This window comes from Streptomyces sp. NPDC051207 (assembly GCF_040682395.1).
In the GTDB taxonomy this organism is placed as follows: domain Bacteria; phylum Actinomycetota; class Actinomycetes; order Streptomycetales; family Streptomycetaceae; genus Streptomyces.
In genome coordinates, this window is the sequence record NZ_JBFBAX010000001.1 from 1 (window position 1) to 112551 (window position 112551).

Sequence of the window (112551 nt, forward strand, 5' to 3'; positions counted from 1 at the left end):
CGGCCTGCGCCGGGGGGGCGCTGGTGCCTCTGGCGCGGCAGCCGCCCGGCGGGTGGGCGTGGTCGGGCCGCCCCGCGCTCCTCTTCGTCCGAAAGACGCGCGGGCGAAGTTCGGCCAGAGTCACGCCGGGCGGCGGCAGTGGGTGACCGTGCCGCGCCCGCGGCCTTGCTCCACCATGGGAGGCGACCACCCTTGAGGAGGACATGGTGTGGTCGCGGCCCTCGCTGCCCCGCCCACCGTGCCGCGCCGCTCTCCCCGACCCTGCGCGAGGAACTGTTCGGGCCCCCGGGCCGGCCGGAGCCGACCGGCCCGGTGGACGCCGTGAGCGCCGGCACGGACGCCGGGACCCTGCTTTGCCGTCCGCAACGGCACTGCGTGGAGGTGCTGATCACATCCTGGGGCGCGCGCCGCGGCTGACGCGGGAGGTGCTCGCCGAGCTGCCGCGCCGCACACGGTGGTGCCCGCCGCCGGTACGGTCCGCCCGCTCGTCACCGGCGCCGTCCGGGAGCGCGGCCTGCGCGTCGCCTCGGCGGCGGACGACGAGGAAGCCGTGATCGGCGTGCGGAGCTGCGCACCTGACGGCCTACTGCTCTCCGAGCGCCCCATCCGCCTGTCAGGCAGGGGCAGTTGAGGCTGCGGAGGGTGTGGCAGATATCGACATGGTCACAAGTTGCCCGCATCGAAGCCGACCCATTAGGTGTGCCTTACCTAAATTGTATGGTGGCGCGGTCAGTGCGGCAGCAGGAGGGGGTTGCGGTGTCCGAAGGCGATGTCCGTCTGGTGGCCGGGGACTTATGCGTCGGGCACGCGGGCCGCCCGGTGCTGAAGCAGGTGGACCTGTCGCTGCGGGCCGGCGAGATCACCGTCCTGGTCGGTCCCAACGGCTGCGGCAAGTCCACCCTGTTGCGCACGGTGGCCGGTCTGCTGCCGCCGCTCTCCGGTGAGGTACGCATCGACGGCACGCCGCTCCGTTCGCTCGGGCGCCGCGCGCTGTCCCAGCGCCTGGCGTTCCTGCCCCAGTCGTCGCAGGCACCCGCGGGTGTCACGGTCCGTGAGCTCGTACGGCACGGCCGGTACGCCCATCGCGGCGCCCTCGCCCGGCACACCGCCGAGGACACCGAGGCGATCGACTGGGCTCTCGACGTCACCGACGCCGCTCCCCTGGTCGACCGCAGGCTGGACGAGCTGTCCGGCGGTGAGCGCCAGCGCGCCTGGCTGGCGATGGTGCTGGCGCAGCGGGCGGGCGTACTCCTGCTGGACGAGCCCACGACGTACCTCGACATGCGCCACCAGTTCGAAGTGCTGGACGTGGTGCGGCGGCTGGCCCGTGAGCACGGCATCGCGTGCGGCGTGGTGCTGCACGACCTGATGCAGGCGGCGGCCTACGCCGACCACGTCGTGGTGGCCGCCGACGGCGCGATCACGGCGTCCGGCTCCCCGGACGACGTCCTCACCCCCGACGTCATCGACCGGGCCTTCGGCCTGCGCGTCAACGTCGTGCGCGATCCGCAGACCGGATACCTCGCCTGTTTCCCGCAGCGGTCCGCGGCCCCCGCCGCGTCCTGAACCCACGGCCGGCCTTCCCTCGACTCTTCGGCAACAAGGAGATGTTCACCATGCACAGAATGCTGCGCGCCCTCGTGACGGGCGGTGCCGCTGCGGCGCTCGTGCTGACCGCCGCCGGCTGCGGCTCCGGGACGGTCGGCGACACCGCGGACGGCACGACGGGCGGGGACAAGACCACGAGCGGGAGGATCACCGTCGACACCGCGCAGGGCAAGGTCTCCCTGGACAAGCCCGCGGCGAAGGTGGTGACGCTGGAGTGGACGTACGCCGAGGAGCTGGTCGCGCTCGGCGTCACCCCGACGGGCAACGCCGACAACAAGGGTTACGGCACGTGGATCACCGCCGAGGGCGCCGAGCTGCCGGGCCAGGTCACGGACGTGGGTGACCGCAACGAGCCGAGCCTGGAGAAGATCAAGGCGCTGGAGCCGGACCTCATCGTCGTCGACAACGACCGCTCCAAGGCCAACCTCAAGCAGCTCCGGGCCATCGCGCCCGTGCTGTCGTTCACGTACACCACCAAGCCGCAGCTCGAGACCATGAAGAAGAACTTCACCGAGCTGGCGAAGGCGGTGGGCAAGGAGGACAGGGCCGCCGAGGTCAACCAGCGGATCGACACCAAGGCCGCCGACCTGAAGGCCCGGCTGGGGAAGGCGGGCAAGGGCGGCCTGAAGTACGCGCTCGCCCAGGGCTTCACCGCCAACGGCGCCGCCTCGATCCGCATGCTCACCGACGACGCCATCGCCCCCCAGGTACTCAACCTCGCCGGGCTGAAGAACGGCTGGAAGGGCCAGTCCGACGCGTGGGGCATGACCACGGTCGGCGTCGAGGGCCTGACCAGGGTGGAGAGGGACGCGACGTTCCTGTACGTGGCCGCCGACAACGACAACCCGTTCACCGGGGACCTCGCGGACAACGCGGTCTGGAAGGGCCTGGACTTCGTCAAGAACGACAGGGCGCTGCCGCTCGACCCCGGCACCTGGCTGTTCGGCGGCCCGCTGTCGGCGCTGCACCTCCTCGACGAGACCGGCAAGGCCCTGAAGGTCTGATGGCCGCGGAACGACTGACGGCCGCTCCGGTCCGGCCGTCCGGCCGCCGCCCACGAGCCCTGCTCGTGGGCGGCGGCCTGTCACTCGTCCTGTGCCTGGTCGGCGTGGTCCACCTCGGCCTCGGGGTGTCCGGGGTGGGCATCGGCGACATCGTGCAGCTGCTCCTCGGGCGCGGTGATCCCCGCACCGGGGACATCCTGGTCGGCAGCCGCCTGCCGCGCACCCTGACCGGGCTCGTCGTCGGCATCGCGCTCGGCGTCTCCGGAGCGCTCGTCCAGGGGGCGACCCGCAACCCGCTGGCGGCCCCCGACACGCTCGGGGTGAACGCCGGGGCGTACTTCGCGGTGGTGCTCGTGGCCTTCACGGGCGTGAGCCTCGGCCCGATTCCGGCCGGGGGCGCGGCGTTCCTCGGCGGGCTCGCCGCGGTCGCCGTGGTGTATCTGCTCACCAGCGGCGGGGTGCTGACGCCCGGACGGGTCCTGCTCGCCGGGGCGACCGTCGCCCTGGCGGCCACCTCGGCGGCGGAGTTCCTGCAGATGCTCGACGTGCAGGCCACCCGCGGACTGTTCTTCTGGGGCAACGGCACCCTGCTGCAGTCCGGTCTGGAACGGCCGCTCACCCTCGGCGCGGTGGTGCTGGCCGGTGCGCTGATCGCCCCGTTCCTGGCGCGCCCGCTGGACCTGCTGGCGCTCGGCGACGAAACGGCTCAGGCCATGGGCGTACGCGTCGAGCGCGTCCGGCCCGCCGCCTTCCTCGTCGCCGTCCTGATGTCCGCCTCGGCCGTCTCCCTCGCCGGCCCGATCGGCTTCGTCGGTCTGATCGGCCCCGTCATCGTGCGGCAGCTGGGCATCCGCAGGCACGCGCTGCTCATTCCCCTGGCGGGGCTGCTGGCCTCGGCGCTCGTGCTCGGCGCCGACGGGGCGGCCCAGCTGATCGTCACGCCGTCGGCCACACAGCCCGCGGAGATCCCGGTGGGCGTGGTCACGGCGCTGATCGGCGGCCCGGTCTTCATGGCCATGGCCCGCCGGGTCAGCACCGGCGACGCCGACACCGGGGCGGCGGTCGTCGTCTCCGACCGGCGCCGCGCGCCCGGCTACGCCGTCGCGCTCGGCGGCGGGCTGCTCGCCCTCGCCGCCGCGATCGTCGTCTCGCTGCGCGTCGGCGACGTCGAGATCGGCTGGAGCCAGCTCGGCGCGGCACTGTTCGGCTCGGCCGGGCAGATCACCGAGGCCGTCGTCTCCTACCGGCTGCCGCGCATCCTGGTGGCCGCGCTCGCCGGGGCGTGCCTGGCCGTCGCGGGGGCGGCGGTGCAGGCGGTGGTCCGCAACCCGCTGGCCGAGCCCGGGCTCGTCGGCGTGACCGGCGGGGCCTCCCTCGGCGCGATCACCGTCATCCTCGTCGTGCCCTCGGCGCCGCTGGCCGCGCTGCCCGCCGCGGCGGGGATCGGCGGGGTGCTGATGCTCGTCGTGGTGGTGCTGGTGGCCCGGGGCACCAGGAGCGGCGGCCCCGGCGGACTGGACCCGACCCGGGTGGTCCTGGTCGGCCTCGGCGCCGCCGCCACCTCGATGGCGCTGGTGAACATCATGGTGGTGGGCGCGCAGATGAACCTCGCGTCCGCGCTCGGCTGGCTCGCGGGCAGCACGTACGGCCGGGACTTCGACGCGCTGGGCTGGCTCGCCCTGCCCGCCCTGGCCGCGGTGCTGCTGGTGGTCGCCGCCCGGCCGGTGAACCTGCTCGCCCTCGGCGAGGAGCTGCCGCGCGCGCTCGGGCTCGAACTGGGCCGCGCCCGGCTGCTCGTCCTCGGCGCGGGCGCGGTGCTGGCGGCCGGTACGGCCGCGGCGGTCGGCGCGGTCGGCTTCGTCGGTCTGGTCGCCCCGCACCTGGCCCGGCGCATCGTCGGCAACGGCACCGCGCGCATGGTGCCGATGGCCGCGGTTCTGGGGGCGGTCCTGGTCGTCTCCTCGGACGCCCTCGGCCGCTGGCTGCTGGCCCCGACGGAGATCCCGGTGGGCGTGGTGACGGCGTTGGTGGGGGCGCCGTATCTGGTGTGGCTGCTGCGGCGGGGCAGGGAGGTGTGAGGGCGGAAACCCTATGGGTGTGCGTGGCGGCGTGGGGTGGCAGGCGGGTGGTCCTGGCCCCGTGGCCCTCATCGGGCATCCCCGGCCCAGCTGCCGGGCTCACGAGGCGCGGCTAGGACACCCGTGAGACACGCGCCTTCGCCCTGCCGCCCGCGGTCTCCGGCTCGGGCCTGAGCGTGCGTGCGGTCAGTACGCCGAGCAGGCAGACGAGCGCGGAGGTCAGACACACCGCGGTGAAGGCGCCCGAGAACGCCGACCGGGCGAGCGGCCGGAGCGCGGGGTCGAGGAGCTCGAACCGGCCGGTCTCCACGGCCTCCCGCAGCGCCGGGTCGCTCCCCGGCGCGCTCGCCGACAGGCCCGGACCGCCCTCCAACCGCCACGAAAACACCGCCCCGAACGCCGCCACACCCGTCGCCGTGCCGAGCGGATAGCAGGCGTTGGTCAGACCGGACGCCATTCCCGCGCGGTCGGCGGGCACGGCGCTCACCGCCACGCCCATCAGCGGTGGGAAGACGACCGCTCCTCCGGCACCGAGGAGCACCAGACCGGTGACCGTGGCCGCCCGGCCGCCGCCCGCCCCGCCCGCGGCGGCCAGGAACAGCAGCCCCAGCCCCTGCGCCGCGAAGCCGCCGGCGACCAGCACGTCGGCGTCGTACGCCTTCTGGAGCCGGGCGACGAACAGCCCGGCCACGAGCAGACTGCCCGTCAGCGGCAGCAGGGCGAGGCCGACTTCCAGCGCGGAGTACGCGTACGTGCTCCGCAGCCACAGCGTGAGGAAGGCGAGCACGCCCAGACCGGACAGCCGGGCGAGGAAGCCGAGCACCGCGGCCCCGGAGAAGGCCCGGATCCGCAGCAGCGTCAGGTCGATCAGGCCGTCTCCGCGGCGCTGACTGGCCACCAGCGCCACGGACAGGGCGGCCCCGACGGCCGCCGAGACCAGCACCTCCGGTGCCGTCCACCCGGCTTCGGGGCCGGCGACCAGCGGGTAGTGCAGCGCCAGGAGCGCGCCGACGCCGAGCACCGCGCCGAGCGGGTCGACGCGGCGCCGCGTGCCGCCGGGCGCCGCGGACTCTGGCATGCGGGCGAGCGCGCCGGCCACGACGAGGATGCCGACGGGCACGTTGACGAGGAAGATCCACCGCCATCCGAGCAGCTGGACGAACAGGCCGCCGACGACGGGGCCGAGCGCGCCGGCCGCCGAGGCGACGGCGGCGAACGCGGCTATCGCGGCCCGGCGGCGGGCACCGTCGTAGGCGGCGGCGATCAGGGCGAGCGTCGGCGCGAACACCATGGCGCCGCCCAGCCCCTGTGCGGCGCGGGCGGCGATGAGGGCACCGGCGTCCGGCGCGAGGCCGCAGGCGGCCGAGGCGAGGGTGAACAGGGCCATTCCGGCGGTGAACACGGCCCGGCGCCCGGTGCGGTCGGAGAGCGCCCCGGCGGTGAGCAGCAGCGCGCCGAACGCCAGGGAGTACGCCGACACGGTCCACTGCACCCTGTCCAGCCCGGTGTCCAGATCGCGCGCGATGTCCGACAGGGCGACGTTCACGACGGTCACGTCCAGCGTCATCATCACGCCACCGGCGCTGACCAGAGCGAACGTCCATCGGGGAGTACGACGGCGGGACGACACCGCTGATCACCTCGTAGTGCGGCTCGGGAACTGGCCGACAGGGCACGGAAGCTGACGGTACATCCGGCGTCAACTCCCGTCCCGTGGCCGGAAGTTGGCCTTGTTCATAAGGTAAGCCTAACCTAATGTGAGGCCGCTCGGACGTCCAGGCGTCGGAGCGCCACGGTCCAGACAGACATCGGAGCCTCCCTGATGCCCATCCCCGCCGACCATCCCGTGCCCGCGCTGCCGGACGTGACCCCCGAGGCCTGGCGGGAAGCCGGCCGACGACTGCTCGCCAAAGCGATCGGCGAGTGGTGTTTCGAGGACATGCTCAAGGCGACCGAGACCGGTGCCGGCGGTTACCGCGTCGACCTCGACAGCGGCACCACCTACGAGTTCAACGCCGTACCCGGCGCGTTCGGCTGGCTGCGCGTCGACCCCGGTTCGATCACCCGCACCGCCACCAGCATGCTGGGCAACACCATCGCCCAACCCGCCTGGGACGCCCAGCAGTTCTTCCTCGAAGCGGCCTCCACGCTCGGCACCGACCCGTCGACCGCCGCCACCTACTTCACCGAGCTGTCCGCCACACTCGCCGTCGACGCCGCGCGCCTCACCCACGGCGGTGAGAGCGTCGCCGAGCTGCGCGCGCTCGGCCACACCGAGCTGGAGTGCCGTATGACCGGGCACAACCTGCTCATCGCCAACAAGGGACGGATCGGCTTCTCGGCCACCGACGTGCGCCAGTATGCCCCGGAGTCGGCGCAGCCGCTGAGACTGAAGTGGGCGGCCGTCCACCGCGGCCTCGCCGAGTTCCGCGGCACCTCGGACCTGTCCGAGGAGAGCATCCTGGCACGGGAGTTGGACGAGGCGACCCGGGACCGCTTCACCGCGGCGCTGACCGGCGCCGGACTCGACCCGGCCGCGTACGTGTGGCTGCCCGTGCACCCCTGGCAGTGGGACCACGCCGTCCAGATCCTGCACGCCGCCGACGTGGCGCAGCGGCGCATCGTCCCGCTGGGCGAGAGCCCGGACGCGTATCTGCCCGGCCAGTCCATCCGCACGATGGCGAACGTCACGACGCCCGAGCGGTACGACGTGAAACTCCCGCTGAAGATCCTCAACACCCTCGTCTGGCGGGGCATACCGCCGCACTGCACGACGGGCGCGCCCGTCGTCACGCAGTGGCTGCGCGGGCTCGTGGCCCGCGACCCGTTCCTGACCGGCGAATGCCGCACCGTCTTCCTCGGCGAGGTCGCCTCCGTGACCGTGCGCCACCCCTACCTGTCCCAGCTGGAAGGCGCGCCCTACCAGCACCTGGAGACCCTCGGCTGCATCTGGCGCGACCCGGTGTCCGCCCACCGGGACCCCGGGGAACGGGTCCGTACCTTCGCCTCGCTGCTGCACGTCGACCACGCCGGGAACGCCTTCGTCGCCGAACTCGTCAGGGCCTCGGGCCTCGACCCGCAGGAATGGCTGCGCAGGCTGTTCGGCACGCTGCTCGTGCCGATCCTGCACGTGCTGTACCGCTACGGGATCACGTTCAACCCGCACGGGCAGAACACCCTCCTCGGGTACGACGAGAACGACGTACCGACCCGCCTGTACCTGAAGGACTTCGTCGACGACGTGTGCGTGTCCTTCACCGATGTGCCCGAGCGCGGCCCCGAACCGGACGGACACGACCACGTCCTGCCCCGCAAGCACCCCTCCGTCATCCGCCAGCACGTCGTGGACCAGGTGTTCGTCGGCCACTTCCGCTACCTCGCCCCGCTCTGCGCCGACCAGCTCGGCGTGCCGGAGAAGACGTTCTGGCGTCTGGTGCGCCAGACCGTCCTCGGCTTCCAGAAGCGGTTCCCCGAGCTCGCCGAGCGGTTCGCCGAGTACGACCTGCTCACCCCGGAGATCCCCCGGTACGGCCTGAACCGCGACCGGATCGTCGTCACCCGCTACGGCGACCGCGCCCTGCGCCACGCGCTGTACCCGAACGGCACGCACCCCAACCCGCTCGCGGAAGGCTGAGGAGTACAGGCCGTGACACCGTTGACCGAAACCCGGCCCGTGCGGCCGGACCTGCCGCCGCTGCTCGCCGGTTCCCGCGAGGGCCTCGCGGAGGTGCTCACCGTCCTCACCGAGGCGGTCGACGCCGCGTCCACCGCCCGCCGCCCGCACGGGCCCGTGCCGGCGGGCAGCCCGGCCGAGGTGCTCGCCGCCGCCACGGAGGCGCTGGGGGCCGCCGAGCTGCCCGCCGAGGGGCTCGGGTCCAGGGCCGCGCTCCAGCTGCTGGCCACCGTGCTGGTCGAGCACGGCATCGACCTGTCCCACCCGCGGGCCGCCGCCCATCTGCAGCCTCCGGCGCTGGCGGTCGCGGTCGCCGCGGACGCCCTGGCGAGCGCCGGGAACGCCTCGCTGGACACGTACGACTCGGGGCCCTCGGCCATCGCCGTCGAACGCTGGCTCGTCGGGGCGCTGACCCGGCTGGCCGGGCTCGGCGAACGCGCCGACGGCGTCCTCACCCCGGGCGGCTCGCTGTCCAACCTGCTCGGTCTGCTGCTCGCCAGGGACGCCGCCGCCCACCGGCGCGGCATCGACGCCCGGGAGCACGGCGTGGTGGCGCTGCCGGGCCCGGTGGTGTTCTGCTCCGAACTCGCCCACTTCTCCACCCACCGCGCCTGCGCCGCCCTCGGACTCGGTGAGTCCGCCGTCCGTCCGCTGCCGGTCGACGACCACCGGCGCATGCGGCCGGACGCGCTGGCCGCCGCCCTGGACTCGCTCGGCCCCGACCGCACACCCGTCGCCGTGGTCGCCACCGCCGGAACCACCGACTTCGGCTCCGTCGACCCGCTCGCGCGGATCGCCGAGATCGCCGCCGGGCACGGCGTGTGGATGCACGTCGACGCCGCCTACGGGTTCGGCGCGCTGTTCTCCGAGCGGCTGGCCCCCCGGCTGGCGGGCCTGGAGCTGGCCGACTCGATCACCCTCGACCTGCACAAGCTCGGCTGGCAGCCCGCCGCCACCAGCGTCCTGCTCGTCTCCGACCCGGCGGCCTTCACCTCCCTGGGCCGGGAGGTCGCCTACCTCAACCCGGCCGACGACTGCGAGGCCGGCTACGACGGCCTGCTCGGCCGCAGCCTGCAGACCACCCGCCGCCCCGACGCGGTGAAGGCCGCCGCCACCCTCCTGGCGTACGGCCGGACCGGCATGGGCCGCATGGTGGACGCCTGCCACGACCTCGCCCGCCACGCCGAGCGGCGGATCCTCGCCGAACCGGACCTGGAACTCGTCGCCCCGGCCGAACTGACCACCGTGGTGTTCCGCTACCGCGGCGCGGACCCGTCGGCCGCCGACGACCTCAACGGCGCGCTGCGCCGCCGGCTGCTGGAGTCCGGCAGCGCCCTCGTCGGACGTACCGAGGCCGGGGCCGCGGGCCCCGGCTCGCCGAAGCGGGTGTGCCTGAAGTTCACCCTGCTCAACCCGACCGCCACCCCGGACGACATCGACGGCCTGGTGGACACCGTCCTCGACGCCGGACGCAGCTGTGAACGACTCATCGAGGAGGGCGCCGCATGAGCACCACCACCGCGGCCTCGGCACCCGTACCCGCCGTCACCCGCGCCGACCCGCTGCACGAGCTGGACGCGCGCGGTGCCGCCGAACACGCCCACGTCGAGGCGCTGCTGCGCTGCTGGCTGCGCGAGACCGGCACCCCGGTCGCGCCCGGCCCGCTCCGGGTCGAGCTGCCGGCCTGCGGGCTCGCCCTCGTCACCGAGGTGACCCACTGCTCGCCCACCGGCTGGCACCGGTTCGCCCCCACCCGCCTGGAGGGCCCCGCGGGGCCGCTGGGCGCGGTCGCCGACCCGGTGACGGCGGTCGCGCTGCTGTCCACCGAGGCCGCCGTACGCGGTGGCGGCCGGCCCGGGGGCGTCCCGGCCGGTGAGGTCGCCGACCTGGTGGAGCGCACCGCGGAATCCGTGCGCCGCGTCGCCGCGTTCATCGCCGACCGGCGCAGCCGCCCGCAGCCGCCGGCCGGGGTGGACGGTTTCCTCGACGCCGAACAGGCCCTGCTGCTGGGCCACTTGAACCATCCGGCGCCCAAGAGCCGCGACGGCATCTCGGAGCGCGACGCCGCCGCGTTCTCGCCCGAGCTGCGCGGCTCCTTCCGGCTGCACTGGTTCGCCGCCGATCCGTCAGTCGTCTCGCACGACGCGGTCGAGGGGGCGCCGTCGCTGGCGGGCCGGGACACCGTGGCGCTCCTCGCCGACCTGGCCGGACACCGCCCCGGCGACGGCCGGGTACTGGTGCCCGCCCACCCCTGGCAGGCCCGGGACCTGCTGCACCGCCCGCGCATCGAGGCGCTGGTCGCCTCCGGCGCGCTGGAACCGCTCGGCGAGCTGGGCCCGACGTGGTGGCCGACCTCCAGCGTGCGCACGGTGTACCGGCCGGACGCCGACGTGATGCTGAAGCTGTCCCTCGGGCTGCGGCTGACCAACTCCCGCCGCGAGTCCACCCGTACGGAGCTGCGCCGCGGTCTGGAGATCAACCGGCTGCTCGACGCCGGGTACGCCGACAGCACCTTCCGGTCCCACCCCGGCTTCGCCGTCACCCGAGACCCGGCCTGGCTCGCGGTGGACGAACCGGGACGGCCCGAGGGGCCCGACGTCACCGGTCTCGACGTCGCCGTGCGGGAAGTGCCGCGGGGCATCGCCGGCCTGCGCTGCCTGGTGGGCCTGGTGGCACCGCGCCCCGGCCTCGGCCGCAGCGCCCTCGGCGAACTGGTCGCCGCGCTCGGCCCCGGCGCCGCCGAGCGGTGGACGGCCGACTACACCGACAAGGTGCTCGTGCCGATGCTGCACCTGTACGCCGCCACCGGCATCGGCCTGGAGGCCCACCAGCAGAACACCCTCGTCCGGCTGGACGCGCACGGCCGGGTCACCGGCGGCACGTTCCGCGACAACCAGGGCTACTACCTCGCCGCGTCGTACCTGCCGGGTCTGCTGAAGCGGCTCGGCGCGGACTCCTCCACGCTGGCCGTCGTCGACGACGCCCTCGTGGACGACCGGCTGTCGTACTACCTGCTGCGCAACCAGGCGCTGTCGGTCGTCGGATGCCTCGCCGTGGACGGCCTGGCGGACGAGCGCCGCCTGCTCGCCGTGCTGGCCGAGCGGCTGCGGGCCGCCCTCCCCGCGCTCGCCGCGGCCGGCCCCGACGGCGACCGGCTGGCCCGCCGCTGGCTGGAGGCCGACACCCTGCCGTGCAAGGGCAACCTGCTCACCCGGCTGCACGGCATCGACGAAGTACTCGCACCCCTGGACGCCCAGTCCGTCTACCTCGACGCCCCCAACCCCTTGCGGGAGGCCGCACCATGACGTCGTTACAGCCGGTACGGCAGGACCCGCCCGCCCCGGCGGCCACCGTTCCCGCCCCTCCGCCGCCCCGCCTGGGCGCCCCCTGGTCGGCCCGGGTCGCGCGCGCCGAGGGCGCCGACCTGGACCTGGTGCACCGCTGGATGCAGTCGCCGCACATCGACACCTTCTGGCACCAGGCGTGGCCCCGCGAGCGCTGGGCCGAGGAGATCGCCGGGCACCTGGCGGGCGAGGCGGTCCTGCCCGTACTGGTCGACCTGGACGGCCGGCCGCTGGCGTACATCGAGGTGTACCGGGTGCTGCGCGACGGGCTCGCGGAACACTACCCGTGCCGGCCGCACGACCTGGGCGTGCACATCGCCATCGGCGAGGCGGACCGCACCGGGCAGGGCCTGGGCCGGTCGCTGCTGCGCGCCCTCGCCGCGGGTTTGCTGGCCGCCGACCCGGCGTGCACCCGGGTGGTCGCGGAGCCCGACGTGAACAACGCGCCCTCCCTCAGGGCGTTCACCGCCGCGGGGTTCCGGCCCGCGGGAGAGGTCGCCCTGCCCGGCAAGACCGCCGCGCTGCTCGTCCGCCCGCGCCGCGAGGAGGACATGCCGCGATGACCGGCCCCACCGTGGAGCACGACGTGGTGGCCATCGGCTGCGGCCCCTTCAACCTGGGCCTGGCCGCGCTGGCCTCGACCGTGGACGGCCTCGACCTGGTGGTGCTGGAGGAGCAGCCCGAGCTGACCTGGCACCGCGGCATGATGTTCGGCGACGCCTCGATGCAGGTGAACTTCCTCGCCGACCTGGTCACCCTGGTCGCGCCCAGTCATCCCCTGTCGTTCCTGTCGTACCTGCACGACATGGACCGGCTGTACGCCTTCACCGTGCGGGAGAACTTCTTCCCGTCGCGGCGCGAATACGAGGACTACCTGCGCTGGGCGGCGGCGAGACTGCCCTCCGTGCGCTTCTCGCACCACGTGCGGGCCGTCCACTGGGACGACGCCGCCGAACGCTTCACGGTGCACGCCGTTCGGGGCGACGGCACCCCGGTGCGGCTGGCCGCCCGCAACCTCGTCGTCGGCATCGGCACCGCGCCGTACGTCCCGGACGCCCTGGCGGGCCTGCCCGGGGAGAGGCTCCTGCACACCTCGGAGTACCTGTACCGGACGTCCGACGTGGCGGGCGCGGGCAAGGTCACGGTGGTGGGGTCCGGCCAGTCCGGTGCCGAGGTCGTGGTGGACCTGCTCGGGCGCAACATCGAGGGTGGCCCGGCGGTGAGCTGGCTGACCCGCACCTCGTCGTTCGCGCCGCTCGACTACACCAAGCTGGTGCTGGAGATGACCACTCCGGCGTACATGCGGTACTTCCACTCCCTGCCGGAGGAGGTGCGCGACCGGCTGGCCGGCGAGCAGTGGCAGTTCTACAAGGGCATCTCCACCGACACCCTGGAGGAGATCCACGAACTGCTCTACCGGCGGCAGCTGGAGCACGGACTGGCCGACGTGGAGCTGCGCTTCGGGATCACGGTCGAATCGGCGGCCGTGGACGGGACGGGGCGGACGGCGCTGACCTGCCGGCACCGCGACACCGGCCAGGTCTTCGAGCACACCACCGACCTGGTGGTGGCCGCGACGGGCTACCGCAACCGGACGCCCGCCTTCCTGGCGCCGGTCGACGACCTGCTGCTGCGGGACGGCCGGGGCCGGCCCCGGGTCCGCCTGGACCACTCCGTCGAACTCGCCGAGGGGATCACCGGCCGGATCTTCGTGGCCAACGCCGAGGTCCACGCCCACGGCGTGTCCGCGCCCAACCTGGACATCGGCGCGGTCCGCAACGCCACGATCCTCAACGCCGTCACGGGCCGCGAGACCTACCGGCTGCCGAAGAAGAGCGCGTTCACCACGTTCCAGGCGCCTCGGCGGGTGTCGTAGGCCGGGTCGGCCCGCCGCACGGCCTCGGGGACACGGACTGGCAGGGATACGGACCGGCAGGATGCGGAACACCCCTGCGAGGAGCTGTCCGCCCCGGACGGCGTCACCGCGGTCCTGGGGCGCGCCCGAGGGTCGCGTCGGCCGCTCCCCTCTGTGCCGGGATGCCACCTCGCGTCGGCTCACCGCCAGGAGGCGGAATACCCCAGGGGGGTATATCGTTGGCGATGGCGAGGCCCGGACGGGCCACAGGGAACCGAGCGAGGAGGAAGGTCATGGACCACAGCGGTCACACTGGTCACGCCGATCATCAGGGTCACGCCAGTCACGGCGGCCACGCCGACCACCACAGCGGCCACGGCGGCACCGGCCACGGCGCTTCCTGGTTCACGGCGGTGAAGGCCACCCTCCACTGCCTGACCGGATGCGCCATCGGCGAGATCCTCGGCATGGTCATCGGCACCGCGCTGGGATGGGGCAATGTCCCCACCATGGTTCTGGCGATCACGCTCGCGTTCCTGTTCGGCTACTCCTTCACCCTGTTCGCGGTGGTCCGGGCCGGACTGGACCTCCGGTCCGCGGTCAAGGTCGCGCTGGCCGCCGACACCGCGTCCATCTCCGTCATGGAGTTCGTGGACAACGCGATCATCGCCCTGACGCCGGGAGCCATGGACGCCCATCTGTCCGACGCGCTGTTCTGGTCGGCGCTGCTGGGCGGCTTCGTCGTGGCCTTCGTCATCACGACCCCGGTCAACAAGTGGATGATCGGCCGCGGCAAGGGCCACGCCGTCGTCCACGCCTACCACTGACCACCGACAGCGCGGAAAACCCGGGGCGCCCGCCCTCGTCGAAACCCAGCCGTCGCAGCCCTGCGGCGGGACCGCTCCGCCGTGGGCCGGCAACCGTACGACCGGCTCGCGCCGGGGCCTTCCGCTCCTGCGCCCTCCACACCCCCGCAATCAGTCCCGCGCCCACCCTTGACGCCGTTCCCACTACCCGACACAACGCCGCCTGATCAAGGCGAGCGGCCACCGCTACGCGGCCGTCATCCGCGAGCACGGCGCCGCCAAAGCGGCCTGATCACACGGCCTTTGACGGGCCCGGGACACGTGTTCCGGGCCCGTAGTCATGAGTCGGGCCCTGCCCGGTGGGCCGCATCGGCCACCCACCCCGCGTTGACAGGAGCCGGTTCCCCCTCGGAATGCTGGGAGAGCGCTCTCCGACGGTGAGCGGGCGTCGTGGAGGAGCTGGTCGGTCGAGGGGTGCTTGCCTCCGAGGGGTCCGGGGTCCGGATCACCAGCGCGGGGCGGGAGTTGTACGACGCCGTCAACGGCGAGACCGGGGAGATGTCCGCCCGGATCTACGCGGGCATCCCCGCGGACGACCTGGCTGCCGCCGGCCGAGTCCTCGCCCGCGTCACCGAGCGCGCCAACGCGGAACGTGCCGCGTTGTCCGCGTTGTCCGCGCTGTCCGCGTAGTGCCCGTGCGCACAGCGAGCGCGCGGTAGTGGAATGTGCAACCGAATCCGTTGACTGCGCATCGCCTCCGCGCTCGCGGGTGGCTTCGGGCCGGAGTGGGAGCGTCCCGGACGCCCGGGCTCGCCCCCTGAAAGGGGCGGACCGGGCGTGGCATGCTGGCGCCATGCGATCTGCGCGCGGGCCCGTACCGCTGGCCGAGACGGTGGAGGAACTCCTCGCCGGGGACGGCCCGCTGCCGATCGTGGCGGCCGGTGACCCGGTGCTGCGGCGCGGCACCGAGCCGTTCGACGGGCAGCTGGAGCCCGCGCTGCTCGCCCGGTTCGTCGAGGCCCTGCGCGTCACGATGCGCGCTGCGCCCGGCGTCGGTCTCGCGGCCCCGCAGGTCGGCGTCCCGCTGCGGATCGCGGTCCTGGAGGATCCGGCGCCGGTGCCGGAGGACGTGCGGGTGGCGCGCGGGCGGGTGCCGCAGCCGTTCCGGGTGCTGGTCAATCCGTCGTACGAGCCCGTGGGCACCGGGCGGGCGGCGTTCTTCGAGGGGTGCCTGAGTGTGCCGGGCTGGCAGGCGGTCGTGGCCCGGCACGCACAGGTGCGGCTGACCGGGCAGGACGAGCACGGGCGCGCGCTGGACGAGGTGTTCACGGGCTGGCCCGCGCGGATCGTCCAGCACGAGACCGACCACCTCGACGGCGTCCTGTACCTGGACCGCGCCGAGTTGCGCTCGCTGTCCTCCAGCGCGGCGATCACCGAGCGCTGGAACCGGCCGACGCCCGAGGACGCGGCGCGGGAGCTGGGCTTCGAGCTGCCCCGCTGACGCCGCCTCCGGCGCACGCGCAGCCCTTCGCCCTCACGCGGGAAGGGACACCGAGGCCCTGACACCGGCGCCCGCTGCCGGTCGCGCGTGCGCCCAGGAGAGCCCCGCCGCCCGCAGCAACAATGTCACGCGTCCCGGTACGCCTCCAGCAGCCGCAGCCACACCTCGCTGATCGTCGGGTACGGCGGGACCGCGTGCCACAGGCGGCTCACCGGGACCTGGCCGGCGACGGCGACGGTCGCCGAGTGGACGAGTTCGCCGACGCCGGGGCCGACGAACGTGACACCGCGGACGATCTCGTCCTCCAGGTCCACGACCATGCGGGCGCGGCCCCGGTACCCGTCGGCGTAGAGGCCCGCGCCCGCGACGGAGGAGAGGTCGACGTCGACGGCGCGGACCCGGTGGCCCGCCTCTTCCGCCTCGGCCAGGGACAGGCCGACGGACGCGGCCTCCGGGTCGGTGAAGACCACCTGCGGTACGGCGGCGTGGTCGGCGGTGGCGGTGTGCGCGCCCCACGGGACGGACTCCTGGGCGGGCACGCCGGAGGCGCGGGCGGCGATGGCGGCGCCCGCGATGCGCGCCTGGTACTTGCCCTGGTGGGTGAGCAGGGCGCGGTGGTTGACGTCGCCGACCGCGTACAGCCAGTCGTGGCCGGTCACCCGGAGGGTGTCGTCCACCTCCAGCCAGGACCCGGGTTCCAGGCCGACGGTCTCCAGGCCGATGTCGTCGGTGCGCGGGGCGCGGCCCGTGGCGAAGAGGATCTCGTCGGCCTCCACGCGGTCGCCGCCGTCGGTGACGACCACGACGGTGCCGTTCTCGCGGGTCACCGACTCCACCGACGTGCCGGTGCGGACGTCGGCGCCGGCTTCCGTGAGCGCCTCGGCGACCAGTTCGCCGGCGAAGGGCTCCATGCGGGGCAGCAGGCCCTTGCCGCGCACCAGGAGCGTGACCCGCGAGCCGAGGGCCTGCCAGGCCGTGGCCATCTCGGTGGCGACCACCCCGCCGCCGACCACGACGAGCCTGCCGGGCACGCTGCCCGCGGCGGTGGCCTCCCGGCTGGTCCACGGCCGCACCGCGTCCAGGCCCGGCAGGGCGGGCAGGGCGGCGCGGCTGCCGGTGCAGACGGCGACCGCGTGCCGGGCGGTCAGGACCCGGGCCCCGCCGTCCGGGCCGGTCACGGTGACGGTGCGGGGCCCGGTGAGGCGGCCGTGCCCGCGGTACAGGTCGGCGCCGATGCCGTCCAGCCACCGGACCTGGCCGTCGTCCTGCCAGTGCGAGGCGTACGTGTCGCGGTGGGCGAGGACCGCCGCCGTGTCGAGGGGCCCGCGCACCGACCGGCTCAGTCCCGGCACGCGGCGGGCGTCGGCGCGCGCGATGACCGGGCGCAGCAGTGCCTTGCTCGGCATGCACGCCCAGTAGGAGCATTCGCCGCCGACCAGTTCGCTCTCCACGACCGCGGTGGACAGACCGGCCGCGCGGGTGCGGTCGGCGACGTTCTCGCCCACGGGTCCGGCTCCGAGCACCACGACGTCGTACGCGATGGATTCCGTTTCCGTCATGGGGTCAGTCTGGTGGGTGGTGTGCGGCGTGGCCACATGGGTACGAGCGCGGTTGCGTGCCTGTCCGCGCACGGAATACCTGCCTGTCCGGCCGTGTTGTGCGGACGGCTTCACCCCCGACACCCAGGAAGAGGGATCAGCCATGAGCAGCACCGTGGAGCTCACCAAGGAGAACTTCGACCAGATGGTCACGGACAACGAGTTCCTCCTGATCGATTTCTGGGCGTCCTGGTGCGGTCCGTGCCGGCAGTTCGCCCCGGTGTACGAGAAGGCGGCCGAGGAGAACCCGGACCTGGTCTTCGGGAAGGTGGACACCGAGGCGCAGCCGGAGCTGGCGGCGGCGTTCGGCATCCAGTCGATCCCGACGCTGATGGTCGTCCGGGACCAGGTCGCGGTGTTCGCGCAGGCCGGCGCGCTGCCCGAGGCCGCGTTGGCGGACGTCATCGGGCAGGCCCGGAAGCTGGACATGGACGAGGTCCGCAAGGCGGTCGCCGAGCAGCAGGCGCAGGCGGAGCAGAAGGACCAGTAAGGGCCAGTGGGGCGGCCCGCGCCGCCCTTGCGGTTCCCAGGGGGTCAGAAGGGGTACGTCGCCACGTCGCCGCGCACGGTGGTCCAGCGCAGTTCGGTGAACGCCTCCAGGTTGGCGTCGCCGCCGAAGCGGGCTCCGGTGCCGGAGGCGGCGACCCCGCCGAACGGGGCGACGGCCTCGTCGTTCACGGTCTGGTCGTTGATGTGGACGATCCCGGTCGGGATGCGTTCGGCCAGGGCGAGGCCGCGGGCGGGGTCGCGGGTGACGATGCCGAGGGACAGGCCGTAGGGGCCCCGGGCGGCGAGCGCGGCGGCCTCCTGGACGGTGTCGAAGGGCCGTACGGGTGCGACGGGACCGAAGACCTCCTCCGCGTAGGCGGGGGTGTCGTCGTCCACGCCGGCGAGGACGGTGGGCCGGTAGAACAGCCGGTCGTGGGTGCCGCCGGCGGCCAGTTCGACGCCCCCGGTCGCGCTGGCTTCGACCAGGCCGTGCACCTTGCCGAGCTGTTCGTGGTCGATGAGCGGGCCGAGCTGGACCGGTTCGCGGTGCGGGTCGCCGACGGCCATCGCGTCGGCCTTGGCGGCGAGCCGCTCGACGTACTCCTGGTACAGGGAGCGGTGGACGAGGTGCCGTCCGGTCGTCATGCAGATCTGTCCCTGGTGGAAGAACGAGCCCCAGGCGGCCGGGGAGATCACCGCGTCGAGGTCGGCGTCCTCCAGTACGACCAGGGCGGAGTTGCCGCCGAGTTCCAGGTGGGCGCGCTTGAGGTGGCGTCCGGCGGCCTCGCCGACCGCGCGGCCCGCCGCGGTGGACCCGGTGAAGGAGACGACCCGTACCCGCGGGTCGGCGACCAGGGCCTGGCCGATGTCGGGGCCGCCGGGCAGGACGTGCAGCAGCCCTTCGGGCAGGCCCGCCGCCGCGAACACCGCGGCCAGGGACACGCCGCCGCAGACCGCCGTGCGCGGGTCCGGTTTCAGGACGACCGCGTTGCCGAGGGCCAGGGCCGGGGCGACGGAGCGGATGGACAGGACCAGCGGCGCGTTGAACGGGGCGATCACCCCGGCCACGCCGACCGGGACGCGCCGCGTGTACGACATGCGGGGCACCTCGCTGGGCAGCACCTGGCCGGTGGGGCGCGAGACGAGCGCGGCGGCCTCGTAGCACTCCTGGGCGGCGACGTGCAGTTCGAAGTCGGCCTTGCCGGGGACGGAGCCGGATTCGCGGACCAGCCATGTGCGCAGCTCGGCGGCGTGCTCGGTGAACAGGTCGCCGGCCCGGCGCAGCACTGAGGCGCGGACGAAGTGCGGGGCACGCGCCCACGCGCGCTGCGGGCGGTCCGTGGCCTCGGTGGCCGTGGCGACGTCGGTGGCGGTGGCGAGGGTGACGGTGCCGAGTGTGTCGCCGGTGGCGGGCTCGGTGACGGCGTACGTGTCCCCCGACAAGGGCGACTGCCAGGTGTTCGGGTCGAGCAGCGGCATGACGGCGCTCCGTTCGTCGCCGGTGGGCCCGCACGCCCAGGGGGAGCCCTGTGCTGGGGGCCGCGCATTCGGCATCGGCCTGAGGGAAACGAGTGGCCTGCCTCACGCGTTCCAGGCACAGTCCGAGTACCTGTGCGGCGCCGTGCCGAACCTGTGCGGGGCAGCACCCGCGCGGTGAGGACGCCTTACGTCGAGTCGCGGTGCACCACTGACGCTCCCAGCGCCTTGTGCCGTTCGGGAGCCGAGGCGGGGTCGCGGACCGCGCGGTCGACCAGTTCGGCGAGGTCCCGCCCGGACGGCAGCTCAAGGTGGACGGTGCTCAGCCGGGGCCGCAGCAGCCTGCCCAGCATCAGGTCGCCGGCGCCGATCACGGCCGTCTCGCCGGGGATGTCGACGCCCTCGTCCTGGAGGGCGCGCATCAGCAGCATCGCGTACTCGTCGTTGAACGCGAACACCGCGTCGAGGCCGAGGTCGCGCCAGCGCGCGGCGAGCCGGGCGGCGGGCTCCTCCTCGTAGGCGAGGGGAAGTTCGGTGACGGTGGCGTCGGTGCCGCGCAGTGCGTGCCGCACCCCGGCCAGGCGGGGCACGGAGAACGGCTGCAGGCCCGCCTCACCGGGCATGACGACGCCGATACGGCGCCTGCCGCGGTCGTACAGGTGGCGGGCGGCGCAGTGGCCGACGGCCTCGTGGTCCATGAGCAGGGCGTGCGCGCCCTCGACGGTCTCCGGGCCGAAGGTGACGACGGCGCGGGCACCGGCACGCTTGAGGACCGCGACGCCCCGGGCGCCGAGCGCGGAGCCGGGCACGAGGACGGCGACCGGCCGCAGTTCGGCCCAGGCGCGGGCGGCCTCGTCGTCGTGCAGCCCGGCCGTGCCGTGCTGGACGACGGTGTAGTCGAGGCGGCTGAGCGCCGACTGGAGTTCGGCGATGAACCGGCTGTAGAGCCGGCCGACCGGGAAGTCCGGGACGGGCATCAGGACCATGCGGCTGTGTCCGGCGCGCAGGCTGCGGGCGGCGGCGTGCGGAACGTAGCCGAGTTCCCTGGCGGCGGCGTGGACGCGGCGGCGGGTGGGTTCGCTGATGCGTACGGCGCTGGTGTTGTTGAGGACGTAGGAGACGGTCGCGCGGGAGACGCCGGCCAGGCGGGCGACATCGGCGCTCGTGGGCACGGAAGGTGGCGGTGCCGGGGATGTGGGCGACGTGGGTAATGCGGACGCGGGCGTTTTCGGTATCTGCACCATGACGTACCGCATCTTGGCAGAAGCGGGGCGCGGGGGTTGCGGGCGGGGGAAGGGGGTGTGAACGCGGCGCCGGTCGGGCCGGGTCGGGGGTGGGGGCGCGCTACTCGGGAGCTGTGCGGGTCACCCTCGCCACCAGGTCCAGCCATGCCGTCTCCAGGCGCTTCAGGGGCATGCCGCACTGCTTGGTGAGGTGGTGGACCAGCGCCGGGTCGACCGCGCTCATCAGGGTGTGGGCGAGCAGTTCGCTGTCCCCGTCCGGGACCGCCTCGCGCAGCAGCAGGCCGAGGTGGCCGCGCAGGAAGCGGCGGGGGGCCGAGGTGAACCGGCGGTCCGGGCCCGGTTCGGCGGCGAGCAGCAGGTCCAGTTCGTCGGACGTGCGGCGCAGCAGGGCGCAGCCGAAGGCCCGCAGCCGCTCCACGGGCGGTGCTCCCGGGCCGAGCGGCGGGGGCCCGCTGAGCAGCGCTGCCTGGAACTTCTTCTCGGAGTGGTCCAGCAGGGCCATGAGCAGGCCGGTGCGGTCGCCGAAGCGGCGGAAGACCGTGCCCTTGCCGGTCCCGGCCGCCGCGGCCACCGCCTCCATCGTCAGGCAGCTGGCGCCGTGCTCGGCCACCAGGCGCTCGGCGGCCTCCAGCAACCGGGCGCGGTTGCGCGCGGCGTCGGCGCGCAGGCACGGCTCGTCGTCGGCGGGGCCGAGCTGGAGCAGTTCGACCTGTGCTGCGGGCTCCTCGGACGCCGGGAAGGGGGGCGGGGCGGCGGGCATGAAACCAGCGTAAAGCATCGGGAAGGAAACTGGACCCCGGTCCGTTTAGAGTGCTACAACGGAAGCGGACCTCGGTCCGGATCGCTGCGGCAGTGTTTCAGCCGCCTTTCGGCTGCCTTCGGCTTCTTTCAGCATCAGGGAGTTCACATGTCTGTTCGCATTCTCGCGCTCGTCGGCAGCCTTCGTGCCGGTTCGCACAACCGTCAGCTCGCGGAGGCGGCCGTCAAGCTCGCCCCCGAGGGCGCCGAGGTGGACCTGTTCGAGGGCCTGGCGGACATCCCCTTCTACAACGAGGACATCGACGTCGAGGGCTCCGTCCCGGCCGCCGCGCTGAAGCTGCGCGAGGCCGCGGGGGACGCCGACGCGCTGCTGCTGTTCACGCCGGAGTACAACGGCACGATCCCGGCCGTGCTGAAGAACGCGATCGACTGGCTGTCGCGGCCGTACGGCGCCGGGGCGCTCACCGGCAAGCCGGTCGCCGTGATCGGCACCGCGTTCGGGCAATACGGCGGTGTCTGGGCGCAGGACGAGACGCGCAAGGCGCTCGGCGTGGCGGGCGGCAAGGTGCTGGAGGAGGTCAAGCTGGCGATTCCCGGGTCGGTGACGCGGTTCGCCGAGACGCACCCGGCCGACGACACGGAGGTCGCCGCGCAGCTGGCCGAGGTGGTCGGGCGGGTGCACGGGCTGGTCTCCGAGACCGCCGCTGCCGCCTGACGGTCCGTCCGTCACCGGGCGGTGCGTGGAGTCCGGGGGGCCGGGGGCGTGGGGGTACGGCCTCCCGTCCCGCCGTCCTTCGTGGCCCTACGTCACTGCCCTGCTCGCCACCCCCCTCAGCTCCCGCAGGGCCGTCTCCACCGCCGGGCGGGTGTGGCCGCCGCCTCTTGTGCAGGTGAGGAGCTTGCGGTGGGGGTTGCCCGTGCAGCGGACCCGGGTGATCGGCAGGTGCGGGGTGAGCTGGGCCAGGCGGGGGATCAGGGCGACGCCCAGACCGTGGGCGACCAGGTGGGCCGTGACGTTCCAGTCCAGGGCGTGGTGGACGACGTCGGGGGCGAAGCCGGCGGCGCCGCACGCCGACATGACGTGCAGGCGGCAGGGGCTGTCGGGCACCGGGGCGATCCACGGCTCGCGGGCCGCCTCGGAGAGGTCGATCCGGGTGCGGCCGGCGAGGACGTGGCCCTCGGGCACGACCAGGTCGAACGGGTCGTCCATGAGGGGCCGTTGGTCGAAGCGCGTGTCGCCGCGGGGCGGATTGCGCGGGGTCGCCTCGATGACGGCCAGGTCGGTCTCGCCCTCGAAGAGCAGGTCGAAGCACTCCGGGACGCCGACCTCCGTGATGCGTACGGACAGCCGGGGGTGCTGCTTGCCGAGCCGCGCCGCCACGGGGGCGAGCAGCACGGAGACCGCGACGGGGAAACCGGTGACGCGCAGCACCCCGGCGGGGTCGCCGTCGTCGGCGCGCAGGTCCAGTTCCGCCTGCTCCCAGCGCGCCTGGATGGCGTCGGCGTGGGCGAGCAGGCTCTCGGCGGCGGGGGTGAGGCGCACGCCGCGGCCCTTGGGCTCCAGCAGGTCGACGCCGAGGTCACGGGCCAGCTGGCGGATCTGCTGGGACGCGGCGGACGGGGTGAAGTGCAGGGCGCGGGCGGCGGCGGTGACCGTTCCGTAGTGGGCGACCGCCCTGAGGACGTGCAGCCGACGCAGGTCAATCATGAAGTCCACGCTTCACGGTGCTGTCCAGAAAGTCAACCTGGACGTGTACGGAACCGGTGCCGCACCCTGGCTGTGTCGGCGACGGGTCGTCAGACATGCGTCGGACATCCCCGTCGTCGTCACGTCGTACGCAGTCGGCACGAGGAGTTCCCATGACCAGCACCACCGGCCCCGCCTGCCCGCACTGCGGCCGACCGGACGGCGCCGAGCCCTTCCAGGTGGTGTCGCGCCACACCACCACGGGAGGCAGCACGGTGTGGACCCGTTGCGGCTGCGGGTCGCTCCAGGTCCGGGTGACCGACGCGTGCGGCACCCGGATCGTCTCGCGCGGCAGGCCCCCGGTGAGCGGATCGAGCCGGGCGTGACGCCGATCGCCGTGCCCCTCCCCCGGCCTGTGCGGGCGCGGGTATTTTCGGCGATGCCCTACCCTTGAGGTCGGCCGCGGCTTCGGCGGTTCGGACGGAGGACACAGGGACCATGACGGCGACGGATCCGGCGCTCACCGCCCTCGCACAGGGCTGGTGCGCCCTGTCCCTGCTGCACGGCAGGATCGAGGCCCACATCGAGCGCGCCCTGCAGTCCCGCCACGACCTGAGCGTGCGCGAGTACTCCCTGCTCGACGTCCTCAGCCGCCAGCACGACGGCGACGGCGGGCACCTCCAGATGAAGCAGGTCGCCGACGCCGTCGTCCTCAGCCAGAGCGCCACCACCCGCCTCGTCACCCGCCTCGAGGACCGCGGGCTGCTGGAGCGCTACCTCTGCCCCACCGACCGGCGCGGCATCTACACGAACGTCACCGAGGCCGGCCTCAAGCTCCTCGCCGAGGCCCGGCCCACCAACGAAGCGGCCCTGCGCGAAGCCCTCGACACGGCCGCCGCCGACCCAGAACTCGCCCCGCTCGTCCGCGCCGTCGAGTCGCTGCACACCCCCGCCTGACGTCGCCCCCACCGCCCCCTCAGCCTCAGGAGCGTCAGGAATGAGCGCGCGGCATCCGCTGTCCGGGATCACCGTGGTCAGCCTGGAGCAGGCGGTGGCCGCTCCCTACGCCACCCGGCAGCTCGCCGACCTGGGCGCCCGGGTGATCAAGGTGGAGCGGCCCGGCGAGGGGGACTTCGCCCGGCGCTACGACACCACCGTGCACGGCCACTCCAGCTATTTCGTGTGGCTCAACCGGTCGAAGGAGTCCCTGACCCTCGACCTGAAGGACCCGCGGGGCATGGACGTGCTGCGCGAACTCCTCGCCGGCGCCGACGTGTTCGTGCAGAACCTCGCGCCGGGCGCCACGGACCGCCTCGGCCTCGGCACCGGCGGGCTGACGCGGCGCCACCCGCGCCTCATCCCCTGCACCATCTCCGGCTACGGCACCACCGGGCCGTGGGCCGACCGCAAGTCGTACGACCTGCTCGTGCAGTGCCAGACCGGCCTGGTGTCCCTGACCGGCACCCCCGAGCAGACCGCCAGGACCGGCATCTCCGTCGCCGACATCGCCGCCGGGATGTACGCGTACAGCGGCGTCCTCACCGCCCTCTACACGCGTGCCACCACCGGCACCGCGCACCCGGTGGAGGTGTCCCTGTTCGAGGCGCTGGCCGAGTGGATGGGGCAGCCCGCCTACTACACGCGCTACGGCGGCAGCCAGCCCCCGCGGCTGGGCACGCAGCACGCGACCATCGCGCCGTACGGCACCTACCGCGCCGCCGACGGCAAGGAGGTGCTGTTCTCCGTCCAGAACGAGCGCGAGTGGGCCGCCCTGTGCGCCGAGTTCCTCGGCCGGCCCGGGCTCACCGCCGATCCGCGCTTCGCGACGGGCTCCGCCCGGGTCGCCCACCGCGCGGAGCTCGACGCCGTCGTCGCCGAGCGCTGCGCCCGCTCCGACGCCGCCGATCTGCTGAAGGACCTCCAGGCCATCGGCATCGCCTGCGCCGGCGTCAACGACATCGCCGCCTTCCTCGACCATCCGGTGCTGGCCGGGCGCGACCGCTGGCGCGAGGTGGCCGTCCCCGGCGGGGCGACGGTCGAGGCGCTGCTGCCGCCCGCCGACCTGGCGGGCACGGACGTCCGCATGGACCCGGTGCCGGCGTTCGGTGAGCACACCGACGCGATCCTGGCCGAGCTGGGCCGCTCCGGCGACGACATCGCGGCGCTGCGGGCGGACGGCGTGATCTGACCGGCGCCCGCCGTACCGGGTGAGGGCCGCGTCCGGCGTCCCGTCGCGCGCCGGGCTCGCGGTGCCTCCAGCAGGCCGTCGACGCCGCCGGCGGCCCGCGGTGCCGTCAGTCGCCGGCGGTCCAGCACGCCGTCCACCTCTACCGGTCCACCCGCCGCCCACTCCCCAGCGCCTCCAGCACGTCCTCGTCCGTCAGCTGGTCGAAGTCGTCGTACCACTGGCCCACGGCCATGAACGTGTCCGGGCGGTGGGGGCACACCACGAGGTCCGCCTCGGCGGTCAGCGCCCGGGCCGCCTCCGGGGAGCCGACCGGGACGGCCAGTACCGTCCGGGCGGGGGCGCGGCGGCGCAGGGCGCGCAGGGCGGCGCGGGCCGTCGACCCGGTTGCCAGCCCGTCGTCGACGACGATCACCGTGTGTCCCCGGACCTCGGGGGCGGGGCGGCCCTGGCGGTAGCGCTGTTCACGGCGCCGCAGCTCGGCCCGCTCCCGTTCCACGACGGGCGCCAGATCGTCCGGGCCGAGGCCCAGCCGGTCCAGGGCCGCCCCGTCGAACAGGGGGTCCTCGTCGCCGACGAGCGCGCCGACGCCGTACTCCTCGTGGCGGGGCGCGCCGATCTTCCGTACGACGAGCACGTCGAGCGGGGCGTCGAGGGCGAGGGCGACCTCGCGGGCCACGGTGACGCCGCCGCGCGGCAGGGCGAGGACGACGGGGTCGGGCAGGGCCCCGCTCTCCTGGAGTGTGCGCAGTTCACCGGCCAGTTCCCGGCCGGCCTGGCGGCGATCACGGAACAGCATGGCCGTCGTGCCTCCTTCCCGTACCGGAGGACGGGTCGTGCCCGCACCGGAGGACGGGCCCCGCGTACCCCTCCCCGGCCCGGCCGATGCACGAGGTGAGCCGTTCCGCAAGCGGGGAAACTCCCCGGATCGGGTGCGTTTCCCGCCGGGCGGGTGAGGCAACCCGGCACCCTGCGCAGGCGCGACCGCCGCTTCGTCACGGCGGCCGGGCCCGCCGTCCCCTGGCGGGGTCCGCGCCGTGCGCACCCGCCCGATCCCCCACTGACGGGAGACTTCGGATGACCACTGTGCCTTCTCATCCGCTGCCCGCCCGGTCGGGCCCGCGTATCGGCGTGCTCGGTTCCTACGGCGGTTTCAACATCGGTGACGAGTCGATCCTGTCCTGCGTCCTCGGCTGTCTGCGCTCCCTGCGGCCCGAGGCGCAGCTGGTGGTGTTCAGCCGCAACGCCGAGCACACCCGTGCCCACCATCGCGCCGCCGATCAGGTGCTCGACTGGGAGGGCGTGAGCCTCAACCACGTCCTGGACACGCTGGCCTCCCTGGACCTGCTGGTGCTGGGCGGCGGCGGCATCCTCTACGACGGGGAGGCGCGCCGCTATCTGCGGCTGGTCAGGGCCGCCCAGGAGCGCGGCGTGCGCACCTTCGCGTACGCGGTGGGCGCCGGCCCGCTGCGGGAGGCCGACGACCGGGCGGCGGTGCGGGCCGTGCTGGCGGAGATGGACGACGTCGTGGTGCGCGACGAGGAGTCCCGGCTGGTGCTGGAGGAGGTCGGCCTGGAGCGGGAGGTCGTCGTCACCGCGGACCCGGCGCTGCTGCTGAAGCCGGAGCCGTTCACCGACGCGATGATGCGCGACGAGGGCGTGCCGACCGACGCCCGGCTGGTCGGCATGTCGGTGCGCGAGCCCGGCCGGGCGGCGGAGAAGCTGGACGAGGGCGACTACCACGCGCTGCTCGCCGACGTCGCCGACTTCCTGGTGCGACGGCTGGACGCGCACGTGGTGTTCCTGCCGATGGAACGGCACGACGTCCGGCACGCGCACGCCGTGCTGTCCCACATGACCGCCCCCGACCAGGGCCGCATCCTGCACGGCGCGTACAGCCCGGGCCAGGTCCTCGGGTTCATGCGCCATCTGGACCTGGCCGTCGGCATGCGGCTGCACTTCGTGATCTTCGCCGCGCTGTCCGGTCTGCCGGTGCTGCCGCTGCCGTACTCGGGGAAGGTCTTCGACTTCGCGCGCCGCACGGGTGCCCCGGCGCTGGTCGGGGTGGCGCGGCAGCAGGCCGGGCTGCTGCTCGCGGAGGTGGACCGGCTGTGGGACGAGTTCCCGCAGCGCCGTGACGCGCTGCACGCCCGCGTCCAGGAACTGCGGGCGACGGCCACGCGGACCTGCCGTCGGTGCGGCGACCTGCTGGACGACATCGACGGCGGGCGCTCGGCCTCGGCGGCGGAGCCGGCGGATTTCACCGTCTCGTCGGCGGGCTCACTGAGCGTGTGACGGGCCGTACGCGAAGGGAGAGCGATGCCGATACTGCGACAGCCCCCCGACCCGCAGACCGTGACGCTGCCGGCCCGGCCGGCCCAGCACGGCGGCCGTGTCGACGTGCTGGTGGTGGGCGGCGGCCCCGCGGGGTGCGCCGCCGCGGTGGGCGCGGCCGACGCCGGGGCGGACGTCGTCCTGGTGGAGCGCTACGGGTTCCTCGGCGGCAACGCGACCGCGGCCCTCGTCATGCCGCTGATGTCCTTCCACAACGAGCACAAGCAGGCCACCTTCACGGAGGCCGGCGACGAGGCCCGGCTGCTGCCCACCGACCACGGCGAGGGCGAGCCGGTCGTCGCGGGCGTGCTGTGGCGGCTGATGGACCAGCTCCTGTCGCGCGGCGGCGCCCTGAAGCCGTCCCCGAAGACCGGGTACACGGTGCCGTTCGACCCGGAGCTGCTCAAGCTGGTGCTGCTCGACATGATGGACGAGTCGGGCGTGCGCCTTCTGTTCCACGCCTTCGCCTCGACCGCGCTGCCGCTGGACAACGGCTGGCGGGTGGTGTTCGAGACCAAGTCGGGGCCGGTGGTGATCGACGCCGGGGTGGTGGTGGACGGCACGGGCGACGGTGACGTCGCGGCCGCCTGCGGGGCGCCGTACGAGATCGGGCGGCGGGAGGACGGTCTCGTGCAGCCGATGACGCTGATGTTCCGCGTCGCGGACTTCGCCCGGCCCGACTTCGCCGACTACGTGCGCGCGCATCCCGACCAGTGGCGCGGTGTGCACGGCCTGTGGGACCTGGTGGAGGAGGCGCGGGCGGACGGCGACCTGCGGCTGCCGCGCGAGGACATCCTGTTCTTCGCCACGCCGCACCCCCGCGAGGTCAGCGTCAACAGCACGCGCGTGAACCGCGTCCTCGGCACCAGCGTGTGGGACCTGACCCGCGCGGAGTACACCGCCCGCCGCCAGCTCGCGCAGATCGACCGCTTCCTGCGCACGCGCGTGCCCGGCTTCGAGGAGTCGTACGTCGTGCAGAGCGGCACGCACATCGGGGTGCGCGAGACCCGGCGGGTGCTGGGCGACTACCAGCTCACCGGCCACGACATCCTGGGCGCCCGGCTGTTCCCGGACGTGATAGCGCACGGCGCGTACCCGGTCGACATCCACAACCCGCGCGGTTCCGGCACGGTCCTGAAACGCGTGCCGATGGGCAGCTTCTACGACATCCCGCTGCGGTGTCTCGTGCCGCGCGGCACGGAACGGCTGCTGGTGGCGGGCCGCTGCATCTCCGGCACGCACGTGGCGCACTCCTCGTACCGTGTCATGCCCATCGCGATGGCGACCGGGCAGGCGGCGGGGGTGTGCGCGGCGCTGACGGTCCGGCACGGGCACGGTCCGCGGGGTGTGCCGTACCGGCTGGTGCAGCGGGAACTGCTGCGGCAGGGCGCGCGGTTGCGCGTGGACGCGCCGACGGCGGGGTGAGCGGGCGCGTCGGCCGGTCGGGCCGTGGGATGTGCGGGTGGGGTGGGCTCCGCGGGTTGCGCGGGGTCCGTGGGGTCAGTCGGTGGGGGCGGCGATGTGGTCGGCGCACCAGCGGCGGGCCGCGTCGGCGACCTGCTCCAGCGCGCCGGGCTCCTCGAACAGGTGGGTCGCGCCGGGCACCACGTGCACCTGGTGCGGTGCGCGCAGCCGCCCCGCCGCCTCCCTGTTCAGGCGCAGCACCTCCGGGTCGGCGCCGCCGACGATCAGCAGCACGGGCGCGCGTACCGCGCCGAGCGCGTCGTACGCCAGGTCGGGCCGGCCGCCCCGGGACACCACGGCCACCACCCGCTCGGGCCGCTCGGCGGCGGCGACCAGGGCCGCGGCGGCGCCGGTGCTGGCGCCGAACAGGGCGACGGGCAGCGCGGCCGTCTCGGCACGGCCGGCGAGCCAGTCGGCCGCGGCGACCAGCCGTCGGCCCAGCAGGGGGATGTCGAAACGGTGCTCGGCGGTCAGCAGGTCCCGCTGCTCCTCCCGCTCGCTGAGCAGGTCCATGAGCAGGGTGCCCAGGCCGGCGGTGCGCAGTGCGGCGGCCACCCGACGGTTGCGGGGGCTGTGCCGGGAGCTGCCGCTGCCGTGCGCGAACAGCACGACGGCGCGCGCGGCGTCCGGCAGGTCGAGGTCGCCGGCGAGAGTCGCACCGTCGGCGGGAACCCGGACCAGGTGGGAGATCATCGCGGTCGCCCCTTCTCGTGTGGCTTCGTAGAGGCTCGTTGGGGCTCGTACGAGGGTGCGTGCGGTCCGTCCTTCCCGCCGGGTACCCACCATGGACCACCGGGCAGGTTCAGTTGCCCGCCGGACCGCATGCGTGGTCCGTGCCAGGGAAGACGGTGGGCATGGTGGGTGAGGCGGACGACGACAGGCAAGCCCGGCGGCAGGGCGAGAGCGGTCACCGCACGGTGCCGCACACCGGCGACATCCGCATAGAGGCGTGGGCGGCGGACCGCGAACGCTGCCTTGCCGAGGCGGTGCTGGGCTTGGTGGAGTGCTTCGCCGACGTCTCCGGGGTGCGGGCGACGGACGTGGACCGGGTCCGGCTGGCCGAGGGCAGCGACGACGACGTGCTGGCCACGCTGCTCGACGAGATCATCTACCGGCTGGAGGTGCACGGGCAGGTGCCGGTGGACATCGAGGCGGAGGACGCCGGGGGCGAACTCGACATACGGCTGGCGGTCGTCGGCCTCGCGGACGTGGAGATCACCGGGACCGCGCCGAAGGCGGTCGCCTGGGAGGACCTGCGCATGGGGCCGGACGCCTACGGGTGGTCCTGTGCGGTGACGTTGGACGCGTGACGGGTTGACGCCCGCGCCGGGAACGGGACCGTGACTCGCGGACGTGAGCCGGCCGGGCTCTGCCGGCGCTGACCCGGGCCGGCGGTTCAGCGTCCGCGCGGGCCGCCCCGTTCGCGGCGCAGGCGGCGCCCGACGACCCACAGGTCCACGGCGGCCGTCAGGGCGAGCACTCCGCAGACGACGGCCAGGATGCTCAGCTCGCCGCGGTCGAGGGCGGCGCCGGGCTCCGCGGCGGCGGCCAGCAGGGCGAACAGCACGGTCGCCGCGACGAACAGGGGCAGGAAGAGCGCGGCGAGCAGCCTGCGCATCCGGAGGGCGCTCCGGGCGGTCCGCGGCTCGGTGCCGGTCCGGGGGCGGCGGCGGCCGTACGCGCCGGACCGCGCCCGGGGGACGGGCTCGGGACGATCGGGACGCTGAGTGCTCACGCGGCCTCCTCGGCTCTGGGCAGCACGTGGTCGGCTTTCCGACCGCGTAGCCGGTGCGCGGGCCCGGTAAACCGGCAGGCGGTGCACCGCTCAGGGCCCACGGAGCGGCGCACCGCCACCGGTCACGACAGCTGCGCGCGGTGGCCGGGGAGGGCTCGGCTCGCCCCGGGGACCGGTTCCGTCACCCCGTTCAGCGGCGAGTCGGGGTCGGTGCCGTAGGGGCGGGTGAAGACCTCCAGGCCGTGCCCGGCGGGATCGGTGAAGTACACGCCGCGCCCGCCGTCGTTGCGGTTGATGCGGCCCGGGTGGCGGCCGTGTGGATCGGCCTGGACGGGGACCTCGTCCGCGACGAGACGGGCGAGGACGCCGTCGAACTCGTCCTCGGAGACGAGGAACGCGTAGTGCTGTACGGGAATGTCGGGGATGCCGACGGTGGCGAAGTCCAGCGTGACGCCGTTCGCGGTCGTCACGGGCAGGAACATTCCGGCAGGTTCCCCGACCTCCAGCCCCAGGATGCGGGCCAGGAAACGGGCGGACCTCTCCCGGTCGCGGGAGAGAACGATGGTGTGGTTGAACTCGACTGACACGGGTCAATGCCTCCACGGGCATGTCCACGGCGCCTCCATGCCTCACCCGGCCGGTGACCGGCACGCGATGCCGCGCCGGGATCGTAGGCGGGGCCGACCACGCGTGTCGAGCGGCTTGCGGCCGTCCGCGCGCGTCGAGCGGGTTGCGGCTGCCCGTGCTGCGCGGCGGGGGGCGGCACACGGTTGCCGGGGTGGGGCACGCGCGTGCTTGCATGGCCGCAGGGTGACCGCCGACCGTCTGGCCGCCTTCGCGGCGATGTCGTGGGGGCTGGTCGCGGCGGGTGTCCGGGACTGGTTCGCGCGTTGGCCGGGGCGGCCGGCCGTGGTCGGCGGGGCCGGTGGGCTGTCCATGATCGGCCTCGGTGTCACGGTGGCGGTGACCGGCCGCAAGGACTGACCTCCCCGGCGCCGGCCGTACCCGTCCCTCAGCCCGTGAGGGCGGCGCGGGCCGCGGCGACGGCCTGTTCGGCGTAGCCGCGGCCGAACAGCACCGCGTGCACCAGCAGCGGGAAGAGCTGGTGCACGCCGATGCGGTCGCGCCAGCCGTCGGCGAGCGGCGCCGTCCGCACGTAGCCGTCCAGCACCGCGTCCAGGTGGGGGCAGCCGAAGAGGTGCAGCATCGCCAGGTCGGTCTCGCGGTGGCCACCGTGCGCGGCGGGATCGATCAGCCGGACGTGCCCGTCGGCACCCCACAGGACGTTGCCGTTCCACAGGTCGCCGTGCAGCCGGGCGGGCGGCTCGGCGGGGCCCGCGAGGGCGGGGAGTCGTTCGCAGGCCTGTTCGATCACGCGCGCCTCGGCCGGGTGGATCGTGCCGTCGTCGGCGGCGAGGCGCAGATAGGGCAGGACGCGGTGTTCGGCGTACCAGCGGGGCCAGTCGGTGGCGGAGGGCCCGGGGGCGTTCCGCATCGGGGCGAGGCCGATGTACGCGTCCTCGGGGCCGCCCGGCGGCGGGGCGCCGAAGGCGGAGGCACCGGCGGCGTGCAGGGCGGCGAGGTCCCGGCCGAAGCGCAGCGCGGCGCAGACGCCCGGCTGTCCGGTCGGGACGAGGTCGATCACCAGCCAGTGCGCGTCGTGTCCGTGCACGCGCGGCACGCGGACCGCCCCGGCGTCGGCGAGCCAGCGCAGTCCGGCCGCCTCGGCGCGCGCGGCACCGGTGCCGTCGGCGCGCTTGACCATGACGGGCGGGCCGCCGTCGAGGGTGACTTCGGCGAGCATCGGCGACATCCGGCGCACCCCGGTGGCGGGCAGCCCGGTGAGCCGCGCGGCCACCTCCCGCGGGGACTCCCCCGCCCCTTGCCGGGGCCTGCCGGGTGCGCCGGTCATGCGGTGCGGTGCCCGCGCACCCGGGCGGGCGGGCCGGGCACCGACGCCTCGGTCATGGTGGGCATGTGCACGGCCACCAGCGTACGGGCCCGGTACGTCCTACCCCCAGCCCGTCACCGGCACGAACGAACTGTCCTGCCGGAACAGTTCCGTCCCGTCGGCCCGTGCGACGCGCATCTCGTAGGCGTAGTGGCGCAGGTAGTGGCCGGGGCGGTGGTACGACTCGAAGCGGACCGCGCCACTGGCGGTGCCCGCGCGGGCGATGAACGTCGCGTCCCAGGCGAACGTGGCCGTGCCGTCGTTCGGGTCGAAACGGGCCCGGAAGTCGTAGTGGCGCAGGAAGGCACCGGACGCGTCGCGGAACGAGACGCCGCCCGGGTCGGCGAGTCCGGCCACCACCGTGAAGGTGGCCGCCTGCTTCTCGGCCGCGCTGCTGGAGGCCGTCACCACCGGCAGGTTGAGCAGGCCGGACTGCTTCTGCCAGTGGCGGGCGGGGTAGTTGACCGACCGGAAGGAACGGGTGACGTTCCGCGCGAGGACGGGCCCGCCGCCGACCGTCTCCTTCAGGACCGTGAAGTGCCGTGCGGTGCCGGAGACGCCGGGCAGCCTGGCGGGCGCCGTCCACGTGGCGAAGCCGTCCCGGCTGTCGCTGTAGTAGGAGGCGCCGTCGCCGTAGCCGTCGAAGAACAGCCGCCAGCCCCCGTTGTCCAGGTGGATCAGGGCGGGCCCCTCGCGGTAGCTGCCCCAGCCCGCCCAGTCGCCGGTCCTGCGGATGGTGTACGGCCCGGTGAGCCGGGAGGCGGTGGCGTACTCGATGTACTTGGTCGTCTCGTTCTTCGTGAACGCGTGGTACGCCGAGCCGGTCCGCACCACGAACGTGTCGATGTGGTTGGCGCCGAGGCCCGGCAGGGCGACGGGCGTACTCCATGACGTGAGCGCCGAGTCGGTGGCGCTGAGCAGGTACGGCGTGAAGTTCCACTCGTTGTCGGCGGTCGAGCAGGACACGATGACGTGCACGCTGCCGTCGGCGTCGACGAACCACTCGGGAGCCCAGGCGCGGGACAGGCCCGCGACCGGGACGGGATGGTCGTACAGGAAGGTCCAGTCGACACGGTCGGTGCTGCGGGCGAAGCCGATGGTGGTGCTGGGGTCCTGCCAGGTCCGGGTGGTGTACGTCAGGTAGTAGGCGCCGTCCGTGTGCCTGAGGATGCTCGCGTCGCGGATCCGGCCCCGGGGCGGCCGGTAGGCGGCGGCCCTGACCAGCCGGAAGTCGGTGGCGTCGTCCGACTGGTGGACGTCGACCACCCCGTCGTCGCTGTTCGGGAACGGCACGATGGTGTACCGGGTGGCCGAGCCGCTCGGCGGCGGGGCGGCCCCGGCCCTGCCGAGCAGTCCGGGCGCCCCGCCCAGCAGGAGCACGGAGGCGGGCAGCGCGGCGAGCGTGCGCAGGACCGTACGGCGGGACGGCGGGGGCAGCGGAGGAGGGGGTGGGGTCACGGCGGCGGCTCTCCCTCGGACTCGTGGTTCGGGATGTCGAACCAGGTTCGGAGAATCGTTCGGACGGTAGGCGCGTGGTGACGGGCCGTCAATGGCTCGGGCAGGAACTCCTGTGGGTGACTGGCCCGGTCCGCTCCGGCCGTGCGGCGAGCGGTTAGCGTGGCGGCCGTGACTCCCTTCACCGATGAGACCGCCGACGGCACCCCCGGCCGGTACGGCCCCAGCGCCACCACCGAGGCCGACGCCACGTCGGTGGGGCGGGTGCGTACCGAGTACTCCCCCGCGTACGACGGCGACCCCGACCCGGGCGAGATCGTCTGGACGTGGGTGCCCTACGAGGAGAACGACGGCCGGGGCAAGGACCGCCCGGTACTCGTCGTCGCCCGCGAGGCCGGTGGCACGCTGCTCGCCGTCCAGCTGTCCAGCAGGCGGCACGACGGCGACCGGGAGTGGGTGCCGATCGGGAGCGGGCCGTGGGACCGGTCGGGGCGGGAGTCGTGGGTGGACGTGGAGCGGGTGCTGCGGCTGCACGAGGGCGGGATGCGCCGGGAGGCCTGCGCGCTGGACCGCACGCGGTTCGACCTGGTGCGGCGGCGGCTGGCGGAGCGGTACGGCTGGAGCTGACACCGGCCGGGGCGGGCGGCGCCGCCCTCACCCGGCCACGGGCCACTGTCACCCGCACGGACGCACGCGACGCGGGTCCGGCCAGCGGCCGGCCGCCCCGCTCTCCCCTCACCCAGGCGGTCGCACGCGACGCGGGCGCGCGCTCATGGCGCCACCCCCGTGGACGCCATGGGCACGCGCCGCGCGCACTCCCCCGTCGTGCTCATGACCGCATCCTGAGCGATGCCGGTCATGCCGTGCAACGAGGTTTTCCCGGCGGTGAACCCCGGGGAAAGCCTCTGGGAACGGCGGGGGCGCGCCATCGGCCGACCCGGATCGTCCCGGATCGCACCCTTGTGGGAAGCGCGGGAAGCGTCTTGGGTGGGACGGGTGATGTCCGCCCGGGCCAGAGGGCCGGGGCGATGGCATGGTGGAATCTCAGGAGGATCCAAGACATGTCCGATTCGTCTCATACGGCGACGGGGGACTGTACGGAGCCCCGTACGCCCGTCACGGAGGCAGAGGTGGAGGCCCTGGTCCGGGGCATCTGCTTCAAGACCGGACCGCCCCGCAGCGTCGGGGTGGAAGTGGAATGGCTCGTCCACGAGCTGCGCAGGCCGCGGCTGCCCGTGGCGCCCGAACGACTCGAAGCGGCCTACGCCGTACTGCGGACCGTGCCCCTGCGGTCCGCGCTCACCGTGGAACCCGGCGGTCAGCTGGAGCTCAGCTCGCCGCCCGCCGCCTCCCTCATGGAGTGCGTGAGTACCGTCTCCGCCGATCTCGACGCCGTCCGCGCGGTCCTGCGCCGCGACGGACTCGGTCTCGTCGGCATCGGCCACGATCCCTGGCAGTCGCCCCGCAGATTCCTGCGCCGGCCGCGCTACGACGCGATGGAGGCCTGCCTCGACCGCACCGGCCCGGCCGGCCGCGCCATGATGTGCACCTCGGCGTCGGTGCAGGTGTGCCTGGACGCCGGGTACGAGGAGCCCGGCACCCTCGGCCATGTGCGGCGCTGGTGGCTCGCCCACCATCTCGGCGCGGTCCTGGTGGCCGCGTTCGCCAACTCCCCGCTGGCGGCCGGACGGCCCACCGGCTGGCTGTCCACCCGGCAGCTGCGCTGGACGCAGATCGGCACCGCCCGGGCGGGCGGCCCCCGGCTGGACGCGGACCCGCGCGCCGCCTGGACGCGGCACGTCCTGGACGCGCCGGTGATGTGCGTACGGCGGGACAGCGGGCCCTGGGACGTCCCGGAAGGGCTCACCTTCCGGGAGTGGACCCGGTCGGGGCTGCCGCGGCCACCGGTCCGGGAGGATCTCGACTACCACCTCACGACCCTGTTCCCGCCGGTCAGGCCGCGCGGCCATCTGGAACTGCGCATGATCGACGCGCAGCCCGGCGAGGACGGCTGGATCGTGCCGCTCGCCGTGACGACGGCGCTGTTCGACGACCCGGAGGCCGCCGAGACGGCGTACCGGGCCGTGAAGCCGCTGGCCGAACGCGCTGCGGCGCTGCCCGCGCCGCACAACCCGCTGTGGTTCACCGCGGCCCGGTACGGCCTGGCCGACAGCGAGTTGCGCGAGGTCGCCGTCGCCTGCTTCTCGGCGGCGCTCCGGGCGCTGCCCCGGCTCGGCGCCACCGAGGCGGTCACCGGCGCCGTCGCCGCGTACCTGGACCGCCATGTCGCCCGCGGCCGTTGCCCCGCCGACGACATGCTCGACGGGTTGCGCGCCGCCGAGGCTCCTGCCCGGGCGAGCAACGGGGCCGAGTCCCCCGCCCGGAAGCATCGGGGAGCCGAGGCCTTCACCCGGGGGACGAGCGGGGCCGACGCCCCTGCCGACGCCCCCGCCCGCGCGGCGAACGGGTGTCACCGGCACGACGGCCGGCACGGGAAGAACCGGAAGGACGTCCGCTCATGACCGAGCCCACGACCGAGCCCACGACCGGCGCGGAGACCGGCGCCACGGCCGACGCCGAGGCCCTGCGCCGGCGCGCGCTCAGCTCGCTCGTCACCGCGCGCGACCGCACCACGCTGCTGACCAGCTGTGTGGAGGACCCGGACCTTACCGCGCAGCACTCACCGCTGATGTCCCCGCTGGTGTGGGACCTCGCCCACATCGGCAACCAGGAGGAGCAGTGGCTGCTGCGGGCCGTCGCCGGGCGCGACCCGATGCGGCCCGAGATCGACGGCCTGTACGACGCGTTCGAGCATCCCCGTTCCGAGCGTCCCTCGCTGCCGCTGCTGCCGCCCGCCGAGGCCCGCGCGTACGCCTCGGAGGTGCGCGGCCGGGTCCTGGACGTGCTGGAGGGCACCGCGTTCCACGGGACGCGGCTGACCGAGGCCGGTTTCGCCTTCGGAATGATCGCGCAGCACGAACAGCAGCACGACGAGACGATGCTGATCACCCATCAGCTCCGCAAAGGGCCGCAGGCCCTGACCGCGCCCGACCCGGACCCGCTGCCGCTGTTCACCGGACCGGCCGAAGTGCTGGTCCCCGGCGGCCCGTTCACGATGGGCACCTCGACCGAGCCGTGGGCGCTGGACAACGAGAGCCCGGCGCACCGGCGCGAGGTGGCGCCGTTCTGGATCGACACCACCCCGGTGACGAACGCCGCCTACCAGGCGTTCATCGAGGACGGCGGCTACGACGACCCGCGCTGGTGGACGGCGCGGGGCTGGGCGCACATCCGCGAGCACTCCATCACGGCGCCGCTGTTCTGGCGCCGGGACGGCGGGCAGTGGCTCAGGCGCCGCTTCGGCGTCACCGAGGCCGTACCGCCCGACGAGCCGGTGCTGCACGTGTGCTGGTACGAGGCCGACGCGTACGCCCGCTGGGCGGGGCGCCGGCTGCCCACCGAGGCCGAGTGGGAGAAGGCCGCCCGGCACGACCCGGCCGGGGACCGCTCGACGCGCTACCCGTGGGGCGACGAGGACCCGGCGCCCGAGCACGCCAACCTGGGCCAGCGGCACCTGCGCCCGGCGCCCGCCGGGAGCTACCCGGAGGGCGAGTCGCCGCTCGGCGTGCGGCAGTTGATCGGTGACGTGTGGGAGTGGACGGCCAGCGACTTCCTGCCGTACCCCGGCTTCCGGGCGTTCCCGTACAAGGAGTACTCGGAGGTGTTCTTCGGCCCGGAGCACAAGGTGCTGCGCGGCGGTTCGTTCGCCGTGGACGCGGTGGCCTGCCGGGGCACCTTCCGCAACTGGGACTATCCGGCCCGGCGGCAGATCTTCGCCGGGTTCCGCACGGCCCGCTCGGGGGACGCCTGATGTGCCGCCACGTGGCCTATGTCGGGCCCGCGCTGCCGCTCGGCCGGCTCCTCGTGGAACCGCCGCACGCGCTGTACCGGCAGTCGTGGGGGCCGCGCCGGCAGCGGTACGGCACGGTCAACGCCGACGGTTTCGGCGTCGGCTGGTACGCGCAAGGGGACCGGGTGCCCGCCCGGTACCGGCGCGCCGGGCCGATCTGGGCGGACCGGTCCTTCGCCGACCTCGCGCGGGTCGTCCGCAGCGGCGCGCTGCTCGCCGCGGTGCGCGACGCGACGCTGTCCGGGGCCGACGCGGAGGCCGCGGCGGCGCCGTTCGCGGACGGTCCCTGGCTGTTCAGCCACAACGGCGCGGTGGCGGGCTGGCCCGGCTCGCTCGCGCCGCTCGTGCCCGCGCTGTCCCCGGCCGACGTGCTGTCGCTGGAGGCCCGCAACGACTCGGCGTTCGTGTGGGCGCTGGCGCTGGCCCGGCTGCGGCACGGTGACGACCCGGGGCGGGTCCTGGCCGACACGGTCGCGGACGTCGCCGCCGCGTCCCCGGCGTCCCGGCTCAACCTGCTGCTGACCGACGGCACCACGATCGCCGCGACCGCCTGGGGCGACACCCTCTGGTACCGCACGCGGCCCGGCCGGTGCACGGTCGTGGCGTCCGAACCGCACGACGACGACCCGCACTGGGTGGAGGTCCCCGACCGCACCCTGCTGGTGGCGAGCCGCACCGAGGTGCTGCTCAGCCCGCTCAAGGAGCCGGGCGACGACGCCTCGGCCCACGCACCCGCGAAGGAGCCCCGTCCGTGAGCCCGTTCCTGCTCACCCGCACACTGCCCGAGGACGCCACGGAGGCCGCCCTGCGCGCCGACGTCCTCCAGGGCCTGACCGCCACACCCAAGACGCTGCCGCCGAAGTGGTTCTACGACGCGCACGGCAGCGAGCTGTTCGAGCGGATCACCGAACTGCCCGAGTACTACCCCACCCGCGCCGAGCGCGAGATCCTCGTCGACCGCTCGGGCGAGATCGCCGCGGCGACCGGCGCCCGCACGCTGATCGAGCTGGGGTCCGGTTCCTCGGAGAAGACCCGGCACCTGCTGGACGCCCACGAGGCGCTGCGCACGTACGTGCCCGTCGACGTCAGCGAGAGCGCGCTCACCCTGGCCGGTCAGGCGCTGGTCACGGAGCGGCCCGGGCTGCGGGTGCACGCGCTGATCGCCGACTTCACCGCCGCCCTCACGCTGCCCGAAACCCCGGGGCCCCGGCTGGTGGCGTTCCTGGGCGGCACGATCGGCAACCTGCTGCCCGGCGAGCGCGCCGCGTTCCTGTCCTCGGTGCGCGCCCTGCTGTCGCCCGGCGACGCCCTGCTGCTCGGCACGGACCTCGTCAAGGACGAAGAGGTGCTGGTCAGGGCGTACGACGACGCGGCGGGGGTGACGGCCGCGTTCAACAAGAACGTGCTGTCCGTGGTCAACCGCGAGCTGGGCGCCGACTTCCACCCGGACGCCTTCGACCATGTCGCGCTGTGGGACGCCGAGCGGGAGTGGATCGAGATGCGGCTGCGCTCGCGTACGGCGCAGACCGTGAAGATTCCCGCCCTGGACCTCGCCGTCGACTTCGCGGCGGGCGAGGAGCTGCGCACCGAGGTGTCCGCGAAGTTCCGGAAGGAGGGAGTGCGCGCCGAACTCGCGGCGGCCGGCCTGGACCTGGCGCGCTGGTGGACGGACGCCGCGGGACGCTTCGCGCTGTCGCTGAGCATGGCGCGCTGACCGCGTCACGCTGTCGGCGCGCGGTCAGTTGATCCTGGGGCTCAGCAGTTCCGTGATCCGGCGGGAGGCCCGGCGGGCCTCCGCCGCCGGGTCGGCCCCGGTGAGCACCTTCGTCATGTACGCCTTGATGGGGTTGTCCGCCTCGACGTCCGCCCATTCGGGTGTGGTGGGGGTCGCCCTGCCCTGTGCGGCCCCGGCCGCCATGGCGGCGACCCCCTCCTCGCCGGCGACGGCCTTCGCCAGGGTCGTCTTGTTGGGCACGTAGTTCATCACGCGGGCCAGTTCGGCGTTCCACTTGGCGCCGGCGAGCGCGCCGACGACCGCGACGGCGCCGTCGCGGTTGTCGGTGTTCGCCGGTACGACGAGGTCGGAGCCGCCGGTGAAGACGGCGCCGGGCTTGCCGGCGGTCTTGCCGGGCACCGGGAAGAAACCGAGTCTGCCCTCGAGGTCGGGGTTCTGCTTGACGATCGAGCGGGCGAGGCCGGGGACGGCGACGATCTGGGCGACCTCCTCCTCGGCGAAGACGCCGGCCTGCGGCGGGTGTTCCTCGTCGGCGGCGACCGGTCCCTCGCCGAGGGCCTGGAGCCGGCGGTAGAAGTCCATGCCGCGCAGGGCCGCCGCGCTGTCGAGGGCGCCGCGCCAGGTCCCGCCCTTCTCCTCGGCGAGGTCGCCGCCCTCGTCCCAGATGAATCCGGCCAGCGTGTACCAGTCCTGCCCGGCGAGGTAGATGCCCTGCCGGCCGTCGGAGTTGAGCCGTTCGGTGGCGGTGATCCACTCGTCGCGGGTCTTCGGCGTCTCGGTGATGCCGGCCTGCTCGAAGAGGTCCTTGCGGTAGATGACGACGCGGTTGGCCGCGTACCAGGGGATGCCGTACTGCTGGGAGAACCGCTGGCCGGGTTCGGCGAGGCCGGGCAGCCAGTCGCGGTTGCCCCAGTTGCGCATGGACTCCAGGGTGAGGTCGAGCAGTCCGTCGCCCTCCACGTACTGCGGGACCTGCGTGTTGCCGACCTCGATGACGTCCGGGCCGGACGTGCCGTCGGCGTCGAGGGCGGCGTGCACCTTCTCGCCGATGCCGGTCCACTGCTGGATGCGGATGTCGATGTCGAGGTCGGGGTGGGTGCGTTCGAAGTCCTCGGTGAAGCGGTCCAGGAACTCCTGCGAGGCGCTGTCCTTCATCAGCCAGACGGTGACGGTGCGCCTGTCGTCCTCTCCTCCGGACAGCATGCCGCAGCCGCTGAGCAGGGAGGCGGTGACACAGGCGAGGGCGAGGAGGCGACGGCTCACGAGGGGTCCTGTTCTGTCTTGAGACAGGGCTGGCAAACCCGACGTGGGGGACGAGCGGGATGCTCGCACGGGCGTGACCGGGATTGTGGTATGGACCAATGCGACGGTCAAGTCTCGCCCGCCCGGCCGTCCGGCACCTCGCGCTCCGCCGCAGCTTGGGGCACCGTGGAGTGACGCGCGCCACACGCCGCACTGTCGTCCCCCCGAGAGGAGCACCCGCATGTCCAACCACACGTACCGGGTCACGGAGATCGTCGGCACCTCGCCCGACGGCATCGACCAGGCGATCAGCAACGGCATCTCCCGCGCGTCGCAGACGCTGCGCAACCTCGACTGGTTCGAGGTGACCCAGGTCCGGGGCCAGATCGAGAACGGCGGCATCGCGCACTGGCAGGTGGGCCTCAAGGTCGGCTTCCGCCTGGAGGACTCGGCGTGACCCACCGCAGGCTGTGACCCCCCGCAGGCCGCATCCCACCGCAGGCCGTGACCCACCGCCGACCGCGACCCTGCGGCCCGGGTCCCGGCCCGGCGCTCGCTCCGGCTCGGTCCGGTCCTCGTCGGGGGCCGGGGCCTCAGGTCCGCCCTTCGCGCTCCTGCGCCACCTTCAGCTCGGCGGACGGGGTGGCCCAGCGCGCCCGGACGACGGTGAAGCCCGCCTGCTCGGCGTCCGCGCACACCAGTTCGTCGTCGTCCACGAGCACCCGGATCTCCCGGGTCCGCGCCAGGCGGCGCAGGATCTCCAGCTTGGTGCGCCGGGCGGGCCGCCGGTCGTTGTCGCGCCGCATGTGGACCCGGCCCTCGGGCAGCCCGTGGGCGTCGAGCCAGTCGAGCGTGTCCTGCCGGCAGCGCTCGGGCCGCCCGGTCAGATAGACCACCTCGCACTCCCCGGCGCTCTCGCGGGCCATCGCGACGCCCTGCGGCAGCGGCGGGTCGTGGGGCGCCGCCGCGAAGAAGGCGTCCCAGTCGCGCGGCCTGCGTTCCAGGAACTTCTGCCGGTGCGCGGTGTCGGCGAGGGTGTTGTCGAGATCGAAAACGGCGATCGGCCGCTTGCTGCTGTCGGTCACCCCGTCACCTTAAGCAGCGCCGGGGCCGCGCGAGGCGGATGCCGGGCCCACGGATTCCCCTCCCCCGGATGCCCGCCCCACGGATGACCGGGAGGGGCCGTTCCGGAGCTGTTCCGAGGCGGATTGTTAATGGGATCCATTTTCATGTAGCGTCCCCGGTGCTCGCGCGCGGTGCTGTCACCGTGTCCGTCCACCGAGGAGGAACCCATGGCCGTCCCCAAGCGGAAGATGTCCCGCAGCAACACCCGTCACCGCCGCGCCCAGTGGAAGGCCGCCACACCGACGCTGGTCCCGGTCACCGTCGACGGCGTCCGCCACCTCGTGCCGCAGCACCTCGTCAAGGCCTACGAGCGCGGGCTGCTGCGCCCCGCCGGCTGATCCGGTGACGGCGGGGGGCGGGAATGCGGCGCGGCGTACGGCGTTGAACCCCGTGTGAGTTCCGTGATCGCCGCGACCCGCTTCTCCGTCCTCGACCGCTCGCGCACCCGCGAGGGCCACACCGGCGCCGAGGCGCTGCGCGACACCGTGGCGCTGGCCCGGGAGGCGGAGCGGCTCGGCTACCACCGCTTCTGGGTCTCGGAGCACCACGGGGTGCCCGGCGTCGCGGGCTCCGCGCCGACCGTGCTGGCCGCCGCCGTCGCGTCCGCGACCGGCATCATCCGGGTCGGCACCGGCGGAGTGATGCTGCCCAACCACCAACCGCTGGTCGTCGCCGAGCAGTTCGGGGTGCTGGAGTCCCTCTTCCCGGGACGTGTCGACATGGGCCTGGGACGCTCGGTCGGCTTCACCGACGGGGTGCGCAGGGCGCTGGGGCGCGGCAAGGGCGACGCCGACGACTTCGAGACGCAGCTGCACGAACTGCTCGGCTGGTTCCGCGGCACCTCCCCCACGGGCGTCCACGCGCGGCCCGCCGAAGGGCTCACCGTGCCGCCGTTCGTGCTGGCCATGGGCGAGGGCGCCGGAATCGCGGCCCGCGCGGGCCTTCCGCTGGTGATCGGTGACCTCAGGAACCGGGAGAGGATGCGGCGCGGCGTCGACCACTACCGCGCGGCGTTCCGGCCCTCCGCGTGGGCGGGCGAGCCCTACGTCGTGATCTCCGGCACGGTCGCGGTCGCGGGCACGCCCGAGGAGGCGCGGCGGCTGCTGGTCCCCGAGGCCTGGTCGACGGCGTATTCCCGCACGCACGGCACGTTCCCGCCGCTGCCGCCCGCCGAGCGGGTCGAGGCCCTGGCGATGACGGCCAAGGAGCGCGGCCGGTACGAGGCCGCTCTCGCCGGGCACATCGCGGGCACCGAGGAGCAGGTGGCGCACGAACTGGAGACGGTGCTGAAGGAGACGGGCGCGCAGGAGGTGCTGGTCACCACCAGCACCTACGACCGGGCAGCCCTGCTGGACTCCTACCGCCGGCTCGCCGGGATCGTCCGGGGCTGACCCGGAGCCCGCCCGGCGCCGGACGGAGACAGCTCGCGCCCGGCGTTCGGGGTCCGCGCGTGTCCCGCAGTACGGACCGCTCGGCCGCCGCCGCGAGGGCACGCCGGTCCTGGTGGACGCCGGGGCGGATCGCCTCCCGGACCTCCACCTCCGCGACCAGGCCCGGGGTCGTCGCCACCCGCCACACGGATGCCAGCAGGGTGTCCTCGCCGACGAACGCGGGACGCGTGCTGGGGGTGCCGTCCGGGCAGCGGTAGCGGATGCGGACCGGCTGGACGGGGGCGCCGGCGTCCAGGGCGGCCTGGAAGGCGGCGCGGCGGAAGCTGCCGTGCGCCCGGCCGCACCAGGTGCTGCCCTCCGGGAACACCGCGACCGCAGCGCCCGAGCGCAGCACGGACGCCAGGTGGGCCACCGTGCCCGGCAGCGCGCGCAGCCGGTCGCGGTCGATGAAGACGGCACCCCGCGCGGCCACCGCGCCGGCCACGGGCCAGTCGCCGATCTCCTTCTTCGCGAGCATCCGCGCCGGACGCACCGCCGCGAGCAGCGGGATGTCCAGCCAGGAGATGTGGTTGGCGACCAGCAGGACACCGCCGTCGGGCACCGCCGCACCCGAGAGGCGCACCCGGACGCCGGCCGCCCGCGCCAGCCACCGGCACCAGCGCCGGACGAGCCCGGCCGGGACGTACCGGACGAGCGGCGCCAGGGCGATCCCGGTGAGGAGCAGGGCCGCAAGCGCCGCGATCCGCAGCACCGCACGCGGCGCCGCCGCGCGGGACGAGGCCCGCGCCGGGACGCACGCGGCGGGCGTGCAGGGCGCGGACGGCAGCCAGGCGGAGCCCGCGGGAAGGGCGCGGTCCGGGTGCGAGGCGACACGGGCCGCGGAGGGCGCCGCCCGCGGCCCGCCCCTACGGCGGGCACCGGCGCGGCCGGCGCCGACGGGGACGCGCGCACCGCCGCCGGCCATCACACCGGTACGGGCATCCGCCCTCCCCGCCCCGCCGCCGGCCATCACACCGGTACCGGCGCCCGCGCTTCGCACTCCGCCCTCCCCCGCACCGACCGCGGTCATCACGCCGGCACCAGCGACAGGAAGTGCTTCAGGTAGCGCGGGTTCACCCGTCGCATCGACAGCAGCACGTACAGGTCGGCCACCCCGAAGTCCGGGTCGTGGGCGGGCTCGCCGCAGACCCAGGCGCCGAGGCGGAGGTAGCCGCGCAGCAGCGCCGGGAGGTCGGCGCCCGTGGCGGGCGCGGTGGCCTCGCCCGGCGTCCAGGGCAGCAGCGGCCGGATGCGGTACTCCTCCGGGGCGAGGTGCTTGGCCCGCACCCGGTCCCAGGTGGCGCGGGCCAGGGCGCCGCCGTCGGTGAGCGGGACCGAGCAGCAGCCTGCCAGCCACTCGTAGCCGCGGTCGGTCATGTAGCGGGCGATCCCGGCCCAGATCAGCCCGATGACCGCGCCGTCCCGGTGGCCGGGGCGGACGCAGGAGCGGCCGACCTCGACGAGCCCGGGGCGGATCGCGTCCAGCGCGGTGAGGTCGAACTCGCCCTCGGAGTACAGCCGCCCGGCGACGGCGGCCCGCTCGGGCGGCAGCAGCCGGTAGGTTCCGACGACCTGGCCGGTCACCGTGTCCCGCACGAGGAGGTGGTCGCAGTACGCGTCGAAGGCGTCGATGTCGTACCCGGGCTGCGGCGTGGTCAGCAGGGCGCCCATCTCCCCGGCGAAGACGTCGTGCCGCAGCCGCTGGGCGGCGCGGACGTCCTCCTCGTCGCGGGCGAGGGTGACGGTGTAGCGGGTGGGTGCCGCGGGCTGCGGGGGGCGGTCGAGGATGGTGGCGCCGGTCATGGCTCTCTCCTGGTACGGGCCGGGTTCGGCGGCGGAGGCAGGACGGGTGGCTTTCGGCCTGCCCGGTCCTGTTCTCCCGATCCCGGTTGGCGTGCGCGTGACATGTGCCAGGAGGAGGGATGTGAGGATGCTGAACGGCGCGGGCGGCGGCCCGTGCCTGCCGGGAGAGCACTTGGCGGGACCGGGTCGGAGCACCACTCCCGGTCCCGCCCGTCCGCACCCTGCCGGCGAACGTCCTTCGGCCGCGCGCCTACCGCCCGGCCACCTTGCGGGTCGCGCGCAGCCACTCCTTGTTCATGCTCGTGATGGACGTCAGCGGGATGCCCTTGGGGCAGGCGGTGGCGCACTCGCCGATCAGGGTGCAGCCGCCGAAGCCCTCGTCGTCCATCCGGGCCACCATGTCCAGCACGCGGGTCTCCCGCTCGGGGGCGCCCTGCGGCAGCGCGTTGAGATGGTTGATCTTCGCGGAGGTGAACAGCATCGCCGCGCCGTTGGGGCAGGCCGCGACGCAGGCGCCGCAGCCGATGCACTCGGCGTGCTCGAACGCGAACTCGGCGTCCGGCTTGGGCACGGGTGTGGCGTGGGCCTCGGGCGCGGAGCCGGTGGGGGCGGTGATGTAGCCGCCGGCCTGGATGATGCGGTCGAAGGCCGACCGGTCGACGACGAGGTCCTTCACGACCGGGAAGGCCGCGGCCCGCCACGGCTCGATGTCGATGGTGTCGCCGTCCTGGAAGGACCGCATGTGCAGCTGGCAGGTGGTGGTGCGCTCCGGGCCGTGCGCGTCGCCGTTGATGACGAGCGAGCAGGCGCCGCAGATGCCCTCGCGGCAGTCGTGGTCGAAGGCGACCGGGTCCTCGCCCTTGAGGAGGAGTTCCTCGTTGAGGGTGTCCAGCATGTCGAGGAAGGACATGTCCGGGGAGACGCCGTCCACCTCGTACGTGGTCATGGTGCCTTCGGCGTCGGCGTTCTTCTGCCGCCAGACGCGCAGGGTGAGCCTCATGCGTAGCTCCGCTGGGTGGGGTGGACGTACTCGAAGACCAGGTCTTCCTTGTGCAGGACGGGCGCCCGTCCGGTGCCGGTGAACTCCCAGGCGGCCACGTAGGCGAACTCGTCGTCCTTGCGGGCGGCCTCGCCGTCCGGGGTCTGCGACTCCTCCCGGAAGTGGCCGCCGCAGGACTCGGCGCGGTGCAGCGCGTCGAGGCACATCAGCTCGGCGAGCTCCAGGTAGTCGACGACGCGGTTGGCCTTCTCCAGGGACTGGTTGAACTCCTCGCCGGTGCCGGGGACCTTGATGCGCCGCCAGAACTCCTCGCGGATCTGCGGGATGCGCTCCAGGGCCTTGCGCAGTCCGGAGTCGCTGCGGGCCATGCCGCAGAACTCCCACAGGAGGTCGCCGAGTTCGCGGTGGAAGGAGTCCGGGGTGCGGTCGCCGTCGACGGACAGCAGCAGATTGAGCCGGTCCTCGGTCTCGGCCACCGCTTCCCCCACCACGGGGTGGTCCGGGGTGACGTGGTCCTTGGGCGGGTTGCGGGCCAGGTAGTCGTTGAGGGTGGCGGGCAGCACGAAGTAGCCGTCGGCGAGGCCCTGCATGAGGGCGGAGGCGCCGAGCCGGTTCGCGCCGTGGTCGGAGAAGTTGGCCTCGCCGATCGCGAAGAGGCCGGGGATCGTGGTCTGGAGGTCGTAGTCGACCCACAGGCCGCCCATCGTGTAGTGCACGGCGGGGTAGATCCGCATCGGCACCTCGTACGGGTCCTCGTCGGTGATCCGCCGGTACATGTCGAAGAGGTTGCCGTACCTGGCCTCCACGGCCTTGCGGCCCATGCGGCGGACGGCGTCGGCGAAGTCCAGGTAGACGCCCTGGCCGCCGGGGCCGACGCCGCGGCCCTCGTCGCAGACGTTCTTCGCGGCGCGGGAGGCGATGTCGCGGGGCACGAGGTTGCCGAAGGACGGGTAGATGCGCTCCAGGTAGTAGTCGCGCTCGTCCTCGGGGATCTCGTTCGGCGGCCGGGTGTCGCCCTTGGCCTTCGGCACCCAGATCCGGCCGTCGTTGCGCAGCGACTCGCTCATCAGCGTCAGCTTCGACTGGTGGTCGCCGGTGCGCGGGATGCATGTGGGGTGGATCTGCGTGAAGCAGGGGTTGGCGAAGTGCGCGCCGCGCCGGTGCGCCCGCCACACGGCGGTCGCGTTGGAGTTCATGGCGTTGGTCGACAGGTGGAAGACGTTGCCGTAGCCGCCGGACGCCAGGACGACGGCATCCGCGAAGTACGTCGAGATCTTCCCGGTGATCAGGTCGCGGGCCACGATGCCGCGGGCCCGGCCGCCGGCCACGATCAGGTCGAGCATCTCGGTGCGCGGGTGCATCTCGATGTTCCCGGCGGCGATCTGCCGCGACATCGCCTGGTAGGCGCCGAGCAGCAGCTGCTGGCCCGTCTGGCCGCGGGCGTAGAACGTCCGGGAGACCTGGACGCCGCCGAAGGAGCGGGTGTCGAGCAGGCCGCCGTACTCGCGGGCGAACGGCACGCCCTGTGCCACGCACTGGTCGATGATCTCGACGGAGATCTGCGCGAGCCGGTGCACGTTGGACTCGCGGGCCCGGAAGTCGCCGCCCTTGACGGTGTCGTAGAACAGCCGGTGCACGGAGTCGCCGTCGTTGCGGTAGTTCTTCGCGGCGTTGATGCCTCCTTGCGCGGCGATGGAGTGGGCGCGGCGCGGGGAGTCCTGGTAGCAGAACTGGACGACCTTGTAGCCCTGTTCGGCGAGGGTGGCGCCGGCCGAGCCGCCCGCGAGGCCGGTGCCGACGACGATCACCGTGTGCTTGCGGCGGTTGGCGGGGTTGACGAGCCCGGCCTCGAAGCGGCGCTTGTCCCAGCGCTCGTGGACCGGGCCGGCCGGGGCCTTGGTGTCGGCGAGCGGCTCGCCCGTCGTGTAGTGCGGGTAGTCGGTCATGTCAGCTCACCACTCCGGTCATGACGGCCACGGGTACGGCGACGAAGCCGGCCGTGAGGGTCAGTGCGAGGACGTCGGCGGCGGCCTTCAGGGCGCGGTCGCGGGTGCGGCTGCCGACGCCGAGGCTCTGGGCGGCGCTCCAGAAGCCGTGCCGGATGTGCAGGCCGAGGGCGAGCATGGCGACGATGTAGATGACGTTGCCGTACCAGGTGGAGAAGGTGTCCACGACGTTCTGGTAGGGCTTGCCGGACTCGAAGCCGCCGGAGTGCACGGTGCCGGTGGTCAGGTCCAGGATGTGCCAGACGACGTACAGGCCGAGGATGACCCCGCCCCAGCGCATGGTGCGCGTCGCGTAGCTCGCCCGGGGTTTCCTGTGGACGTACTTGCTGGGCCGGGCCCGCATGTCGCGGCGGCTGAGCTGGTAGGCGGACACGGCGTGCGCGACCACCGCGACGACCAGGACGACGCGGATCAGCCACAGCGTCCAGCCGTAGTGCATGAAGGGCTCGCCCAGGGTGCGCAGCCAGTGCGCGTAGTGGTTGAACTCGCCGGGCCCGAAGAAAATCTTCAGGTTGCCGAGCATGTGAAGGACCAGGTAGGACAGCATGATCAGGCCGCTGACCGCCATCACTGCCTTCTTGCCGACGGTCGAGTCCCACACGGTGCGTGCCAGGGACGGCCGTCGGTCCGTCCGCGTTGCCAGAGCCATGCCACCGAAGGTAGGGCGCCGGACGTTCATCGGTCCAAGGCATGACCGGCCTTGAATCGATAGGGCGTGCCTATGATGGCCGGGTGCAGTTCCATCAGCTCCAGTACTTCGTGGCCGTCGCCGAGACCCGGCACTTCACCCGGGCCGCCGAACTGGTCCACGTCGCGCAGCCGTCGCTGTCCCAGCAGATCAAGGCGCTGGAGCGGGAGCTGGGCGCGGACCTGTTCCTGCGGGCGCGCGGCAACATCACGCTGACCGACGCCGGTGAGGCGCTGCTGCCGCTGGCCCGGCGCATCCTCGCCGACGCGGACACCGCCCGGCACGAGGTGCTGGAGGTGGTGCAGCTGCGGCGCGGGCGGGTGCGGCTGGGCGCGACGCCGAGCCTGTGCACGGGCCTACTGCCGGACGTGCTGCGCGCCTTCCACGACCGCTATCCCGGCGTGCGGCTGCTGATCGAGGAGGGCGGCTCGCACGACCTGGTGCGGGAGCTGGCCCGCGGCGCGCTCGACCTGGCGCTGGTGGTGCTGCCGCTGCCCGGCCCGTCGCCCGCGCTGACGACGGTGGACCTGCTGCGCGAGGACCTGGTGGTGGTGTCGTCGCCCGAGGCGCCCCGGCCGGGCGGCGGCCGGCGGGCGGTGCGGATCGCCGACCTGGAGGGCGAGCGGCTGGTGATGTTCCGGCACGGCTACGACCTGCGGGAGCTGACGGTCGCGGCGTGCCGCTCCGCCGGGTTCGAGCCGGACTTCGCGGTGGAGGGCGGCGAGATGGACGCCGTGCTGGGGTTCGTACGGGCCGGGCTCGGGGTGGCGGTCGTGCCGCGGATGGTGGCGGCGCGGTCCGGGTCCGGGCTGCGGGTGACGCCGCTGGCCCGGCCCGGGCTGCACCGCACGATCGCGCTGGCGCACCGCAGTGACGTGGCGCCGCCGCGGGCTGCGCGGGAGTTGCAGCGCATGCTGCTGGAAAGGTGACCGACGTTGCCCCTCCCGCGTGCGTCGTTGTGCGTTGCGGTGTGCCCGGGGCGCGGGTTGTCCGTGGTTGCTCGCGCGGTTCCCCGCGCCCCTGCGGGGCGCTTTCGCTCAGCCTGTCGCGTCCACCAGGGCCAGTTCGTGGAGGCGTTCCGGGGGGCCCGGCCGTGCGTAGTACCAGCCCTGGGCCGTGTCGCAGCCCAGGATGCGCAGTTGCTCGGCCTGGGCGCCGGTCTCCACGCCCTCGACCGTGACCGTGAGGTCCAGGCTGTGCGCGAGGGAGACGATGCCCTCGACGATCTTCAGGTCGACGGGGTCGGCCGGGAACTGCTGCATGCTCCGGGTGAACGAGCGGTCCAGCTTGAGGACGCTCACCGGCAGGCGGCGCAGGTTGGCGAGGTTGGAGTAGCCGGTGCCGAAGTCGTCCAGCGCGATGTCGACGCCCATCTCCGCGAGCCGGCGCAGCGGCTTGAGCAGGCCGTCGTCCGCGCCGATCAGCGCCGACTCCGTCACCTCGAGGCACAGCACGTCGGGCTCGACGCCCGCGCGCTCCAGGATGTCCACGGTGTCCTGGACGAGACCGGGATGGTTGAGCTGGCAGGGCGAGAGGTTGACGTTGATGCGCATCGGCCCCGCGTCGACGTGCTTCTCCCGCCAGGTGCGGGCCTGCCGCACCGACTGCTCCAGCACCCAGCGGCCGAGTGGCACGATCAGCCCGGTGTGCTCGGCGAGCGGGATGAACCGGTCCGGGCCCAGCACGCCGTGCTGCGGGTGCAGCCAGCGCACCAGCGCCTCCGCGCCGCGCACGCTGCCGTCACCGAGGCGCACCAGCGGCTGGTACTCGATGAAGAACTCGCCGCGCTCCAGGGCGGCGGGCAGCGCCGTGGTGAGACCGTGCCGGGTGATGACGCGGGCGTCCGCCTCCGGGTCGGCGAGCTCGTAGCGGTTGCCGCCCGCCGACTTCGCCCGGTACATGGTGATGTCGGCGCTGCGCAGCACTTCCGCCGGGCTGCGCTCCCCGGCCGGGCCCTCCACGATGCCGATGCTGCCGCGCACGGTCAGCTCCCGGCCGTCGACGCTGACCGGGGCGAGCAGCGCGTTCATGATGCGTTCGGCGAGCTCGTCGACCCCGCGCCGGGTGTCGGGGCCGGTGGTCAGCGCCACGAACTCGTCGCCGCCGAGCCGGGCGACCATCTCGCCGGGCGCGGTCGCGCAGGCCTGCAGCCGGTCGGCGACCTCCACGAGCAGCCGGTCGCCGACCGCGTGGCCGAGGCTGTCGTTGATCGCCTTGAAACCGTCCAGGTCGAGGTAGCACAGCCCGAAGCGCTGCCCCTCGCCCGCGTTGAGCGCCTTCTCCAGGCGCTCGAAGAAGAAGGTGCGGTTGGGCAGGCCGGTGAGCGCGTCGTGCGTGGCCTCGTAGCGCAGCCGCAGGTTGAGCAGCCGCCGCTCGGTGGTGTCCTCCATGAGGGCGAGCTGGTACTGCGGCACGCCGTCCGGGTCGCGCAGCAGGGACACGGTCAGGTTGGTCCACAGGACGGTGCCGTCGGGACGGTAGAAGGCCTTTTCGACGTGGTAGTGCTCACGCTCGCCGCGGATCAGCTCGTCGTACAGCCTCCAGATGTGCGGCGCGTCCTCGGGGTGCGTCCAGTCCATGACCTTCTGGCCGCGCAGGGTCTGGTCGGACACCCCGAACATGCGCACCAGCGCGCCGTTGACCTGGAGCACGGTGCCGTCCAGGTCGGCGATGCCGATCCCTATGGCGGCGCCCTCGAAGACGGCGCGGAAGCGGGCCTCGCTGGCGTGCAGGGCCTGCGCGACGACGCCCTGCGCCACCAGCGCGGCCTGCGCGATGGACTCCTGCTCCGACAGGGTGCGTTCCCTGAGGGCCTGCGCGAACCCGGCGGCCATGGCGTGCTGCAGCCGCGCCGAACGCGCCCGCAGGTCCTCCTGGTCGCCGTCCTGGCCGCAGTACAGCACCAGGTAGGCGTCCACGCAGTCCAGTGTGCGGCTGAGCGCCTCGGGGTCGGTGCAGTGCGCCCGGACGAGCGCGGCGCCCACGGCCCGGCCCTCGGCCGCGTCGAACACGCGTGACCTGAGGGCCTCGCTCAACCGCCGGGCCAGCGGCACCAGTTGCTTTTCGAACTCCGGCCGGGTCGCCGACGTCGAGGTCACCGGGAACACCGCCCGGCTCCAGATCGTCGCGAACCGGCGCAGTCTGTCCTCCGGCCCGTCCGGCTCCGTATCCGCGCTCACGCCCGCCGCCCCACGCCCGCGAAGCCCGCGAAGGCGTACGGGTCCTCGTCCTCCGGCGAGGTGTCGGGCCGCCAGTGCGGCATCGGCACCAGTCCGGGTTCCACCATGTCATACCCCTCGAAGAACCGCGCGATCTCCTCGCGCGGGCGCATGATCAGCGGGTTGCGGATGTTCTCGTACACGCCCACCACGCCCCCGACCCGCTCGGGCGGCAGCGGGACTCCCTCGTACGAGGCATGCGTGAGGACGAGCAGGCTGCCGGGTGCGAGCGCGTCACGCAACTCGGCCACCGCAGCGTACGGGTCGTCCGCGTCTTCCACGAAGTGCAGTATGGCAACGAGGAGCAGGGCCACCGGCCGATTCGGGTCGATGAGCTCCTCGAACTGCGGGCTCGTCAGGATGTCGTAGGGCTTGCGCAGGTCGGCCGCGACCACGTCCGCGGTCTCGTTGCCCGCCAGGACCGCCTGGCTGTGCGCCACCGCCACCGGGTCGTGGTCCACGTAGACGACGTGCGCGCCGGGGTGGGCGTCCTGCGCCACCTCGTGCACGTTCCCGAAGGTCGGTATGCCGGATCCGATGTCCAGGAACTGGGTGATTCCCTCATCCACCGCGAAACGGACGGCCCGGCGCAGGAACGCCCGGTTCGCCTGCATGATCTTGGGAAGTCCCGGCATGAACTCCAGGGCCCTGCGGGCCGCTTCCCGGTCGACCTCGAAGTTGTGCGAACCGCCCAGGTAGTAGTCGTAGATCCGGGAAACGCTCGGCACCGAGATGTCGATGCTCCGTGGGGCCCAGGCGGGACGCTCCATCAATCTCTCCAGGGGCTTGGCGATCCGGTGTTCGAGCAGAGGCTACTGATCGCCCGCCAAAGGAGCGAGCAGAACCGGAAATTGACCATCCGTTACCGGTCACTGCCTGCGGGACGTGCCAAATGATCTATGGACGGCCTCGTTCGAAAACGCTACGAGAAGCAGCGGCCCGGCTCCCCGTCCGCACCACGCAAACCGGTACGTCCCTTCCCCACGGCGTGGAAGGGACGTACCGGAATACGCGTCGTCGGGCGGTTACGTCCGGGGGGCGCCGACCGGCTTTCCGTCGGGGGAGACGGCGTACCAGGTGCCGCCGACGCCCTGGCCGTTGGTGTCGCCCGGTTTCTCGTCGCCGGCGAAGGTGTGGATCGGCCAGCAGTCGACCGTCTGCTGCCCGGCCCCGTCGGGGCGGGTGAAGCTCATCAGCCCCTCCTTGTCGAGGCCTTTGGTGTCCTTGGCGTCGACGGGGCTGACGACCGGCCACTTGTCGAGGCACGCCCCCGTGCACGCGGAGACGGGTTTCGGCCAGGCTTCGTCCTTCAGGAAGCGGTAGACGGTCATGCCGTTGCTGTCGACGACGATCTCGCCCAGCTCCGGGTCCCGGCGGGTGGACAGGCCGGGCAGCCCGGCCGGCTGCGCCTTCTCGCCGTCGGGGGCCAGCGCGAACCACGTGCCGCCGACGCCCTGCCCCTTCACGTCACCGGCGTTGACGTCCTTGACGTAGCGGTACGCCGGCCACCCTGCGACGGTCAGCTGCCGGGTGCCGTCGGAGCGGGTGACCTCGCCGAGCAGCGCCTCGTCGACGCCCTCGCCGGCCTCGGCGTCGTCCGCGGGCACCGGGGGCCACGTCTCGGCGCAGTCGCCCTCGCAGTTCGACACGGGAGGCCGGGGCGTGTCCTGGTCGAACCGGTACAGGGTGCGGCCGGCACCGTCGGTCATCACCGTGCCGAGTCCGGTGCCGGTGGCGACGGACAGCCTGCCCGCGGGGTCGCCGGTCGCGCTCGGGGCGGCCCGTCCGGCGCCGGCCAGGCCCTCGCCGGTGCCGCCGTAGTCGCCGGCCGAGGCCGTGGCAGCGACGTTCCGGCCGTTCGCCGAGCCGCCGTCCTGACCGCACGCCGTCGTCAGCGCCAGCACCGCCGCGGCGCCCGCCACGAGTGAGGCGCTCCGCCAGGAGGTCTTCATCATCAACTCTCCAAGTCCCTACAGGTGGTGCGGCGCCCTGCTGGGCCGTCGCACGACAGGGGGTACGCGGGCGGGTGCGGCCGGCGTTCAATCCGCCCGCGTATTTCTTTCCCGGGGGTGGGGGCACGCACCGCGGGACGGCGGGGGCCGGGGCGGTCGTCGCACCGCACGGCTCGTCACCCGTTCGGAGTAATCCCGGGGTGCGGTGGCGTGGTGTGCCCCGGCGTTGACCATGATCTCCGGCGTGCGAGAACCCTTACCGTCCTCATCCGCCCGCCCGGCAAGGGCGTTGGCGCTGCTGGCCCTGGCGTGGTCGCTGTTCGGCGCACCGGCCGGCGCGGCGGTCGCCGATGCGTGCGCCTATGTCTCCATCGGGCCGGGCGGCACGACGACGGTGGCGGTCGCCGGGAGCGGCTCCTGGCCCACGTTCCCGCCCTGCCCGAAGCCCTCGCCACCCCCGAAGCCGACACCCACGCCCACCCCCCCACCGCCGCCTCCGCCACCGCCGAAGCCCACGCCCACGCCGACCCCGCCGCCTCCGCCACCGCCGAAGCCCACGTCGACGCCGACGCCGACGCCGACGCCATCGATGCCCGAGCCGACCCCGCCACCGACGCCCGAGCCGCCTCCGCCGCCGCGCCCGGCGCCGCCGCAGGCGCGCCCGGCACCCACGCCGCCGCCCCCGCCGGCTCCCAAGCCGCCGCCGTCGGCCGAGCCCGTCCCCGGCCCCTCCCTGACCCCGGTGCACTACCCGCGCCACCGCGCCGCCGCGCAGCGCGGGCGACCGGTGCGCGACGCGCCGTCGCCCCTCACCTTCGTCCTGCTCGTCACGGTGCCCGCGGTGATCGCCGTCGTCGCACTGCGGCCCCGCTGACCTCTGGAGGCTCCCCTTGCCGGAATGGCTTGTTCTCACCCTCGCGATGCTCGCCGCCGGTGCCGTGGTGGTCGCCATCACCGTCGTACGGCACCGCCGGGCGTCCGAGGACGAGGACCCCAGCGAGACTCCGGACGTCATCGAGTACATGACGATGTGGATCGGCGTGGTGTACGCCATTGTCCTGGGCCTCGCCATCGCCGGGGTCTGGGAGGCCCGGAGCGCGGCCCACGAGCACGTGCGGGCGGAGGCCGTCGCGCTGCACGAGATCTCCCAGCGGGTCCGGGTGTATCCGCCCGACGTCCGCGACCGCATTCGGGAGGATGTCAACGCCTATGTCGGACACGTCGTCACCACCGAGTGGCGGGAGATGGCCGACCACGACCGCGTCACCGGCCGCGGCACCGAACTGCTGGAGCGGATCCGCGCGGACGTCACCGACTACGAGCCGCGCTCCGACTTCGAGGCGCAGGCCTACCAGCCGCTCGTCGACCAGGTGGCCGCCGCGGACCAGGCGCGCAGCGCCCGCGCGGAGGCGACCGGGGCGACCATGCCGGGCGTGGTGTGGTTCGGGCTGATCACCGGGGCGGTGGCGACCATCGGCATGGTGTTCGCGCTGCAGATCAGGCGTACCGCGCGCGAATTGGTCCTCGCCGGGCTGTTCTCCGCGCTGATCGCCTTCCTGCTCTTCCTGATCTGGGATTTCGACGCGCCCTACAGCCGGGGGGTCGCCGCCTCGACGGAGCCGTTCCTGCGCTTCTTCCCGCACGCCGGGAAGTGACCCGCGGCGGGCCGCTCGGGCAAGGGCGACACGCGCGCCGCCCCCTGAGCGGCCCACAGGGTTGCCCCGTTCGCCCGACACGGATCGCGCTCTCGTTCGCATATTCCTAGCGTTTCACTCATCGAGGTGCATTTCCGATGCGAGCGGAACTGGTCCGCAGCTGCTCCTCGGGGACCCGGAGGATTCACATGCGCGCGATACGCGTCGCTTCGGCCGCGTTGCTGGGCGTCGGCGCCCTCGCCGTGACCGTGCCGTCGGCCGCTGCCTACGGGCAGGAGGACATCACCCCGTTCGGCTTCAGTGTCCTGCCCTCCACGAGCGCGGCCGGCGGTCGGGTCAGCCTGCGGGTGGACCGGGACGACGGCGGCTGCGCGGGTCCCGCGACGGTGACCTCGGCGGTGTTCGACGCCGTGACCATCCCGCGGCACCGGTCGACGGCGACGACGAAGGTCGACCGGGACGCCAAGCCGGGTGCGGTCTACCAGGTGACGTTCACGTGCGACGGCGCGAGCGGGTCGACGAGCCTGACGATCGCCGGTGGCCGCCCGGAGCCCACGCATCGCCCTGACCCGCCGCACCGGGTACCGTCCCACGGCGTGCGCGCCGGCGGGGGCGGCAGCTTCGCCGGCCTGGAACTCAAGGAGATCGGGCTCGGCGCCGCCCTGATCATGGGGTCGATCGGAGCGGCGTACCACCTGTCGCGCCGCCGCGGCGGCGAGGACGGCGCCTGACGACACGCAGAGAACCCCTGCGGCCACACGGCCCGGCCACAGGACTTCGCCCCGGAATCCGTGCGGATCTCCGGGGCGGAGCCTTGCCGACGTGTGCCGACGTGCATCGGTCCGAAGGGGGCGGATCGTGTGATCCGAAGGGGGCGGGCCGGGGCCGGACGGGAGCGTCCGGCCGGTGCGGTCAGATCTGCTTCTCGGCCCGGCGGCGCATCCAGAACACCCCGCCGCCGACGGCTGCCGCCGCCACCAGTGCGCCGCCGATGGCCATGTCGGTCGGTGTCGCCCCGGAGGAGCTGCTGCCGCCGAGACCGCCGCGGACACCGCCGATGACGGTGAAGGCCGCCGGGCGGGTCAGGGTCTTGCCGCCGCAGTGGACGGTGATGTCGTACGCGCCCGGGCGGGCGTGGCGGTTGATGGTGGCGGTGCCCTTGGCGCTCTCCCTGCTCGAGCCGGAAATCGCCGTCAGGGTGGTCTGGGGGAACGCGTTGGACGTCATGTGGCCGCCGGTCCTGCAGCCGTCGACCGTCACGGTCAGCTGGCCGCCGCGGGCGATGACGCTGGGCAGGGCGACGATGTTGCTCGGGGTGTCCCAGGCGACGGCCGCGGGGGCGGCGAGCCCCACGGCGGCGACGGCCGCGGCAGACACCGCCAGGGCACGAGAGTTACGCATGTGATCCTCCGCGGAAGGCGCCCCGGGAACCCGTCCCCGGAGAATCGGCGAGAAAGCGCCTCCCAGAAAGACCCTCAGTTGCCTTGCGTGGGCCCGCATTTCGGGAATGGTCCGTCCTGGTGAGCGGACACGCCGGGCCATATCCGCAAGGGGAGATATCGCCGCAGGTCACGGACTGACGGAGGAATTCGGCGGACGGCGACTCGGATGGCGCACCACACCGTGCCCGGCCACCCGTTCGCCACTGCCCCGTCGCCGGTTCTCCGCACGGCGCTTAGCGTTTTCGTATGCGCGAATTGACGCGGCGACGGCCGTGTCGAGAGGGGATGTCCCATGCATGAGTCCGAGCTGGCCGAAGAGGAGGAGCGGCGGAGGAAGCGGGCCCCGTGGGGCGTGATAGCGCTTGTTCTGCTGACGGGCCTCGCACTCATTCGGAATGGTTCGGGGGAATTCGACGTGGGTCCGCCGCAGCCCGCCTCGGCGGCGGCGACGGACGGCCGGGTGCCCGGCGGGACCTTCGCCAGGTCCCCCCGGGCCCCGCTGCCGTACTCCGTGCCCGACCGGGTGAGGATCCCTGCCATCCAGGTCGACGCGCCGATGATGCCGGTGGGTCTGGACGCGGAGGGCTGGGTGGACGCGCCGCCCCCCGAGGACCCGAACCTGGCCGGCTGGTTCACCGGCGCGGTCTCCCCCGGCGAGAAGGGCACCGCCGTCGTCGTCGGGCACGTCGACAATGAGCAGGGCCCCGCCGTGTTCTACGGGCTCGGCGCCCTGAAGCAGGGGCACCGCGTGGAGGTCTCCCGCCAGGACGGGAAGACGGCCGTCTTCGAGATCTACGGCATCGAGGTCTTCTCGAAGAACGACTTCCCCGGCGACCGCGTCTACAGCTCCAAGGGCACCGCGGACTGCGGGTCATCACCTGCGGCGGCGGCTTCTCGAAGCAGAACGGCTACGAGGGCAACGTCGTCGCCTTCGCCCGCCTGGTCGAGGCCCGCTGAGCGGTTCCCCGGCCGGGCGGGCGCGGCCCGTCAGGTGTACTGCCGTCGGGGAACGGTCACGTGGTAGCCCGAGTCGAGCAGTTCGGGAAGGTAGGCGCGCAGCGCCCTGACACTCTGGGAGCGGTCGCCCCCGGCGTCGTGCGAGAGCACCACGACGCCGGGGGCGGCGCCCTTCTCGACCCGGCGGGTGATGCTGCGGACGCCCGGCGTGGTCCAGTCCAGGGTGTCGACGGTCCAGGCGAGCGGTTCCATGCCGAGGTCGGCGCCGATCTGGAAGGTGGCCCGGTTCCAGGCGCCGTAAGGCGCACGGAACCACTGGGGGGGCTCTCCGTACACCTCCTCGATGACGTCGCTGGTGCGTTCCAGCTGGGAGCGGATCCGGGAACGGGTGAGCCGGGTCAGCAACGGGTGGGACCAGGTGTGGTTGCCGACCACGTGCCCCTCGTCGGCCATGCGGGACACCAGGTCCCGGTGGGCGTCGGCCATCTCCCCGCACACGAAGAACATGGCGCGCACGTCGTGCTTGGCCAGGGTGTCGAGGATGTCCGGGGTGTAGCGCGGGTCGGGTCCGTCGTCGAAGGTCAGCACCATGGTGCGGCCCCGCCCGGACACGCGCAGCAGGGGCTTGCGGCGCACCGGGGTCCGGCCGGGCGTGACGCGCCGCGGCCCGTAGCCGGTCAGGGGCTCGAGCCGGTAGGCGGAGGAGGTGAGCGGGCGCCGCGCCCGGGGGCCCGGCGCGGGGACGGGGGCGGGGAGTTCCGGTTCGCTCCCGGTGAGCGCCGCGAACACGCCGGCGGTGCCGGCCGCCCCCAGCGCGCCGGCGCAGCCGAGCAGCGCCCGGCGCCGCGTGAGCAACTGATCCTTCTTCATGACTCATCAGTCGCCCGTCGCGGCACCGGCGCACGCCGGTGACACCGGTCCGGCGGCATGATTCCACCCGCACGGCCGAGCCCCGGCGGCGCCGCACCCGCCGACGGGGCCCGGCGACCGTGCCCCGAGCCCGGTCCCTGCCGCCCCCTACCGCCCCATCACCAGCCCCTCGCCCGCCGCGCCCCGGCTGAGGGCCGTCGCGCGGATCCGGTCGCGGACGGGGCGCAGTACGTCGGCGCCCCGGGCGAGGGCTTCGTTGAGGTTGACGACCCGGCCGGCGTCCACGTCGAACCACTGGGGCACGAATTCGGCCCGGGTCACCTCCCAGCGCTGTCCGGGCCCGGCGGGCGGGGCGAAGGTGAAGCGGCCGACGGTGGACTCGTTGCCGCGGGGGTCCTTGGCGCCGGAGTGGTTGACCATCCTGCCGGCGATCTGGTCGCCCATGCCGTAGATCACCCAGGTGCCGTTGACCTTCTCGTAGGCCTGCGGCACGTGCGCGTGGGTGCCGAGGATCAGGTCGACGTCGGGGCGGCCCCCGGTGCGGGAGGCGGTCAGGACCCGGGCGAGGGTGAGCTGCTGCCGGTCGGGCGCCTCCTGCCACTCGGTGCCCCAGTGCAGGGACACGACGACGACGTCGGCGCCCTCCTGCCGGGCGGCCCGCGCGTCGGCCAGGATGCGGCCCTCGTCGATCAGGTTGACCGCCCAGGGCCGGCCGGCGGGCAGCGGGATGCCGTTCGTGCCGTAGGTGTAGGCGAGGTGGGCGACCGTCGCGGGGCCCGCGCGCAGGATCGTCGGGATGCGGGCCTCGGCCTCGGTGCGGGCCGATCCGGCGTGCCGCAGCCCGGCGCGGTCGAACGCGTCGAGGGTGCGGTGGATGCCGGCGGCGCCGTCGTCGAGGGTGTGGTTGGAGGCGGTGGAGCAGCCGTCGTAGCCGGTGGCGACGAGACCGCGCGCCACCTCGGGCGGGGAGGTGAACCGCGGGTAGCCGCTGTAGTCGCCGTCCGCGCCGTACACGGTCTCCATGTGGCACAGGGCGAGATCGGCGCGGGAGACGACGGACCGGATGCCGGAGAGCATCGGGGCGAAGTCGTAGCCCCTGCCGCCCGCGTCGAGGCGGGCCCGGTCGATGATGTTGGTGTGCGGGAGGACGTCGCCGGAGGCGACCAGGGTGAAGCCCCGGGAGGGGCGCGGCGCACTCGGGGCCGGGCCGCCGGACTGGTCGTGCCGGTCGGCCTGGCAGGCCGCGCCCACGGCCAGGAGCGCCGTCAGCGCCAGGGCGACCTGCCGTCTGCGTGCGATCATCACTCACCCCGCTGGAGTCGTTCGTGCAGATAAATAGGATTAAGCGGATGAACAGGTAAGAATTCTCCTGCGGTGGCGAGTGGCTCCGACACGCGTGTTAGGCCGTCCGGCGTGCGGATACGCGTTCACCGACCGTTCGTCGTACCGTTCATCGACGCGATCGACCGTCCGCCGCACACTCGTGTGCGCGGCCTGTCCCCCGGCAACGCCCTGCGATGCCATAACGGCCATGAACGCCGGAACCACCATCACGAGCGGGACGACCGCCGAGCACGAGCTCGCCGCGCTCCAGCGCGAGCACGGCCGGCCCCTCTTCGCGCTGCTGCTCCGGCTCTGCGACGGCGACCGGCAGCGCGCCGAGGACCTGGTGCAGGAGACCCTGGTGCGTGCCTGGCAGCACCCGGAGGCCCTGCACGCCGACGACTTCGACTCCGTACGGCCGTGGCTGCTGACCGTGGGACGGCGGCTGGCGATCGACGCGCGACGCGCCCGGCAGGCCCGGCCACCCGAGGTCGGCGACGCGGTGCTGGAGAACGCCCGGGTCTGCGCCGACCACGCCGAGCGGGCCGCGGCGGCACTCGACGTGCGCAAGGCTGTGAAGACCCTCACGCCGGAACACCGTGACGTCCTGGTACTCGTGTACTTCGAGGGGGCGAGTGTGGCGGAAGCGGCGGCAGCCCTCGGCATTCCGCCCGGTACGGTGAAATCTCGCGCGTACTACGCGCTGCGCGCCCTGCGCCGGGTGCTTCCGGGATACGCCGGCGACCTGCGGTGAAACTGACCGCTGAGTCAAACCTCCGTAAAGCGCCTTGCTGAGGACCCCGGTTGAGTAATCGGCTGTCCTCATCCGTGTTCCGGACCGGGACCCGGCTCGGGCGACGCGCATGCACCGGAGGAAGGCAGGAAGGGATGCAGTACAGAGGTCGAGAGAGCACGGACGGTGAACTCACCGTCCCCATGGCCTGGTTGTACGCCGAGTACATCGCCGACGAACTGCTGCGCAGCGGCGACCTGATGCCGCCGACGTCCTTCGAGTTCCGCGCGGGGCGGGACGCGCTGGCGCTGACCGTCTTCCTGTCCGACACGGACGGCGAGCTGTCCGGCATCCGCGTCGTCACCCAGCTGGAGACCTGGCTGTCGCTGACGGCGTACGACCAGCCGTGGCAGGAGTGGGTGCGCGAGAGGCTGGCCGAGTTCGCCGCCGACGCCGCGGCCTCGGGACGTCCCGCGCCGGATCTCGCCCTGGCCGAGGCGGCCTGGCGCTGGCTGCAGGAGACCGAGCTGCTCGCGCCCGACCTGAACGCGGTGCCGGGCGGCGCGCCCGTGTCCGGGGAGGACGAGGGGCCGAAGGTGTGGACCCCGGCCTGGCAGCTCGGGCTCCCGCTGGGCCACCTGGCGATCCATCTTTTCTAGCCCCGCTTTTCCGGCCTCGGCTGTTCCGGCGTTGCTGTTCCGGTCTCGCTGTTCCGGTCTTGAGTGATCCGGCTGCCGGGTGCGTACCGGTGGGGGCAACGAGCCACCCCACCCGCACCCGGCACGAGGATTCGGCATGAGGTCCCTGGAACGGCACCGTGACGCCGGCGCGTACGCGCTCGGCGTGCTGGACGAGGCGGAGGCCTTCCGTTTCGAGGACCACCTCCTGGAGTGCCCCGGCTGCGCCGCCCGGGTGACCGGATTCGCGCCGACCACCCGCCGGCTCATGCTCTACCGTCGGGCCACGCCCCGCTTCGTGACCCCGGCCGCACGGCCCGGCGCGCGGCTGCTGGACCGGCTGCTGTCCGAGGTCGCCGCCCGGCGCCGGACCGGACGCCGGCGGATGCTGTGCGCGGTGGCCGCCTCGGTGGTGGCGCTCGCCGGGCCCGCCGTCGCACTGCACGCGCAGGGCGGAAGGACCCCGGCGCCGGTCACGGCGGCCGACGAGCGGTCCGGGGTGTGGGCGCGGCTGACGGCCGAGGACCAGGAGTGGGGCAGCGAGGTCGAGCTGACCGTCGGGGACGGCGCGGGGCCGCGCGTCTGCCGGCTGGTCGCGGTGGGCCGGGACGGCTCGGAGGAGACGGTGGCCGGCTGGAACGTGCCGCGGCACGACGCCCGCCCGCACACCGTGCGGGGCGGGGCGGCCCTGCGTCCCGGGGAGATCGCACGGTACGAGGTGCGTACGTCGGACGGCCGGCGTCTGGTGACGCTGATCGCGCCGCCCGGCCCGTGAGGACGGCGGGGTTCGGGAAGGGCACGCGCCGCCCGGCCGGTGAACGTGCGGCGAGGGCCGGGGGCGTCGCGGGAACAGCACGAGCCGCCGAACTCGCCGCCCGGCCCCTGAACGCGGCGGAGCCCCGACGCGTCACAGGAACGGCACGTCGCCGATCCGTCACCCTTCCCGTTCTCGTTCCCGCCCGGAGGAGCCATGCGTCCGCATCGCGCCCGCACCGCCGTCCAGCCGTTCGTCGCGCTCGCCCTGTTCGCCGGCACCGCCTGCGGCGCGCAGTCCGCCGGGGGTGAGCCGCCGCCCCGGTCGGAGGCCCGCGCCCGTGCCGTCGCCGACGCGTGGAACGGCTCCCCGGCCGCCGCGGCCTGGCGCCGGGGCCTGGTCCCGACGGGGGACGTGGTCCAGCTGCCCGAGGGGGCCTTCCGCAGCGGCGCGGACACACGCGCGTACGCCCTCCACGACTTCGAGCTGCGCGGCCCGCTGCCCGGCCCGCCCGGCGAGGACGCCGAGGTGACCTGGGAGAACGGCGACAGGCTGACGCTTCCGCTGCTGACGGCGCGGGGGGCCTACCGGGCGCTGGACCGCGGCGACGGGCCCGGACCGCACCTGACGGTGACCGGCGTGCGGGCGGGCCGCATGACGCTGGGGACCAGCCGCGGCCCGGCATCGGTCCCGGCCTGGCTGTTCACCCTCAAGGGTTACGACACGCCGCTCAGGCGGATCGCCGTACGCCCCACCGAGCTGCCCGCGCCGCCGGGCGCGGCACCGGAGGCGGGCGCGGGGCTGTGGAAAGTGGGGCGGCTGACCGGGGTGTCCGGCGACGGCCGCTCCGTCACCGTGCGGGCGGGGCACGGCGCCTGCGACGACGGGCCCGTCGTGGACGTGCTGGAGACGCAGGGCAGCGTGGTGCTGTCGGGGCGGGTCACCGGGACGGACGACGGCCCCTGCACCGCGCAACTGCTGTACGACGAGGTGACCGTCGAGCTCGGCCGGCCGCTCGGCGACCGGGCCGTGCTGGACGCCCTGACCGGCCGCCCGGTGCCGTACGGGGACCCCGTCACTTGAGCAGCCGGGACAGCCTGCGGTCCGCCAGGGGCCTGCCGCCGGTCTGGCAGGTCGGGCAGTACTGGAGGGAGGAGTCGCTGAAGGACACCTCGCGGATCGTGTCGCCGCACACCGGGCAGGGCTCCCCGGTGCGGCCGTGGACGCGCAGGCCGCTCTTCTTCTCCGCCTTCAGCCGCCCGGCCGCCACACCCCGGGTGCGTTCCACCGCCTGGGTGAGCGTGCTGCGCAGCGCCTCGTACAGGCGGGTGGTCTCCTCGGGGGTGAGGGACGCGGCCGGCTTGAACGGCGACATCTTCGCGGCGTGCAGGATCTCGTCACTGTAGGCGTTGCCGACGCCCGCGATCAGGCCCTGGTCGCGCAGGGCGCCCTTGAGCCGGCGGCGCTCGGCCTTCAGCAGCCCGGCGAACCGCGCCTCGTCGAAGTCGGCGGCGAGCGGGTCGGGGCCGAGGCGGGCGATGCCGGCGACGTCCCGCGGGTCGGCCACGACGTACACGGCGAGGCGCTTTTGCGTGCCCGCCTCGGTGAGGTCGAAGCCCGCGCCGGTCTCCAGGGCCACGCGCAGCGCGAGGGGACCCTTGCCGGGGCGGGGCGGGCCGTCGGGGAGGCGGTCCTTCCAGTGCAGCCAGCCCGCGCGGGCCAGATGGGTGACCAGGTGCGGGCCGCCGTCCGTGGCGAGGTCCAGGAACTTGCCGTACCGGCGCACCGCGGTGACCTCGCGGCCCTCGACGGCGCCGGGCGGCGGGTCGTACGTCTTCAGGACGCTGATCGCCACGGGCAGCACCCGCACGATCTCGTGGCCGACGAGGTGCTCGGTGAGGAAGTCCTTGAGCGCCTCGACCTCGGGGAGTTCCGGCATAGGTCCAGGGTGCCACCCGGGGCGTGCGCGGTCAGGTCCGCGCGGGCGTCACGAACTCGCTCCACACGCACTTGCCGCCGCCCCGGGCCTCCACGCCCCACGCGTCGGAGAGCAGTTCCACGAGCAGCAGCCCCCGCCCGGACACGCCCGACTGGCCCGGGTCGCGGCGGCGCGGCAGCGCGCTGGAGGAGTCCTCGACCTCGACGCGCAGCCGCCGGCCGGAGCCGGTGAGGACCCTCAGGGTGACGATCGCGGCGCCCTCGGTGTGCATGAGGGCGTTGGTGATCAGCTCGTCGGCGGTCAGTTCGATGTCGTCGGCCCGGTCGGCGGCGCCCCAGGCGCGCACGGCGGCGCGGATCATGTGCCGGGCGCCGGTGAGGGCCTCGGCGTCGCCGGGTGCCACGTGCTGCTGGAGCCGGCCGCCGGGCTGCGGGGTGTCCGGCTCCCGGCGACGCAGCAGGAGCACGGCCACGTCGTCGTCGCCGCCGCGCTGGCCGGCGACGTCGATGAGGAGGTCCGCGAGGGCGTGGACGTCGTCGGGGCCGGACCGGACGAGCCCGGTGAGGGTGCGCATGCCGTCGTCGAGGTCGCTGCCGGGCTGTTCGACGAGGCCGTCGGTGCACAGCAGCAGGGTGCAGCCGGGGTCGAGCTCCAGGGTGCCGACGGGGTGGTCGAGGCTGCCGAACTCTGCGGACAGGCCGAGCGGCAGCCCGCCCTCGACGGGGACGCGGCGGCAGGTCCCGTCGGCCCGGCGCACCAGCGCGTCGATGTGACCGGCCCGCACCACCTGCACGACTCCGGTGGTCAGGTCGGCCTCGGCGTACAGGCAGGTCGCGAAGCGGTCGGTGTCGAGTTCGTGCAGGAACACCGAGGCGCGGGCCATCACGGTGGCCGGGGGGTGCCCCTCGGCGGCGTAGGCGCGCAGCACGATGCGCAGCTGGCCCATGACGGCGGCGGCGTGCGTGTCGTGCCCCTGGACGTCGCCGATGACGGCGCCGACCCGGCCGCCGGGCAGCGGGATCAGGTCGTACCAGTCGCCGCCGATGTCCCGGCCCAGGGTGCCGCCGACGGAGGCGGCGCGGTAGCGGACGGCGACCTCGGCGCCGGCCACGCTGGGAATGGTGCGCGGCAGCATGGCCTGCTGGAGGCCCTCGGCGAGGTCCATCTCCTGCTCGTAGAGCATGGCGCGTTGCAGGCTCTGGGCGATGCCGGTGCCCAGGGCGAGCAGGACGTTGCGGTCCTCGGGCGTGAAGCCGCGGCGGTCGCTGTAGAGCAGGCCCATCGCGCCGATCGGGCGGGCCTGGGCGATCAGCGGGAGGTAGGCGGCCGAGGTGACGTTCAGGTCGGTGAGGTGCGGCCACAGGATCGGGTAGCGCTCCGCGAACTCCTCCGGCGACTCGATGAAGCGGGGGCTGAGGGTGCGCACGACCTCGCTCATCGGGTAGGGCTCGTCGATCCGGGTGACGCGGGTGCCGGGGACGAAGCTGCCGGCCGGGCCCTCGGCGATGAGCCGGATGCGGCCGGCCTCCACCAGGCCCATGACGAGGCTGGTGGCGCCCAGGTGGGTGAGGCCGTGGTTGTCCTTGAGGACGTCGAGGACGTCGTCCACGGTGCGGGCGTGGGCGAGCGCGGCGGTCGCGAACTGGACGACGCTGGTCTGCTGGCGGCGTGCCGTCTCCAGGGCGGCCTGCTCGCGGCGGGTGGCGAGTTCGTCGAGTTCCTCGGTGGCGTCGCGGACGATGCCGATGATCCGGCGGGGGCGGCCGGTTCCGTCGCGCCGGATGCAGCCCTGGGTGTGGGTCCAGCGCAGGGAGCCGTCGCGGCAGCGGATGCGGAAGTACGTGCCGTAGTTCTCGCTGCCGTCCTTCAGGGCGCGGGCGACGATGGCGTCCAGCCGGTAGCTCTCGGTGGGCGGCACGCGCACGGCGAGGCTCTCCGGCCTGCCGTCGAACTCGTCGGGGCGCAGGTCGAACACCTCGTACGCCTGGGCGTCCATGTGGAAGTGGCCCGCGTCGAGGTCCCAGTCGAAGCTGCCCATGCGGTTGAGCGCCAGGACCGGTTCCGGGTGGGCGGGCCAGTCGTCCGGGAGTGACAGGGCGCTCGCTCCCCGGTCAGCCATGGGCCCACCTCGCCTGCATCTGTCCGACCCTTCCCCCGGGGAGCCACGCGAACGCGGCCGTACCGAACACCGTTCGCCTACCATTGTCCGCTTTGTCAGTGCGGGTTGCCCGAGCAGCGCAGTGGTACACGGGGGGTGATCCCGTACCGCGGCGCACGTGCCCGCGCGGCGCCGGAAGGAGGGGCCCACGGCCGTGGAGTGGTTCACCGCACCCGACTACTGGCTGAGCAGGCTGGTCTTCCAGCGTGCGCTGGCCGCGGTCTATCTGGTCGCGTTCCTGACGGCCGCGCTGCAGTTCCGGCCCCTGCTCGGGGAGCGCGGGATGCTGCCGGTGCCCCGGTTCGTCGCCCGGGTGCCCTTCCGGCGGGCGCCGAGCCTGTTCCACTGGCGCTACTCCGACCGGCTGTTCGCCGCGGTCGCGTGGACCGGCTGCGCGGTGTCGGCGGCGCTGCTCGCGGGCCTCGACGGGCTCCTGCCGCTGTGGGGCGCGATGCTGCTGTGGCTGGTGCCGTGGGCGCTGTACCTGTCGATCGTGAACGTCGGGCAGACCTGGTACGGCTTCGGCTGGGAGTCGCTGCTGCTGGAGGTGGGGTTCGTCGCCGTCCTGCTCGGCAACGACGAGGTGGCGCCCCCGGTCGTGGTGCTGTTCCTGCTGCGCTGGATCCTGTTCCGCGTGGAGTTCGGCGCGGGGCTGATCAAGATGCGCGGTGACGAGTGCTGGCGCAGGCTCACGTGCCTGGACCACCACCACGAGACGCAGCCCATGCCGGGCCCCCTGAGCTGGTTCTTCCACCACCTGCCGAAGCCGGTGCACCGGGTGGAGGTGGCTGCGAACCACGTCACGCAGCTCGTGGTGCCGTTCCTGCTGTTCACGCCGCAGCCGGTCGCCTCGGCCGCCGCCGTGCTGATGATCGTCACCCAGCTGTGGCTGGTGCTGTCCGGCAACTTCTCCTGGCTGAACTGGATCACCATCGTGCTCGCGCTGTCCGCGGTGCGCTTCCCGGGCGACGCGCCGGCCGGGGTGCCCGGCGCCCCGCTGTGGTACGAGGTCCTGGTCCTGGCGGTCGCCGCCGGGCTGGTGGCCCTCAGCCACCGGCCGGTCCGCAACATGCTCTCCCGCCGCCAGGTGATGAACCGGTCCTTCGACCCGCTGCACCTGGTCAACACCTACGGCGCGTTCGGCAGCGTCAGCCGGGTCCGCCACGAGGTGGTGGTCGAGGGAACCTGGGACGACGTGCCGCGCGAGGACTCGGACTGGCGGGAGTACGAGTTCCGGGGCAAGCCCGGCGATCCGCGGCGCTGGCCGCGTCAGTTCGCGCCCTACCACCTGCGGCTCGACTGGATGATGTGGTTCGCCGCGCTCTCCCCCGCGTACGCCGGGTCGTGGTTCGGGACGTTCGTGGAGCGGCTGCTGGAGGGCGACCGGGCCACCCTGCGGCTGCTGCGCGCCTCCCCGTTCCCGCCCGGCCGGCCACCGCGCTTCGTGCGGGCCCGGCTGTTCCGCTACCGGTACACGACCTGGCGGGAGCTGCGCGAGACGGGGGCGTGCTGGGAGCGGACGTATGTGCGGGAGTTCCTGCCGCCCACGCGGCTGGCGGGGGCGGCGGAGGGGGCGTGAGGACGCGGACGCCGGGGGCAGCGCGTCGCCCGCGGGACGCGCTGGGGCCCACGGGTCGGCCGCGGGCGTGGTCGTCGGCGTAATCGTTGGGGCTCGGAGGCCGCCGTGGGCCCTGGTCGCCACGTGATTCAAGAGGGCTCAGAGGCCTTGGTGGGTTCTGGACGCAGCGTGATCGCCGGGGCTCAGAGGTCGTAGATCCTGGTCGCGGTCGTCTCGAAGACGGCGGTCCGTTCCGGCTCGCTCAGGCCGGCGGTCAGCTCGCGCGCGGCCGTGAGCACGGCGCCGTAGGGCGCGGCGAGGGTGCACACGGGCCAGTCGGAGCCGAACATCAGCCGCTGCGGGCCGAACGCCTCCAGGGCCACCTCCGTGTACGGCCGCAGCCCGGCGACGGTCCAGGACGCCGGGTCGGCCTCGGTGACCAGGCCGGAGAGTTTGCCGACGGTGTTCGGCAGCCGGGCCAGGGTCCGCACCGCGCCCGCCCAGGGCTCGCGCGTGCCGTCGGCGACGGGCGGCTTGCCGAGGTGGTCGAGGACGAAGGTGAGGCCGGGGTGCGCGGCGGCGGCCTCGGCGCAGGCGGGCAGCTGGTGCGGGCGGACGACGAGGTCGTACACCAGGCCCGCGTCCGCGACGGCGGCGAGCCCCCGGCGCACGTCCGGCCGCAGCAGCCAACGCGGGTCGGCCTCGCCCTGGACCTGGTGGCGGACGCCCTTGAGGTGGCGCCCGCCCGGCAGTTCCCGCAGCCGGGCCAGCTCGTCGGCGACGCCGGGGCTCGTCAGGTCGGTCCAGCCGACCACGCCGGCGATCAGCTCGTGCCGGGCCGCGAGGGCGAGCAGTTCCGGTGTCTCCTCGGGCACGGTGACCGTCTGCACCAGGACGCTGCGCACGACTCCCGCCGGGCGGGCCTCGGCCTCGAACTCGCCCGCGGTGAAGTCGCGGTGCAGGGGCGCCAGTTCAGGGCCGGTGATCCAGTCCTGGTCCCGCACGGACAGGTCCCAGACGTGGTGGTGGGCGTCGACGGTCACGCCCGGTCCCCGGCCGGTACGGGCGCACCGGGCGGGATGAGGCCCGTCGCGCGCAGTTCCGCCCACAGGGCCGCGGGGACGGGCGCCGCGAACTGCTCGGCGCAGTCCTCGACCTCGGCCGCCGAGCGGGCGCCCACGAGGACGCCGGCGACGGCCGGGTGCGCGGCGCAGAAGGCGAGGGCGCAGGCGCGCAAGGTGGTGCCGTGGCGTTCGGCGGCCTCCTTCAGGCGCAGCGCGCGCTCCAGGACGTCCGGGGGCGCGGCGGCGTAGTCGTAGGTGGCTCCGGGTTTCGGGTCGGCCAGCAGGCCGGAGTTGAAGGCGCCGCCGACGAGCACGGAGACGCCGCGCCGCTGCGCTTCGGGCAGCAGGTCGGTCAGCGCGGCGTGGTCGAGCAGGGTGTAGCGGTTGGCACACAGCACCACGTCGATGTCGGTGTCGCGGACGAAGCGGGTGAGCATCTCCGTCTGGTTCATGCCGACGCCGATGGCGCCGACGACGCCCTCGGAGCGCAGCCGCTCCAGCGCCGGGTAGCCGTCGCGGAAGGCCTCCTCGGCGTGGTCGTCGGGATCGTGGAGGTGGACGACGTCCACCCGGTCCAGGGCGAGGCGCTCCAGGCTCGCCTCAAGGGTGCGGCGGATGCCGTCGGCGGTGAAGTCCCAGACGCGGCGGTGCGTGGCGGGGACGGCGAAGCCGTTCGCCAGGTCGTCGCCGGCGCCGTCCGCGGGTTCGAGGCGGCGGCCGACCTTGGTGCCGACGGTGTACTCGGCCCGGGGCCGGCCGGCGAGGGCGGCGCCGATACGGCGTTCGGACAGGCCGAGTCCGTAGTGCGGCGCGGTGTCGAAGTGGCGGATGCCGCAGCGCCAGGCGGCGTCCAGCGCGGCGTGCGCCTGCTCGTCGGTGAGCGGCGCGTACAGGTTGCCGATGGCACCGCCGCCGAAGCCCAGGCGGCTGACGCGGACGGCACTGCGGCCCAGGCGGCTGGTCGCCGCGCCGCCTGCCCCGGTCACCGTGACTCCGGGCGGAGCCTGAGGCCGTGCATGCCGCCGTCGACGGCCAGGGCCGTGCCGGTGGTGGCGCCGGACAGCGGGCTCGCCAGGTAGGCGACGGCGCCCGCGACTTCGCCGGCCGAGACGAGGCGGCCGGTGGGCTGTCGGGCCTCCAGCTCGGCGCGTTCGGCGGCCGGGTCGTCGGCCGCGTCCAGCAGGCGCTCGACCCACGGGGTGTCCGCCGTACCGGGGTTGACGCAGTTGACGCGGATGCCCTCGCGCACGTGGTCGGCGGCCATGGCGAGGGTGAGCGCGTGCACGGCGCCCTTGGAGGCGCTGTAGAGCGCGCGCCGCGGCAGGCCGGCCGTCGCGGCGACGGAGCAGGTGTTGACGATCGCGGCGTGCGCGGAGCGGCGCAGGTGCGGCAGGCAGGCGCGGGCCGTGCGGACCATGCCGAGGACGTTGACGTCGAGGACGCGGTGCCACTCGTCGTCGGGGTTGTCCTCGACGGTGCCCTGCGCGCCGATGCCCGCGTTGTTGACCAGGATGTCGAGGCCGCCGAGGGCGGTCACGGCCGCCGTGACCGCCTCGCGCACCGACGTGTCGTCGCCGACGTCGGCGCGGTAGGGCAGCAGGGGCGGCTCGACGGGCGACGGGTCCAGGTCGAGGACGGCGACCCGGGCGCCGCGCCCGGCGAGGAGTTCGGCGGTGGCCCGCCCGATGCCGGAGGCGCCGCCCGTCACCAGCGCCGTCAGGCCGGCGAAGTCACTCGTGCCGCCGCCGGTTGTCGTGTCCGTGCCGTCCGGTTGCGCGTCGCTCATGCCGCCTCCTTGGGTGTGCGGCCCGCGTCGGCGGCCCAGAAGGTGCCGTGCGGGTAGGTGTACCGGGCGATGGACTCGGGCCGCATGGCCGCCGAGAAGCCCGGTGCGGTGGGTGCCGTGTAGTGGCCCTCACGGATGACCACCGGGTCGAGGAAGTGGTCGTGGAGGTGGTCGACGTACTCGATGACGCGGTCCTCGGTGGTGCCGGACAGCGCGACGTAGTCGAACATCGCGAGGTGCTGGACGAGTTCGCACAGGCCGACACCGCCCGCGTGCGGGCACACCGGCACCCCGGCCTTCGCCGCCAGCAGCAGGATCGCCAGGTTCTCGTTGACTCCGCCGACGCGGGCCGCGTCGATCTGCACGATGTCGACGGCGCCCGCCTGGAGGAGCTGCTTGAAGACGATCCGGTTGGGGACGTGCTCGCCGGTCGCCACCTTCACCGGCGCCACGGCCCGGCGGATCGCCGCGTGCCCGAGTACGTCGTCGGGGCTGGTGGGCTCCTCGATCCAGTACGGGTCGGACCCGGCCAGCGCCCGTGTCCACTCGATCGCCTCGGTGACGTCCCAGCGCTGATTGGCGTCCACGGCGATGCGCACCCCGGGGCCGACCGCGGCGCGGGCGACGCGGCAGCGCCGCAGGTCGTCCTCGCGGTCCGCGCCGACCTTCAGCTTGATCTGCGTGAAGCCGTCGGCGACCGCCCGCGCCGCGAGCCGGCTCAGCTTGTCGTCGTCGTAGCCGAGCCAGCCGGGCGAGGTGGTGTACGCCGGGTAGCCGCGCTCCAGCAGCCGCGCGGTGCGCTCCGCTGCGCCCTCCTTGCCGCGGCGCAGCAGGTCCACGGCCTCCCCCGGGGTGAGGGCGTCGGTGAGGTGACGGAAGTCGACCTGGCCGGCGAGCCATGCGGGGTCGGCGTCGGCGAGCAGCCGCCACAGCGGCTTGCCCGCGCGCTTGGCGGCGAGGTCCCAGGCCGCGTTGACGACCGCGCCGACCGCCATGTGCATCACGCCCTTCTCGGGCCCGAGCCAGCGCAGCTGGCTGTCGCCCGTCAGGTCGCGGTACAGGGTGCCCGGGTCGGCGCACAGCTCCTCCACGGACCGGCCGACGACATGCCCGCGCAGCGCCTCGATCGCGGCGACCTGGACGTCGTTGCCGCGTCCGATGGTGAACGTGAAGCCGTGGCCCTCGTGACCGTCGGCGGCGTCGGTGCGCAGGACGACGTACGCCGCCGAGTAGTCGGGGTCCGGGTTCATCGCGTCGGAGCCGTCGAGTTCGCGGGAGGTCGGGAAGCGGATGTCGTGGGTGTCGAGGGCGGTGACGCGGGTGCGGATCGCGGACACGTGCGGGGCCTCCCCGGAAAGCGGTTGCCGCATATTTATCAGACCACTCGCCGTGCACGACACCCCCAGGGCGGACCGATTCGCCCGAACGGCGGGACACCGAACCGGTATTGGTCCGACCACTTCGTGGCTAGACTGCGGCGCCGGCGACGGGAGGAACGGCGTGGACGAGGACGGCAGGGGCACGGTCCCGCAGCGCGCCGTCGAGCGGATCAAGGCGATGATCGCCGAGGGCACCCTGCGACCCGGGCAGCGGCTGCCCACCGAGCGGGACCTCGCCGCGCGGCTCGGCATCTCCCGCGGCTCGATGCGCGAGGCGGTGCGCGCCCTGACGGTCATGGGCGTCCTGGAGGCACGGCACGGCTCCGGCATCTACGTCACCCAGCTGCGGGCCGCCGACCTGCTGGAGACCTTCGGGGCCATGGCGGACCTGTCGCCCGGCGCGCAGCTGCCGGAGATGCTGGAGGTGCGGCGCATCCTGGAGTCGGCGGCGGCGGCGCTGGCGGCGGCCCGCATCACCGAGGAGCAACTCGCCGACGTCGAGCGGCACCTGGCGGCCATGAACGCCACCGACGACCCGGAGGAACTCCTCACCCACGACCTCGCCTTCCACCGCGCGATCACGGCCGCCGCCGGCAACGAGACCCTCGCCGCGCTGCTGGAGGGCCTGTCGTCCCGTACGGTCCGCGCCCGCGTGCGCCGAGGGCACCAGGAGCGGGGCGCGATCGAGCGCACGCGGCGGGAACACGCGGCCGTGCTCGCCGCGTTGGCCGCCCGCGACCCGGAGGCGGCGCGCACCGCTGCGGCGGCGCATGTGGCGGCGGTGGAGACGTGGCTGCGGGAGCGGATCGGGGGGTGAGCGAGACGGTCCGTGCGGCTGCGCTCCCGCGTGAGGGTGAGCTCCCCTTTCCGTGCCGCTGGGCCGGCGCGTGCGGGTGAGCGGCGCGTTCGGTCCCACCGCACGCACCCGCACGGACGAGACCGCCTTCCGTGCCGCTGCGCCCCCGCGTGCGGGTAAGCACCGCCTTCCGTCCCGCTCGGCCCCCGCGCGTGGATGATCACCGCCCTCCGTGCCACTCGGCCCACCCGCCCGCGCCGCCCCCCTCTGCTCAACCGCCTGACCTCTACGCCCCCCTCCGGAACCGCAGCGTCATCAGCTCGAACGGGCGGAGCCTCAGTGCCACCTTGCCGTCCTCCAGCCGCGGGGAGTGCGGCAGCGGGCGTTCCAGGAGGTCCGTCGCCGTGACGTCCGTGGCCCCGAAGTCCGTGGTCAGCGTGGCGCGGACCCGCCCCCCGTGCGCCTCGTGCAGCCGCACCACCACGTCCCCGCTGCCGTCGTCCGCGAGCTTCACGGCCGTGACCACGACCGCGTCCCGGTCCACCGTCACCAGCGGCGCGACCCCGTCCGTGCCGGTGAGCCGCCGCTCCGGCAGGTTGATCCGCCAGCCCTCGCGCACCGCGTCGCCGACGGAGGCGCCCGGCACGAGCGCGTGCCGGAAGCGGTGCGCGCCCTGGTCGGTCTCCGGGTCGGGGAAGCGCGGCGCGCGCAGCAGGGACACCCGGACGGTGGTCGTCGTACCGCGGTCGCCGTCGGTGCGCACGGCGCGGGTCACGTCGTGGCCGTACGTCGAGTCGTTGACGACGGCGACGCCCCAGCCGGGCTCCTCCAGGTGCACGAAGCGGTGGTTGCACGCCTCGAACTTGGCCGCCTCCCAGCTGGTGTTGGTGTGGGTGGGCCGGAAGACGTGCCCGAACTGGGTCTCGGACGCGTACCGTTCGGCGTGCAGGTCGAGCGGGAAGGCGAGCTTGAGGAACTTCTCCGTCTCGTGCCAGTCGACCTCCGTGTCCACGAGCAGCCGCCGCTCCCCCGCCGCCAGGGACAGCACCTGGGTGACGCGGGACGCGCCGAAGGAGCGGACGATCCGCACCGACGCGCCGTCGTCACCGGGCCCGGCCTCATCGACGTCCACGAGGTCGGTGACGGTGTTGCGGTAGAACGAGTCGACGTCCCAGGCGTCCCACTTGTTCGGCAGGTCGGTGTGCAGCTGGAGCAGGTTGGCGGCCTCGCCGGGGGCGATCGTCTCGCGGTCGGCGACGATGTCGTAGGCGGAGACGACCAGTCCGCGGGCGTCGATCTCCACCCGCAGCAGGCCGTTGTCCAGGACGTGCCCGCCGCCGTCGCGCGCGGTGAGCGAGGTCCGGGGCCCGGTCTCGGCGGCCGGGCCCGCGCCGCCCGCCGGGACGCCGGCCCGGGCGTGCGGCGCGGCGTTGAACAGCAGGGGCCGGTCGCCGTCGCCGGCCAGGGCGTGCTGGGCCGCGCCGACGATGCCGTCCAGTTCGGCGGTGATCCGCTCGTAGGTGGCGCGGGCCTCGCGGTGCACCCAGGCGATGGACGAGCCGGGCAGGATGTCGTGGAACTGGTGCAGCAGGACCGTCTTCCAGATGCGGTCCAGGTCTTCGTAGGGGTAGGGGAATCCGGTGCGGACGGCCGCGGTGGCCGCCCACAGCTCCGCCTCGCGCAGCAGGTGCTCGCTGCGGCGGTTGCCCTGTTTCGTCTTCGCCTGGCTGGTGAGGGTGGCGCGGTGGAGTTCGAGGTACAGCTCGCCGACCCAGACGGGCGCGTCGGGGTATTCGGCGGCGGCCTTGGCGAAGAACGCCTTGGGGGTCTCCCAGGTGACGGTCGCCGAGCCCTCGAGGTCGCGCAGCCGGGCGGCCCTGGCGATCATCTCGCGGCTGGTGCCGCCGCCTCCGTCGCCGAAGCCGGTGGGGGCGAGGGAGTGCCGGGCGGCGCCCTTGTCCTTGAAGTTGCGGGCGGCGTGGGCGATCTCGGCGCCCGTCATGGCGCAGTTGTAGGTGTCGACGGGCGGGAAGTGCGTGAAGACGCGGGAGCCGTCGATGCCCTCCCACTGGAAGGTGTGGTGCGGGAACCGGTTGGTCTGCGACCAGGAGATCTTCTGCGTCAGCAGGTACCTGGAGCCCGCCGCGCGGATGATCTGCGGCAGTCCGGCCGCGAAGCCGAACGTGTCGGGCAGCCACGCCTCGTCGTTCTCGATGCCGAACTCGTCCAGGAAGAACCGCTTGCCGTGCACGAACTGCCGGGCCATCGCCTCCGAGCCCGGCATGTTGGTGTCGGACTCCACCCACATGCCGCCGGCCGGCACGAACCGCCCGTCGGCGACCGCCTTCTTCACCCGCGCCCACACCTCGGGCCGGTGGTCCCGCACCCACGCCCACTGCTGGGCCTGCGACATGGCGAAGACGAACTCCGGCTCGTCCTCCAGCAGCGCGGTCATGCTGGCGGCGGTACGGGCCACCTTGCGCACGGTCTCGCGCAGCGGCCACAGCCACGCCGAGTCGATGTGGGCGTGGCCGACGGCGCTGATGCGGTGCGCGGACGGCGCGGCGGGCGAGGAGAGCACGCCGGTGAGGCGGGAGCGGGCCTCGGCGGCGGTGCCGCCCACGTCCTGGAGGTCGAGCGCGTCCAGGGCGCGTTCCACCGCGCGCAGGACCTCCCAGCGGCGGGCGGAGTCGACCGGCAGCTCGGCCATCAGCTCGCCGAGCACCTCCAGGTCGATCACGAGGTGCCACACCGTCTCGTCCAGGACGGCGAGATCCATGCGGCCGAGGGTGTACTGCGGCTCGCTGCCCGCGGTCTCCCGGTCGCCGAGCCAGGTGGGCCCGAACGGGTGCGGGCCGAAGATGACGGGGTTGGAGGCGGCCTCGATGTGCAGCCGGACCCGCTCGCCGCCCGCGGCGGGCGCGCCGATCCGCACCCACTGGTTGAGCGGGTTGACGCCCTTCACCGGGGTGCCGTCCGGCCGGTGGACCAGGCCCTCGCACTGGAAGCCGGGCATGCTGCCGTCGAAGCCGAGGTCGAGCAGCGCCTCGACGGTCCTCCCGGCCCACTCCTCGGGGACGGTCCCGGTGACGGTGAACCAGCTGGTCCCCCACGGCGCGCCCCAGCGGGTGCCGGCCGTGATCGGCTCGGGTTCGGCGGCCAGGCCCTCGGCGACCGGCACGGGTTCGCCGGGGGCGTGCCAGACCGCCACGTCCAGCGGCACGGACTCGGGGTACACGGCGGGGCGGACACGGTCGTCCAGGACGCGCCTGAGGCGGTCCTCGACCAGGCTGCGGTCGTCATGCATGCGGGCTGCTCCGTATGGTCGTCCGTCGCGGGCGGGTCGGGGGTGCCGGGTGTGCGTGACGGTCACGGGGGCCGACGACTGGTACAGCTCCCCACCGGCACGGTGTTCGAACCGTGCCGGTGGGACGGTCCCCGGGCCCCCGGCACGGCGCGCCGCACGCGTTCTCGACGCGGCGGCCCCCGTACGGGCAGAGTTCTCCCTGCGTACTCGCCAGTAACGCCTGCTGGCCCCGCCGCACCACTGTCCTGCAGCCCGTCGTACCAGCCCCGAGGAGCCCGCGTGACCACCTGGGTCGGCCGTACCGCCGTCGAGATCGCCGCCGCCGTCCGCGAGAAGCGGGTCACGCCCCGCGAGGTGGTGGCCGAGCACCTGGCCCGCGTCGAGCGGCTCGACGCCCGCGTCGGCGCCTTCCGCGTGGTGCGGACGGAGGCGGCGCTCGCGGAGGCCGACGAGGTGGCCGCCCGCGGCGACCTGGACCGGCTGCCGCTGGCCGGGGTGCCGGTGGCCGTGAAGGACAACCTGGCGGTGCGCGGCGAGTCCCTGCGCGTCGGCTCGGCCGCGACCGCCGACACGCCCGCCCTGGAGGACCACGTCACGGTGGCCCGGCTGCGGGCGGCGGGCGCCGTGGTCGTGGGCCTGACGCACGTGCCGGAGCTGTGTGTCTTCGGCACCACGGAGGGCGTGCACGGCACCACGCGCAACCCGTGGGACCCGCGCCGCACGGCGGGCGGCTCGTCGGGCGGCAGCGCGGCGGCGGTCGCCGCCGGGATGGTGCCGGTCGCCCTCGGCAACGACGGCATGGGCTCGCTGCGCATCCCGGCCGCCAACTGCGGCCTGGTCACCATCAAGCCCGGCCACGGGGTCGTCCCGGGCGGCATCGGCGAGGGCGACTGGTTCGGCATGTCGGAGAACGGCCCGCTCGCCACGACCGTGCGGGACGCGCGCGTCATGCTGGCGGTCCTCGCCGGCGCCGGCGAGGCGGACGAGGAGGCGGCGCCCGGCTCGCTGCGGGTGGCCCTGTCGCTGCGCAGCCCGATCGCGGGCGTGCCGCTGAGCACGCCGTACACGAGCGCGGCGCGGGACGCGGCCGGGGTGCTGATGCGGGCCGGTCACCAGGTGCGGCGCGCCGACCCGCCCTACCCGGCGTCGCTCGGTGTCACCTCGCTGATGCACTGGACGGCGGGCACCGCCGTGGACGCCGCGAGTCTCGACCCGCGGCTGCTGGCACGCCGCACCCGGGTGCACGCGAGGATCGGCCGGCGCTTCCTCGGCCGGGTGCGCACCGGCCGGGCCCGCGAGGAGCTGCGCGACCGGCTGAAGCCGTTTTTCACCGGGTACGATGTCCTGCTCACCCCGGCGCTGGCCCGCCGCTCCCCCTCGGCCGCGCCCTGGCACGAGCGGGGCTGGCTGCGCAACATCGCGGCCAACACGGCGTACTCGCCGATGACGCCGCCGTGGAACCTGACGGGCTGGCCCGCGATGTCCGTGCCGTTCGGCACCCTGCCCTCGGGCGCCCCGTCGGCCGTGCAGCTGGTGGCGCTGCCCGGCCGTGAGGCGGACCTGCTGGCGCTGGCCGCCCGTCTGGAGGAGCTGCGCCCCTGGCGGCGGACGGCGCCGCTGGAGTGACTACAGCGCCCGGTGCATGACGTGCAGGGCGACCCGGCCGTGCCGCGGGTGGTCGTAGGCGTCCGGGATGGTGCCGACGACGGAGAAGCCGAGGGCCGTCCACAGGCGTACGGCGGGGTTGGTCTCCACGACGGCGTTGAAGACCATCGCGCGGTAGCCGGCGGCCTTGGCGGCGGTGAGGACGTGCTCGGCGAGCGCGCGGCCGATGCCGCGGCCGGCGTGGTCGGGGTCGACCATGAAGCCCGCGTTGGCGATGCCCGCGGCGGGGCCGCCGTAGTTGGGGGTGACGTAGGCGGAGCCGACGACGGTGCCGGGGGCGTCCTCGGCGACGTAGACCTGTTTCGCCGGGTGCATCCACAGGGCGCGGGCGTCGGCCTCGGAGGTGTCCGGGTCCCAGGTGTAGGTTTCGCCCGCGGCGACGATGCGATGCCAGAAGGGCCAGATCCGCGGCCAGTCGTCGGTGGTTGCTTCCCTGATCGGCATGGGTGTGAGTCTCGCACGCCCTGCCGGCCGGGATCACGAAGGGGCGCCGGTCAGTCCACGCTGGGCAGGATGTGCGGTTCGGCGAGGTCGTCCTCGTAGCCGGCGAGCCGGATGGGGGCGGACCGGGCCCACACGTCGAGGCTTCCGATGTCGCCGGGGCGTCGCCCCGTGCGATCCGGGCCGTCCTTGGAACGCTGCTCGCTCTTGGTCTTCTCCGGTGTCACCGCGCACTCCTTATGTGTCGGTCACCCTGCCAGATGGCCGTGGAGCTACAGATTAACCAGATGAGCGGGGGGCCGCTCGATGGGGCTGAAAACACCGTGTAACGATCGCACGTCGCCGCCCGCCCCGGTTCGCGGCCCGCGTCCGGGCCGCGCCGGGTCACCACTTGCCGGGTGCGTAGTCCTTCAGGAAGACGCCGTACAGGTCCTCGCCCTCCTCGCCGCGCACGATCGGGTCGTAGACGCGGGCCGCGCCGTCGACCAGGTCGAGCGGGGCGTGGAAGCCGGCCTCGGCCAGGCGCAGCTTGTCGTAGTGGGGGCGCTCGTCGGTGATCCAGCCGGTGTCGACCGAGGTCATCAGGATGCGGTCGGTGTCGAACATCTCCTGGGCGCTGGTCCGGGTCACCATGTTCATGGCCGCCTTGGCGGCGTTGGTGTTGGGGTGGCCCGCGCCCTTGTAGCCGCGGGCGAACACGCCCTCCATCGCCGAGACGTTGACGACGTACGCGCGCCCCCGCGTCGCCCTGCGCGCGGCCTCGGCCATCGCCGGCCGGAGCTTGCTGATCAGGATGAAGGGCGCCGTGTAGTTGCACAGCTGGGTCTCCAGCAGCTCCACCGGGGAGATCTGCTCGATGGTCTGCACCCAGGTGTTGCTGTCCACGACGTCCGGGAGCAGGCCGCCCGCGTCGATGGCGGTGCCGTCCCGGTGCCGTTCCACGCTGGCGTGCCCGGCGACCAGGGCGAGTTCGGCGACCTGCTGGGCGTCCAGGCCGCTGACGCCGGCGGGCAGCGCGGCCAGGCCGTCGACCGAGCCGGAGCCGAAGGCGCCGATGACGTGGTGGGCGGGCAGTTCCCCGGCGGGCAGCGGGGCGCTCTCGCCCTCGACGAGCGCGGCGTAGGCGGAGGGCAGGCGGCGCACCGTCTGGGTCGCGTTGTTGATCAGGATGTCGAGCGGTCCCTGCTCGGCGACCTGGTCGGCCAGAGCCACGGCCTGGGCGGGGTCGCGCAGGTCGATGCCGACGACCTCCAGGCGGTGGATCCAGTCCGCGGAGTCGTCCATGGCCTTGAAGCGGCGGATGGCGTCCTTCGGGAACCTGGTCGTGATCGTGGTGTGCGCGCCGTCGCGCAGCAGCCGCAGCGCGATGTACATGCCGATCTTGGCGCGTCCGCCGGTGAGCAGGGCGCGCTTGCCGGTGAGGTCGGCGCGGGCGTCGCGGCGGGCGCGGTTCTCGGCGGCGCACTTCTGGCAGAGCTGGTGGTAGAAGTAGTCGACCTCGACGTAGCGGGTCTTGCAGACGTAGCAGGAGCGCGGGCGCCGGAGTATCCCGGCGATCTGGCCGGGGCCGGTCTTCGGGGAGGGCAGGAGGCCCTCGGTCTCGTCGTCGATGCGCTCGGCGGAGCCGGTCGCGGTGGCCTCGGTGACCGCCCGGTCGTGGGCGGTCTTGGCGGCGCGGCGCTCCTGGCGGCGGCGCTGCTTGACCGTGCGGTAGATGTGCGAGGTCGCCCGGCGCACCGTGATCGCGTCGGGGTGGTCGACGTCCAGCGTGTCGAGTTCCTTGAGCACGCTCAGGCAGATGGCGAGCCGTTCGGGGTCGATGCCGGGGCCGTACGGCTCCTGGGGCGCCTCGTGCGTGGTCGCCGGGCCGTCGTCTGTCACCGTCATCGCTCTGCCGTTTCCCCTGATCACGCGCGCGGCGCTCCGGTCGCGCCCGCTGTCGAACGGGGGATTTTACTTCAGCGCCGGGCCGCGCCGCCAAATCCGGGCCAGGTCACGGCTCGCAGGCGGTGATCAGCGCCGCCAGCTCGCCGGTCACGGCGGCGGCGAGCCGGTCGAGGTCGGGCACGGCCTGCGCGTCGGCGACCAGCCCGTAGTGGACCCGTCCCCGGTACGTCGACACCGCCACGGCGAGGGACTGTCCGCGGGCCAGGGGCGCGTAGGGGAACACCTCGGCGAGCGGGTTGCCGCCGAGTCTGAGGCCGAGGCCGGGCAGCGGCACGCTGGTCACCAGGATGTCGAACCAGAGCCGGGCGGCCCGGCCGGCGAAGGGCCCGCCGAGCCGGTGGCCGAGCGCCGGTACGTGGTCGGCGAGCAGCGCGACGGCGCCGGCGCCCCGGTGGGGTCCGGCGTCCTTGTTGCGGTCCATGGCGGTGCGGACGGCGGCGAGCCGGGCCAGCGGGTCCGGCTCGCCGACGGGAAGCCGTATCAGGTAGCCGGAGAGCCGGTTGCCCTGCGGGTGGGCGGCGCGCGGGCGGCGTCGGGAGACCGGGATCAGGGCGCGGGGCGCGACGCCCTCGCTGCCGTCGCCGCGCTCGTCCAGCCAGCGGCGCAGGGCGCCCGCGACGACGGCGATCACCACGTCGTTGACGGTGCCGCCGACGGCCTTGCGGACGAGGTGCACGTCGTCGAGGTCGAGGACGACGCCTGCGGTGCGGCGGGTGCCGGTGGGCCGGGAGGTGAGTGCCGGGGTGGGGCGGGCGGTGAGGGTGGAGAGGGCGACCGAGGCGCCGATGTCGAGGGCGCGGCCGGCGTCGGACACGGCGTCGCGCAGCAGCCGGCGCACGTCCGGCCGCGGGGCGCGCGGGGGCTCCTCGGGGCGGGGGCGGCGCCCGGGCAGGTCCGCCGGGTCGAGGACGGCGGCGGCCAGGGTCAGCGCCCGCAGCCCGTCGGCGAGGGCGTGGTGGAACTTGAACAGCACCGCGAACGACGTCCCGTCCTCCCCGGGCAGCACGTGCGCCTCCCACGGCGGCCGGCCGCGCTCCAGGGGGCGCTGCATGAGCCGGCCGGCCGCGGCCTGGAAGTCCCCGGCCGGGGCGTGCAGGTGGACGTGGTCGAGCGGGTCGAAGTCCGGGTCGGGTTCGCGGGCGGCGCCGCCGAAGGCGGACGGGAGGGCCTGCGCCCAGGTGAGCGGTTGCCACACGTCGCGGATGCGCATCCGCAGGCCGGGCACGCCGGCCGCGCGGGCCGCGAGCAGGTCGGCGGCGTGCGCCCCGGCGGTGGGCGACGTGGACGCGAACACGCCGAGGGCGCCGAGGTGCATGGGGTGCTCGGCGGAGTCCATGTTCCAGAAGGCCAGGTCGAGTGGGGCGAGCAGGTCGGCAGTCAAGGGGGTGGCCTCGCGCGTCGACGACGGGTGGACCAGCAGTGAATCTCTTCGGACGATTACGGTCAAGCGCGATCATGCTACGCACAGTCAACAGCGGATGAGGTCGCGCCCCTCCGGAAGGCCGCGTGAGGGGCGGGGCTCATGGGGCGTCTGCGGTCAGCTCGGCACGGGCGACGCCGCGTCGGCCGGCGCGCCCCACTCCGACGGCCGCGGGCCGACCGTGCAGCCGGGCCCTCGGACCGGGCGGACGGCGGCCGCCGCCGGACGCGTCCGGTCGCAGGGCACGCAGGCGGTGCGGGCCGACGGGGCGCAGTGGTCCATGGGCAAGGAGGACGCTGATCGACGGCGGGACGTCCCGGGCGGACATCGTGGAGACACGACCGTCGTCAGATCATGCCGTCGGTGGGCCGACGGGGCGCAGCGGTCCGTGGCCGCAGAAGACGCCGATCGACGGCAGGACTTCCGGGCGGACGGCGCGCCCGGTTCACTCGCGCCTCACGGGCAGGCGCCCCGGGGCGGCGGGCAGCGGGAGCGCTGCCCGCCGCACCGGTCGTGCCCCGGCGCGGGCGCCGGGGTGTTCCTCACTCCGCGTTCCCGCCGGTGGCCGGGCAGCCAGCGGGCGCCGCCCGGGACGCGTCGCGGATCAGCGCCTCGTGGGCGGCCTTCAGGCGTGCCGTCCCGTCCGCCGGGCCGGCGGCGGACGCGGACGGCGCGGCGGTCAGTCCGGTGCAGCCGAGGGCGGCGGCGAGCAGCAGTGCGAGCCTGGTTCCGAGTCCTCTGATGCGCACAGATCCTCCGGAGGAGAAGTCGGCGAAGGGGGTGGCTCGTTGCCCGGCGCTCAGCGATTACAACGTTGTGAGGGAGGGCAGTTGGCATGACAACACGGATTCCGTTTGTCGTCCAGGTGCATGACAAGCCACAGCAGGAGTCCCGCCCTTGACACGGACGGGACTCCTGGGGTGCGTGCGCGTGAGCCGGGCCTACGGCACCCGCTGGCCCTTGCCGAGGGCGATCACGCCGCCCTTGGACACCGTGTACAGCTCGGCGTCCCGCTCGGGGTTGACGCCGATCGTGGCGCCCGGCGGCACCTCGACGTTCTTGTCCAGGACCGCGCCGCGCACCACCGCGCCGCGCCCGATGTGCACGTTGTCGTGCAGCACCGAGCCCTGCACGACCGCGCCCGGGTCGACCACGACGCCCGGCGACAGCACCGACCGGGTCACCTGGCCGCGGATCAGGCACCCCGCGCTGACGATGGACTCGCTGGCGATGCCCCCGGCGTTGAAGCGGGCCGGCGACAGCTGGTAGGAGTGCGTGTAGATCGGCCAGCTGCGGTTGTAGAGGTTGAACGCGGGCCGTTCGGCGATCAGGTCCATGTGGGCGTCGTAGTACGCGTCCAGGGTGCCGACGTCACGCCAGTAGCCCTGGTCGCGGGTGGTCTCGCCGGGCACGTGGTTGGCGCTGAAGTCGTACAGCCCGGCCTCGCCGCGGTCGGTGAGCTGCGGCAGGATCGAGCCGCCCATGTCGTGCACCGAGTTCTCGTCCTCGGCGTCCCGCCGCAGCGCCTCGATCAGGACCTTGGTCGTGAAGACGTAGTTGCCCATCGACGCGAACACGCACTCCGGGTCGTCCGCGAGGCCCGGCGGGTCGGTGGGCTTCTCCAGGAACCGCTCGACGGTCTGGCCGTCCGAGCCCGGCGTGATCACCCCGAACGCCGACGACTCCGTGCGCGGCACCCGGATCCCGGCGACCGTCACGCCCGCGCCGCTCTCGATGTGCTGGGCGACCATCTGGCGCGGGTCCATGCGGTACACGTGGTCGGCGCCGAACACCGCGACGTACTCCGGCTGCTCGTCGTGGATCAGGTTCAGCGACTGCAGGATCGCGTCGGCGCTGCCCAGGTACCAGCGCGGGCCGAGGCGCTGCTGGGCCGGGACCGGGGTGACGTAGTTGCCGAGCAGGCTCGACATGCGCCACGTGGTGGTGATGTGCCGGTCCAGCGAGTGCGACTTGTACTGCGTGAGCACGCAGATGCGCAGGACGTCGCCGTTGACGAGGTTGGACAGCACGAAGTCGACGAGGCGGTACGTGCCGCCGAAGGTGACCGCGGGTTTCGCCCGGTCCGCGGTCAGGGGCATGAGCCGTTTGCCCTCCCCGCCCGCCAGTACAATGCCGAGCACCGAAGGCCCACCACGCCGCATGGCCGCTCCCCTCACGCTGGTTGCCCCATCCTGCCCCGAACCCGGCCGGCTAAGCCTGTCCGAGGATCTCCCGGTAGAGCCGCACCGTGCGGCGGGCCACCGCGTCCCAGCCGAACTCCTCCACCGCGCGCTCCCGTCCCCGCTCGCCCATCCGCCGGGCGTTGTCCGGGTCGCCGAGCACCGCGTCCAGCGCCCGGGCGAGGCCCGCCTCGAAGGCGTCGCCGGACTCGTCCGCCGTGACGAGTACCCCGGTCACGCCGTCCTCCACGACCTCGGGGATGCCGCCGACCCGGGACGCCACGACGGACGTGCCGCAGGCCATCGCCTCCAGGTTCACGATGCCGAGCGGTTCGTAGACCGAGGGGCAGACGAACACGGCCGCGTGCGTCAGCAGCTGGATGACCTCGGGGCGCGGCAGCATCCGCGGGATCCAGTGCACGCCGTCGCGGGCCCGGCTCAGCTCCTCGTACAGCTCGCGGAACTCGCGGTCGATCTCGGGCGTGTCGGGCGCGCCCGCGCACAGCACGACCTGCGCGGCCGGGTCGATGTCCCGCACAGCGCGCAGCAGGTGCGGCACGCCCTTCTGGCGGGTGATGCGGCCGACGAACAGGACGTACGGGCGGGACCGGTCGATGCCGATGCGGTCCAGCGCGTCGGTGCCGTGGTCGGGCCGGTACAGGCTCGTGTCGATGCCGTTGTGCACGATGTGGACGCGGGCCGGGTCCAGCGCCGGGTAGCAGGTGAGGATGTCCTCGCGCATGGCTCCGGACACGGCGATCACCGCGTCGGCGGACTCGATCGCGGTGCGCTCGGCCCAGCCGGACAGGGCGTAGCCGCCGCCGAGCTGCTCGGCCTTCCAGGGGCGCAGCGGCTCCAGGGAGTGGGCGGTCATCACGTGCGGGATGCCGTACAGCAGCTTGCCGAGGTGCCCGGCGAGGTTGGCGTACCAGGTGTGGGAGTGGACGAGGTCGCTGCCTTCGAGCGCGGCCGTCATGGCGAGGTCCACGGAGAAGGTGCGCAGCGCGTCGTTGGCGGTGTCCAGCGCGGCCCACGGCCGGTGCCGCTGCACGCCCGTGGCGTCCAGGGAGCCGCCCTCGCCCCAGCAGTGCACGGCCAGGTCGACCAGCGGCCGCAACTCGCGGGCGAGGAACTCCACGTGGACGCCGGCGCCGCCGTACACGTCCGGCGGGTACTCCCGGGTCAGCAGTCCCACTCGCACCCGCAACCCCTTGTCGTCGTACGGTCCCGCTCCTGGTCACCCTCATGGTCACCCAGATGTGGCGTGGGGGGAAGGGGGCACGGGTGACCGGTGGGGCCCGGGGGGCGTTCGGCGGGGGACGGGTCGGCCTCACCTGGGCGTGGTGCGCGGGGGACGCGGGAAGCAGCAGTCGCCGCACACGCCGCCGTTCGGGACGCGGTAGTAGAGGCAGCAGCTGCGGCGCCGGAACGCCGTGCCGGTGAGGGTGCCGGTGCTGGCGAGCAGGGGGTGGCGCAGGAGACCGGCGGCGAGGGCCCGGGACCGGGCGGCGGTGTCGGTACGGCCGTGCCGACGGGCCCAGCGGTCCAGTTCGCGGGCGGCACCCGCGAGGGCGGACGCCGCGTTGCCCCACAGCAGGCCCGCCGCGAGGCCGTAGCGGGCGCGCACGGCCGTGTTCAGCAGCGTGAGGTGACCGTCGAGGACGGCTTCGGCGAGCGTGGACGCGCCGCCCGGCAGCGGGCGTACCCGGGGCAGCCACAGGTCGTCGGGGGCGCTGCCGTCGGGGTCCCAGCGCAGCAGCCGTGGGTCGAGGTCGGGGACGGTGCCGTAGAGGGCGGCGCAGCCGAGGGCCACCGACCACAGCCGCGCGGCGAGGCCCTGCTGGGCGACGGACGCCGCGACGCGCGGCTCGGGGGCGCGCAGGGCGGCGCCGACCTTGCGGACGCGACGGCCGAGCGGGTCGCGCTGAACGTCCGGCGGCTCCGGCGCGTATGCCTCGGCGAGCGCGGGCAGGGCCGAGGCCCGGGGCTCGGCCGTCCGCAGGACGAAGAAGCCGCCGGGTGCGCGCAGGGCGGCCAGCTCGGGATCGAGGACGGGGGCGGGCGCGGGGGCGAAGTCGGGGTCCACGAGGAGCAGTCATACCAAGGCCCCTGGGGGACATCCCCGGCGCCTTGGCGTGTTCGGTGCCCACCCTGGGGAGGACGGCGCCCGATTCGTACTCCATCGGTAGTAGGACCCATTGACCCCTCAGGGACGACGACGGGAAGAACCGGGCACGGCATCGTGTTCTTCATGGCAGACGACCCTTCGCCGCGCCGGGCCCCGCGCCCCCACCTCACGCAGAGGAGCGGCCGATGAGCGCCCTCGCGTTGTCCGTTCTCCTCTCACTCGTGTCCGCCGTCGCCTACGCGGGCGGCGCGATCATGCAGGAGCGGGTCGCGGTGTCCTCCCCCGGGCAGACGTACGCGCCGCTGCGCCGGCCGGGCTGGTGGGCGGCGGTCGGGCTCAACGGCCTCGGCGGTCTGCTGCACGTGGTCGCCCTCGCCTACGGTCCGCTGAGCCTCGTCCAGCCGCTGGGCGCGCTCACCATCGTCTTCGCGCTGCCCATGGCGGCGCTGTTCGTGCGGCGCAGGGCCGGTGCGGCGGCGTGGCGGGGTGCCGTCATGGCGACCGTCGGCCTCGCGGGACTGCTGTCCCTGGTCGGCACGGCCGACGCGCAGTCCCTGGACACCGCCCAGCGGGTGGCCGCCGGCGTCGTCACCGCCGGCGTCGTCGTGGGGCTGATGGTCGCGGCCCGCGCGGCGCACCGTCATCCGGCGGTGCGCAGTGTGCTGCTCGCGGTCGGTTCCGGCATCGCGTTCGGCATGTCGTCGGTGTTCACGAAGACGGTCGCCGTCGACTGGACCGGCGGGGTGTCGGCCGGTGACCTGCCGTCCCTGGCCGCGATCGGCGTCTTCGCGACGGCGGGCCTGCTGCTGTCGCAGGCGGCCTACCGGGGCGCGGGCCTCGCGGCCCCGCTGGCCACGCTGACGGTCGTGAACCCGGTGGTCGCGGCAGCGGTCGGCATCACGATGTTCGGCGAGACGTTCCGGTACGGCACCACGGGCACGGCGCTCGCGCTGAGCTGCGGTGTCGTGGCGGCGGGCGGTCTGATCCTGCTGACGACGGAGCGGATCGCGCGGACGGAGGGCGCGGAGACGGAGCCGGTGGAGACGGTGCCGGGCGGCGCGGGCGAGAAGGAGCCGGTCCCGGCGCCCTCGCTTACCGGCCCTCAGCCGGCGGCGGCCGGCGCGCTGCGTGCGGAGGCGTTGGTTCCGGCGCCCGCGCCGTCCGTGGCGGACGGTGCCGGCGCCGAGGGTTCCCCCGGCGCCGGCCCGCGCTACTGCGCACCGCTCCACGGCGGCCCGTGGGTGCCGGTGATGCCGGTGCTGGACCGGCATCGCGTACGTGTCAGATGGTGACGCCGCCGGCCCGGAGATACGCCACCGGGTCGATGTCGCTGCCGAAACCGGGCCCGGTCCGCACCTCGAAGTGCAGATGCGGGCCCGAGCTGTTGCCCGTGTTCCCCGAGCGGGCGATCCGCTGGCCGGCGCCCACCGTCTGCCCGGCGCGCACGGAGATCGCCGACAGGTGGGCGTACTGGCTGTAGCGCCCGTCGTCGTGCCGGATGACGACCTGGTAGCCGAAGGAGCCGCCCCAGCCCGCGGTGACGACCCGGCCGGCGGCGATCGACTTCACGGACGTCCCGGTCGGGACGGGGAAGTCGATGCCGGTGTGGTAGCCCTTCGACCAGGAGGAGCCCGCCTGGTGGTACGGCGTGCCGAGGGCGGCGCTGACGGGGGCGACGACGGACTGGCCGCTTCCGGCCTTGCGGTCGGCCCGCTCCGGCGACGCCTTCCTCCGGCTGTCCTTCGGGGCTGCCTCCCGGGTGTCCTTCCGGGTCTCTCTTCGGGTGTCTCTGCGCGTGTCCTTCGCGCGGTCCTCGGCGGACGGCTTGGGCTTGGCGCGGGTGTGCGGGGTGTCCGACTCGCGGGACTCCGACGGCTTGACCGGCTTGGCGGTGCGCTTCGGCGGGGCCTCGGCGGCCCCGGCACGCAGCGACAGCCGCTGGCCCGGCAGGATCAGGTCCGGGTCGGGCCCGAGGGTCTTGCGGTTGGCGGCGTACAGGCCCTGCCAGCCGCCCTCGACGTGCCGCTCCTGCGCGATGCCGGAGAGCGTGTCGCCGCGGACCACCGTGTACATCTCGGTGCTTCCCACGCGTGACTGCGGCGTGGTCTGCGGGCGTACGTCCGCCTGGGACCGGGACGGCTTGTCCTGTTTCTCCCGGGCCTCGACCGGGCGGGCGCCGGGCGTGTCGCCACCCCGGGTGAGCCCGGCCCGCTCGGAGCACGTCGGCCAGGCGCCCGGCCCCTGGCCGTCCAGCACCTTCTCGGCGACGGCGATCTGCTGCTGCCTGGTGGCCAGGTCCGCGCGCGGCGCGTACGCCGTGCCGCCGTAGGCCGCCCAGGTGGACTGGGTGAACTGGAGCCCGCCGTAGAAGCCGTTGCCGGTGTTGATGTCCCAGTCACCGGTCGACTCGCAGGCGGCGACCTTCTCCCAGGTGTCCATGTCGGCGGCCTGGACGGTGCCGGTGCCGATGAACGGAAGGGCCATTCCGGCGCCGCCCGCCGTGACGGTGAGTGAGGCGCGGTTGATCCTGTTCGGCTGATACCGGCGGTGCCGGCCGCGCACGGCCATGATGCCCCCCATCGACAATGCGTCAGGAGCGGCAAAAGTAAGCGGCGCGAACATGCCGTGACAAGGCGGCAATCGGCCTACCGTTCGCGCCAAGTGGCCGGGAATGCGCCTTGGTTGGCCGGATGGGTGCGGGTGTGTGGCGGGACTCGGGGCCGTGGCGTGCGTACGGGCCCGGACGGCGTGCACGGTGTGCACACGGGACGCCGTGCGGACCGGTCGGTGGCCGGGCGGCGGGCCGTCGGCACGTCACGACGGCGCGAGCGGCCATACTGACGCGCACGACCGGCACCACATGTCGCAAGGTCCCCGGGACCTGCAGGAACTTCTAGGAGCAGGCGGTATGAGCACTGCAGCGCAGATCGGCGTCACGGGCCTCGCGGTCATGGGCCGCAACCTGGCCCGGAACTTCGCCCGCAACGGCTACACGGTGGCCGTGCACAACCGGACGACCTCGCGCACGCGCGCGCTGGTGGAGGAGTTCGGGGGCGAGGGCGAGTTCGTCGCCGCCGAGACCGCCAAGGAGTTCGTGGCGGCGCTGGAGCGCCCGCGGCGCCTGGTCGTCATGGTGAAGGCCGGTGAGCCCACGGACGCGGTGATCCGGGAGTTCGCGCCGCTGCTGGAGCCCGGCGACATGATCATCGACGGTGGCAACGCGCACTTCGCGGACACCCGGCGCCGCGAACGGGAACTGCGCGAGCAGGGCATCCACTTCGTCGGCACCGGCATCTCCGGCGGCGAGGAGGGCGCGTTGCACGGCCCGAGCATCATGCCGGGCGGCTCGAAGGAGTCGTACGAGTCGCTGGGCCCGATGCTGGAGAAGATCTCCGCGAAGGCGGCGGACGGCGCCCCGTGCGTCACGCACGTCGGCCCGGACGGCGCCGGTCACTTCGTGAAGATGGTCCACAACGGCATCGAGTACGCCGACATGCAGCTGATCGGCGAGGCGTACCAGCTGCTGCGCGACGTCGCCGGATACTCCCCCGCCGAGATCGCGGAGATCTTCCGCACCTGGAACACGGGCCGGCTCGACTCCTACCTGATCGAGATCACGGCCGAGGTGCTGTCGCACGTGGACGCGGCGACGGGCAAGCCGTTCGTGGACGTGGTGGCCGACCGGGCCGAGCAGAAGGGCACGGGCCGCTGGACCGTCCAGATCGCGCTCGACCTGGGCGTCCCGGTGTCCGGTATCGCGGAGGCGGTCTTCGCCCGCTCCCTGTCCGGGCACGCGGCGCTGCGGGAGGCCTCGCGCGGGCTGGCCGGACCGAAGGCGTCCCCGCTGGGCCGGTCGGAGGCGGGCGCGTTCGCCGACCGCGTCGAACAGGCGCTGTACGCCTCGAAGATCGTGTCGTACACGCAGGGCTTCCACGAGGTCGCCGCGGGCAGCGAGGAGTACGGCTGGGACATCGACCTCGGCGCGGTCTCCTCGATCTGGCGCGGCGGCTGCATCATCCGCGCCGCGTTCCTGGACCGCATCCGGGCCGCCTACGACGCCCGGCCCGACCTGCCGAGCCTGCTCGCGGACGAGACGTTCGCGCAGGAGATCGCCGACGCCCAGGACGACTGGCGCGAGGTCCTGATCGCCGCGACCCGCCAGGGCGTGCCGACCCCCGGCTTCGCGGCGGCCCTCGCCTACTACGACGCCCTGCGCGCCGAACGCCTCCCGGCGGCCCTCACCCAGGGCCAGCGCGACTTCTTCGGCGCGCACACGTACCGGCGCGTCGACCGCGAGGGGTCGTTCCACACGCTGTGGGGCGGGGACCGGTCGGAGGTGGCGGAGTAGGAGGAGCAGGTGGGGCGGGGCACCGGGTCATGGAGGGCGGAGGGCGGCGGTCTGCCGAGCGGAGGCGGGCCGCGGTGTGATCGGCCCGCCGAGGGCGGGCGCAGGGGCGGGGCGCGGCGCGGCCGACCGGCGCCAGGGCCCGCCCCCCTTGTTGCCCGCCCGTCCGTCCGTCCGCTCGGTTCAGCTCAGCGGCGGTCCCGGCTCCGGGCTGGGTACCGGCTCCGGGCCCGGCGGGACGGGTGACGGATCCGGAACGGGTACCGGACCGGGACCTGGGTGAGGTGCTGGGCCGGGCATCGGGTCGGGTGGTGGTGGCGGGGTGGGTTCCGGGCCGGGTGGGGGTTCCGGGGGCGGAACCGGGGTGGGCGGGGGCTGCGGGTCCGTCGGGTCGGGGCCCGGCGTGGGCCCCGGCGGGACGGGGCCCGGGAACGGGTTCGTCATCATGTCCTCCAGCCAGTCGGACGACTTCGGCCCTGGACTACTCCCCCGCCTACCCGGCACCGGCGCGGCCAGTCACACGACGGCATGACGCGCGACGGCCCAGTGGGCTACTGCCGCAGCGCCACCCGCGCACCGGCCGCGAGCCCTCGGCGCGGGCCGGAGAGCACCGGCACGGAGGTGGTGGTCAGCGGTCCGGCCGGGGCCATGGAGGCCTGGGCGAGGACGATCACGTCGGCGTCGGCGGCGGGGATCGCATCGGCGGCACCGGCGACCAGGCGCGCGCAGCGCCCGGCATCGCCTCCCTCGAAGGCCCGCCAGGCCTCGTCCAGTACGTGGGTCCGCACCGCGACGGGACGACCGGCACGGCCGGCCTCCTCTTCCACCAGGGCCACCGTCGGTCCGAGCGTGCTCCTCAGGGTGGCGAGGACGACGACGCGCGGCCCGAGGGCGACCGCGGCGGCGGCCATGGGGCGGTCGACGCGCAGGACCGGCACCCCGGCGTCGCCGGCGCAAGCCTCGGCGACGCCGCCGAGGGTGGAGCAGGTGCACAGCACGGCACGCGCCCCGTCGGCGGCGGCCCCCCGCAGGACGGCCAGGACGTCGCCCGCGACCGCCGCCGCCCCGTCCCGGCGGGCCCGGTCCAGCAACTCGGGCAGCACGACGTGGCGCAGCTCCAGCCCCGGATGGTGCTGGTGGCGCAGGGCGTCGAAGACGGGGACGTGGACGGGTGAGGTGTGCAGCAGGGCCAGCACCGCCGGGCCGCCTGCCGGTCTCAGAACCGGTCCGGGTGGGCCGTGAGCCGGCTCTCCGCCGCGCGCAGCAGCGCGGGGTCGGCGGCCGGGGCCCGGTCGGGGTGGCGCTCGGCCCACGTGACGACGTAGGGGCACAGCGGGGCGACGCGGACGCCCCCGGGGCGGGCGGTGGCGTAGCGCTCGCGAGCGAGGGAGCCGGCGATGCCCTTCCTCTCGTGGGCGGGCTCGACAACGGTGCGCACGGGGACGGGGGCGCGCCCCGGCGGCTCGAGGGCGACGTACTCGACGCGGCCGGCGACCTCGCCGCCGGCCACCGCCGCCGGACGGCCCGCCGCCCGGTCGTCGCGGATCTCGGTGTCGCTCATGGGCACGCTCCTCGCGCTGCGCCGGTCAGGCCGTCACGGCCTGCGGGCTGCGTTCCTGGTCCGAGCCCGGCACCGGCTCGGACGGGTCGGCACCCAGCGCCACGATCCGGTTGCCGCGGTCCACGTGGACGACCCGCGGCCGCAGCGCCCGCGCCTCGGCGTCGGTCACCTGAGCGTAACTGATGATGATCACCAGGTCGCCGGGGTGCACGAGACGGGCGGCGGCCCCGTTGATCCCGACGACCCCGGACCCGCGCTCGCCCTCGATGACGTAGGTCTCGAGGCGGGCACCGTTGGTGACGTCCACGATGTGCACGAGCTCACCGGGCAGCAGGTCGGCGGCGTCGAGCAGATCCGCGTCGATGGTCACCGATCCCACGTAGTGCAGGTCGGCCTGGGTGACCGTGGCGCGGTGGATCTTGGATTTGAACATGGTGCGCAGCATGGAGTGCTCCCAGAGGTCGGCTCCCTGCCTGCTCTTGCAGGTCAAGGGCGTTTTCTCACTGTACAACGGCACATGTGGCGGATCTCTGGGCGCGGACGGCGAGCTGACGGCAGCGCGGTGAGGTTCCGGACCGTCCGGTTGACGGGCGCACGAGCCGGGCGGGCGCCCATCGCCACAACGGGCCCCGGCACGGGCCGGGTGACGGGCGGGCGCATCACGGGCCCGGTGACGGGTGGACGAGGCCGAAGGCCGGCCGGTGACCGCCACCGCGGCCGGCCACCCGCTCTCCACTCAGGCCCCTAAGTCACCACACCGCGCGACCCACCCACCACACCGGACGATAAACGTTTCTTCGACGCATCCCGGCGTGCCCTCATTCCCCCGCCGCCCGTGCCCGGCGTGCCCCGCGCCGGCCCTTCTCGACCGCCTCGTGCAGGTCGGTCCACGCGGCGGACAGGCGGCGGGCGCTCTCCGTCTCCAGTTTGCGGGCGATCGCCTCGCCGTCGATGCCCAGGCGTTCGAGCCGGTCCCACAGTTCCCGGGCCACGCGGTGCCGGCCCATGAGGGTGTCGCCGCACAGGGTGAGGCGGCGGGTGGCGGCTTCCAGGGTGGGGAGCGTCATCGCGCTGACCGTGCCCCAGGTGACGAGCCGTTCCACGTACCGGGTGGGGGACGACGGGTCGGTCACGGCGGTGTCCGTCCACATCAGGCGTTGCGGGTGGGCCCCGGCGCAGGCCAGGGAGCGCCAGTGGCCGCCGCCGAACCAGTCGTCGTACACCTGGTAGAAGAGGCAGGCGCTGGCCACGGCCGCCTCGCCGCGCAGGGCGAGGGCGTCGGGCGTGCCCAGCTCCTCCAGCCGGGCGTCGACTTCGGCGTCCAGGGGGCCGACGGGCAGGGACACCGCCGAGGAGAGCACGGAGAGGCGGCGTCCCTCGGCACGGGCGCGCTGGAGGCCTTCCACGTAGGCGTCGAGGGCCTGACGGTAGCGCGACAGGGAGTAGACGGCGGTGACGTGGACGGGGATGCCCTCGCCGACGCACTCCCTGATCGCGGCGATGCCGTCGGCGGTGGCCGGCAGTTTCACCATCGCGTTGGGCCGGTTCACCGCGCGCAGTGTGCGTTCCGCCTCCGCGACGGCCGACTCCGGGTCGGAGGCGAGGCGCGGATCCAGGTCCGTGGAGACCAGGCCGTCGAGTCCGCGCGTGTCTCGGTAGACCGGCAGCAGTTCGTCGCAGGCGCGGCGGATGTCGTACGCGCACACGGCCCGTACCGCGTCGCCGTTGCAGATGTCGTCGCGGGCCAGGGCGGCGAGCTGGTCGCGGTAGGCGTCGTCGGTGCCGACGGCCGCGGCGAGGGCGGCCGGGTCCGAGGTGGCGCCCCGGACGCCGGTGTGCGCGACGAGGTGGGCCAGCCGCCCGGAGACCAGGTGGCCGCGGCTGAGTCCGTCCAACCACGGCGAGACGCCTTCCGCGACCAGTTCGTCCAGCTCCAGCGCGCCCGGTGGGCTCAGCCGGTCCGCCATGACGGGTCGTCACTCCTCGGTATGTCGGTCGCGGGTTCGAACATCAGGATCGAGGTTATCCAGGTGTGTTGGAGAAGAACTACGGGTGATGTGGCAGTTTGGCGCAAACTTGTTCTCGCTTCGACCTGATGAAGTACGGGCTATTTGACGAAGTGCGTCGATCATCATTGGCCAAACCTTAGCTCTCGGCTCAGGATCGGGAGGCGAACAGTCGGCCGGGAGTTCGACACGGAATGTCGGCACGGCCGCTCCGTCTGCCGAGGAGCACCCTGCGCATGAGCCACGTCGCCGTCTTGGCCAACTCCCCCACCGGGACTGTCCGTAACTCGTCCATCAAGCGTCTTCGGGGCGCACGTCACCTGGGTGAACGACCTGTTTTCCGGGCCTCGCCCGGCCGGGGTTCCGTCCGCGGCGCGGCTCGGGAGGTTCCCCCGCGCCTCGCCCGGCTGCTCGGCGCAATGGGGCCGCGAACGGGTCCGTGACGGCGGTTCCCGCTTTCCCCTGCCCTTCCGGCGCGGGGCGAACGGGAAAGCGGCACGCTGGAGCGAATAACGCGTCTTTTGCGGGCTGCATTGCCTGTTGCCGCCGCGGCACCGAAGCGGTCCGGGCCAGCCGAACAATTGCCCGCCTGTGGCGTTCCCGCGACTGTTTCCGGCGACCGGACCCATTTCGTGTGCCGGAAAGAGGGGGCGGGCGCGGGGCGGCGGGGCGGCCGACGCGTCCCGCGGCCTTCGAGCGGCACCCGCTCTCCGGCTCCCCGGTGGCCGACGGCCTCCGGTCCACGGCGGTGCCCGACCCGCCGGCCCACGTCCGACACCCGTACGGCCGCGCACCTCACGGGCCTCGACCGCCCCGGCGGTGGCGCGCCGGAGTCATGCATCCGCCAAAGGAGACACCAGTGGACGACGCGCTGCTCGACATCCAGGCAAAGGCCGCCCGGCAACAGCCCGAGTGGGGTGATCCGGCCCGGGTGCGGCAGATCAGGGAGACGCTGGCCGGCCGGGAGGGGCTCGTCGCCGCCGAGGACGTCGACACCCTGCGGTCGCTACTGGCCCGCGTCGCCGACGGGGAGGCCCTGGTCGTCCAGTCCGGGGACTGCGCCGAGGACCCGGCCGAGTGCACGCCCGGATACGTCGCCCGCAAGACGGCCGTACTGGACCTGCTGGTCGGGGTGCTGAAGATGATCACGCACAAGCCGGTGATCCGGGTGGGGCGCATGGCGGGCCAGTTCGGCAAGCCCCGCTCCAGCCCCACCGAACGGGTGGGCGGCGTGGAACTGCCCGCCTACCGCGGCCACTTGGTCAACGGCCCCGAGCCCGACCCCGAGAGCCGGCGGCCGGACCCGCAGCGCCTCCTGTCCTGCTACCGGGCGGCCCGCGAGATCATGACCCACCTCGGCTGGGGCGGCACCGTGCGGCGGCACTGGACGGAGCCGCCCGTGTGGACCAGCCACGAGGCCCTGATCCTCGACTACGAACTCCCCCTGGTGCGCCGGGACGAGCGGGGGCGGCTCGTGCTCACCTCCACGCACTGGCCCTGGATCGGCGAGCGCACCCGCCAGCTCGACGGCGCCCATGTCGCCCTGCTGTCCCGGGTCGCCAACCCGGTCGCCTGCAAGGTCGGGCCGAAGGTGACGGCCGACGAACTCCTCGGGCTGTGCGAACGGCTCGACCCGCGGCGGGAGAAGGGCCGCCTGACCCTCATCGCCCGCATGGGGGCCGCCGCCGTCGGCGACCGGCTGCCGAAACTCGTCGCCGCGGCACGCGAGGCCGGACACCCGGTGATCTGGCTGACCGACGCCATGCACGGCAACACCGTCACCCTGCCCGGCGGCCTCAAGACGCGCTTCGTGGAGACGATCGAGCGGGAGATCCAGGAGTTCCAGGAGGCCGTCCGCTCCGAGGGCGGCATCGACGGCGGGCTGCACCTGGAGACCACCCCGGACGACGTCACCGAGTGCGCCCCCAACGACACCTGCGTCGATCACGTGGCGGACAAGTACACGTCCTACTGCGATCCGCGCCTCAACCCGCGCCAGGCCGTCGCCGTCGCCTCGGTCTGGCTCGGCTGACGCCCCGCCCCGTCCACCCCGATCAGCACGCGCACGGCCGGCAGGCAGACACGTAGATGAGGAGGTCCTGACATGGACGGGAAGGTCGCACTCGTGACCGGAGCGGCGGGCGGCATCGGCGAGGCGGTGGCCCGCGCCCTCGGCGAACGCGGCGCGGTGGTGGCCGCCGTGGACCGGGACGCCGACCGGCTGCGGCAGGTGGCGGGCAAGCTGTGCGCGGACGGCCTGGAGGCGCACGCCCTGCCCGCCGACGTCTCCAGCGGCACGGACGTCGAGGCCGTGGTGCAGGAGGCCGAGGAGCGCCTCGGCCCGCTGGAGTACCTGGTCAACGGCGCCGGTGTGCTGCGGCTCGGCCACGCCCGCCACCTCACCGACGACGACTGGGCGACGACGTTCGCCGTCAACGCCACCGGCGTCTTCCTGATGTCGCGGGCCGTCGTCAACCGGATGCTGCCGCGCCGGCGCGGCGCGATCGTCACCGTCGCGTCCAACGCCGCCGCCACTCCGCGGGTGCAGATGGCCGCCTACGCCGCGTCCAAGGCGGCGGCGACGATGTTCACCAAGAGCCTGGGCCTGGAGGTCGCCCGGGACGGCATCCGCTGCAACGTCGTGGCGCCGGGCTCCACCAGCACCCCGATGCTCACGTCCATGTGGCACGACGAGTCCGGCCCGAAGCACACGGTCGAAGGGCAGCCGGACGCGTTCCGGGTGGGCATCCCGCTGGGCAGGCTGGCCAGCCCCACGGACGTCGCCCACGCCGTCGTCTTCCTGCTGTCGGACGAGGCCTCCCACATCACCCTGCACGAACTCACCGTCGACGGCGGCGCCGCCCTCGGCGCGTAGCCCTCACAGACGTCAGGCGACCAGGAGAAGAAGTCCATGGCAGGCATACCCGAGATCTCCCCGTACCCGATGCCGACGGCGGGCGATCTGCCCGACAACACCGCCCGCTGGGCCATCGACCCGCGCCGCGCGGTGCTGCTCGTGCACGACATGCAGCGCTACTTCCTGCGGCCCCTGCCCACCGGGCTGCGCGGGGAACTCGTGCGCAACGCCCAGCAGGTCCGCGAGCACTGCGCCGGGCTCGGCATGCCGGTGGCGTACACGGCGCAGCCCGGCGGCATGACCGACCAGCAGCGTGGCCTGCTGAAGGACTTCTGGGGGCCGGGCATGCGCACCACCCCCGCCGACCGGCAGGTGGTCGACGAACTGGCCCCGGCCCCCGGCGACTGGCGGCTCACCAAGTGGCGCTACAGCGCGTTCTTCCGCTCCGACCTGCTGGACCGGATGCGCGCCGCGGGCCGCGACCAGCTCGTGCTGTGCGGGGTGTACGCGCATGTGGGAGTGCTGATGACCGCCGTGGAGGCGTTCACCCACGACATCCGGACGTTCCTGGTGGCCGACGCGGTGGCCGACTTCTCGCAGCGCCACCACCGGCTGGCCCTGGAGTACGCGGCGCAGCGCTGCGCCGTCGTCGTCACCACCAAGGAGATCCTGGCATGACGGGCGCCCCGAACAACGACCTGCTCGGCCGGATCCTCAGCGACCGGCCCCCGGCCTCGTACGCCCTGCTGCACCGCCCCGAGTCGACGGGCCCGGGAGTCCTGGACGTCGTGGCCGGCGAGACGGCACAGCTGCGCACCCTCGCCGAACTGCCCCTCGGCGACGCCCCGGAGACCGGCGGAGGCCCCCGCCACGAGGTGCTGGCCCTGGTGCCGTACCGGCAGATCGCCGAGCGCGGCTTCGCCTGCCCCGACGACGGCACGCCGCTGCTCGCGATGACCGTCACCGGCCAGGCCACCGTGCCCGTCGCCGAGGTACTGGCCCGCGTCCCGGACCTGCCCGTCAAGCTGTCCGGCGGCCGTTTCGACGTGCCGGACGAGGAGTACGCCGACACCGTCCGCCGGGTCGTCACGGAGGAGATCGGCACCGGGGAGGGCTCCAACTTCGTCATCAAGCGCACCTACACCGCCGACATCACCGGCTACACCCCGCGGCACGGCCTGGCGGTCTTCCGGCGCCTGCTCCAGCGCGAGACGGGCGCCTACTGGACGTTCCTGGTGCACACCGGCTCCCGCACCCTGGTCGGCGCCACCCCCGAGCGGCACATCAGCCTGCGCGACGGCACGGCGGTGATGAACCCCATCAGCGGCACCTACCGCTACCCGGCCTCGGGCCCGGCCCTGCCGCAGGTGCTGGACTTCCTCGCCGACCGCAAGGAGGCCGACGAGCTGTACATGGTGGTGGACGAGGAACTGAAGATGATGGCCCGGATCTGCGAGTCGGGCGGCCGGGTGGTCGGGCCGTACCTCAAGGAGATGGCCCGCCTCGCGCACACCGAGTACTTCATCGAGGGACGCACCGCGCGCGACCCGCGCGACATCCTGCGCGAGACGCTGTTCGCGCCGACCGTCACCGGCAGCCCGCTGGAGAACGCCTGCCGGGTCATCGGCCGCCACGAGCCCCGGGGCCGCGGCTACTACAGCGGCGTCGTCGCCCTCATCGGCCGCGACGAGCGCGGTGAGCGCGCCCTGGACTCCTCCATCCTGATCCGCACCGCCGACATCGCCGGCGACGGCCGGCTGCGGATCGGGGTCGGCGCCACGCTCGTGCGCCACTCCGACCCGGCGAGCGAGGTCGCCGAGACCGCGGCGAAGGCGGCGGGGCTGCTGGCGGCCATCGAGTCCGGCGGGCCCTCCCGCTTCGCGAACCACCCCCGGGTCCGGGAAGCCCTGGAGCGGCGCAACGCCACCCTCGCCGGTTTCTGGCTGGGCAACGGCCAGGGCTCGAGCCCCGATCCGGCGCTGATCGGGCGCCGGGTGCTGGTCGTGGACGCCGAGGACACGTTCACGTCGATGCTCGACCACCAGCTGCGGTCGATGGGGCTGCGGGTGACGGTCAGCCGGTTCGACGAGCCGTACTCCCTGGACGGCCACGACCTCGTCGTGATGGGGCCCGGTCCGGGCGATCCCCGTGACACCGGCCATCCCAAGATCGCCCACCTGCGGGCGACCGTGCGGGCCCTGCTCGACGGGCGGCGCCCGTTCCTCGCCGTCTGCCTGAGCCACCAGATGCTCTGCACGCTGCTCGGCTTTCCCCTGGTGCGCCGGGCGGTCCCCAACCAGGGGGCGCAGAAGGAGATCGACCTGTTCGGCGTCCGGGAACGGGTCGGCTTCTACAACACGTTCGCCGCCCGCAGCCCGGAGGACAAGCTCGACTGTCAGGGGGTGGGCGTGGTCGAGATCAGCCGTGACCCCGGCACCGGCGAGGTGCACGCGCTGCGCGGACCGCACTTCGCGTCGATGCAGTTCCACGCCGAGTCGGTGCTCACCCAGGACGGCGTGCGGATCGTCGGCGACCTGATCAAGGAGGTCCTGGCCGGCGCGCCGGGCGAGGAGCACGCCACCGTCGGGCAGGTGGCGCGGGCCGGCCACGGGTCGATGCCGCGGTTCCGCGCCGGTCGCCGCGCCGGAGAGCCTTCCCGCCGATGAGGCCGTGACCGCCTCACGTCATGCCGCGGCCCGTCCCCGCGACCGCGACGGCGGGCCGCCGGGGACCGGACCGGCCAGCAACCGGTCCGGCGGGGCGGTCAGTTCGCGGCCGACCAGGGCGCGCAGTGTGCCGTAGGCGGAGGCGTCTCCGGCGAGGACGCCGCCGAGCAGGACCCGCCCGTCCGGGCCGAGGACGAGCTTCGCGTACGTACCGGCCGTGTCGTCGCGCAGGACGTACTCCATGGCGCCCTCGGTCTCGGCGTGGGCGTCGCCGAAGCTGGCCACGTCGACGCCGAGGAGCTTGAGCCTGGCGGAGGTGTCGGGGTCGGTGAAGGGGGCGGTGGGGCGGCCGAGCAGCTGGTCGGCGACCAGTTCGGCCATGCGGTGGCCGGGTGCGACCATCCCGTAGGTGCGGCCGCGGACGGCGGCGCACTCGCCGACGGCCCAGATGTGCGGGTCCCCGGTGCGGCACCGGTCGTCCACCAGGAAGCCGCCGCGTTCGCCCGTGGCGAGTCCGGCGGGCCGGGCCAGTTCGTCGCGGGGGCGCACCCCGGCGGAGAACACCACCAGGCCGGCGTCGACGGCGCTGCCGTCGGCGAGGGTGACGCCCGCGACCCGCCCGTCGGAGCCCGCGTGCACGGCCCGCACGGCGGTGCCGCAGTGCACGCGCAGCCCGAGGCCGCCGACGAGCCGGGCGAGCACCCGCGCCGCCCCGTCGTCGAGCTGCACCGGCATCAGGCGCGGGGCGAGTTCCACGACGTGGGTCCGCACCCCGAGCAGCCGCAGCGCGTTGGCGGCCTCCAGGCCGAGCAGCCCGCCGCCGACGACCACGCCGGGGCGTTTCTCGCGTGCCGCCGCGCGGATGGCGTCGAGGTCCGCGAAGGTGCGGTAGACGAAGCAGCCGGGCAGGTCGTGTCCCGGCACGGGCGGCACGTACGGCCGTGACCCGGTGGCGAGCACCAGGGCGTCGTAGGCGATGGTCGTACCGTCGGCGGTCGTGACGGTGCGGGCCCGCCGGTCGATGCCGGTGACCGGGGTGGCCGTCCGCACGTCCACCAGGGGGTCGGTGAGGAAGGCGTGGTCGGCGAGGGTCAGGTCGGCGGCGCTCCTGCCCTCCAGGTAGGACGACAGGGCGACCCGGTCGTAGGCGGGGCGGGGCTCCTCGGCCAGGACGACGGCACGCCAGGTGCCGTGCCGGTCGTGGGCCCGCAGGTGTGCCACGAGGCGGTGGCCGGCCATGCCGTGTCCGGCGACCACCAGGGTGCGCGGTGTGCGGGTCATGGGCCGTCGCCTCCTGCGGTCGCCGACGCCAGGACCAGCCGTACGTCGTCCGAGCAGCCGCCGCAGCCGGTGGTGGCCCGGGTCGCGGCGGTGACCCGGGCCAGGTCCCGGGCGCCGGCGCACCAGGCGCGCAGCAGGTCGGCCTTGGTGACGTGGTTGCAGTGGCAGAGCACGGCCTCGTCGGGCAGGCCGACGGGGCCGGGCCGTTCGGTGGCCGGGGTGCCCAGCAGGAGCCCGAGCCGGTCGGACGGCACCGGCAGGTCCCGTTCGTACAGCCGGCCGACCGCGGCGATGGCGCGCGGCAGGCCGACGAGGACCGCGCCGAGGATCCGCTCGCCGGACAGGGCGAGCCGGGCGTAGCGGCCCCGGGCGGGGTCGGACAGTGTCACGTGCCGGGTGGCGTCCGGCGGGTCGGGCGGGCCGAGGCAGGCCAGGTCGAAGCCGGGCGCCCGCAGCCGTACGACGGACCGGGCGGCGCGGTGCTGCGGGTCGCGGCCGGTGAGGGTGCGGGCGAGGGTCTCCGCCTGTTCCCAGGCGGTGGTGACGAGACCGGGCACGTCGCCGTCGGACTCCGCGCAGTCGCCGATGGCGTGGATGCGCGGGTCGCCGGTGCGCAGGTGCCGGTCGACGACCACGCCCGTGCGCACGGCGAGTCCGGCCCGCCGGGCGAGCGCGGTCTCCGGTTCGACGCCCGTGCACAGTACGAGTGTTCCGGCCGGGAGTATCTCCCCGTCGTCCAGGACCAGTTTGCCGGGCCGGTACGCCGCGGCGGCGCGCCCCAGCCGCAGCCGGGCGCCGCCGTCTCGCAGGTGACCGGCGAGCAGGGCGCCGGCCGCGTCGTCGAGCCGGTCGTCCATGGGGTGCGGCCCGGGGTGGACGAGGGTGACGTCCCGGCCGCGTCGCAGCAGCGCGAGCGTGGTCTCCGTACCGAGGATGCCGCCGCCGAGCACCACCAGGGGTCCGTCGGCGATCCGTTCGCAGTCGGCGAGGGTGCGCAGGGTGGTGGCGCCCTCGGCGAGCCGGCCGCCTGCGGTGAGCAGGCCGGGCAGGCGGGGGATGCGGGGCCGGGCGCCGGTGGCCAGCACCAGGTGGTCGTAGGGGTGGGTCTCCCCGGTGTCGGTGTGCACCAGGCGGCGGGCGCGGTCGACGGCGGTGACGGTGACGCCCGTCCTGACGCCGACGTCGTCCGGGGGGTGACGCAGGCTCAGGTCCCCCGCGGTGAGGGCGCCGCCGAGGAGGGACGTCAGGAGGACGCGGTTGTAGGCCGGGCGCGGCTCCGCGCCGAGCACGGTGACCGGGCCGCGGTGGCCGTGGTGGCGCAGGCGTTCCACGAGGCGGTGCGCCGCGGGGCCGTGGCCGACGACGAGGACGTGGCGGGGGGCGGGCATGGCGGGCCTCATGACGCGCCGGTGCCGGGTTCGATCCGCACGGCGCAGACCTTGAACTCGGGCATCCCGGTGCGGGGGTCGAGGGCGGTGCTGGTGATGAGGTTGGCCCGGCCGGGACCGGGATGGTGGAAGGGCAGGAACACCGTGTCCGTGCGCATGCTGCCGACCAGCCGCACGCGTGCCACCGTGGTTCCGCGGGCGGAGGTGACGCGGGCGGGTTCGCCCTCGCGCAGCCCGGCGCGTTCGGCGGTGTCGGGGTGGATCTCCACGAACGGTTCGGGCGAGGCGTCGTGGAGTTCGGCCACGCGGCGGGTCTGCGCGCCGGACTGGTAGTGGGCGAGCACCCGGCCGGTCGTGGCGTACAGGGGGTGGTCGGCGTCGGGTGTCTCGGCGGGGTCGCGGTGGTCGACCTCGGCGAACCGGGCGCGCCCGTCGGGGTGTGCGAAGCCGTCGAGGAAGAGGCGGGGCGTGCCGGGGTGCGGTGCGCCGTCCGGGGTGTCCGGGCAGGGCCAGTGCAGGGCCTCCCCCGCCTCCAGCCGGTCGTAGCTGATGCCGGAGTAGTCGGCCTTGCCGCCGCGGGAGGCGCGCCGCAGTTCCTCGAACACCTGGCGCGGCGAGGTGGGGTAGCGCTCCGCCGGTTCGCCGAGCCGGACCGCGAGGCCGTGCAGGACCTCCAGGTCGGTGCGCACGCCGTCCGGCGGCGGGTGCAGTCGTCTGCGGCGCAGCACCCTGCCCTCCAGGCTGGTCATGGTGCCGTCCTCCTCGGCCCACTGGGCGACCGGGAGGACCACGTCGGCCATCCGCGCGGTCTCCGACGGCACGAAGTCGGCCACCACCAGCAGGTCGAGGGAGGCCAGCCGCTCGCACACGTGGGCGGCGTGGGGGGCCGACACGGCGGGGTTGGAGCCGAACACCAGCAGGGCGCGCGGGCCGTTGTCGGTGCCGAGCGCGTCGAGCAGTTCGTAGGCGCTGCGGCCGGGGCCCGGCAGGGTGTCCGGGTCGGTGCCCCACACCCGTGCCACGTGGGCCCGCGCGGCCGGGTCGGTGATCATGCGGTAGCCGGGGAGCTGGTCGGTCTTCTGGCCGTGCTCGCGTCCGCCCTGCCCGTTGCCCTGCCCGGTCAGGCAGCCGTAGCCGCTTCCGGCGACGCCGGGCAGTCCGAGGGCGAGCGCGAGGTTGATGAACGCGGCGGCCGTGTCGGCGCCCTTGCTGTGCTGTTCGGCGCCGCGGCCGGTCAGCACGTACGCCCGTCGCGCCTCGCCCAGCAGCCGTACGGCGGCGCGCTGTTCGGCGACGGGGACGCCGGTGACGCGTTCGACGCGTTCGGGCCACCAGGTCACGGCGCGTCGCCAGGCTGCGTCGAAGCCGGTGGTGCGCTGCTGGACGTACTCCTTGTCGCACCAGCCGTCGCTCACGGCGAGGTGCAGCAGGCCGAGCGCCAGCGCGAGGTCGGTGCCCGGCACCGGTTGCAGGTGCAGCGCGGCGCGTTCGGCGGTCCTGGTGCGGCGCGGGTCGACGACGATCAGGTCGGCGCCCTCCAGGTGCCGCATCAGCGGGGGCATCGTCTCGGCGGGGTTGGCGCCGGCCAGCAGGATCGCGTCGGCCGCGCCGAGGTCGGTGACGGGGAACGGCAGTCCGCGGTCCAGGCCGAAGGCGGCCGTCCCGGCGGCGGCGGCCGAGGACATGCAGAACCGGCCGTTGTAGTCGATCTGGCTGGTTCGCAGGGCGAGCCGGGCGAACTTGCCCAGCAGGTAGGCCTTTTCGTTGGTGAGGCCGCCTCCGCCGAACACGGCGAGCGCGTCCGGGCCGTGCTCGTCGCGGATGCGCAGCAGCCGGTCGGCGACCGTGTCCAGGGCGGTGTCCCAGTCGGCCGGGGCGAGACGGCCGTCCGCGCCGCGCACCAGTGGCCGGCGCAGTCGGTCGGGGACGTCGAGCAGGGCGGGCGCGGTCCAGCCCTTCTGGCACAGGCCGCCGCTGTTGACGGGGAAGTCGGAGGGCTCCACCACGGTGCCCCGGGCGTCGTGGCCGAGCCGGGTGCCGCACTGCAGGGCGCAGTACGGGCAGTGGGTGGTCACGCTCGTGCTGGGCGGGGTGTCAGGCACGGGTGGCCTCCGACGACTCGGTGGCGCGCCGCGGGCCGGGCCGGCCGTCGGGCGTGGTGCCGTGCGGGGTGCGCAGGTAGACGAGGCGGGTGATGGCCAGGCACACCGCGTAGCAGGCCAGGAAGGACCAGAAGGCGGGCTCGCCGGTGCCCCGGCTGCCGTAGGACGCCCGGAAGGCCAGGTTGACGGCGACGCCGCCGAGGGCGCCGACGGCACCGGCGATGCCGATGACCGCGCCGGTCAGCCGCCGGGCGCGGGCGAAGGCCTCGTCGGCGTCGTGGCCGGCGGTTACGGCGGCCTCGGCCTGCCCGGCGAAGACCACCGGGATCAGTTTGTACGTGGAGCCGTTGCCGAGGCCGCTGAGCACGAACAGCACCGTGAACACGGCGACGAACATCGCGAGGGACTCGTAGGCCGAGGCCACCAGCAGCAGGCCGGTGCCCGCGCCCATGGCGAGGAAGTTCCAGTAGGTGACGCGTGCTCCGCCCCACCGGTCGGCGAGCCGGCCGCCCAGGGGCCGGGACAGCGAGCCGAGCAGCGGACCCAGGAAGGTGAAGCCGGCCGCCTCCAGCGGTGTGGAGCCGAACTGGTTCTGCAGGACGAGGCCGAAGGCGAAGCCGTAGCCGATGAACGAGCCGAACGTGCCGACGTACAGCAGGGAGATCCACCAGGTGTGCCGGTCGCGCACCGCCTCGCGCAGCACGCCCGGCCGGGCGGGGCCGGTGTCGATGTTGTCCATGCCGAGTGCCGCGAGGAGCGCGGCGAGGGCGATCAGCGGCAGGTAGGCGGCGATCACGTAGGCGGGGTGGGTGTCGCCGGCGGTGGCGATCACCAGCAGTCCGATCAGCTGGATCACCGCGACGCCCAGGTTGCCGCCGCCGGCGTTCAGGCCGAGCGCCCAGCCCTGGTGGCGCCGGGGGAAGAAGTGGGCGATGTTCGTGGTGGAGGAGGCGAAGTTGCCGCCGCCGACGCCCGCCGTCGCGGCGATGAGCAGGAACACCCACAGGGGTGTGCCCGGCCGCTGGACGAAGTACAGCGCCAGCAGCGCGGGCACCAGCAGGACGGCCGAGCTGAACACGGTCCAGTTGCGCCCGCCGAACCGGGTCACCGCGTGGCTGTACGGCAGCCGCAGCAGGGCGCCGACCAGGGTGGGGGTGACCACCAGCAGGAACTTCTCGCTCGGGGCGAAGCCCAGGCCGATGGCGGGGGACATGAACAGCACCAGGACCGACCACATGCTCCAGATCGAGAACCCGATGTGCTCGGAGAAGATGGACAGGACGAGGTTGCGTCGTGCGACGTGCCTGCCGGTGTGCTCCCAGAACTCCTCGTCCTCCGGGTCCCAGTGCTCGATGCGGGGTCGGGAGACGCTCAGTGCCGTCATCGGGGCAACTCCTCGGCCGGGGGGCGGCGTTCCGACGCGACGGCCGGGGCGTCCACGAGCACGTCGGACGGCTCCGGCTGCTGCGCGGGGTGACCGCCGCACCGGATGACGTCCGGGGACCCGATGTGTTCAACGTGGGGCGCGCACCTCATGGTTGGGGATTCTGGCGCAGTTGCCCCGCTCGCGTCCGTCCACGGCCCGGACACCGCCGCGGATCTGTCACATCGCAAGCACATCTGTCAGATCCGCTCCTGATGTCACGTCAGTTCGGCCGGGCCGGTTCCCGTCGGGAGCCCTCGCCCGGATCTCCTCGTTCATTACTCCGCAGCCGTCTCGAGAACGCCCACAGTCCTGATCGAGAAGGGCTTCCGCGGCCCCGGGTCACGGTATTTTTCACACCACCGCGGGTAGTCAGCCCGCACGGTCCGCGGACGGGCGGTCCACCCGGCCCGTGGACCACCGGGTGACGCATGCGGGGTCCGTGGTCTTCCCGGTCACGGCCCCGGGCGCGGCTGGTGGAACACTCGCAGGTGTCTTCCCGTTGTGCCGGCGGGAGCCGTGATCGACGGTTTCGGCCTTCGGGGGCCGTCACCGCCGGCGGTTGGGGAACGAGACACCGGAGGGGCCTCGTGTCGCACAAGAAGGACGAAGCGGCGGGCGCCGTTCTGGCACTGCTGGACCTGCTGGCCGGTGAGGGCCCGGCGAGCCGCTTCGAGGCACCCGTCGAACAGGCCCGCAGGCGGGGTGTGCGGGGGGCCGACCTGCGGATGGTGGAGCAGGTCAAGCGGCTCGCCCTGAGCATCCACGCCCGGCTGGACCGGCGTCAGCAGTGGAGCGCCGGTCTCACCTCGCTCGTCGACACCGCCTGCGACCTGGCCGCCCCGCACAGCGTCGAGGACACCCTCAAGATCATCACGCGCCGGGCGCGGCTGCTGCTGGGCGCCGACGTCTCCTGGGTGACCCGGCCCGCCGCGGACGAGCGGCTGTTCAGGCTGCACGCCCTCGACGGTCATGTCTCGATGCTGAACACCCGGATCCGATTACCGTGGGACGCCGGGCTCGCCGCGGCCGTACTGGCCCACCGCGCACCCCTGTGGACGTCCGACTACCTGACCGACGACACCTTCCGGCACGCCGACGGGCCCGACGAGTGGATCATGGCCGAGGGCCTGCACGCCGTGCTGGGCGTGCCGCTCAGCCGGGGCACGCGCCCGCTGGGCTCCCTGCACGTCGCCGACCGCAGTGTGCGGCACTTCTCCGCGGACGAGATAGCGCTGACGAGCATGCTCGCGGAGATCGGCGGGGTGGCCCTGGAGCGGGCCGTGCACCTGGAGGAGACCCGCGAGGACATGGCGGTCCTGCGGGACCGGGCGCTGCGCGCCGAGGCCGAACTGGCGGCCGCGCGCAGGGTCGCCGCGACGCAGCGGGAGCTGCTCGACCTGGTGCTCGGCGGCTGCGACCCGCACACCCTGGTGGAGGAGTTCCGGGCCCGGCTGGGCGCCTCGGTGCTGCTGTGCGGCGCGCACGGCACGGTGGTCGCCGGGGCCGGGGACATGCCGGAGGGCACGCGGGAGGCCGTCACGCGGGCCGCGATGGACGCCGGGCCGCTCGGCGCACCGGAGCCGTGGCTCCTGGAAGGCGGCGTGTGGTCCGTGCCGCTCTTCACCGGCAGTCACTACCTGGGCGCCCTGTGCGTCCACGCCGGCCCCGCCCTCACCGACGACGCGGCGGAGCTGCTGCGGCACGCGGCCGGGGCGGCGGCGGTGCTGCTGTTCCTGCACCAGGGCAGCGCCGCGGTCGCGGAGGGGCAGTTCCGCGACGAGCTGCTCGACGACCTGCTGATGAGCGCCTGCCGGCCCCGTGAGCAACTGGAGCGGCGCGCCCGCCGGCTGGGCATCGGCCTGGACCAGCCGTACGTCGTGGTCATCGCCCGCCCCGACGGCGGCGCGCAGGTGCGGGCGGTCACCTGGGCGTCCGCCTACGCGCGTCGCAGGAACGGCCTGAAGACCACGCACGAGGGCGACATCGTGCTGCTGCTGCCGGGCACCGAAGCGGGCGCCGCGGCCCGCGCGGTGCGCCACGAGCTGTCGTCCCTGCTGGGCCGTCCGGTGACGGTGAGCGGCTCCGGTCCCGTGTCGGACCCCGGTGCGGTCCTGCACGGGTACCGGGAGGCGGCGCGCTGCCTCGACGCGATGATCGCGCTGGGCGCGGTCGGGACGTCGGCGTCGACGCACGACATGGGGTTCGTGGGGCTGCTGCTGTCGGACCATCTGGACGCCGAGAAGTTCATCGAGAGCACCATCGGCGCCGTGCTCGACTACGACGAGCAGCGGCTGACGGAGCTGACCCGCACCCTGGACGCCTACTTCGACACCGGGGGGAGTCCCACGTACGCCGCCGAGCAGCTCCATGTCCATCCCAACACCGTGGCCCGCAGGCTGGAGCGGATCAGTGATCTGATCGGCTCCGACTGGCAGAAGCCGGAGCGGGCGCTGGAGGTCCAGCTCGCGCTCCGGCTGTCGCGGATACGGCGGGTCCTCAGGGAGCGCGGGGAGTCGGCCGGCCACCCTGCCGGGCGTCAGGACGCGTAACCGAGTTCGCCGTCGTCCGGGTCGCCGAGGGCCGCCAGGACGTGCGCGGCGGACGCGAGCGTGACGTGCCGGTGCCAGCCCCGGTAGGAGCGTCCGGCGAAGTCGCGGATGCCCACCTGGTCGGCGACCCGGGTGAAGTCCCGCTCGACCCGGTCGACCGTGCCGCGCAGCCGCATGAGGGACGCGGGCGGCACATGGGCCAGGTCGGTCAGCCACACCTCCGCCGGCCAGCGCCGGTCGTTCTCCCCGACGCCGAGCAGCAGGAGGTCACCGAGCCGCTGGCGCCGCCTGAGCGCGGCGCGCCGGCCGGGGGCGGCGGGCAGGGTGACGCGCACGGCGGCCACCAGCCCTGCCTGCGCGGCGGGTGTGCCGCTGCCGGCGGGCCACAGGACCGGCCGCCGCAGGGCCCGGCCGGCGCCCATGATCTGACGCACCGATCTGGTGGCGGCGCCGAAGCCGGGCAGCGCCGGGTCCGCCACGGACAGCCGCAGCGAGTCGCCCACCCTGAGCATCAGCGGCATCCGCGCGGCGCGGATCGCCGCCACGGCGGAGGCGACGTCGACCTCGCGGGCGTCCATCACGACGGGACGGGAGGGCAGTCCCCATCCCGCCGTCTCCAGGTAGGCCTGCGCGGCGCACTCGCCGAGGGACTCCGCGCACGCGTCGTCCGGTATCGACGCGCGCCGCCGCCGGTCCTCGTCGAGCCAGCCCGGGGAGAGCTGCAGCCGCCAGTTGACCGGCACGCTCGTCTCGTCGGAGACCGCCCACACGCCCACGGCCTGCTGGGCGTTGAGCATCTGCCCGTGCTCGGGGAAGAAGCGCCGCTCCACGCCCACGGAGTGCCGTCCGGCCTTCGGGATGACCATGGGGCGCACCACCCAGGCCTGGGGCGGGGCGGCACCGACCGCGAACCGGGCGAGAGCCCGGCGCACCGGCGCCCATTCCCAGCTGGAGTCGCTGATGAAGTGGTGCAGACTCTGCTCCGTCGCCCGCCCTCCGACCAGCGTGGCGATGTTCCGTATCGATTTGCGTCCCCGTACCTCCAACAGACCTCTTATGTACTCCATGCCCTTGCGACGTTGGTCGCTGCGGGGCAGGGAGGCGAAAAGGAGCGAGCACAACTCCGGCAACGACACGTTGCTCGAAGACACGTACGACGGCTCGCACGTGGTCGGACCATGCGCTTGATCGAGGCCCAGCGCGACCACTTTCATGAACGGACCTTCCATCGTGGGTAAGACGGGAGTCGATCCGAGGGGCTGCCCTGCCCCACCAATGTGCGGCAGTCGGGGCACGGTTCCCAGGTCCACGGAGCACAGGACGTGCGCCGGGGGACGGTGGCCGGACCAGCATCGCGCCCCGTACGTCCCCGCTGTCCCGTTCGTGGCGTGCCCGGCGGGGTGTGTCCGCACCACCCCTCCCCGCGTTCCGGCGCCCACTCGGGCCCCATATCGGGCCGGTCAAAGGGACGTGACGGAGCGAAACGGGCACCGGGTGCCGGGCCTCACTGGCACGTCACCATGGCATTTCGCACCACGGCACACCTGCCGGGGCCGGGCGGGATTCCGGACTCCGGTTCGCGCTGCTGACGTGCGACGATCCGCGGTTTCCGGCCCACCGACCGGGCCTGGCGACGGTGCCGGGGCGGCCCCTGGAGGGGCGTGTGCGGTCTGGGAGAATGGTGGGCCGAGCACCGTCCGACGTGCCCGGCCCGGCAGAGGAGAGCACACCGTGTCACGACCCCCGGCCGCCCCGTCACCCGAGAGCCGGGAGAGCGGCGGGCGCGAGCACCCCGACGGCCTCCGGGCCGACTGCGGGAACTGCTTCGGGCTGTGCTGTGTCGCGCTGCCCTTCGCCCGGTCCGCCGACTTCGCCGTCGACAAGGCGGCGGGCACGCCGTGCGCCAGTCTCCAGGCCGATTTCCGGTGCGGCATCCATGCGGGGCTGCGCGAGAGGGGCTTTTCCGGCTGCACCGTCTTCGACTGCTTCGGCGCGGGCCAGAAGGTCTCCCAGGTCACCTTCGGCGGCACGGACTGGCGGCGCGCACCCGAGAGCGCGGGCGCCATGTTCGCGGTGTTTCCCGTCATGCGGCAGCTCCACGAGCTGCTCCACTACGTCACCGAGGCCCTCGGGCTCGGCCCGGCCCGCCCGGTGCACGCGGAACTGCGCCGGGCCCGGCGGCGCCTCGACGGCCTGACCCGGGGCAGCGCCGAGTCGATCGTCGCCCTCGACGTCAACGCCCTGCGGGGCGAGGTGAACCGACTGCTGCTGCGGGCCAGTGAGCTGGTGCGCGCCCAGGTGCCCGGCCGGCGCAGGGACCACCGCGGCGCCGATCTGATGGGCGCCCGCCTCGCCGGCGCCGACCTGCGGGGCGCGAGCCTGCGCGGTGCCCTCCTCGTCGCCGCCGACCTCAGGAAGGCCGACCTGCGCACGGCGGACCTGATCGGCGCCGACCTCCGGGACGCCGACCTGCGCGGGGCCGACCTCACCGGCAGCATCTTCCTCACCCGGGCCCGGCTGAACGCGGCCCGCGGCGACGCGACCACCAGGCTGCCGACGGGACTGGACCGACCCGCGCACTGGTGACCGCGACACCACCGCCCCCCTCCGGCCGGGGACCGCCCCGGTGCCGCGGCGCCCCGACGCACCGGCTCCGCGGCACCCCCCCCGACCGGGGACCGTCCCGGTGCCGCGGCGCCCCCACGCACCGGTGACCGCGGCACCACCCCCCTGCCGGAAACCATCCCGGTGCCGCGGCGCCCGGCATCCGCGTCGGCGGTGGGGCGGACGGTGGCCCTAGGCCGCCAGTTCCGGCCCGTCGGCCGTGCCCTCCGCGAACTGCGTGCGGTGCAGTTCCGCGTAGCGGCCGCCGGCCGCCAGCAGCTCGTCGTGCGTGCCGCGTTCGACGATCCGGCCCGCCTCGACCACCAGGATCTCGTCGGCCGCGCGGACGGTGGACAGCCGGTGCGCGATCACGACCGCCGTCCTGCCCTCCAGGGCCTCGGCGAGCGCCTCCTGCACAGCCGCCTCCGAGGTGTTGTCGAGGTGGGCGGTGGCCTCGTCCAGGATGACGACGCGCTGGCGGGCCAGCAGCAGCCGGGCGATGGTCATCCGCTGGCGTTCGCCGCCGGACAGCCGGTAGCCGCGTTCGCCGACCACCGTGTCCAGGCCGTCCGGCAGGGACCGTACGAGGTCGTCGAGGCGGGCGCGGCGCAGCGCGTCCCACAGCTCGTCCTCGGTGGCGGCGGGCCGGGCCAGCAGGAGGTTCGCGCGGACCGTGTCGTGGAAGAGGTGGCCGTCCTGCGTGACCATGCCCACCGTGTCCCGCAGGGACGCCGCGGTCAGGTCACGGACGTCGACGCCGCCGACGCGCACGGCGCCCGCGTCGACGTCGTACAGGCGCGGCAGCAGCTGGGCGATGGTGGACTTGCCCGCGCCGGAGGAGCCGACGAGGGCGACCGTCCGGCCGGGTTCGGCGCGGAAGGAGATGCCGCGCAGCACCTCGTCGCCGCCCCGGGTGTCGAGGGAGGCGACCTCCTCCAGGGAGGCCAGGGAGACCTTGTCGGCGGACGGGTAGCCGAAGCGGACGTCCTCGAACTCGACGGCGACCGGGCCCTCGGGGACCTCGCGGGCGTCCGGCCGCTGCGCGATGAGCGGCTTCAGGTCGAGCACCTCGAAGACCCGCTCGAAGCTGACCAGGGCGCTCATCACCTCCACGCGCGCCCCGGCGAGCGCGGTCAGCGGCGCGTACAGGCGGGTCAGCAGCAGCGCCAGCGCCACGACCGCACCCGGTTCCAGGGTGCCGCGCAGGGCGAAGAACCCGCCGAGGCCGTAGA

98 protein-coding genes and 2 pseudogenes (1 of these 100 only partly in view) are annotated in these 112551 nt (G+C 74.2%); 48 read left to right on the top strand and 52 right to left on the bottom strand.

Annotation, left to right across the window (positions count from 1 at the left end):
• The first annotated feature begins 756 nt into the window (after positions 1-756).
• The 3 genes from AB0M97_RS00005 to AB0M97_RS00015 are packed head-to-tail and all read left to right on the top strand — an operon-like array spanning position 757 to position 4690.
• Positions 757-1566, top strand: coding sequence for an ABC transporter ATP-binding protein (locus tag AB0M97_RS00005; RefSeq protein ID WP_365958337.1), 810 nt, complete (start codon positions 757-759; stop codon positions 1564-1566).
• A 50-nt stretch (positions 1567-1616) separates the two neighbouring features.
• Positions 1617-2612: an iron-siderophore ABC transporter substrate-binding protein gene (locus AB0M97_RS00010; RefSeq protein ID WP_365958338.1), complete on the top strand. Its 996-nt coding sequence runs from the start codon at positions 1617-1619 to the stop codon at positions 2610-2612.
• Positions 2612-4690, top strand: coding sequence for an iron ABC transporter permease (locus AB0M97_RS00015; RefSeq protein ID WP_365958339.1), 2079 nt, complete (start codon positions 2612-2614; stop codon positions 4688-4690). Before AB0M97_RS00010 ends, AB0M97_RS00015 begins: the two co-directional genes overlap by 1 nt.
• Positions 4691-4802: 112 nt before the next feature.
• On the opposite strand, the gene AB0M97_RS00020 is transcribed toward AB0M97_RS00015, so the two are convergent.
• Positions 4803-6320 carry an MFS transporter gene (locus AB0M97_RS00020; protein ID WP_365958340.1) on the bottom strand — a complete coding sequence of 506 codons (1518 nt, stop codon included), beginning with the start codon at positions 6318-6320 and terminating at the stop codon, positions 4803-4805.
• Between the two features lie 192 nt (positions 6321-6512).
• Here AB0M97_RS00020 and AB0M97_RS00025 point away from each other — a divergent pair, with 192 nt between their 5' ends.
• The 8 genes from AB0M97_RS00025 (at position 6513) to AB0M97_RS00060 (ending at position 15869) form a co-directional block, all read left to right on the top strand.
• A complete protein-coding gene (locus AB0M97_RS00025) occupies positions 6513-8324 on the top strand; it encodes an IucA/IucC family siderophore biosynthesis protein (RefSeq protein ID WP_365958341.1) in 1812 nt (603 codons plus the stop codon).
• 12 nt (positions 8325-8336) lie between these two features.
• Positions 8337-9872 carry a pyridoxal-dependent decarboxylase gene (locus AB0M97_RS00030; protein ID WP_365958342.1) on the top strand — a complete coding sequence of 512 codons (1536 nt, stop codon included), beginning with the start codon at positions 8337-8339 and terminating at the stop codon, positions 9870-9872.
• Complete coding sequence (locus AB0M97_RS00035; protein WP_365958343.1) at positions 9869-11668, top strand: IucA/IucC family protein; 1800 nt, start codon at positions 9869-9871, stop codon at positions 11666-11668. Before AB0M97_RS00030 ends, AB0M97_RS00035 begins: the two co-directional genes overlap by 4 nt.
• Entirely contained in the window at positions 11665-12270 is a 606-nt protein-coding gene (locus AB0M97_RS00040) for a GNAT family N-acetyltransferase (RefSeq protein WP_365958344.1), read from the top strand. Before AB0M97_RS00035 ends, AB0M97_RS00040 begins: the two co-directional genes overlap by 4 nt.
• Positions 12267-13583, top strand: a complete 1317-nt coding sequence (locus tag AB0M97_RS00045) for a SidA/IucD/PvdA family monooxygenase (RefSeq protein ID WP_365958345.1) — start codon at positions 12267-12269, stop codon at positions 13581-13583. The genes AB0M97_RS00040 and AB0M97_RS00045 overlap by 4 nt, the downstream gene beginning before the upstream one ends.
• Before the next feature lie 272 nt (positions 13584-13855).
• Positions 13856-14389, top strand: coding sequence for a DUF4396 domain-containing protein (locus AB0M97_RS00050; RefSeq protein ID WP_365958346.1), 534 nt, complete (start codon positions 13856-13858; stop codon positions 14387-14389).
• A 429-nt stretch (positions 14390-14818) separates the two neighbouring features.
• Positions 14819-15058: a hypothetical protein gene (locus AB0M97_RS00055; RefSeq protein ID WP_365958348.1), complete on the top strand. Its 240-nt coding sequence runs from the start codon at positions 14819-14821 to the stop codon at positions 15056-15058.
• Between the two features lie 163 nt (positions 15059-15221).
• Positions 15222-15869: a peptide deformylase gene (locus AB0M97_RS00060; protein ID WP_365958349.1), complete on the top strand. Its 648-nt coding sequence runs from the start codon at positions 15222-15224 to the stop codon at positions 15867-15869.
• A 125-nt stretch (positions 15870-15994) separates the two neighbouring features.
• Here AB0M97_RS00060 and AB0M97_RS00065 read toward each other — a convergent pair whose 3' ends face one another.
• Positions 15995-17428, bottom strand: coding sequence for an NAD(P)/FAD-dependent oxidoreductase (locus AB0M97_RS00065; RefSeq protein ID WP_365958350.1), 1434 nt, complete (start codon positions 17426-17428; stop codon positions 15995-15997).
• 142 nt (positions 17429-17570) lie between these two features.
• Here AB0M97_RS00065 and trxA point away from each other — a divergent pair, with 142 nt between their 5' ends.
• A complete protein-coding gene (trxA, locus tag AB0M97_RS00070; RefSeq protein WP_365958351.1) occupies positions 17571-17957 on the top strand; it encodes a thioredoxin in 387 nt (128 codons plus the stop codon).
• Between the two features lie 44 nt (positions 17958-18001).
• On the opposite strand, the gene AB0M97_RS00075 is transcribed toward trxA, so the two are convergent.
• The 3 genes from AB0M97_RS00075 to AB0M97_RS00085 all read right to left on the bottom strand — a co-directional run bounded on the left by AB0M97_RS00075 (position 18002) and on the right by AB0M97_RS00085 (position 21436).
• Positions 18002-19435, bottom strand: coding sequence for a benzaldehyde dehydrogenase (locus AB0M97_RS00075; RefSeq protein ID WP_365958352.1), 1434 nt, complete (start codon positions 19433-19435; stop codon positions 18002-18004).
• Positions 19436-19620: 185 nt separating this feature from the next.
• Entirely contained in the window at positions 19621-20688 is a 1068-nt protein-coding gene (locus AB0M97_RS00080) for a LacI family DNA-binding transcriptional regulator (protein ID WP_365958353.1), read from the bottom strand.
• Positions 20689-20776: 88 nt separating this feature from the next.
• Positions 20777-21436 (bottom strand): helix-turn-helix domain-containing protein, encoded by a 660-nt coding sequence (locus tag AB0M97_RS00085; RefSeq protein WP_365958354.1) that lies wholly within the window; start codon positions 21434-21436, stop codon positions 20777-20779.
• A gap of 147 nt (positions 21437-21583) precedes the next feature.
• Between AB0M97_RS00085 and AB0M97_RS00090 the strand changes: the two genes are divergently transcribed.
• Positions 21584-22150: an NAD(P)H-dependent oxidoreductase gene (locus AB0M97_RS00090; protein WP_365958355.1), complete on the top strand. Its 567-nt coding sequence runs from the start codon at positions 21584-21586 to the stop codon at positions 22148-22150.
• A gap of 87 nt (positions 22151-22237) precedes the next feature.
• Here AB0M97_RS00090 and AB0M97_RS00095 read toward each other — a convergent pair whose 3' ends face one another.
• Positions 22238-23143 carry a LysR family transcriptional regulator gene (locus tag AB0M97_RS00095; RefSeq protein WP_365958356.1) on the bottom strand — a complete coding sequence of 302 codons (906 nt, stop codon included), beginning with the start codon at positions 23141-23143 and terminating at the stop codon, positions 22238-22240.
• 152 nt (positions 23144-23295) lie between these two features.
• Here AB0M97_RS00095 and AB0M97_RS00100 point away from each other — a divergent pair, with 152 nt between their 5' ends.
• The 3 genes from AB0M97_RS00100 to AB0M97_RS00110 all read left to right on the top strand — a co-directional run bounded on the left by AB0M97_RS00100 (position 23296) and on the right by AB0M97_RS00110 (position 25310).
• The gene (locus AB0M97_RS00100) at positions 23296-23508 is read left to right on the top strand and encodes a hypothetical protein (RefSeq protein ID WP_365958357.1); all 213 of its coding nucleotides are present in this window, start codon (positions 23296-23298) and stop codon (positions 23506-23508) included.
• A 112-nt stretch (positions 23509-23620) separates the two neighbouring features.
• The gene (locus tag AB0M97_RS00105; protein WP_365958358.1) at positions 23621-24079 is read left to right on the top strand and encodes a MarR family transcriptional regulator; all 459 of its coding nucleotides are present in this window, start codon (positions 23621-23623) and stop codon (positions 24077-24079) included.
• 40 nt (positions 24080-24119) lie between these two features.
• On the top strand, positions 24120-25310 hold the full coding sequence (locus AB0M97_RS00110; protein WP_365958359.1) for a CaiB/BaiF CoA-transferase family protein: 1191 nt from the start codon (positions 24120-24122) through the stop codon (positions 25308-25310).
• Positions 25311-25449: 139 nt separating this feature from the next.
• On the opposite strand, the gene AB0M97_RS00115 is transcribed toward AB0M97_RS00110, so the two are convergent.
• On the bottom strand, positions 25450-26106 hold the full coding sequence (locus AB0M97_RS00115) for a phosphoribosyltransferase family protein (protein ID WP_365958360.1): 657 nt from the start codon (positions 26104-26106) through the stop codon (positions 25450-25452).
• 278 nt (positions 26107-26384) lie between these two features.
• Here AB0M97_RS00115 and AB0M97_RS00120 point away from each other — a divergent pair, with 278 nt between their 5' ends.
• Complete coding sequence (locus AB0M97_RS00120) at positions 26385-27602, top strand: polysaccharide pyruvyl transferase family protein (RefSeq protein ID WP_365958361.1); 1218 nt, start codon at positions 26385-26387, stop codon at positions 27600-27602.
• A 24-nt stretch (positions 27603-27626) separates the two neighbouring features.
• Positions 27627-29066: an FAD-dependent oxidoreductase gene (locus tag AB0M97_RS00125; protein WP_365958362.1), complete on the top strand. Its 1440-nt coding sequence runs from the start codon at positions 27627-27629 to the stop codon at positions 29064-29066.
• Between the two features lie 75 nt (positions 29067-29141).
• Here AB0M97_RS00125 and AB0M97_RS00130 read toward each other — a convergent pair whose 3' ends face one another.
• On the bottom strand, positions 29142-29798 hold the full coding sequence (locus tag AB0M97_RS00130; protein ID WP_365958363.1) for an alpha/beta family hydrolase: 657 nt from the start codon (positions 29796-29798) through the stop codon (positions 29142-29144).
• Positions 29799-29959: 161 nt separating this feature from the next.
• On the opposite strand from AB0M97_RS00130, the gene AB0M97_RS00135 reads away from it, so the two are divergent.
• Complete coding sequence (locus AB0M97_RS00135) at positions 29960-30415, top strand: archease (protein ID WP_365958685.1); 456 nt, start codon at positions 29960-29962, stop codon at positions 30413-30415.
• Positions 30416-30501: 86 nt separating this feature from the next.
• On the opposite strand, the gene AB0M97_RS00140 is transcribed toward AB0M97_RS00135, so the two are convergent.
• Both AB0M97_RS00140 and AB0M97_RS00145 read right to left on the bottom strand, forming a co-directional pair.
• Positions 30502-30840, bottom strand: coding sequence for a DUF6343 family protein (locus AB0M97_RS00140; RefSeq protein WP_365958364.1), 339 nt, complete (start codon positions 30838-30840; stop codon positions 30502-30504).
• A gap of 122 nt (positions 30841-30962) precedes the next feature.
• Positions 30963-31427, bottom strand: a complete 465-nt coding sequence (locus tag AB0M97_RS00145; RefSeq protein ID WP_365958365.1) for a VOC family protein — start codon at positions 31425-31427, stop codon at positions 30963-30965.
• Between the two features lie 262 nt (positions 31428-31689).
• Here AB0M97_RS00145 and AB0M97_RS00150 point away from each other — a divergent pair.
• Positions 31690-31824: pseudogene (locus tag AB0M97_RS00150) on the top strand (LysE family translocator); the annotation flags it as partial.
• A gap of 28 nt (positions 31825-31852) precedes the next feature.
• Here AB0M97_RS00150 and AB0M97_RS00155 read toward each other — a convergent pair.
• Positions 31853-32752 (bottom strand): fructosamine kinase family protein, encoded by a 900-nt coding sequence (locus tag AB0M97_RS00155; RefSeq protein ID WP_365958366.1) that lies wholly within the window; start codon positions 32750-32752, stop codon positions 31853-31855.
• A gap of 99 nt (positions 32753-32851) precedes the next feature.
• On the bottom strand, positions 32852-34249 hold the full coding sequence (locus tag AB0M97_RS00160; protein ID WP_365958367.1) for a glycoside hydrolase family 43 protein: 1398 nt from the start codon (positions 34247-34249) through the stop codon (positions 32852-32854).
• Positions 34250-34417: 168 nt separating this feature from the next.
• Between AB0M97_RS00160 and AB0M97_RS00165 the strand changes: the two genes are divergently transcribed.
• From AB0M97_RS00165 to egtD, 5 genes are all read left to right on the top strand, one after another.
• A complete protein-coding gene (locus AB0M97_RS00165; protein WP_365958368.1) occupies positions 34418-34873 on the top strand; it encodes a type II toxin-antitoxin system PemK/MazF family toxin in 456 nt (151 codons plus the stop codon).
• A 434-nt stretch (positions 34874-35307) separates the two neighbouring features.
• Positions 35308-36768 (top strand): ergothioneine biosynthesis glutamate--cysteine ligase EgtA, encoded by a 1461-nt coding sequence (egtA, locus tag AB0M97_RS00170; RefSeq protein WP_365958369.1) that lies wholly within the window; start codon positions 35308-35310, stop codon positions 36766-36768.
• The gene (gene egtB / locus AB0M97_RS00175; RefSeq protein ID WP_365958370.1) at positions 36765-38117 is read left to right on the top strand and encodes an ergothioneine biosynthesis protein EgtB; all 1353 of its coding nucleotides are present in this window, start codon (positions 36765-36767) and stop codon (positions 38115-38117) included. The genes egtA and egtB overlap by 4 nt, the downstream gene beginning before the upstream one ends.
• Entirely contained in the window at positions 38117-38911 is a 795-nt protein-coding gene (gene egtC / locus AB0M97_RS00180) for an ergothioneine biosynthesis protein EgtC (RefSeq protein WP_365958371.1), read from the top strand. Before egtB ends, egtC begins: the two co-directional genes overlap by 1 nt.
• Complete coding sequence (gene egtD / locus AB0M97_RS00185; RefSeq protein WP_365958372.1) at positions 38908-39870, top strand: L-histidine N(alpha)-methyltransferase; 963 nt, start codon at positions 38908-38910, stop codon at positions 39868-39870. The genes egtC and egtD overlap by 4 nt, the downstream gene beginning before the upstream one ends.
• A gap of 24 nt (positions 39871-39894) precedes the next feature.
• On the opposite strand, the gene AB0M97_RS00190 is transcribed toward egtD, so the two are convergent.
• Positions 39895-41154, bottom strand: a complete 1260-nt coding sequence (locus tag AB0M97_RS00190; protein ID WP_365958373.1) for an extracellular solute-binding protein — start codon at positions 41152-41154, stop codon at positions 39895-39897.
• A gap of 220 nt (positions 41155-41374) precedes the next feature.
• Between AB0M97_RS00190 and AB0M97_RS00195 the strand changes: the two genes are divergently transcribed.
• Positions 41375-41590: a dodecin gene (locus tag AB0M97_RS00195; RefSeq protein WP_365958375.1), complete on the top strand. Its 216-nt coding sequence runs from the start codon at positions 41375-41377 to the stop codon at positions 41588-41590.
• 136 nt (positions 41591-41726) lie between these two features.
• Here the strand turns inward: AB0M97_RS00195 and AB0M97_RS00200 are convergent, their stop codons facing one another.
• Positions 41727-42218: a hypothetical protein gene (locus AB0M97_RS00200; protein WP_365958376.1), complete on the bottom strand. Its 492-nt coding sequence runs from the start codon at positions 42216-42218 to the stop codon at positions 41727-41729.
• A gap of 207 nt (positions 42219-42425) precedes the next feature.
• Between AB0M97_RS00200 and rpmF the strand changes: the two genes are divergently transcribed.
• Both rpmF and AB0M97_RS00210 read left to right on the top strand, forming a co-directional pair.
• Positions 42426-42596, top strand: coding sequence for a 50S ribosomal protein L32 (gene rpmF, locus AB0M97_RS00205; RefSeq protein ID WP_365958377.1), 171 nt, complete (start codon positions 42426-42428; stop codon positions 42594-42596).
• 54 nt (positions 42597-42650) lie between these two features.
• Positions 42651-43649: an LLM class flavin-dependent oxidoreductase gene (locus AB0M97_RS00210; RefSeq protein WP_365958378.1), complete on the top strand. Its 999-nt coding sequence runs from the start codon at positions 42651-42653 to the stop codon at positions 43647-43649.
• Here the strand turns inward: AB0M97_RS00210 and AB0M97_RS00215 are convergent.
• The 5 genes from AB0M97_RS00215 to AB0M97_RS00235 form a co-directional block, all read right to left on the bottom strand.
• Positions 43576-44475, bottom strand: coding sequence for a lysophospholipid acyltransferase family protein (locus AB0M97_RS00215; RefSeq protein ID WP_365958686.1), 900 nt, complete (start codon positions 44473-44475; stop codon positions 43576-43578). The two genes, AB0M97_RS00210 and AB0M97_RS00215, sit on opposite strands and share 74 nt — an antisense overlap.
• A 242-nt stretch (positions 44476-44717) precedes the next feature.
• Positions 44718-45491: a GNAT family N-acyltransferase gene (locus tag AB0M97_RS00220; RefSeq protein WP_365958379.1), complete on the bottom strand. Its 774-nt coding sequence runs from the start codon at positions 45489-45491 to the stop codon at positions 44718-44720.
• Positions 45492-45741: 250 nt separating this feature from the next.
• Positions 45742-46491: a succinate dehydrogenase/fumarate reductase iron-sulfur subunit gene (locus AB0M97_RS00225; protein WP_365958380.1), complete on the bottom strand. Its 750-nt coding sequence runs from the start codon at positions 46489-46491 to the stop codon at positions 45742-45744.
• Entirely contained in the window at positions 46488-48437 is a 1950-nt protein-coding gene (locus AB0M97_RS00230) for a fumarate reductase/succinate dehydrogenase flavoprotein subunit (RefSeq protein ID WP_365958381.1), read from the bottom strand. Before AB0M97_RS00230 ends, AB0M97_RS00225 begins: the two co-directional genes overlap by 4 nt.
• 1 nt (position 48438) lies before the next feature.
• Positions 48439-49146, bottom strand: a complete 708-nt coding sequence (locus tag AB0M97_RS00235) for a succinate dehydrogenase (protein ID WP_365958382.1) — start codon at positions 49144-49146, stop codon at positions 48439-48441.
• A gap of 83 nt (positions 49147-49229) precedes the next feature.
• Between AB0M97_RS00235 and AB0M97_RS00240 the strand changes: the two genes are divergently transcribed.
• Positions 49230-50114, top strand: coding sequence for a LysR substrate-binding domain-containing protein (locus AB0M97_RS00240; RefSeq protein WP_365958383.1), 885 nt, complete (start codon positions 49230-49232; stop codon positions 50112-50114).
• Positions 50115-50222: 108 nt separating this feature from the next.
• Here AB0M97_RS00240 and AB0M97_RS00245 read toward each other — a convergent pair whose 3' ends face one another.
• The 4 genes from AB0M97_RS00245 to AB0M97_RS00260 all read right to left on the bottom strand — a co-directional run bounded on the left by AB0M97_RS00245 (position 50223) and on the right by AB0M97_RS00260 (position 55027).
• Complete coding sequence (locus AB0M97_RS00245; protein ID WP_365958384.1) at positions 50223-52364, bottom strand: EAL domain-containing protein; 2142 nt, start codon at positions 52362-52364, stop codon at positions 50223-50225.
• Entirely contained in the window at positions 52361-53173 is an 813-nt protein-coding gene (locus AB0M97_RS00250; protein WP_365958385.1) for an SAM-dependent methyltransferase, read from the bottom strand. The genes AB0M97_RS00245 and AB0M97_RS00250 overlap by 4 nt, the downstream gene beginning before the upstream one ends.
• A 255-nt stretch (positions 53174-53428) precedes the next feature.
• A complete protein-coding gene (locus AB0M97_RS00255) occupies positions 53429-54355 on the bottom strand; it encodes an SCO0930 family lipoprotein (RefSeq protein WP_365958687.1) in 927 nt (308 codons plus the stop codon).
• A gap of 360 nt (positions 54356-54715) precedes the next feature.
• Positions 54716-55027, bottom strand: coding sequence for a hypothetical protein (locus tag AB0M97_RS00260; protein ID WP_365958386.1), 312 nt, complete (start codon positions 55025-55027; stop codon positions 54716-54718).
• 70 nt (positions 55028-55097) lie between these two features.
• Here AB0M97_RS00260 and AB0M97_RS00265 point away from each other — a divergent pair, with 70 nt between their 5' ends.
• From AB0M97_RS00265 to AB0M97_RS00275, 3 genes are all read left to right on the top strand, one after another.
• Positions 55098-55229, top strand: a complete 132-nt coding sequence (locus AB0M97_RS00265) for a hypothetical protein (RefSeq protein ID WP_365958387.1) — start codon at positions 55098-55100, stop codon at positions 55227-55229.
• Positions 55230-55245: 16 nt separating this feature from the next.
• The gene (locus tag AB0M97_RS00270; protein ID WP_365958388.1) at positions 55246-56010 is read left to right on the top strand and encodes a hypothetical protein; all 765 of its coding nucleotides are present in this window, start codon (positions 55246-55248) and stop codon (positions 56008-56010) included.
• 188 nt (positions 56011-56198) lie between these two features.
• A complete protein-coding gene (locus AB0M97_RS00275) occupies positions 56199-56741 on the top strand; it encodes a hypothetical protein (RefSeq protein WP_365958389.1) in 543 nt (180 codons plus the stop codon).
• 181 nt (positions 56742-56922) lie between these two features.
• Here AB0M97_RS00275 and AB0M97_RS00280 read toward each other — a convergent pair whose 3' ends face one another.
• Positions 56923-57411 (bottom strand): hypothetical protein, encoded by a 489-nt coding sequence (locus tag AB0M97_RS00280; protein WP_365958390.1) that lies wholly within the window; start codon positions 57409-57411, stop codon positions 56923-56925.
• Positions 57412-57744: 333 nt separating this feature from the next.
• On the opposite strand from AB0M97_RS00280, the pseudogene AB0M97_RS00285 reads away from it, so the two are divergent.
• Positions 57745-58409, top strand: a pseudogene (locus AB0M97_RS00285) (class F sortase).
• Between the two features lie 30 nt (positions 58410-58439).
• Here AB0M97_RS00285 and AB0M97_RS00290 read toward each other — a convergent pair.
• On the bottom strand, positions 58440-59279 hold the full coding sequence (locus tag AB0M97_RS00290; RefSeq protein ID WP_365958391.1) for a polysaccharide deacetylase family protein: 840 nt from the start codon (positions 59277-59279) through the stop codon (positions 58440-58442).
• A 147-nt stretch (positions 59280-59426) separates the two neighbouring features.
• The gene (locus AB0M97_RS00295) at positions 59427-60581 is read right to left on the bottom strand and encodes a CapA family protein (RefSeq protein WP_365958392.1); all 1155 of its coding nucleotides are present in this window, start codon (positions 60579-60581) and stop codon (positions 59427-59429) included.
• 229 nt (positions 60582-60810) lie between these two features.
• Between AB0M97_RS00295 and AB0M97_RS00300 the strand changes: the two genes are divergently transcribed.
• The 4 genes from AB0M97_RS00300 to AB0M97_RS00315 all read left to right on the top strand — a co-directional run bounded on the left by AB0M97_RS00300 (position 60811) and on the right by AB0M97_RS00315 (position 63849).
• Positions 60811-61356 carry a sigma-70 family RNA polymerase sigma factor gene (locus tag AB0M97_RS00300; protein ID WP_365958393.1) on the top strand — a complete coding sequence of 182 codons (546 nt, stop codon included), beginning with the start codon at positions 60811-60813 and terminating at the stop codon, positions 61354-61356.
• A gap of 134 nt (positions 61357-61490) precedes the next feature.
• The gene (locus AB0M97_RS00305; protein ID WP_365958394.1) at positions 61491-61994 is read left to right on the top strand and encodes a hypothetical protein; all 504 of its coding nucleotides are present in this window, start codon (positions 61491-61493) and stop codon (positions 61992-61994) included.
• Between the two features lie 136 nt (positions 61995-62130).
• Positions 62131-62787, top strand: a complete 657-nt coding sequence (locus AB0M97_RS00310) for a zf-HC2 domain-containing protein (RefSeq protein ID WP_365958395.1) — start codon at positions 62131-62133, stop codon at positions 62785-62787.
• 195 nt (positions 62788-62982) lie between these two features.
• A complete protein-coding gene (locus tag AB0M97_RS00315; RefSeq protein WP_365958396.1) occupies positions 62983-63849 on the top strand; it encodes a hypothetical protein in 867 nt (288 codons plus the stop codon).
• On the opposite strand, the gene AB0M97_RS00320 is transcribed toward AB0M97_RS00315, so the two are convergent.
• Positions 63842-64705, bottom strand: a complete 864-nt coding sequence (locus AB0M97_RS00320) for a DNA-formamidopyrimidine glycosylase family protein (protein ID WP_365958397.1) — start codon at positions 64703-64705, stop codon at positions 63842-63844. The genes AB0M97_RS00315 and AB0M97_RS00320 overlap by 8 nt on opposite strands.
• Positions 64706-64736: 31 nt before the next feature.
• A complete protein-coding gene (locus AB0M97_RS00325; protein ID WP_365958398.1) occupies positions 64737-66824 on the bottom strand; it encodes a SpoIIE family protein phosphatase in 2088 nt (695 codons plus the stop codon).
• A 193-nt stretch (positions 66825-67017) separates the two neighbouring features.
• On the opposite strand from AB0M97_RS00325, the gene AB0M97_RS00330 reads away from it, so the two are divergent.
• Positions 67018-68442, top strand: a complete 1425-nt coding sequence (locus AB0M97_RS00330; protein WP_365958399.1) for a lipase maturation factor family protein — start codon at positions 67018-67020, stop codon at positions 68440-68442.
• 182 nt (positions 68443-68624) lie between these two features.
• Here AB0M97_RS00330 and AB0M97_RS00335 read toward each other — a convergent pair whose 3' ends face one another.
• From AB0M97_RS00335 to AB0M97_RS00350, 4 genes are read right to left on the bottom strand one after another with little or no spacing between them, the layout of a single operon-like run.
• Complete coding sequence (locus AB0M97_RS00335) at positions 68625-69464, bottom strand: amidohydrolase family protein (protein WP_365958400.1); 840 nt, start codon at positions 69462-69464, stop codon at positions 68625-68627.
• Positions 69461-70471 (bottom strand): aldo/keto reductase, encoded by a 1011-nt coding sequence (locus AB0M97_RS00340; protein ID WP_365958401.1) that lies wholly within the window; start codon positions 70469-70471, stop codon positions 69461-69463. The genes AB0M97_RS00335 and AB0M97_RS00340 overlap by 4 nt, the downstream gene beginning before the upstream one ends.
• Positions 70468-71271: an SDR family oxidoreductase gene (locus AB0M97_RS00345; protein WP_365958402.1), complete on the bottom strand. Its 804-nt coding sequence runs from the start codon at positions 71269-71271 to the stop codon at positions 70468-70470. The genes AB0M97_RS00340 and AB0M97_RS00345 overlap by 4 nt, the downstream gene beginning before the upstream one ends.
• Positions 71268-72608, bottom strand: coding sequence for an enolase C-terminal domain-like protein (locus AB0M97_RS00350; protein WP_365958404.1), 1341 nt, complete (start codon positions 72606-72608; stop codon positions 71268-71270). Before AB0M97_RS00350 ends, AB0M97_RS00345 begins: the two co-directional genes overlap by 4 nt.
• Before the next feature lie 163 nt (positions 72609-72771).
• On the opposite strand from AB0M97_RS00350, the gene AB0M97_RS00355 reads away from it, so the two are divergent.
• Entirely contained in the window at positions 72772-73467 is a 696-nt protein-coding gene (locus tag AB0M97_RS00355) for an FCD domain-containing protein (protein WP_365958406.1), read from the top strand.
• Positions 73468-73732: 265 nt separating this feature from the next.
• Here AB0M97_RS00355 and AB0M97_RS00360 read toward each other — a convergent pair whose 3' ends face one another.
• Positions 73733-76753 carry a glycoside hydrolase family 38 C-terminal domain-containing protein gene (locus AB0M97_RS00360; protein WP_365958407.1) on the bottom strand — a complete coding sequence of 1007 codons (3021 nt, stop codon included), beginning with the start codon at positions 76751-76753 and terminating at the stop codon, positions 73733-73735.
• Positions 76754-77032: 279 nt separating this feature from the next.
• On the opposite strand from AB0M97_RS00360, the gene AB0M97_RS00365 reads away from it, so the two are divergent.
• Positions 77033-78379 (top strand): amidase family protein, encoded by a 1347-nt coding sequence (locus AB0M97_RS00365; RefSeq protein WP_365958409.1) that lies wholly within the window; start codon positions 77033-77035, stop codon positions 78377-78379.
• On the opposite strand, the gene AB0M97_RS00370 is transcribed toward AB0M97_RS00365, so the two are convergent.
• The 8 genes from AB0M97_RS00370 to AB0M97_RS00405 all read right to left on the bottom strand — a co-directional run bounded on the left by AB0M97_RS00370 (position 78380) and on the right by AB0M97_RS00405 (position 86492).
• Entirely contained in the window at positions 78380-78862 is a 483-nt protein-coding gene (locus AB0M97_RS00370) for a GNAT family N-acetyltransferase (protein ID WP_365958410.1), read from the bottom strand.
• A gap of 50 nt (positions 78863-78912) precedes the next feature.
• Complete coding sequence (locus tag AB0M97_RS00375) at positions 78913-79086, bottom strand: hypothetical protein (protein ID WP_365958411.1); 174 nt, start codon at positions 79084-79086, stop codon at positions 78913-78915.
• 157 nt (positions 79087-79243) lie between these two features.
• Positions 79244-80746, bottom strand: a complete 1503-nt coding sequence (locus tag AB0M97_RS00380; protein WP_365958412.1) for an SDR family NAD(P)-dependent oxidoreductase — start codon at positions 80744-80746, stop codon at positions 79244-79246.
• A 106-nt stretch (positions 80747-80852) separates the two neighbouring features.
• Positions 80853-82187, bottom strand: coding sequence for a wax ester/triacylglycerol synthase family O-acyltransferase (locus AB0M97_RS00385; RefSeq protein ID WP_365958689.1), 1335 nt, complete (start codon positions 82185-82187; stop codon positions 80853-80855).
• 581 nt (positions 82188-82768) lie between these two features.
• The gene (locus AB0M97_RS00390) at positions 82769-82975 is read right to left on the bottom strand and encodes a hypothetical protein (RefSeq protein ID WP_365958413.1); all 207 of its coding nucleotides are present in this window, start codon (positions 82973-82975) and stop codon (positions 82769-82771) included.
• A gap of 192 nt (positions 82976-83167) precedes the next feature.
• Positions 83168-84388 carry a glucose-1-phosphate adenylyltransferase gene (gene glgC, locus AB0M97_RS00395; protein ID WP_365958415.1) on the bottom strand — a complete coding sequence of 407 codons (1221 nt, stop codon included), beginning with the start codon at positions 84386-84388 and terminating at the stop codon, positions 83168-83170.
• A 49-nt stretch (positions 84389-84437) separates the two neighbouring features.
• Positions 84438-85607, bottom strand: coding sequence for a glycogen synthase (glgA, locus tag AB0M97_RS00400; RefSeq protein ID WP_365958416.1), 1170 nt, complete (start codon positions 85605-85607; stop codon positions 84438-84440).
• Positions 85608-85736: 129 nt separating this feature from the next.
• On the bottom strand, positions 85737-86492 hold the full coding sequence (locus AB0M97_RS00405) for a (2Fe-2S)-binding protein (RefSeq protein WP_365958417.1): 756 nt from the start codon (positions 86490-86492) through the stop codon (positions 85737-85739).
• A 227-nt stretch (positions 86493-86719) separates the two neighbouring features.
• On the opposite strand from AB0M97_RS00405, the gene AB0M97_RS00410 reads away from it, so the two are divergent.
• Positions 86720-87826, top strand: coding sequence for a DMT family transporter (locus AB0M97_RS00410; protein ID WP_365958419.1), 1107 nt, complete (start codon positions 86720-86722; stop codon positions 87824-87826).
• Here the strand turns inward: AB0M97_RS00410 and AB0M97_RS00415 are convergent.
• Positions 87816-89102 (bottom strand): transglycosylase family protein, encoded by a 1287-nt coding sequence (locus AB0M97_RS00415; RefSeq protein ID WP_365958690.1) that lies wholly within the window; start codon positions 89100-89102, stop codon positions 87816-87818. The genes AB0M97_RS00410 and AB0M97_RS00415 overlap by 11 nt on opposite strands.
• Before the next feature lie 340 nt (positions 89103-89442).
• On the opposite strand from AB0M97_RS00415, the gene gndA reads away from it, so the two are divergent.
• On the top strand, positions 89443-90882 hold the full coding sequence (gndA, locus tag AB0M97_RS00420; RefSeq protein WP_365958420.1) for an NADP-dependent phosphogluconate dehydrogenase: 1440 nt from the start codon (positions 89443-89445) through the stop codon (positions 90880-90882).
• Between the two features lie 548 nt (positions 90883-91430).
• Here the strand turns inward: gndA and AB0M97_RS00425 are convergent.
• The 4 genes from AB0M97_RS00425 to tal all read right to left on the bottom strand — a co-directional run bounded on the left by AB0M97_RS00425 (position 91431) and on the right by tal (position 94407).
• Positions 91431-92075, bottom strand: a complete 645-nt coding sequence (locus AB0M97_RS00425) for an aspartate/glutamate racemase family protein (protein WP_365958421.1) — start codon at positions 92073-92075, stop codon at positions 91431-91433.
• 20 nt (positions 92076-92095) lie between these two features.
• Positions 92096-92440, bottom strand: coding sequence for an N-acetyltransferase (locus AB0M97_RS00430; protein ID WP_365958422.1), 345 nt, complete (start codon positions 92438-92440; stop codon positions 92096-92098).
• A gap of 25 nt (positions 92441-92465) precedes the next feature.
• Complete coding sequence (panD, locus tag AB0M97_RS00435; protein WP_365958423.1) at positions 92466-92885, bottom strand: aspartate 1-decarboxylase; 420 nt, start codon at positions 92883-92885, stop codon at positions 92466-92468.
• A gap of 373 nt (positions 92886-93258) precedes the next feature.
• Positions 93259-94407 carry a transaldolase gene (tal, locus tag AB0M97_RS00440; RefSeq protein ID WP_365958424.1) on the bottom strand — a complete coding sequence of 383 codons (1149 nt, stop codon included), beginning with the start codon at positions 94405-94407 and terminating at the stop codon, positions 93259-93261.
• An 898-nt stretch (positions 94408-95305) separates the two neighbouring features.
• Here tal and AB0M97_RS00445 point away from each other — a divergent pair.
• The 4 genes from AB0M97_RS00445 (at position 95306) to AB0M97_RS00460 (ending at position 99969) form a co-directional block, all read left to right on the top strand.
• A complete protein-coding gene (locus tag AB0M97_RS00445) occupies positions 95306-96478 on the top strand; it encodes a 3-deoxy-7-phosphoheptulonate synthase (protein WP_365958425.1) in 1173 nt (390 codons plus the stop codon).
• Between the two features lie 72 nt (positions 96479-96550).
• Positions 96551-97321 carry a 2,3-dihydro-2,3-dihydroxybenzoate dehydrogenase gene (locus AB0M97_RS00450; protein ID WP_365958426.1) on the top strand — a complete coding sequence of 257 codons (771 nt, stop codon included), beginning with the start codon at positions 96551-96553 and terminating at the stop codon, positions 97319-97321.
• A 36-nt stretch (positions 97322-97357) separates the two neighbouring features.
• The gene (locus tag AB0M97_RS00455) at positions 97358-97981 is read left to right on the top strand and encodes an isochorismatase family protein (protein ID WP_365958427.1); all 624 of its coding nucleotides are present in this window, start codon (positions 97358-97360) and stop codon (positions 97979-97981) included.
• Entirely contained in the window at positions 97978-99969 is a 1992-nt protein-coding gene (locus AB0M97_RS00460) for an anthranilate synthase family protein (RefSeq protein WP_365958428.1), read from the top strand. Before AB0M97_RS00455 ends, AB0M97_RS00460 begins: the two co-directional genes overlap by 4 nt.
• Positions 99970-99987: 18 nt before the next feature.
• On the opposite strand, the gene AB0M97_RS00465 is transcribed toward AB0M97_RS00460, so the two are convergent.
• The 4 genes from AB0M97_RS00465 to AB0M97_RS00480 are packed head-to-tail and all read right to left on the bottom strand — an operon-like array spanning position 99988 to position 106124.
• Positions 99988-101250 carry an FAD-dependent oxidoreductase gene (locus AB0M97_RS00465; protein WP_365958429.1) on the bottom strand — a complete coding sequence of 421 codons (1263 nt, stop codon included), beginning with the start codon at positions 101248-101250 and terminating at the stop codon, positions 99988-99990.
• Positions 101247-102638 (bottom strand): FAD-dependent oxidoreductase, encoded by a 1392-nt coding sequence (locus AB0M97_RS00470; RefSeq protein ID WP_365958430.1) that lies wholly within the window; start codon positions 102636-102638, stop codon positions 101247-101249. The genes AB0M97_RS00465 and AB0M97_RS00470 overlap by 4 nt, the downstream gene beginning before the upstream one ends.
• An 8-nt stretch (positions 102639-102646) precedes the next feature.
• Entirely contained in the window at positions 102647-104740 is a 2094-nt protein-coding gene (locus AB0M97_RS00475; RefSeq protein ID WP_365958431.1) for a molybdopterin oxidoreductase family protein, read from the bottom strand.
• On the bottom strand, positions 104733-106124 hold the full coding sequence (locus AB0M97_RS00480) for a nitrate/nitrite transporter (protein ID WP_365958433.1): 1392 nt from the start codon (positions 106122-106124) through the stop codon (positions 104733-104735). The genes AB0M97_RS00475 and AB0M97_RS00480 overlap by 8 nt, the downstream gene beginning before the upstream one ends.
• Before the next feature lie 629 nt (positions 106125-106753).
• Between AB0M97_RS00480 and AB0M97_RS00485 the strand changes: the two genes are divergently transcribed.
• A complete protein-coding gene (locus AB0M97_RS00485; RefSeq protein ID WP_365958434.1) occupies positions 106754-108715 on the top strand; it encodes a helix-turn-helix domain-containing protein in 1962 nt (653 codons plus the stop codon).
• Here the strand turns inward: AB0M97_RS00485 and AB0M97_RS00490 are convergent.
• Entirely contained in the window at positions 108703-109944 is a 1242-nt protein-coding gene (locus AB0M97_RS00490) for a transposase (protein ID WP_365958435.1), read from the bottom strand. The genes AB0M97_RS00485 and AB0M97_RS00490 overlap by 13 nt on opposite strands.
• 502 nt (positions 109945-110446) lie before the next feature.
• Between AB0M97_RS00490 and AB0M97_RS00495 the strand changes: the two genes are divergently transcribed.
• Positions 110447-111301, top strand: a complete 855-nt coding sequence (locus tag AB0M97_RS00495) for a pentapeptide repeat-containing protein (protein ID WP_365958436.1) — start codon at positions 110447-110449, stop codon at positions 111299-111301.
• Positions 111302-111511: 210 nt separating this feature from the next.
• Here the strand turns inward: AB0M97_RS00495 and AB0M97_RS00500 are convergent, their stop codons facing one another.
• Positions 111512-112551, bottom strand: the 3' portion of a protein-coding gene (locus AB0M97_RS00500; protein WP_365958691.1) for an ABC transporter ATP-binding protein. The gene runs 844 nt beyond the window's last position; 1040 of the gene's 1884 nt are visible here — the last part of the coding sequence; its start codon lies off the right edge, out of view; it ends in the stop codon at positions 111512-111514.

What these genes read in the sequence shown, in the direction of transcription:
- AB0M97_RS00410 (WP_365958419.1), top strand. Translation starts at nt 86,720, where the DNA reads ATGAGCGCCCTCGCGTTGTCCGTTCTCCTCTCACTCGTGTCCGCCGTC.
- AB0M97_RS00025 (WP_365958341.1), top strand. Translation starts at nt 6,513, where the DNA reads ATGCCCATCCCCGCCGACCATCCCGTGCCCGCGCTGCCGGACGTGACC.
- AB0M97_RS00250 (WP_365958385.1), bottom strand. Translation starts at nt 53,173, where the DNA reads ATGGAGCGTCCCGCCTGGGCCCCACGGAGCATCGACATCTCGGTGCCG.
- AB0M97_RS00220 (WP_365958379.1), bottom strand. Translation starts at nt 45,491, where the DNA reads ATGACCGGCGCCACCATCCTCGACCGCCCCCCGCAGCCCGCGGCACCC.
- AB0M97_RS00295 (WP_365958392.1), bottom strand. Translation starts at nt 60,581, where the DNA reads ATGATCGCACGCAGACGGCAGGTCGCCCTGGCGCTGACGGCGCTCCTG.
- AB0M97_RS00105 (WP_365958358.1), top strand. Translation starts at nt 23,621, where the DNA reads ATGACGGCGACGGATCCGGCGCTCACCGCCCTCGCACAGGGCTGGTGC.
- glgC (WP_365958415.1), bottom strand. Translation starts at nt 84,388, where the DNA reads ATGCGGCGTGGTGGGCCTTCGGTGCTCGGCATTGTACTGGCGGGCGGG.
- AB0M97_RS00455 (WP_365958427.1), top strand. Translation starts at nt 97,358, where the DNA reads ATGGCAGGCATACCCGAGATCTCCCCGTACCCGATGCCGACGGCGGGC.
- rpmF (WP_365958377.1), top strand. Translation starts at nt 42,426, where the DNA reads ATGGCCGTCCCCAAGCGGAAGATGTCCCGCAGCAACACCCGTCACCGC.
- AB0M97_RS00075 (WP_365958352.1), bottom strand. Translation starts at nt 19,435, where the DNA reads ATGCCGCTGCTCGACCCGAACACCTGGCAGTCGCCCTTGTCGGGGGAC.
- AB0M97_RS00015 (WP_365958339.1), top strand. Translation starts at nt 2,612, where the DNA reads ATGGCCGCGGAACGACTGACGGCCGCTCCGGTCCGGCCGTCCGGCCGC.
- trxA (WP_365958351.1), top strand. Translation starts at nt 17,571, where the DNA reads ATGAGCAGCACCGTGGAGCTCACCAAGGAGAACTTCGACCAGATGGTC.
- AB0M97_RS00065 (WP_365958350.1), bottom strand. Translation starts at nt 17,428, where the DNA reads ATGACGGAAACGGAATCCATCGCGTACGACGTCGTGGTGCTCGGAGCC.
- AB0M97_RS00120 (WP_365958361.1), top strand. Translation starts at nt 26,385, where the DNA reads ATGACCACTGTGCCTTCTCATCCGCTGCCCGCCCGGTCGGGCCCGCGT.
- AB0M97_RS00480 (WP_365958433.1), bottom strand. Translation starts at nt 106,124, where the DNA reads ATGACGGCACTGAGCGTCTCCCGACCCCGCATCGAGCACTGGGACCCG.
- AB0M97_RS00225 (WP_365958380.1), bottom strand. Translation starts at nt 46,491, where the DNA reads ATGAGGCTCACCCTGCGCGTCTGGCGGCAGAAGAACGCCGACGCCGAA.
- AB0M97_RS00045 (WP_365958345.1), top strand. Translation starts at nt 12,267, where the DNA reads ATGACCGGCCCCACCGTGGAGCACGACGTGGTGGCCATCGGCTGCGGC.
- AB0M97_RS00035 (WP_365958343.1), top strand. Translation starts at nt 9,869, where the DNA reads ATGAGCACCACCACCGCGGCCTCGGCACCCGTACCCGCCGTCACCCGC.
- AB0M97_RS00010 (WP_365958338.1), top strand. Translation starts at nt 1,617, where the DNA reads ATGCACAGAATGCTGCGCGCCCTCGTGACGGGCGGTGCCGCTGCGGCG.
- AB0M97_RS00315 (WP_365958396.1), top strand. Translation starts at nt 62,983, where the DNA reads ATGCGTCCGCATCGCGCCCGCACCGCCGTCCAGCCGTTCGTCGCGCTC.
- AB0M97_RS00380 (WP_365958412.1), bottom strand. Translation starts at nt 80,746, where the DNA reads ATGACGGTGACAGACGACGGCCCGGCGACCACGCACGAGGCGCCCCAG.
- egtC (WP_365958371.1), top strand. Translation starts at nt 38,117, where the DNA reads ATGTGCCGCCACGTGGCCTATGTCGGGCCCGCGCTGCCGCTCGGCCGG.
- AB0M97_RS00345 (WP_365958402.1), bottom strand. Translation starts at nt 71,271, where the DNA reads ATGAGCGACGCGCAACCGGACGGCACGGACACGACAACCGGCGGCGGC.
- tal (WP_365958424.1), bottom strand. Translation starts at nt 94,407, where the DNA reads ATGGCGGACCGGCTGAGCCCACCGGGCGCGCTGGAGCTGGACGAACTG.
- AB0M97_RS00310 (WP_365958395.1), top strand. Translation starts at nt 62,131, where the DNA reads ATGAGGTCCCTGGAACGGCACCGTGACGCCGGCGCGTACGCGCTCGGC.
- AB0M97_RS00450 (WP_365958426.1), top strand. Translation starts at nt 96,551, where the DNA reads ATGGACGGGAAGGTCGCACTCGTGACCGGAGCGGCGGGCGGCATCGGC.
- AB0M97_RS00195 (WP_365958375.1), top strand. Translation starts at nt 41,375, where the DNA reads ATGTCCAACCACACGTACCGGGTCACGGAGATCGTCGGCACCTCGCCC.
- AB0M97_RS00125 (WP_365958362.1), top strand. Translation starts at nt 27,627, where the DNA reads ATGCCGATACTGCGACAGCCCCCCGACCCGCAGACCGTGACGCTGCCG.
- egtA (WP_365958369.1), top strand. Translation starts at nt 35,308, where the DNA reads ATGTCCGATTCGTCTCATACGGCGACGGGGGACTGTACGGAGCCCCGT.
- AB0M97_RS00235 (WP_365958382.1), bottom strand. Translation starts at nt 49,146, where the DNA reads ATGGCTCTGGCAACGCGGACGGACCGACGGCCGTCCCTGGCACGCACC.
- AB0M97_RS00130 (WP_365958363.1), bottom strand. Translation starts at nt 29,798, where the DNA reads ATGATCTCCCACCTGGTCCGGGTTCCCGCCGACGGTGCGACTCTCGCC.
- AB0M97_RS00470 (WP_365958430.1), bottom strand. Translation starts at nt 102,638, where the DNA reads ATGCCCGCCCCCCGCCACGTCCTCGTCGTCGGCCACGGCCCCGCGGCG.
- AB0M97_RS00325 (WP_365958398.1), bottom strand. Translation starts at nt 66,824, where the DNA reads ATGGCTGACCGGGGAGCGAGCGCCCTGTCACTCCCGGACGACTGGCCC.
- panD (WP_365958423.1), bottom strand. Translation starts at nt 92,885, where the DNA reads ATGCTGCGCACCATGTTCAAATCCAAGATCCACCGCGCCACGGTCACC.
- AB0M97_RS00110 (WP_365958359.1), top strand. Translation starts at nt 24,120, where the DNA reads ATGAGCGCGCGGCATCCGCTGTCCGGGATCACCGTGGTCAGCCTGGAG.
- AB0M97_RS00320 (WP_365958397.1), bottom strand. Translation starts at nt 64,705, where the DNA reads ATGCCGGAACTCCCCGAGGTCGAGGCGCTCAAGGACTTCCTCACCGAG.
- AB0M97_RS00155 (WP_365958366.1), bottom strand. Translation starts at nt 32,752, where the DNA reads ATGACCGGCGCACCCGGCAGGCCCCGGCAAGGGGCGGGGGAGTCCCCG.
- AB0M97_RS00460 (WP_365958428.1), top strand. Translation starts at nt 97,978, where the DNA reads ATGACGGGCGCCCCGAACAACGACCTGCTCGGCCGGATCCTCAGCGAC.
- AB0M97_RS00100 (WP_365958357.1), top strand. Translation starts at nt 23,296, where the DNA reads ATGACCAGCACCACCGGCCCCGCCTGCCCGCACTGCGGCCGACCGGAC.
- AB0M97_RS00080 (WP_365958353.1), bottom strand. Translation starts at nt 20,688, where the DNA reads ATGCGGTACGTCATGGTGCAGATACCGAAAACGCCCGCGTCCGCATTA.
- AB0M97_RS00230 (WP_365958381.1), bottom strand. Translation starts at nt 48,437, where the DNA reads ATGACCGACTACCCGCACTACACGACGGGCGAGCCGCTCGCCGACACC.
- AB0M97_RS00095 (WP_365958356.1), bottom strand. Translation starts at nt 23,143, where the DNA reads ATGATTGACCTGCGTCGGCTGCACGTCCTCAGGGCGGTCGCCCACTAC.
- AB0M97_RS00490 (WP_365958435.1), bottom strand. Translation starts at nt 109,944, where the DNA reads ATGGAAGGTCCGTTCATGAAAGTGGTCGCGCTGGGCCTCGATCAAGCG.
- AB0M97_RS00135 (WP_365958685.1), top strand. Translation starts at nt 29,960, where the DNA reads ATGGTGGGTGAGGCGGACGACGACAGGCAAGCCCGGCGGCAGGGCGAG.
- AB0M97_RS00280 (WP_365958390.1), bottom strand. Translation starts at nt 57,411, where the DNA reads ATGCGTAACTCTCGTGCCCTGGCGGTGTCTGCCGCGGCCGTCGCCGCC.
- AB0M97_RS00275 (WP_365958389.1), top strand. Translation starts at nt 56,199, where the DNA reads ATGCGCGCGATACGCGTCGCTTCGGCCGCGTTGCTGGGCGTCGGCGCC.
- AB0M97_RS00085 (WP_365958354.1), bottom strand. Translation starts at nt 21,436, where the DNA reads ATGCCCGCCGCCCCGCCCCCCTTCCCGGCGTCCGAGGAGCCCGCAGCA.
- AB0M97_RS00255 (WP_365958687.1), bottom strand. Translation starts at nt 54,355, where the DNA reads ATGAAGACCTCCTGGCGGAGCGCCTCACTCGTGGCGGGCGCCGCGGCG.
- AB0M97_RS00305 (WP_365958394.1), top strand. Translation starts at nt 61,491, where the DNA reads ATGCAGTACAGAGGTCGAGAGAGCACGGACGGTGAACTCACCGTCCCC.
- AB0M97_RS00290 (WP_365958391.1), bottom strand. Translation starts at nt 59,279, where the DNA reads ATGAAGAAGGATCAGTTGCTCACGCGGCGCCGGGCGCTGCTCGGCTGC.
- gndA (WP_365958420.1), top strand. Translation starts at nt 89,443, where the DNA reads ATGAGCACTGCAGCGCAGATCGGCGTCACGGGCCTCGCGGTCATGGGC.
- AB0M97_RS00090 (WP_365958355.1), top strand. Translation starts at nt 21,584, where the DNA reads ATGTCTGTTCGCATTCTCGCGCTCGTCGGCAGCCTTCGTGCCGGTTCG.
- AB0M97_RS00300 (WP_365958393.1), top strand. Translation starts at nt 60,811, where the DNA reads ATGAACGCCGGAACCACCATCACGAGCGGGACGACCGCCGAGCACGAG.
- AB0M97_RS00060 (WP_365958349.1), top strand. Translation starts at nt 15,222, where the DNA reads ATGCGATCTGCGCGCGGGCCCGTACCGCTGGCCGAGACGGTGGAGGAA.
- AB0M97_RS00370 (WP_365958410.1), bottom strand. Translation starts at nt 78,862, where the DNA reads ATGCCGATCAGGGAAGCAACCACCGACGACTGGCCGCGGATCTGGCCC.
- AB0M97_RS00360 (WP_365958407.1), bottom strand. Translation starts at nt 76,753, where the DNA reads ATGCATGACGACCGCAGCCTGGTCGAGGACCGCCTCAGGCGCGTCCTG.
- AB0M97_RS00465 (WP_365958429.1), bottom strand. Translation starts at nt 101,250, where the DNA reads ATGACCCGCACACCGCGCACCCTGGTGGTCGCCGGACACGGCATGGCC.
- AB0M97_RS00040 (WP_365958344.1), top strand. Translation starts at nt 11,665, where the DNA reads ATGACGTCGTTACAGCCGGTACGGCAGGACCCGCCCGCCCCGGCGGCC.
- AB0M97_RS00430 (WP_365958422.1), bottom strand. Translation starts at nt 92,440, where the DNA reads ATGAGCGACACCGAGATCCGCGACGACCGGGCGGCGGGCCGTCCGGCG.
- AB0M97_RS00050 (WP_365958346.1), top strand. Translation starts at nt 13,856, where the DNA reads ATGGACCACAGCGGTCACACTGGTCACGCCGATCATCAGGGTCACGCC.
- egtB (WP_365958370.1), top strand. Translation starts at nt 36,765, where the DNA reads ATGACCGAGCCCACGACCGAGCCCACGACCGGCGCGGAGACCGGCGCC.
- AB0M97_RS00415 (WP_365958690.1), bottom strand. Translation starts at nt 89,102, where the DNA reads ATGGCCGTGCGCGGCCGGCACCGCCGGTATCAGCCGAACAGGATCAAC.
- AB0M97_RS00115 (WP_365958360.1), bottom strand. Translation starts at nt 26,106, where the DNA reads ATGCTGTTCCGTGATCGCCGCCAGGCCGGCCGGGAACTGGCCGGTGAA.